This is a genomic window from Streptomyces sp. NPDC001890 (assembly GCF_042891445.1).
Lineage (GTDB): Bacteria > Actinomycetota > Actinomycetes > Streptomycetales > Streptomycetaceae > Streptomyces.
The window spans coordinates 1-115,343 of sequence record NZ_JBIATE010000016.1; the positions used below are offsets into that span (position 1 = coordinate 1).

A 115,343-nucleotide genomic window follows, 5' to 3' on the forward strand; every position below is an offset into this window, starting at 1 on the left:
GGCAAGACCCGCAACCCGCCCACCAGCCGACGGGCGATGGCGGTAGACCAGACCGGGCGGGGCGGGGTTCTGCCGCGCTTCGAAGTAGCCGACGCACAGCGCGGGGTGCGGCATGTGCCGCACCCCGCGGAGCGGCCCCGTCCCTTTCGGGTGCAGGGGCCGGGCCGGGAGCCTGGTGTGGCAGGGGATGTGCGTGGTGGTTCGCGCCGTGGGGGCGGCGCGTTGGGGCATCAAGCGCGACGGTTCCGGTGCTTGCGTTCGTACTCGGCGCGCCAGGCGAGCGTTCCGGGGTCGTCGGATTCGACGAACACGAAGAACGCTTTCGCGAAGCAGTCCGTCATGAGGTTGGAGCCGTGATCGGCGTTGTACGCCTCCCCGACCGACTTCAACTCTGCCTCCAGGTCTTTCAGGGCCTGCGAGCGTCGCCACTGGGTGACTTTCCTGCCCTGATAGTCGGTGACCTCTTCGGCGGCTACCCATCCCCACTCCTGGGGGATGTTGTCGACACCGATACGGATGGAGCCGTAGCCGTCGCCGATCCGGACTCGGAACTTGATCTGCGCGGGCGCTTCCCCGATGGGGTCGAACCGGTAGGTCTCCAGCGCCTGGGATACCAACCCCGGACCCTCCTGTACGAGGGGGGTCTGTCCAGCCCTGCGCGCCATCTTGATGTCCGCGCGGATACCTGCGGCCCGCTCCTTCATCGACTGCCCGGAGCGGTACTTGGCGCCTGTGCGGTAGGTGTTTCCGTAGGAGTCGTAGCCGCGTTCGTAGATGTCGGCCCATATCTGCGCGCGTTCGTCGCGCCCGTCTTCGGCTGCCTGCTTCAGCTTGTCCAGCAGGCGGTCGAGCATGTGACGGGCGGCTTCCTTCTCGCCTTCGTGTCGGCAGGTACCTGACTCCTGGCAGATCGGCGCAGTGCATTCCTTGTTGATCACTGCTCGCAGAGCGTCGATGCGGGTGCGGATCTTCGACACCTTGGACTTGGTCATGCGGCGCGCTCCATCTTCTCGGTCTCGGGTTTCGAGTGGTGCTGTTGGGAGGGGCGGGACGCACTGTGGAGCAGGAGTCGGCAAGTGGCGCAAGGCTTGCCCGCCGCCGATGGGGCTGCTCTGCGGGCGGTTGCGGGGCCAGGACGGCCGGTCGAGTACGCGGCAGCGCCCAGGGAACCTTGCCGGCGGGAGTCTGCCAGCTGCCCAGCACAGTAGGAGCGGCGGCAGGCACCGGTATGGCGGTCCCCTGGGCTCTCGGGGCCGGAGTGCTGGATGTCGGTGGCGGATACGGGTCGGCGGTGCTGGCCGAGGCGGACTGCGCCCGGCGCCTAGGCGCGGAGGGCCGCGGCTTGGGTGCGGGCGACCGCGCGGCAGCGTTGAGGGCGTAGGCGTGCCATTTGTGCTCGCCCGTGCGGCGGGCACTGCGGGTACGTCGACGACCCTGCACAGGAATGCGGTGTGCGGTCGCTGTTCAGATGATCTGGGCGTCATCATCTGCCGGACTGACGCACCAGCCGGTGTCTTGACCGTTGTCTTCCAACTCGTAGAGGTTGTCTCCGCCGGTCCATTCCAGGCTGGCGTCGTCCTGGTCTTCCGAGTCGAGCCCGTCCAGGTATTGCTTTTCGGCGTACTTCTTGGCAGTTGCCTCGTCCGGGTGGGTGTAGTCCAGTCCGGGCCCGTCCAGCTGCCAGGCAACCCAGGCAGTAAGTGCGCGGGCACCAGTCATCACCCCGGGGCCGTTGCAGTGTGCGCACTGGCCGTTCTCGTCGGGGTGCGAGTTGCGGAGGCTGGCGATCTGCTTCTCGACGAGGTCGGGCAACCATCCGGCCTGGCCTGGCTGGAGGCTGACGACGTGGCGTTCGCCGCCGGACTCAAGTGCGAGTGTCAGGCGCTCGGCGTCGTCGGGGTCGGTGGGGTAGGCGTCGAACCAGGCTTGCAGGGCGGTGGCCAGGGCGGGGAGGTCGGGCAGGCTCATCGGTTCGTCTCCTTGACAGTGGTGGGCGGTGGCCTGGGTGTGCGGGCGGGGCGTGGTCACGGTCGCTCTCCTGATCCGGTGGTCGGCAGATGGGGCCGGGCCGCGCGGGGCGGGCAGGGGGTCCGCATCGATCGCGCGGCCCGGCCTGGCCGGTCACTCACACCGCACGGAAAGGGGGATTTCTGTGCGGGGCGTGACCGGCTGCGCCGACTCTCACCCACGGGCGGGTAACCCCCACAACCCCCCACCCCGGCAAGCAGAACCGGCAGGCAAAGCAGAGAGGGGGCGGCGGCGGGCACTGGGCTGGGGGCGACCAGGCCGGGAACCCTTGTGCTGAGGGGCGGGGTGACCGGTGACCGGGGGCCTTGTGGTGATGGGCGGGTATGCGGGCGGCCCCGTGCCGGGTCGGGGTGTCCGGGCACGGGGCCGTGAGTGGGCGTCGGTCAGCTGTCGTTGTCGGCGGGGGTCATGCAGTCGGTCGCGATGCCTGGTTCCAGGACGGAGTGCATCAGGTTGAGGAGAGCGGACCGGACGGCTGTCAGGGTGGCTTCGCGCAGGGTGCGCTTGCGGAGGATGGGCACGTTGAGGCTGATGCCCACTGGGACGTCGGGTATGTCCGGGTCGGGTACGAGCTGGTAGTGGCCGGCGTCGATCATCCATGCTTCGTATCGGTCAGCGGGGCGGCCGCTGCGGGCGGCATGGTCGTTGTCGGGCGTGCGGGAGGGGCACAGGCAGGACGGATCGGTGCAGGGCCGTCCGGCCGGGTGGCTGGCCAGGACCGGACGCTGCCGGTAGTGCGTGGCCTGGCCGTTGAGCATGGGACAGGTTGCGGCGGTGTAGGGCAGGCACTCGGGGTGCAGTGCCGGTTCTGGTGAGTGGCCCCGGGCGATATCGGCGGGGCGGACGATCAGGAAGCATCGTTCGTCGAGCGGGTGGCCGCAGATCTGGCAGAGGTGGTGAAGGAAGGCGGTGCGGGCCCGGTCGGCGTCGAGGGTGCCGAACGCCGCGTGGCCGTCATGGATGAGGGATACGTACGGTACGACCAGTCCGCCCGCGAGGGGTCGGTCCGCGCAGCGTTGAGGGATCGGGTGCATGGGCTGCTTCTTCCGGGTTCCGGGGGTGTGAGTGCAGAGGGGTACCGCTCCGCCGGGAGCAGTACGGCGATGGGGCGGGGTGCGGTGGGGCGGGGTGGGGTGGGGTCAGGCGAGGCGGGTGACGGTGATGTCGTCCGCGCGCCGGGAGTCGTCGAAGAGGGCGGTGGCGAGGGCCTTGGGGATGTCCGCTTCGGTGTTGTAGCCGGGGACGATGCGGGCGGTGCGGCGGAGGACCTGTCCGACGTGCTGCTGGGCGAGGCCGGGGCCGGTGGCACGGAAGTACACGGTGCGGCTGTACGGCTTGTTGTCGGCGGGGGTGGGGAAGAGCGCGTATCGGGCGCGGCCTGCCCGGTCGGACAGGCGCAGTGCCGCGTGGGAGGCGAGCGCGAAGTCGGCCCATGCGGAGTGTGCGGTGGGGACGGTGGCGATGACGAGGTTGTTGCTTCGGCAGGTGGCGGTGGCGTCGGTGAACTCGGCGGTGGTGAGCCTCTTGAGGGCGGACGTGCGCAGGTCGTCGAGCGTGGTCACAAAAGACTCCGGGGGGCGGGTGTGGTGGCTTGTAGGCGGATTGGCAGGTGTGGTCGCGTCGCGACGAGCCGGTGGTGACGGGGAGCACGGTGCGGCGTATGCGGGCTAGTCCGGCAACAAGCCGGAGGCTGCGGCGGGACGGGCGCGGTGTACGTACGAGGCCCACTCCGATTTCGGGGTGGGCCTCGTACGTGCGGCGCGGTGAGGGTGGTGAAGGTCAGCGGGTGCGCCGGGGTTCGATGTAGGTGTGCCGGTAGTGCGGGATCGGGTCCGTGGCCGCGATGAGGAACCGCTGGTGCGGGTCGAGTTCGGAGCCGTCGTGGTAGTAGCGGGGCTCGGCTTGTTCGTGTTCGGCCTGCCACAGGTCGAGTTCGTCGTCCGTCAGGTGGACGGGCGGGGTCTGGCCGGCGTGCCGGTCGGTTTCGATACCTGCGGCGGCCAGTTCGGCGGGGGTCATCTCGTTGATGATGTGCTCGGTCGCGGCCTGCACGTGGAAGGCGTGCGGCTGCTCGATGTGGTTGAAGGCGTCGCGGAGTTCTTCGAGGCAGCCGACCATGCGTGTCTGCCAGTCGAGCGGCATCGACTGCATCAGAGTGCGGTGCAGGACCTGGTAGTTGCTGTAGGTGAGTTCGAAGAATCTGTGGACGGGGCCGTCGGTCGGGTGGGGCGGCCGGGCTGGCTGGGTGGGCATTGTCGAGCTCCCATCGGGGGACGGCGGGTTGGTGGAGAGCACGGTGCGGCGCCGCAGGACTAGCCGGGCAAGGCTCGACGCGGGGCACGCAAGAGGCCCACCCCGTCGGGGGTGGGCCTCTTGCGTACGGGGGGCGTCAACGTCCGGCGATGATGTTCTGGACGGCCTTGACGACGTGGGCCGTGTCCTGGGCAAGGTCGGGGTTGGTGCACTGGTAGAACTCGGTGAAGTTGCCGCCGTCGTTCTCGGTGTGGGGGTAGTGAACGGCTGCCCAGCCCTGGTGCTCGCTCGGGCGGGAGTGGATCTCGTTCTCCTTGGCCCGGCCGATGAAGGCCGCCGATCATGATGATGCCGTGGGCGCCGACGGAGATGGCGATGTAGTCGCTGTTGCTGTCGCTGTCCGCGCGGGCGGTGGTTCCCGCGCGGCTGAGGGCGTTCTGCAGGAACTGTCCGGCCCGGGACGGCGGGCATGGGGGCGGCCCCGGCCGCTGCGAGTGCGGGCCGGGCCGGGGGTGAGGCGGGGTGCTCGCCCCGCTACTTCGTGGGCTTCTCGGCCTTGTGTGCCCGGGCCCAGCGGACCAGGACCCGGGGCGGCTGGCGCCAGGTGATCAGGAGCAGGGCGGTGAGGGCGGCGAACAGCGTTCCGACAACGGCGTGGCTGCTCATCAGGTGGGCGACGGCGGAGAGCAGCGTCGCGGCGGTCAGGACGCGAAACGCCATCTGCCGGGTCCGCTCCGAGACGCCGGGCTTGAAGACCGTGACCAGGGCCACCAGGGCGGACTCCGCCTGGAGGACGGTGATGAGCGTGAACAGGACATCGGACAAGGGGGGAACTCCTCGCAGAGACAGCAGGGTTCAGCCGGGCTGGTTGTGCACCGGGCGGTCGCCTCGGTGCTTGGGGCGGATCGTGGGGCGGGGCCGGGCAAGCCCCGCAACATGGCCCCGCCCCGGCCGTGATGCGTCGGCCGGGGCGGGCAGCGGGCGGGACTGGTTGTGCGGGTCAGGGCGTGGTGGGGTCCGTCGGTGTGTCGTCGCCGCTCGGCTCGGTGGGGTTGGTGGGGATGCGGGTCCACTTGGGGAAGTCGTGCTTGCTCAGGGCGGCGGAGACCCAGTCGGCGCCGGGGGCGTTGTTGCGCAGGAAGCCGAAGGCGCGCGGGCCGGCGCCGGGGCGGGGGTGGGTGGCGATGTGCTCGCACTGGAACGTGTGCGTCTGCTCGGGGGCCTTGAAGCCGTCGCCGTCGCCATAGTGGGTGCCGGGCACGAAGAAGTCGACGGGCGCGGTATCGGCGCCGGGCTTGTCCTCGATGCGGACGGTGACGGTCGCGGGGCGCGGGCGGGGCGTGGTCACGATCGGAGCTCCTGATCTGGGTGTCGACAGGTGGGGGCCAGGCCGCGCGGGGGCGGGAGGGGGTCCGCATCCATCGCGCGGCCCGGCCTGGACGATCACTCACAGCGCACGAAAGGGGGGGTTCTGTGCGGGGCGTGACCGGCTGTGCCGACTCTCACCCGCGGGCGGGTAAGCGCCACAACCCCCCGCCCCGGCAAGCAGACCCGGCAGGCAAGGCGGGGGGTGGGCGTCCGGAGCGCAGCCATCGACCGGGCTCCGGGGCACAGGCCGATGTGTCTGGGCGCAAGGTCGCGGCCGCACGCGGAAGTTGTCCGGGTGCGGCCGCGTAGTGGGCGGGTCAGCGGGTGGCGTAGGCGCGGATTGCTGCGTACGCAGTGGCTACGGGGGCGTTACGGAGCCAGATGGCCGCCCACGAGCGGGTGCCCGTGTCTGTGGCTTCGAGTGCGTGCCGGATGGTGAGGGTGCCGGACGGGTCGGTCAGGTCGGTGCAGCGGGGGCCGTTGTTGGTGGCGCGCTGGGCGGTGAGTCCCGGAAGGTCAGCGGCGATCTGGCGGGCTTCGTCGGGCAGGTCGTTGCCTGCCGGGACGGGTGCGTAGACGGCCGGTAGGGTGGCGGCCGCGATCCGGGTGGCGTCCTTGACAGGCAGGAACGGGATACGCAGCTCCACGCGCGTGCTGTCGTCCTGGGGCGCGGTGATGATGATCTGGAACGGGCCGGGGGTGCCGTCGTCTGCGGGGCGGTTCTGCTCGAACGGGCCGCGTTCGATGGTGGTCCGCTGCGTCGAGCCCTGGGCGGTGGCGTTGATGCCAGCTTCTCGGAGCGGCTGGGACATGACGCGAAGTCCGGCCACGGCGTCCGCGCGGCCGAAGTGGTGGATCATGCGGATGCGGATCGCATCGGCGATGCGGTGCCAGGTGGTCTCGTCATCTGCGCGAGGGACGCGCACGGTGACCTTCGCCAGCGAGCCGTCGGGGTGGGGGCTGGTCAAGATGTGGGCGGTCAAGAGGATGTGCTCGGGGAAGCCGTCGGCCATGACCCGGAAGCCGAGCGGGTGGACGATCAGGGCGCTTCCCAGGAGTCCCTCCACCTTCCAGCTGGGTCCGAGGTCTCGGGCGGCGCCGGTGGAGAGGAGCAGGAGGTTGCGAGAGATCATCGACAGGTCGGTGTGCATGTGGGGTGTTCCTCTCAGAGCGTGAGGCCCGGCCGACGGGCGGTGGCTCGGGGTGGCAGCACGTTGACCCGGCATGGGGCAAGCACGGCAACCAGCCGGTCCGACCCGGCAGGAAGCCGGGCGTGGAGCGGTGCGCAAAGGGGCGACCCGCTGGGGCTGCCCTGGGGCGCGGCCGGATGAAGTGGCCCGGCAGTGGGGCGTACGCGGACGGCCCCGCACGAGGGTGCGGGGCCGTTGGGCGCGCGGGCGTGACGGCCGTGGGTGTCTCGCCTATGCCTTCGTTGATGCCGCGGCCGTGTTCGCCTGCGCCTTCTCGGCTTCGTACTCGCGGCGCAGCTCGGCGAGCGTCAAGGGCCGGATTACGTTGTCGCGTTGGCGCTTGAGGATGGCGACGTCCTTGTGGTTGTCGGCTCGGAACGCCTGTTCTTCGCGTTCGGCTCTGGCGAAGCGCTCCGGGAAGACGTCGAGGAGGTGCCTCCATTGGCGTTGCCCTGCCCGGATGCAGGATCCGCCACAGTTGTTGTGGGGGAAGCCCAGTTCGTAGAGGCGTGGTGGTGTGAGGCCGTGGGCGCGGAGTTCCGCCAGGAGGTCCTCTTTGGGGCGATCCGGGCCGTCGAGCAGAGGGAACTCGACCCGCCATGGTGACCAGTTCCGGGTGATCGACGGAGCTCGGGGGCGGTCCTTCTTGGTCGGCTCGATCCCGACGTAGACCATGGAGGTTTCGGGGGGTGCGTGTTCCGTCATCCAGTTCCTGCAGGGGATTTGCTTGAGGTACTTGGTGCAGGGTGCGAAGAGGTTGTTGCCCAGGAATCCGACGTCCCTGAAGAGTTGCCAGGGGTCACGTCCGTCCTCGACGATCACCAGCGGCACGTTGATCAGGGCAGACACATCGCTCGCGAACCTCCACAGGTCCGGGTCCTCAACCTGTGTATTGGCAATGAGGAGGGTCATGCGCGTGGGGCCGACTCGTTCGGCGATGGCGATAGCTGAGAGCGCCGAACCGGCTCCGCCGCTGAACTGGATGACGTGCTGGTCGGGGTCCTGGTACTGGACGGGTGGGGGTGCCGGGAAAAGGGCCAATTCCTCATCGTCGGGGGTCTGATCGCAGGGCGATGCGGTGGGATTCATGCGGTGCCTCTCCGTGGCCAGGGGTGATGGCTGGACCGTGATGGAGGGGCCGGTTAGCCGGGCTACTGCGGCCGGTGGGAGTGGCACAGCCCCGCCCAACGGGCCGGCCGGGGCAGGGCTGTGCGGGAGGGGGTCCCCGTCCCGCGCGGCCCGGCCGAAGCCGGTCGTTCACAGCGCACGAGAGGGGGTTCGTGGCGGGCGTTCCCGGCTGCGCCGACTCTGGTCGGCGGGCGGGTTACCCCCACAACCCCTCACCCCGGCAGGCAAGGCGGAGGGGGGCCGGAGCACGCAGACGCGGACGGCCCGCCCCGCGTATGCGGGGCGGGCCGGGCCATGCGCAGCAGTTGTGGGCGCGCAGGGGGTCAGGGCTTCTTCAGGGTGGTGATGACGTGGACCTGATCCATGCCGCGATCACGACCCTGACGCCGGTCCTGGCTGGCCGCCCGCTCCGGGCCGGGGGTGCGGTCCGTGGTGCGGGCGTGGTCCTGGTCGCGGCGGCGGGCCTTGCTGCGGCGGTGGTCGCGGCACAGCAGCAGCACGAAGAAGACCGTCAGGCAGGCGTACCAGACGGTGCCCTCGGCGTCGCCGCGCAGGAAGGTCCAGACCGTCGTCGCGGTGCATGCCGTGGTCTGGACCGTGAGGGCCGCGGCGAAGGGGATCAGGCGGAAGACTGCGAGCAGCGGGGGCAGGACGAAACCTGCGACCAGCAGGGCGTTCAGCAGATCGGCCCAGTTCATGAGGTGAACTCCTTCGTCAGTGCGCCGTGTTCGGCGGGGTCGGGCCGGTGCGGCCCGTGGTGGGTGAGCGCACTCTGCGTCGGCGGCCGGCAAGCAACGCAACCGGCCCGTCGGGCAGCGGTGACGAGGCGGGCGGGGCGGGCGGGGATATGCCGACGGCCCGCCCCCACGAGGTACGGGGGCGGGCCAGGGGCAGGGGCGGGGGACGGCTACCAGGCGCGTCCCTCGCGAATGTGCTTGAACTGCTCGTATGCCAGATCAGAGTTCTCGCGGCTGGGACCGATCCATTTCACTCCGTGGTCCCAGCGGTAGACCCAGTAGCACCTCCATCGGCCGTGCGGGTCCTGGCGGTTGTCGTGGCGGGTGCTGCGGCCGTACAGGAGCCGGTAGACCCGGCCGTCGGGGACGGTGAACGTGTCGAGGGCGCGGGTGCGCTCGTAGAAGTAGCGGTCACCGAGCATGCCGGGCTTGTGGTCGTGTGCGCCGAACCTCTGGTTGGTGATCCACTGGCCCTCGTGGGGCGGGAGGTCCTCGGGGCGGATCTGCGGGTGTGCCCACAGGCGGGAGTTCGACGGCGCAGGGTGCAGTTCTCCGTCGCTCGTGCGGAAGCTGTATCCGATGCCACCGTAGGTCTCGTAGGTGCCTCCCACGCTGACGTCCCAGACCGTTGCGAACTCGGTGCCGATGGTGCCGTCGGGCCGGGTGATCTCACGGGCAAGGCGCTGGCCCGTCTCGATCTGGGCCGGGTGCAGCAGTTCGACCCCGGCACTCTCATCGGGCCACGTCCACTCGTCCATGTTCCAACTCCTTGGTCAGTACGCCGTGTCCGGCGGGCTCAGGGCCGGTGCGGCCCGTGGTGCGCACCCTGCGGCCGCGGCCGGCAAGCAACGCAACCAGAGCGCCGGAGCCCACCAGGGCCCGGCCAGCAGGGGCGGCGGAGACGCGGCGGGCGCGGCGGGCGCGGGCGCATGTCGACGGCCCGCCCCCACGAGGTACGGGGGCGGGCCAGGGGCAGGGGGCGGGCCAGGGGCAGGGGGCGGGCAGTGTCCGCCGGTGCGGTGGGTCAGGGGCGGCAAGCGGTCGAGGACTCCGCGTTGCAGCCCTGGCTGCAAGCGGACGGGGTCACTTCCATGAGCAGGGCTCGCACGGCGTTGGTGCCCGTGGCGCGGCGGGGCACCTTGGCGTCGTTGCCGTGGATGACCTCGGCGCGCAGGACCTTGCCGCTGGTACGGCCGATGACGATGGAGCCGAACGCGCCGTGCGGGCCGACCGCGTTGAGGATGATGCGGCGGGTACGGCCGTGGGGCTGGCCCCAGGCGGGACGCAGGCCCTTCGCCTCGGCAAGGCGGACGATGCCTGCCGTGTACGCGGTGACGGGGGTGAGGTCGATCGTGGTCTCGGCTGCGCCGGGGACCTGGTCGGGGGCAGGGGTGAGGGTGGTGTTCATGGTGGTCGGCTCCGGGAGTGTGAGGGGGCGGGGCGGCGGGGTGCATGGTGGCCCGGGGCCGGGCAAGCGCGGCAACTGGTGCGGGCCGGGTGCGCGGGACCTAGGCGGTCTGCTCCGCAGCGGGGTGGGGCATGGGTGAGCCCCCGGGGGCCGCGGTGGTCGCGGAGCCCGGGGGCTGGGGCGTTCACGGGGCGGTGCTATCGGGCATCGATGGCGGCGCGCCATCCGTTCAGGACCGCGTCCTTCTGGTCGAGCGCAGTGAGCACGGTGGTAATGCTCGTCTTGGCGCCGGACAGGTCACCGCCGAAGCCGCCGGGATGGACCCATGAGGGGCTGCGGTCGATGTCCAGCATGGCCACGATGGTGTTGGCCGCGACGGGGCGGCGGGAGCCGTCGATGAACTGGCAGGAATCGGCGGCGTCGGCGATGTGGAACGTGCCGAACTGCAAGTTCAGGAGCAGCAGGTCGGCGTGGTCGTCTCCGTAGAGGGCGCGGCGGGCCCGGTCGGGGACGAGCTCGGCACGCAACTGCTCGATGCCGGAGACGGCGCAGCTGATGAACAGTTCGTCGTCTTCGAAGAGGCCGGAAAGAACGTTGCCCATGAACCCGCCGGTGAAGCGGAGGGCGCCCAGGGCGGCGCCGGTGTGCTCCCACCACAGCGGGGCGAGTTCGCGAACATGGGTGAGCATGTCCTTCAGGTTGCACAGGGTTCCGGCCCGGCCCATGGCGTGGGTGCGCAGGTAGGTGTCCAACTCGGCGTGGCCGTAGGTGATGTATCCCATGAGAGCTCTCTCCGCTCGGTGAAGTGGGGTGCGGGCGCAAGTGCGGCCCGGGGCGGCCGGCGAGCCCGGCGCCCGCCCTGGTGGCGGGGCGGGCCCGGCACGCGGCGCCGACACAATGACCCGGCCCGGGCCAAGCACGGCAACCACCACGGACGGCGCGCAGCAGCAGACGCGGCAGCGGCAGCCGCGCGGGACGGCGGGCATGACGCAGCCCCGACCCGTCGCGGGCCGGGGCTTGAGGCTGGGCAGCCCCTCAGACGCTGGCGGGCTGCGGTGCGGGGGTGCCCGCGACCGGTACGCCGACCGGTTCGGCGGGGTCCGCCTGCCAGCCGGGCATGAGCATCCGGCCGCGTGTGATCACTTCGTCCGGGACGCGCGAGTGCGGGCCGTCGTAGGACGGTTTGACTTCGGGCTTCCCGCAGCCGGCACCGAGGCAGGCCCGGCAGTGTCCCGTACGGACACGGGCCTTGACCCGGACGAGCCAGCCGTTCTCGTAGACGTTGACCGGGGCGTACGAGCAATCCGGCCACAGGGTGGTCATGGCCAGGCTGCTGTAAGTGCTGACACACCATCGGGTCACGCTCAATTGGGGTAGCCTCCTGCTCCTTGACGGGGTCGGACGATGCACAAAACGTCGTGCACACACAATGTGGAACGGCGGTCAGCAAGCCCCGCAAGCCGCGGCGGGCGGCCGGGGTATGCCGACGGCCCGCCCCCGGGGATCGGCAGCGGGCCGAGGGTGCCGGAGCCGCGGACGGGCTCTACTTCGTGCGGGAGTTGCGGACGCCGGGGACGTTGCGCACGGCCTGCCGGGCCATGTCCCGGACCATGTGGATGCCGAGGACGTCGGCGGCCAGGCGGAGGGTGGCGTCGTTGAACAGGGTCAGTTCCGGCCAGTCGGTCTTGGCAGTGGCGAGCTGGGCGTCGGTGAGGCGCTCGATGCTCCACGCCGAGGGGGCGGCGTTGTCGATCACGCGGCGCTTGGACATCTCCGTATCGATCGCGGTGAAGTCCTCCACGATCTTCGCGGCGAGGTCGTCGCGGTCCTCCATGAGCTGGACGTCGAAGGCGATGCCCTTGCCCTTGCTTTCCTCGGACAGGTGCCGCTGAAGGCCGGCCTGCCACGCGGTGATGTTCGTGCGCAGGGCGGCGAGCGGGGTGTCCAGGTCGGGCTTCTCGTACACGATATGGTTCCTGTCGCTTCGGGGTCGGGCCGGTGGCCCGTGACGGGTGTGCCACGGTGAAGAGGCGGTCGGCTAGCTGTGCAAGGGGCGGCCGGGGCGGGATGGCTGGCCCGCGCGGGTGCCGGGGCGCGTGCCGAAGCCTGCCGGGCACGCCGACGGCCCGCCCCGCAGGGTTGCGGAGGCGGGCCGGACGGCGGTGGTCGGGGCGGACGCGGTTTTAGGCGGCTGGCTGCTGGGAGCGGGCGCCGGTGACAGGGGCGGACGTGGGCGGACGGTGGGTAAGGGGGGCCGCGGTGGTGGCTCAGCCCGGCCGGGGAGCGGTCCCGGCCCCGTGCGGGGCCAGGACCGAGGCCCGGGGGGCGGCCTGCTGCTGAAAGCGGGGAGCGCTGGTCAGGGCTGGCAGGCAGGGCAGTACTCATGGCTGTCGTAGTCGTGCTCGCCCTGATCGTGATCGTCGGCGAGGTCCACACAGGCGACGCAGTAGGTATCAGGAGTGTCTTCAGGGCGCGGCATGATCCGGCCGCCGCAGTGCGGGTTGCGGCACACGGAGGCGAGGGGTGCGGGCATGATGTGGCTCCGTTCGGTCGTAGCCGGGTCGGTGGCCCGGTGGAAAGACCGTGCAGAGCGGGACAGTTAGCTCCGCCACCCCAGTTGATCGCCGCACGTCGTACGTGGCGGGGCGCGAGAAAGAGCCCGACGACGCGCAGGGGGTGGGGTGCCGGGCGCCGTCCGTGTGCGGCTCGACAGACCCACCCGTCGGGCGGGCCGGTCAGGCGCCTGTCTTGTCTTCGCTGTCGGGGGATTCGGCGCGGTCGGCGGGTGGGGGCAAGTTGCTCAGGCGTGTGTCAGGCCCATGTCCGCGATGTAACGGACACGGGCCTGACGGACTGCTATGCGGGGGGGTGTTACTTCGTGAGCGGGTCGGACGGTGCGTTCGTGGTGGGCTCGTGCGTCTCGCCGGACTGCGGTGTCCGGGGGGAGTAGTGCACACCTGCTGCGCTGGCGGCAATGGTCAGCCCCACGAAGAGGAACAGCCCGCCGAGCAGGTATCGGTGGGCGAGGCCGAACGCGATGGTGCTGGGGCAGGTAAAGGGCGGCGACAACGAGTCCCTGCCGCGGGGAGATCCGGTCGGGCTTGGGGCGGTTGCTCGGAGGGGCGGGCCGAGAGAGCGGGTGGGACGTCACAGCTCCCCCGGCCCGGTGAGTGCACTGTGTCGGGGTGACGAGCAAGGGGCGCAACATACTGGCCGGGGCCAGCACGGTGGGCGGCGGATCTGGGGTGCGCAGGGAGTGCCGGACGGTGCCCGGGGCAAGGTCAGCGGCGTTTGCGCAGGTGCTGCCGGAGTGTTCGCCGCTGAGGGTCCGCTGCCGGCTGGACACGGTGAACTGCCTGGTGGACAGGTCGAAAACCGCCCAGGGGGCGTCAGCGTGGGCGGCGGTGCTGGCCTGCGGCTGGTGCCGCCAGTCGTTCCGTGTCCCGTACAGGTTGTGGAAGTCGGGGAACAGTCTGGTAGCGATGCGGGCGTTCAGGGCGTCGGCCAGGTCCTGCCACAAGGATCAGCGCTGGTGCCGGTGGTGGTGGGCGAGGTGGTCCACGATTATGCTCCGCTTCTCGAAAAGAGGTGGGGCCCGGCGGCGCGGGGGCGTGGTCCCCGCCCCCGGCCGGCCGGGGGCGGGGCGAGCGGTCTGGTGCGGCGGTGGAGAGCGTTTGGGCGCGGGTGTGCGGGCACGGCGCGGCCCCGGGACTGTGAGCGCGGTCCCGGGGCCGGTGAAGCGGATGCGTGGGGGTCAGTTGCGTGTCTGGGGGGTGCAGTGGCATGACGGGCAGTCGTGCGGGCGGGTGGCGCCGGTCCAGGTTGACCTCTCTTGAAGGTGCGGGTGGTCGGCGAGTGTGCGCTGAATGTGCTGCTCGACGTCGGACCACGTACAGGCGGGATCGCCGCCACTGCGGGCGTTCACGGCGTGCCGGATGAAAGCGGCCTTGTCGTGGGGGGTGGTGAACCAGGTGTCGGCGAAACCGTGCCGGTTGAAGTGCGCGATGTGGGCGAACAGGTGCTGTGAGCAGGTGCGGTACAGGTCGTCGGTGAAGGCCTCCTGGTGCAGTCCGTTCTCGATGAAGGCCAGGACTCGGTTCCCGGCGTCGGCCTTCGCCTTCGCCGTCGACCACTGGGTGGCCGTGCAGTCGGCGGGCGTCAGGCGGGTCAGGGTGCGCGGGGGGAGGGCGTGCGGTCGGAGAGCAGCGGAAGTCACGGAACGTCCCGTCGTCGAGGTTCGGTTGGGGGCGTGCGAACGCCCTTGGGTGCGGCCTCCAGATGAGCAGGGGGATGGTCACTGCTCCCTCGGGGCCGCCAGGGGTGAGGATGGCTGGGCGGACGCCAACCCCCGCAACCCGGCTGGCCCTGGCCGCCGAGCCAGGCGCTGCCCTGTACCTCGGGGCGGTCGTAGCGGGAGCAGGGGGGATGGTGGCGGACCGGCCGGACGGGGGGCGGCCCGAACCCGGGGCAGACGCCGGAGGGTTCGGGGCCGCCGGGTTCAGGGTGTGGCACCCGATTGTTCAGGCGGGACGGCGGCCCAGGCGTCCGGGAACGCGGGACCGCCCGCCTCGCCTGGAGTGACGGGGCGGGCGGTGTTGTCACTTGTCGATCTCGGTGGTCTTCCTGGCAGGGTGGCTACGCCCAGGATGGTGAGCTCGACTGCGATGCGGTTGACGGGTACGCCCGCAGGTGAGGCCACTGCCCGGTTTCAGGGTAGTGGCCCTCCGTTCGGGGACGCGGCGGGTCAGGCGATGGGCAGAAGCAACGAGGTCGTGGGGATGACCAGGACAGGCTCGTCGGCGTCCCACACATCGCACAGGCCGCCCCATGCGTCGCGGGTGAGCACGACTCGGCCGGCGGCCGTGGCAGGGCCGAGGAGGCGGTGGACGGTCCCGCACTCCTCGCACGTGCAGGCCGGGTCCCATGGCGCCGGGGCAGCAGCGGGGTACGGGTCAGGGATCCAAGCGGTTGCCCGGGTGAGCTGGTAGGGCGTGGGATGTTCGGTGAAAGCGGCGACGATCAGGTCACCGGCCTGCACGTTCCGGGCGAGTACTGGCCGGGCGTCCGACTCAAACGCGCCGAACGGCATCTGACTGAAGTGCTGGTTGTCCGGGCGCCGGAGCACCATCAGTGGCATGCGCGTGGGGTCGAGGTCGAAGGGTACGGGGGACAAAGGAGTGTCTCCGTTCAGGAAAGGGTCGCGGGGTTCAGCCGGAGTCGGGGCGCATTCCCTGCTCCCCGGGCCGGTGGGCCACTGTGGAGGGGTACTCGGCAAGACACGCAAGTGTGAAGCGGGGCGGGACCGCTGGCCCCGGGAGAAACTCGGGACCGCCCGCCTCGTCGAGAGTGGCGGGGCGAGCGGTGCCGTCACGTTTCGGCGTCGGTGGTCTTCCTGAGGTGTTCAGCTTCGTCCATTGATGCCTGGTAGAGGCAACCGGCGAGATCCGCCGCCTCACCCATGGCGCGGTGGGCGGCTGGCACGCTGCCCCCACCTGGCACGTTGGCGTAGACACTTGCGAGGCCGAGCCTGCGCTGCCACGGTCCTTGACGGGTGCTGACGGACTGCACGCGCTGAACAGGGCAGACCGTTGTCACATTGCGGAGGAAGAACCCGTTCCACGCTGTGAAGTACCCGTTGCTGAGGCGGTACCCGAGGGCTTTGTGCAACGGAGTGGCCTTACGGGCAACAGGCGGGGCGGGCAGGGGGTTGTTCAAGTGGCGTACGGCACCAGGGCCGAGGAGGTGGAGAACCATCTTCTCTGCGACGACGCGAGGGCAGACGGGTATCAGAATGCCGGGCTTGGCAGCCCCGGCGACGGCGGCTCTCACCTCGACCCAGTCGAAGCGGCGCCACAGAAGGGGTTGGTGGAGCTCGATGAAGGTGATCCGCGAGTCCTGGTAGGTGTATTGCCGGGTGTCGAACATGCCGTAGTCAGTCCGGTAGGCGCCGTCGGCCGTGCGGGTGACTGACCAACCGTTGTAGACGAAGAGCCGCTTGCCTGTCAGTTTCCACACTTTGGGTGCGAACGCGATCAGGGTCGAGAGCGTGAACAGCTCGCCGGAGAGGACGTAGGGAAAGACGGCGCCGGTGACGATGACGAGCGACCAGAGGTTCGTGCTGAGGTCAAGAAGCAGGGCCAGGATGAGGTCCTTGGTCTTGACCTGGTAGAGCCTGTCTTCGACGGTGTCCTCGGCAAGGATGCGGGCCTTGAGCGCTCGTGCCTGGTTGAGCGTGAGGTAGGAGAGGGTCATCGCCGTGCCGGGCATGACAATGCGGAGGGTGCAGATGCCGATGAGCCTGCCGAGGAACGGTCGCATGATGTCGACGCTCTGGACGTGGTCGAGTTCGCAGTGGCGACGAACTTTGAACAGCAGGCCGCTGCGGTACTCAAGAACGTTCCCGTCAAGGATGTAGTGACTGTGCCGCCAGGCAGCGGTGAACAGTCCGACGATGCCGGTGACGATCAGCGCGGCGGCGGTACACGCTGCCCACAGGGGCAGGGCGATCGTGTCGGTGCTGATTTCGGTGCTGGGTCGGAAACTGACGAGGTCGCGCAGCTGGTACGCAAGGGCCGCGAGTGCGGCAAGGACGGCCCAGCTTCGCCGCAGCGGGGTGATCGGGTGGAGTCGGCCTTCGATGGCGGGCTGGCTCATACCGGCAGCCTCCGCTTCCGGGCGAGTTCGGTGAGATGGTCGCGCAGGTTGTGAGCTGTCTGCGGGTCGATGTCGGTGATGGCCTCGCGTCCGGCGGCTGTGCTGATCGTCACCGTGGCGAGTTCGTAGTGGCGCTGGATGGGGCCGGTGACGACGTTCACCTCCTGGATCCGCGCGTAGGCCAGGACGGTGAGCCTTCGGGTGAGCAGCCCAGTGCGGAGGTAGATCTCTTCGGCCCCCAGGTGGTATCCGCGGAAGTGCCAAGCGATTTTGATGCGGTTCCAGCGCCAGGCGTAGATGGCTATCGGGAGAAGAGCGAGGGCCGCCATGGCCGGGTGCCACCAGTTCAGCAGGTCGTGCCAGTCGCGCGTGTGGGTGAGGCCGAGATAGACGAGGGTGGTAATCAGCGCGGTCAGTGTTCCGAGCAGGGTGGTTGCGCCCAGGATGGTGAGCGCGGCTGCGATGCGGTTGACGCGGACGGCGCGCTCGGGGTGGCGGGTCATCTCCTCTCCGTCCAGAGTGAATGGCGGTTCCGGTCTGATGTAGTGGGTCATTCTGGTGCCCTTAGTTCCGTCGAGAATGCGGTAGTTCCGGGCGGTATTGCCCGGTAGTTGGACCATGACGGAGGGGCTGGTTAGCAACGCAAGCTTGGCTGGCACGGGTGTTCGGCGAGGGTCTCGTCCCCGGTGAGGGCGGTATCGGGGGCCGCCCGGCGGTGGTCGGTGTGTGCGCGACAGAGGCCAGGGGCCATACGCAGGGGTGCGGGGGCGAGGGGCACGGCGGCCGTTAGCGGGTCGGTGGTCTTGATGGTTAGCGTGTGGCAGAGGGTCGGCGGCCGGCCCGACGGTGGCCTGGTGTCGGGGGAACGCGGGACCGCCCGCCTCGCCGGGGTGGCGGGGCGGGCGGTGTCAAGACGCGGGCGGGAGTGTCAGGCGCAGAGCGCGGCGGGTGCCGGAGCGAGGGATGTCGCGAGGGCGGGGCGCGCGGTCGGGGCGGGGTGGAAGAAGACGTCGCCCTCCGTCCGGGAGTGCAGGGTGACGATGCCGCTGGGGAGTTCCAGGTGGACGCTCACCGTGCGGGTGCGGGCGGCCTGCCAGGCGATCGAGCGCAGGTAGGGGCCGGAGACCGGCTCGTCGTAGGAGAACACGCCATGGGTCTCGCTCCAGCCGTGGAAGGAGCTGGCGTAGTGGTCGCCGGTGATCAGGAGGGGTGTCTCGGCGGGAGTCAGCCGGTGGACCAGCGCGAACCGGCTGTCGGGCATCATCCGGGTCTGCCACCAGTCGGCGACCACCCGGTCCGAGAGGATCAGGCCGTGGGGCTGCCCGGGGGTGATCCACCGGCCGGACTTGCGCATCCATTCGATGCCGCGCGGGCAGGACACACAGTCGCCGTCGCGGAAGGGCGGCGGCCCGGTTACCGCGCGGCCCTGCCGCGCCTGGGTGAAGAAGTCGGCGGCGGCTATGCGGGGTCCGTCATAAGGGACGAGGTGGGTAAGTGTGGTCGGGTCGGGGCCCAGGGCGGCAACAACCGAACGAGTGTGCATGGGCATGACAACTCCTGTGACGGGTGGCGGAAGGTTTCAAGAACGGGCCCGGCCGGGCCTTCGACGGTCCGGGGCTCAACCACGCCGGGTGGCCGGGGAGCCGCTCTTGCCGCACTCACACTCACCCCGGGGGGACCAAGCCGGGCAACCCCTTGGTGCGGGTGTGGGTTCGGGGTGGCAATGCTGGACGGCCCGCCCCCGGGGTGCGGGGCGGGCCATCAGGGACGCTTCCGGAGGACTCCTCGGGTCAGGCTGCCTTTGCCCCGGTGCGGGCGGCCAGTTCCCGGGCCATCGCCCGCCGGATGACTGCTTCCGCCAGTGCTGATGGCATTGCGTTGCCGATCTGCTCGTACTGCTTGGTCCGGGTGCCCTGGAAGGGATGGCCGGGCGGGAAGGTCTGAAGCGCGGCGGCGTCGGCGACGGACACCCGGATCATGTCCTTGCGGCCGCCGCGGTAGGCGGGCAGCGAGTCGGCATCAACCAGTCGGGTGTCTGCGATCCAGCGGCCCGCGTCGCGTTCCCCGTACAGGGTGGCCCGGCTTCCGGAGCCGCCCACGCAGGAGGGGTCCGGGCCCCCTGCTGCCGTGCCCACTGCGACGGTGAGCGCTGGGCGGTGTGTCATCCCCCAGCCGATCGCCTCCGCCATCGACACCCAGGGCTGAAGCGTGGGGTCCCCGGCGCACTGCTCGGTGGTGCGGCTGTAGCGGCGGTGGGTGGGCGCGGGTAGTGCCGCCCTGTCTCGTCGGCGGGCCACCAGCACAGCGCGCGCACGGGTCTGCGGGACGCCGTACTCCTCTGCGTGCAGACGGCCCGTCACCACCGTGTAGCCCTCGGCCCGGAGGATCTTCGCCATTGCCTCCCACACGGGCAGCACGGTGGGCACTTGCTCCAGCATCACCGTTCGGTACGGACGTCCGATGTCCAGGGCCGCGAGGATCCAGCGCAGCGGCTCCAGCACCAGGCCGGTACGTTCGTCGTCCAGGGTGGCGAGGCCGGAGCGGATGTCCTGCCTCGCGGCGAGCAGTGCGGCGAAGTGCAGCACGGTGTCCAGGGCCCGGCGCCCCGCGCCCTTGCCGCCGATGGAATACGGCTGGCACGGCGGTGAACCGATCAGGTCCGTGGCGGTGGGGAAGTCGGCGGGACCGTAGGCGCGCACGTCGCCCTCCACGGTGCCCAGTCCGGCGGCTCGGCGGGTCTCGCAAGCGGAATGGTCGTTCTCGATGCCCGTCACGGGAAGACCGAGGCGCTGCGCGGCCACGTCCCAACCTCCCGGGCCTCCGAACAGGTCGACTATGTCGACCTCTGATTCATCAGGCATGTTCGGTTCCTCGTTTCCTGGTTCTCTGTCACCGGAAGCGGAACCCCCCGAGTGAATTGACGGAGACAGGAAGACACGAACAGGGACAAGCACCGCAAACCGGCAAGTACGTGGAGGGGAAGGTGAGGTGATCCGCAGTCCGCGCTGTCACCCTCAACCGCCGCGCGAAACCAAAGGGCCGGTCGGCGGACGTGTCCGGAAACGATGGGGCGCTGGAGAAGCAGGTGGCCCCCGCCCCCATGGGTGCACAAGGGAGTCAGGGGCCAAGGGGCGGGGCGGGGCGAAGAGCAGTTAGCGGTTGATCTCTCCGCGCTCGTGCATGACGTCGACCAGTGCGTCCATCCGCAGCGCGTCGGACTCGCTGTGCATGGCGTAGTGCAGCTCCTCCTCGCGCTGGCCAGGCGTGAGGGTTTCGGCGCGGGCGCGGGCTTCGCCGTACACGATGTCGTCGGCCGTACGGCCGATGGCGCTGGGGTTGGTGTAAGTGAGGCGGGCGTGGACGTGAGTGAGGTGGCGCTGGGCGATGCGAAGCGCGGCGGCCGGCCCGGTGGAGTAGACGATGACCTGGCTGGGGTTCTGCGCGTCATCGACGGTCAAGTCCTGGTAGTCGCCGACAGCGACGGGCTCGGAGATGAGATTCGCGGCCTGGGCGGTGAACTCGTGGACAGCCACTGTGTACTTGAACATGGTGAGGCGGGCCCTTTCCGGGGCTTGGGAGCAGTGGGGGTGCGGCGATCAGCCGCGATGCGGACACCTTGGCCGCGTGAGGGGTTAGCCGGGCAACCGCAGAAGCGGTGCGGCGCACGAGCGTGGGCGTGGGCGGGGCGCGACTGCGCTCGCCGCGCAGCCCCGGCTGGTGCTGGACGCCTTCGGCACGGAGGGGATCGTGCGGGGCGTTTCGGCTGACCACACGGTGCGGTCGGGCAGGGTTAGGTCCGCAAGCCTGGTTGCGATGCCGCCGCCCCCGGGCCGGTGGGCGCGGGGGCGGCAGGGACTTGGTAGCTCACTGGGGGGCGGGTCAGATCAGTGGGGCAGGACGGCCTTGACGCGCCGGGCGAGCCAGGATGCGACGTTGACGGGGACCGCGTTTCCGACCTGGAGTCGCTGGTCCTCTTCCTTCCCGGCAAAGATGTGGTGGTCGGGGAATCCCTGGGCCCGGGCCTTCTCGCGGATGGTCAGCGGCCGGTACTCGCACTCGTCGATGCTCAACTCGGCGGTCGGACGTACCAGGTAGTGGTGGCCGCCGCCTTTCGCCGTCAGGGTGCCGATCGGCTCATCCAGTGAGCTGGCCGAGCAGTGGTTGCGCAGAGTGGCGATGAACGGTTTGCCGCGGTACCGCTGCAGGCCGATCGCGACACGGTCGCGGGTTTTCTGCTCATAAGGGGTGATGGTGCGGTAGAAGTGATTGAAGTAGCCGTCGCCGAACCGTGCGCCGCGCACGCTCGGGTCGATGACGTCGCCGATGCCGCGGGTGACCGGCTCAACGGCGGCTCCGCAGCGCGTGTTCGGGCATACGTAGTAGTACTGACGGTTCTTGCGGCCGTACTCGCCGACCTGAAGGTCAGGGTTCTTCTTCCAGTACTGGACGCCTTCAACGGGGCCGCAGGTGGGGCACATCGCATCGCTGATTGGCCGGAGATCGGGCAGGCCGTGCGCCTCGGCGATGTCGTTGCGAAGGAAGCACCACACGACTCGGTCCCGGGACTGAGGCAGCGGAGGAATCCCGTCGGCCTTCAGGTGCGCGGCGTTCACCGAAGCGACGACCGGTGTGTAGCCGAGGGCGTCCCATACGTGCAGCCATGCCTTGAACAGCGGGGAGGTGCCGAATTGTGCGACGTTCTCGCCGACGTAGGCCATGGGGCGGTGGACTTCGGCGTAGCGGACGGGCTCCCACATGGTGATGCGGGTCTGCGGCCAGTCCGGGCCCGGCGTCGGGCGGCCGTTCCCGTCGAGCTGCACTGCCTTCCGTGGGGCGGCCTTGCCGCCTGCAGGAGACGCCTCGGTACAGATTGGCGCTGCCACCAGGACGTCGGCGGTGGGCACGCAGCGCATGTCGATGGTCTGCACGTCGGCCGAGTTCACGAACAGGCCGGGCCAGTTGGTGCGGGCGGTCAACACCGAGGCCGGGTGATGGTTCGCGGCGTACAGGGACAGGTATCCGGCGTCGGTGAAGCCACGCATGTCACCGAGGCCGCCGGTGAAGAAGTGCACCGAGGTTGGGCCGTCGAACAGGGCTGTCATCGCAGCATTCCCTTTCCAGAAGCAGGGAGTCGAGGTGCGCGGCCAGGGGGTTGGCCGGGCGGTGACGGCACACTCGGGGCTGGGACAGCAAGCCTCACAACCCCCGATCCAGTCGCGCGGCTGCCGGCACGGCGCTGTCGATCAGGTGTGGGTAGACGTGGCAGAGCCCTGGCGCCCTGCGGAAGAGCGGGGCGCCAGGGGCGGGGGTGGGTTGTAGTCGGCTGTCGTACTAGTGAGGCAGTCCCCGTGGTGGTGCAAGGACCGGCCGCAGGTGTCGCCGTTGCTGTCGTAGCTGTCGCACCAGGTGCCGGGGATGCCGTGCGGGGGCTGTGTCGTGGCCCGGTGCACCTGTCCGAGTTCGATGACTGGCTGGGTCAGCACGATGTGCTGCTCGGTAGGCATCAGCGCCCGGCCATGTCGGTGGCACAATACTCCGGTGCCTTGCTGGTGCCGGCCGTGGGGTTCGATCACCGTCAGGTGCAGCGTCAAGGTGTCTGTGTCGCCCAGAGGTTTGGTGAGGCGCACCCACTCGCCGGGTAGGAGCGTGTGAGGGTCGGTGACACGCTCGTAGCCGATCCCGGCGCCGGTGATCGTGGGGCCCGCCGTGCGGCGCTCCTTGGGCGTGCGGTGCTGCGGCGGGGGGATGACCGGGTCGCTTGGGCTCACAGGTTTGTCGCCTGCTGTGCGGGCGTGGTCAGACGGGCTGAGCTGGCGCAGGAACTGGTCGACGAGCAGCAGGTGCTCGAAGAGATGCCCGTTGCGTTGCGAGGGGTCTTGTTGTTCGTAGTCTTCGCGCTCGGTGTCCCAAAGGTCTGCGTCGCCGACGATGGCACGGATGGAGGCGATCACCTCTACGGAGACCAACGCCGGCGGGCGCGGGCGGTCGGTGGGCATGCTGCGCGGCTCGGTGGTCATGCTCGGGTCCTTCCGGGTTGAGTGGTTGTGACGGGCTGGATCATGAGGAGGCCGGGGCCTAGCACCACAAGGAGGTGCAACTCTGGTGCAGCAGGACGGGCGGTGCGTGCCCCGTACATGCGAGTTGCGTCAATGAGGCGTGCGCCGTGCGTGGCTGCTGTTGGCGGGATGGGCCGCAGAGGTCGCGGACCGGCGCGGCCCCGCCTCGTGGCTGCGCTGCGCACGGGGCGGGGCCGATGTGGTGAAAGGGAGGTTGGAGTTCAGGTCAGGTCGCTCACCTGGGCAAGGTCGACAGTCTCGCGGTGCCCTCACTGTGCTGAAGCTCCACGACGGCCATGCCCTTGTCGTTTCGGAGGGTGCTGGTGAGGCGACCGCTTCCGCTCTGGGTGGTGAACCGTGTCGGGGAGTTGGGGCAGAACTTCCACGGGGTGGTGGGGGTCTCGTCGAGCCAGTCGGCTGCCGCCAGGGTCACGTGCTCGTAGTGGGCGGCGAGACCTTCGACCCGCGGGCAGGAGCAGCGGACGTGGACAACGCATGTGCCGGTGGCCGTGTGGCCGAGGCGGACGGGCGGGACCGGGTCCAGGCCGAGTACGTGGGTGCGGTTGTGCTCGACTCGCCGGGCGTGGTCGCGCCGGCGCCCGGCAAGAGTGCTGAGGGCATTGCGGATGGCGGTGTCCTGGTCGGGGCCCGGAGTTCCGAGGATGTGGCGGTGGCCGTTGACGTCGCGAACGATGAATTCGTCCGCGCCGGTGGCGGGGTTGGGGGGCGGAAGGCCCACCCCGGCCGAGGTCGGCGGGGCGGGCCTGGGAGTGGATCGAAGCGGGGGCGGTCAGTGGACCTTGGGAGCGGCCGGGACCTTGGGTGCAGCCGGGGCTTTCGGAGGGGCCGGAGCCTTGGGCGCGGCCGGAGCGTTCGGCGCAGCCGGAACTCTGGGGGCCGGACCTGCGGGCTGTCGCGCGCCCGGGACGACTTGGTGGCTGGGCGTGCCCGGCGTGGTGCGCGGGGTGCAGGGGCGGGTGCTCGCCGTACTCGCGCTCTGCTTCACGGTGGAGCCGCGCTTCGTGGGGCAGTGGGCCGGGGTGGAGTGGCCGGTGCTGTGGCCAGCGCCGGGGAGCATGGCGAGCAGCAACACCAGGCTCGCCATGAACAGCGCGGCCACGGCAAGGGCAAGAGCGGTCAGGGACAGGGCAGTGCGGGTGCGGGACATGGAACGCGGGATTCCTTTCACAGGTGATCGATGGAGTGCCTCGCCGCGCTGCAGGATGTAGTTCTGCCTGGTGGCGCCCGGCGGTGAGGACAATCACCCGGAGGGGAATTAGCCATGCAACTTCACCTCCACGCCACGATCCCCCGGGCTCGCGGCCGCGCATCGCTCGTGGTTCCTGATGCCGGAAGGCCCCAGCAAGGGGGATCTTCGGCCAGGAGCTGGGACGGACAGCGGTGGCTGGCGTTCGTGCGAGGGACGAGCCTCCTGCCGACCGCGCACGCCGTGGCACGGGGACGAACGGGGTGAGGGTGGGGTGCTGACGCAAGCGGGCCCGCCGGGCCGGTGATGGCGGGGCGGGCCCAGCGGGGTGGCGCTCGATCAGAGGGCTGCCTGTGCGGGAAGGGAGTCGAGTGCGGTCAGCGCAAGCAGGTCCAGTGCGGCGGCGTCAGCGGTGGACACCGTGAGGCGGGCGCAGGCATCGGCTAGCGCCTGGCTGACCTGGGCGCGGGTGTAAGTCGGCTCTGCCGAGAGCGCCGGGGTGGTGTGGCCGCACTGGTCGGGTACGCCGGCGGTGTGCACCAGGCGGTCCCACTCCTCGCCGTCGGGCCAGTGCCCGACGGTAATCGTGCCGTCGGCGTGCAGGTCGGCGCCCACGTACAGCAGGTCGGGCCGGTCGGCGCGTTCGATGCCGATGGTTGCGGCCGATCCATCGGGGATGTCAGGTACGTCGATGACGGTCAGGATTCGGCGGGAGTCACCAGTGATCAGGAACTGCATGAAGGTCTCCAGAGGTCGGGCGAGGTACTGTGCCGCGCCGGTCTGGCCGACGCTGATAGTGGCTGGGGTTAGCCCGGCAACCGGCTCGGCACTCGGTGTCGGCTGTGGGGGAACGCAGGGCCCGCCCCGGCCGTGGTGACGGCGCAGGGCGGGCCGGGGGCGTGTGGCAGCAGCTCAGCGGGAGTCGCGGGCCTTCGACTGCTGGCGCGCGCGTCGGGCGGCGTCCTCGGCGTTCCGTTGCCTCTGAAGCTCCCCGAATGACGCGGTTAGGTCCTTGCGGGGACGGTTGACAGTCATGCCGACGCGGGGCGGGCCATGTACGGCCAGGAGGTCGGAGGCAGCCTGGGACGAGTATCCGGCTGCTTCTAGATCGTCCAGCGTGGGGAACACGTCCGCGTCCCGGTCCCGCGTCGGGTCGATCAGGATGTCCTCCTTGCCGCCCCGCGAGAAGACGTACTTGAAGTTCGCGGGCAGGTTCGGCTCAACCAGTCGACGAAATCGGGAGACCTCCTTGGTGTACGCGTAGAAGGTCAGACCCTTCGGTGCGCCACGGATTATCTGGAGCCACATGAGGGTGTAGGAATCGTCAAAAAAGTCACCGGCGTCATGAATCCTGATGTGGCCCCCCTTGCCTTTCTCGGCGTCGGGTTGATAGCGGGGGTGACGGAGTTCGGTGGCCATGCGCTCCTGCCACAGGAGCGGGGTGTCCAGCACCATCCGCAGGTTGCGCAGATGGCGGGCGCGAGCAGCCGGGAAGCGGATGTATCCGGAGTCCGAGCCCAATGCGTAGCAGTGTTTCAAGCAGACCGAGGCGGAGGGACAGACGTTGACCGGGCGCACGGTGGTGGTTCCGTCCCGGGCTTCGTCCGTGAGGCGTACGGCTCCAGCGGGCAGGGTCCAGTTGAAGATGCCCTGCTTCCTCATTCGTTCGTTCTGCGAGAGCAGCCAGTCGGTGGCCATGATGGGGCACTCCACGAGTCCAGGAATGTCGGATGGGGTGGTGTGCGGTGTAGGAGGCAGTCGGTGAGACAGCCCGGCCGCGGGCCACGGTGCTGTCTCGGTGCCATGCCAGCGCCCGACCCGTCGCGGACGCCAGACTGCGGGGTATGGCCCTGCGTCGGCGGTGAGAAGGCGGTGGGGTGGGCTGCGCAACGATCTGGACCGGTCCCTGCTGAGTTGGGAGGGGGTGCCACGCGGCGCAGTGGCCGGTCCAGCGCGCTCACACTGACCCGGCCGTCGGCTAGCTCCGCAAGCCCGTACGGATGCGTATGAGGTGGAGGCACACGAGCCAGAGGCTGCCTGTGGCTGCGATGCTGTGCGCCGATCGGGCTGGAGCACTGGAGGCGATGAGGTTCCGGTCCGACGCCCAGGTCCGGCCTGGACCGCGCGACGTGCCTTGGGAGCCACTCCCCCGGGCGCCGCTCACAAGGTTCGGTGGCTCGGCGGCGCGTGCCGGGGTGGGAGCTGCGGGCATGCGGGTGGCCCGGTGCTCTGCCTGGGGGGGCAGTGCACCGGGCCACGGCCTGTCAGGCGGCATGGAGCCGACTTCCTCCCCTACGCGGAGGGGTGCCGGGAGGTCCACATGTCGTCGCGAAGCGGATGGTGCAGGCGCCAGGTGATGGCCATGGGCTTGCTGCCCGTGTGCTGTTCGTAGGTTGCGGGGCCGAGCAGGATCCACGGCTGCGCCTTGCCTGTGTGGGTGTCCTTGTTGTTCCTCACGAAGAGAAGAACATGGCTGCCCTGCTCCGCGTGCTTCTGGTATCGCTGCCCGGTGGGCGAGGTGCTCGCTGTGGAGTTCTGCGACTCCCAGTGGAAGCGCGTCGGACTCAGGGCGTAGTCCTTGTACCGGGTGGTCGGTGAGAAGTCACCGTCGCTCTTGTTCAGCGTGACCAGCAGTGCGTCAGTCCGGTTCGCCGCGTCCCACAGGACACCCTGGGCGAAGAAGCCGGGCATCTGGCCGCCGAGGCGGGCCACTCCCATGGCGGCAAGGATCTCGGAGCGGTTGTACGCGTGGTGGATGCTCAGAGGAATGTGGGCGTGTGGGCCTGCCAGCGGTGTGCCCGTTCGTCCCGCGCTGGCCTGCATCACGTAGGTCAGGAGCTGGTGGAGTTCGCTGCGGACGGCGTGCTGGCCACGCAGTGAGTCGAGGCCCTGGTCGTAGGTGGGGAAGCCTCCGGCCTTGTCCCACAAGGTGAAGAAGAGCATCCGAGCGAAGGTCTGGTTCCGCTCGCCGAGATTCCCGTAGGGGCGGGCGTCATCCTGCACCAGTCGCTTGTATGCCTCGGCGCGTTCGGTGTCGTCGGCGTGCAGGAAGCAGTGCACGCGCTTGAGCAGGTCCGATTCCCCCGGAGTGGGCTTCGTAGGGGTGGGGATGAGCTCCGCGCGCCGCAGGATGGCAGTCCAGGAGCTGCTCCCCCGGTAGAGGTCGCTGATGTCGCGGCCGGTCCGTTCAAGGAAGTCGGCGAGCTGGGTGGTGCCGAGGGCCTTGGCTTCCTGGGCGAGGTGGTTGACGGTCACCCTCGCCGGGGTGGTGCCGACGAGCTTGTGTGCATCGGAGCTGGGCATGGTTCGGTTCCCTTGCGTGAAGGAGTGAATGAATGGGCACCACGTGGAGTTGCGTGCCGGTCGGCACGCCCCCGGCGCGTGAGATGCACACTGACCGGCCTGCGCCCAAGCCTCGCAAGTCCGTTCTTCCGAACTTCCTGGCTCCCGTGTGCTCGCCCTCGCTGTCCCGGCCTGGCAGTCTCGCGCCGCTGCCTGGGGCGGACCGCGCCAGAGACCTGGCCCGGGATGGCAACGCAGGAGACCCCGGTGCCCTCAGTCAGATGACCGGGGCGCTGGGGCCTCTCTGTCTCGTGGTCACGGACAGATTTGTGGCTCGTCTGGGCGGACGAGCTGTGGTCGTAGTGGTTGCCAAGGGTTTCGGCTCATATGGCGGGGCCGAAGCGCTCGGGGTGCAGGAGTCGGATAGCGGTGATCAGTGCCTTGTTCTCGTCCGGGCGCAGCGGTCCGTGTACAAGGAGGTAGTCCAGGCCTTCCGGTTCGGATCGGGCGTGCACCTGGTGGGCAGTGCCGGACTTCCATTCGTCGGATTCGGAGACGAGGTAGCTGAAGAGGGCGTCGGCTGTCGCGTCTTCAAGTAGAGGGCCGTCCTCTTCGTCGTAGTCGTCGTTCTCGGCGGCGACCTCGTCGGGGTCTGAGGGGTCGATCAGCAGCAGGCCGAGTGCCTCACGCAGTTCGTCGTCGAGGTGGAGTGAGTAGGCGCCTTCTGTGGAGTCGATGAGGTGCACGGCTGTCGGGCCGGGTTGCGTTCCTGGGGCCGTGACCTGCCCGGTCCAGGACAAGGCCAAGGGTGCGGGTGCCGTCTCGTCGGTCACGGTGGCCTCCAGTTGGTCGCGCAGGATGGCGAGGACGGCGTCGTTCCTGCCGCACTGGTCAGACATGGCGGTGGTGCAGCGGTCGAGGAAGTCGGTGAGGACTGCTCGGTCGTGGGCGGCCAGCTCCGCACTGCTGGCGAGGGGAGCGTTCGATGCCATGGGGTCCCTCCAGGGACTCGTGGTGAGTGGTCCGGGACGGGATGGTGGCCCGGGAGGCGCACCATGCCGTGGCAATCGGCTAGGGGGGCAACTCCCCTACGCCGCTTCTGGGGAACGCTGTTCCGGCACGGTCGCGACGCTGACGTGACGGCGGTCGGCGGTCGCTAGGATGCGTGCGGTCTCGTCAGGGTCGGCGTGGTCAGCGGGATCGAACCAGTAGTAGTGCGCGATTCCTGCGGCCAGGGGGTAGACCTGCTCCCAGGGCGGGATGCCGCCTGTGGCCTCGGGAACGGTGTCCGGAAGGTCGAGGAGGATGTTGACCACCACCTGGAACGCTGCGGCTCGGAAGTCGCGGGCGTGCGTGCGGCGTTGGCGGGGAGCCATGCCGGCCAGGTGGGGGCGGGCTGTGGAGTGGCGCTCCCAGCGTCCGTACAGGCGAGCGGCTTCGGAGGCCCGGACCTCGGTGCTTTCCAGAACCCGTGGCAGCGCGGACAGGAAGCGTGCGACGTCCCGGGGCGTGCCGTGTACGTCCAGGGTCCGGGTGTCGCCGGGCCGCCCAAGGACCTGGACGCGGTAGAGGGCAGCGAAGCGGCGGGTGGCGCGGGCGCGCGCGTCACTCTTGGCGGCATCGCCAGGGAAGGTGAGGCTTCCGTGTGCCCGGGCCGGGTGCAGGATGACGAGCTGTGAATGGGTGGCGTAGCGCGTCCGGCGCCAGGCGGCTCTCTGCTCTTCCGCTTCCTTGCGTGCGTCCGCTCGGCGCTCGATCTCCTCGATGAGGCTTCCGCTCCCACTTCCGCCGCTTCCGCCGCTTGTGCACGCGGTCGGGTGGGCTGGGGGTTGCAGCGGCTGGAGGTGGCGGTCGGGGTCGTAGATGTCGGCGAGCTTGGCGAGCTGCTCGCCGATGCCTCGCGCGCCCGCGAGTGGGTCGGTTAGCTGCGGCCACACGGTGCGGCTGACCTCGATATATGCGCGGGGGCCGAGGACGGTGACGTCTGCGTCGAGGATCCCTCGGTCGGCGGCCTGCTGGCGAAGCTGCTGGCTGGTCACCGAGCCTCTGTCGCCCATGCGCAGGTCGTAGGGGGTGATGAGGTCGTGCAGCGCGAGCAATCCGTGAAGAGCCGAAAGGATGAGTACGCGGCCGGTGCGGCCGCCTTGTGTGAGTACGTCTGCCGCTCGGCGCAGCGCCTGATGGTAGCTGCCGGTGTACCTCTGGCCTGCGGGGAGCGGCTGTTCGGCTGTGCTCTTGCGTCCCCCGCACGACACGATGATCACGCGCGGTCGGGCAGCGGAAGCGCTCATGACGGTTCAGCTCCATGGGGTCGGGTGCTTGTTGACGAGCCAGCGGTCCGGCTCTGTGCGGAGCACCGTGGGGTCGCTCGCTGTTACGCGTGCAACTGCTGCGTCTCCCCGCGGGCTGTGGTGGGCTCGGATACGCCGAAGGCCCGCCCCCGGGGAGAAGGGGGGCGGGCCGGCAGGGTCGGGGGATGGGGCAGGTCGTCGTGTTCAGCCGAGGGCGGGCCGCGCGGGGACACGCAGGGTGTGGGCGCTCTTGGTCAGCGGTTCTTCGGGGCGCGGAGCGGACGGAGCGGTTTCACTCGCTGGCTGATGGCGGCCGCGGTGATGACGGTGATCGCCAGGGCCGCCGTGACGCTGAGGGCCACGGCACAGCGGCGGGTGGGAGTGGTCTGGGGAGAGGCGGGAACCCGGCTCCTGTCCGCCCGGCTGGCGATGGACGCCTGGTTGCGGGCTGGCCGGATCATGCCGTGCGGGTCGTATGCGCCGGGGCCGTCGTGGAAAGCGACGGCTTCGAAGGCGGTGCCTGCGACTACTGCGGTGAGGCGCTCGGTGTAGTGGAGGCGCGCGTCGTGCGAGCTGGGGAAGCTGCCGCTGCTGCGGGCGCAGTTGCCAAGGATCTCCTCCCAGTGGGCGAGGTGTTCGAGGGCGTGCGTGCCGTGCAGGTGGATGGTCACTGTGCCGGCGCTGATCTGCACCGTATCGAGGTGCAGGTGGGGGTGGTCGGCGGTGAACTCGGCGAAGGCGATCGCGGCGGGCTGGACGTGCTGGGTGGTGCGGGTGGACCTGGCGCGGAAGGGCATGTCGTGTCGGCTCCTTGCAGGGGGTTGGGTGGGTTGGGTGTGCCTGAGGAGGGCAATGGTGCGGCCCGAAAGGGCAAGCGGCGCAAATGATGCATCCGTGCCGGGGTGGAGAAGGGCCCAGGCACGGATGCGGGTCAGTTCTGCGGTCCGTGGACGATCCACAGCTCCGTGTTCAGAGGACGGCCGGAGGGGGGGACATGATGTCCGGGCCCCTTGGCCGGTGAAGCACCGGGCGGGCGGGACCGTTGGTTGGATGGACCATGCGGATGCAGCGGGCAAGCGGCGCAACCCGTTCTCGTTCGCTGGGAGTTGTCGCGAACACGTCGGCCCCGCCTGCCTCTGGGAGGGCAGGTCGGGGCCGATGGGGCCAAAGCCGGTGCAGCGGCGCCGGACGGATCAGCCGCTGAGGGAGGGTGCTCCGTCGGGGAACTTCGCCCGGTATGCCAGGCGCGCCTTGTGCTCTTCGGCGATCTCGATGTCGCTCGGACCTACGCCGACTACTGCAGCTGCCTCGCGAGCGACGCGAATCGGCCTTGCAGGACGGCCAGGGGGGTATGGGGTTCCCAGGTTGCCGAGGGCCACGTGTGCGCCCAGTCCTCGCCATGGTCGGAAAGGGCTGTGACGTAGGCGTGGAATTCCCGGAACAGCAGTTCCCCCAGGGTGTCGCGTTCAGTTTGGTTGGACATGGTCACTCCCCCACGCGGGTGTCGACCCTCGTAGGCGCCATGGGGCGCCGGGAGGCGGGCAGGGACGGGGCGGTGTTGGACATGAAGGACCTCCAGGACTGTTCGGTATTCAGGGAGTTGCCGGGTCCGCTCCTCGGCGGTCGACCGGTATCGCTTCAGGGCGGTGCGTGGGCGCGAACCCAGGTGGCTGGCACGGTGGCTGTGAGAGTGCCAAGCGGCGCAAGCGCTCGGCGGCGCAATGCGCTCGGCCCGCGCGTGGGGCGCGGGCCGAGCGGGCGGGCACTGCGAAAGCGAGCAGGCGTCGCGGGGGTCGTGGTGCCGGGCAGCACGCCGCCCCGGCCGCCGGGAGGAGGTCCGGCGCCCGGGGCGGAGGTGAGAGTGTCAGAGGCTCCACATGCTGGCAATGACGTCGCCGGTGAGATCACCGATCCAGGAGCGATCGCGGCCGTTGCGGCGGCGTCTGCGTGAGCGACGGGTTACTTGGTGCACCTCGGGTCGTCCTTGACGACGTCCAGGGAGCCGTAGGGGTTGTCGCCGTGGTACAGGACGTAGACCATGTTCGGCCCGTCGCACTTGTTTCCCACATTGGAGAATCCGTCCGACATCCTGATCAGGTCCATCGGTGCGCCGTTCTCCTTGTGTGAGCGCGGCGCGTCCTTGAAGGGCTCCGTGAACTTGTCGCCGCACCCGACCAGGACGAGAGCGAGCGTTGCGGCGATGGCGGTGCCGAAGGCGATGCGGCGGCGGTTCCTTCGTGGACGCGAGGTGGGGTTGGACTTGGTCGCGGTGGTTGCGGTCGTTCGGGCAGCGGGCATCGTCGTGCTCCTCTGTCGATGGAGTGGTGGGGTGCTTCTCGGCCGCCGATCGGCGGCTCGACGCCCTGAGTTGGGCGAGTGAGCTAACCGTGACGGGTCGAGGGGTTAGCGCCGCAACCCGCACCTGAACTGGGTCTTGATGGAGTGGCGTACGTCGGCCGCTCGGGCTTGCCCGAGCGGTGCCGGGCCGAGCGAAGCGTTCCGGTGGCACGTCATCTGGTCTCTAGAGCGGTGGTTGTCGGGGTGTGGGCGAGGGCAAGGCGAGCTTGCTGTGCCGCAGGGCGGGTTTGCGCCTGGGTCGGCGCCGGGTCCCGCATGGTGGCTTCCCGATCGGGGCAGGCGTCCCGCGTCCGGGGATTCGTCGCCGGGCGCGCCTCGCTGCATGGATGCTGGGCGCTGACCGGGCTATCGGACGGAGCGACTGAAGCGACTGAAGCGACTGTTCTATGGAGGTGGCTTCGAGGTCCGGCAGCGGTGGCCCTCGCACGCAAGCGCCCCCTGGTGGTGCACCCGTGTCGGATGCACCACCAGGGGGCGTGGGGCCGGTGAGGCCGGCTGGTCTCGGTCTAGGCGAAGAGGGCTTCGCGTCGGACTTCCTCCAGGTGGAGGTGGTAGCGGCCCACTTGGCTGGGCTTGGTGTCCGGCTTGAGTTCGAGGAGACCGCCGCAGGTGCAGGCGAGGGCGCTTTCCGGGCCCTCGGGCGGCTCGAGGATCGGGCTGTGGCCGGGGTGGGAGTCGGTCTCCTGCAGGTCAGTCGGGGCTGCGGTCAAGGAGCTGGTCATCAGCGGGCTCGTTTCTTGGGGTGGGTGGTGAGTATCGGGGTGGATTGGAGGTTGCTAGGTGAGGCTTGCGGGATACTGGTCGGCTGCGGCCGGCCCGAAGTGTCTGCGCAGGGCGTCGCCGCGGCGCCAGGTGACGGGCCCGTCGAGTGCGTCCAGCATGCGTGCGGCGGTGGTGTGTGCGGTTGGGCGGTGGAGGGCCGAGCCGGATCGGCCCGGCCACGCGGCGCTCCTGGGAGGCTATCGGCGGGGCATGGGCAGGTGGACGCCGGGCAGGTCGAAGATCACGACGGTGTCGTCCGGGTCACGGCCGGCGCGGGTGGTCGCGAAATGAGCGCGAACGGCGGCCGCGGCGTCGCCCGGGCTGTTGGCGGTGACCTGGTAGGAGGACAGGGCCACCTCGTAGAGCGTGTTGTAGAGGGCGTCCGCGACGTGCGGGGCCTGCTGGGGCGAGGGGGTGGGGAGGACGCCGATCACCTTCACTCGCCACCCGTGGTCGGCGGCGAGGACGGTCCAGGAGTCGGCTTCGCGTTCGTACTGCCAGCGGAGGGTCCGTACGAGCTCGTCGACCAGGCCGGTGTCGCGGTCGGTGTACTCGGTCCAGGGCCAGCAGAAGGCTCCGGGCCGGTAGCGGCCGTCCTGGTCCGGGAGGACCTCGGCGCGGCCGTTTGGCGTCACGATCACCACGGTGTCGCCCTCGAAGTGGGCCGGCGCGCTCCAGTGGCCAGCGCGGTGCGCGCTCTGAGTGTCGGCGCAGATCTTCCGCATCACGGCGCGGGTGAAGCGCGGGGCGCAGTATCCGTCCCAGTGCTGCGGCCGGGTCTGGCAGCGGTAGGGGCCCGCGATGCCCTCAAGGCTCACTTCGTTGTGGATCCACTCGGTGGCGGGGCCGTCGAACCAGTCTCGGATGGCTCGCGCGCAGCTGGCGCTGTCGTGCGCCATGTCGGCGAGTGTGGGGTTGGTCAGAGAGGACTCGCGGTTGTACAGCTCGTTGTCGGCGTAGCCGTCGAATTCCGGGCCGCACCACATGGCGAGCCAGCCGCTGTGGTATGCGACGGGGTGGTCCACCGAGGCATCGTCCGTGATGGCGATGTGCAGTTGGTGTTCGGGCAGGTGGCTGTCGGGCCCGATGGTGACGTACCGGGCGGTGCAGCCGCCGCCGGTGTTCCAGAACTCGGAGGTGATTGCGTAGGCGTCGAGGGCGGTCTTGAGTGCGATGTCGGCGCTGATGTCCTGTGTGGTGCCGCTCTGCGAGGCGAGTGCCTGCGCGACGGCTTCGCGGGCTTCGAGGAAGCGGGGGTCCACCACCACAAGTGATGTCGAGGGCATGTCAATTCCTTGAAGGGGGGATGCGTGGGTTGCTGATGAGGGCGGCGTGTCCGCCGTCGGCGGGGCGCCCTCGCTGCAGCGGCGGGGCGACGACGGTGAAGGTAGAAGGCGCGGGGGTTAGCCCGGCAAACGCGACGGAGTACCGCAGAGCCCAGGTGGTTTCAAGCCTGGGACAGTGCACGCGTGGGACGCATCACAGCAGGTCACCGAGTCCGTTCATGAGCCGGAGCGGGTCACGCCGGCCGCTGCGGCGCCCGCCCTGGGGGACGCCCAGGTCCTCGTCTTCGGGCGGCGCTGCGGGCTGCCGGGTTCTCCCTAGTGCCGTGACCGCATAGGTTCGCCGGATTGCTTGGGCAGGTGGAGAGGGACGGTCCTGCTCATGCCACGATGTTCGGATGCAGGTTCCGGATGATCTCGTGGGTCTTCAGCTATCGGTCTATCGGGAACGGATTGAGCTCGCTGAGTTCGTCAGATCCAACGGTCCTGGTAAGGACTGGAGCACTGGGGTTCGCGAGGAAGCCGCCAGGCGTCAGAGATCCCTCGAAGAGTCTGAGGGCGCGTTGGAACGTGTCGTGCGAGGCGCTGCGCGGACGGAAGACCAGGTGCGAGAGCTACGGCGCGCACTGAGACGACGGGCAGGGACCAGTCTCGCGAAGCGAGAATCGGACCAGCCGCAGGGCCGGGCGGAGAGCGAAGGTCCAGGCAGGCCAGGCCGATCTCGTTGAACCGATGGATCACGTCGCGGACGGTGTCCTCGTCGGCGTGCACCAGTTGCGCGATCGCCGGGACCCGGTTCCCACCGGCCGAGGCCAGCAGCATCATCGCACGTCGAAACCGCACCGCATTGGTGCTTCCTCGGCGCACGATCTGCTGCAACTTCTGCCCCTCCTGGTCCGTCAACCTGCGCACACGGACAGGCCCTGCCACCACACCCCCAACGGTCGGATCAGCGGACGTCACCGCCCATCCAACCGCCAGAACGACCAAACCGGCGAACCTATGTGGTCAGAGCACTAGATGAGGCGGTGGGGCCCGCACCGGTCTTCTTCAGCGAGCTGCGTGCTGGGCGCACCGTTGAGCTGGGCCCCGCCAAGTTGGAGGCAGTCACGAGCCACCTGGGAGTCATTCCGGCTTCGTACGTGCTCGCCGACGAACCCCATGCCGAGATGCTGCGCCGGATAGAAGCGGAGGGCATCCGGTTGGATCTTCGGCGGGAGGGGTTCGAGATTCGGGCGTGTCAGGGCAGCCTGCCGGATGACCCTGAAGCCATGCGCAAGCTGTCCGCCTACATCCGTCAGCAGATGGAGATCGTGGTTGCCTCCGCCCAGGCCGAAAGGACGCCTCCGCCGCAGGGGCCGGCCTGCCCCTGACCTTCTACGGGCGGACGCCGGAGCCCTGGGCTCGTGTACGGCTCCCTTGAGGTGCGGGTGCGATACCTCATGGATACGCGGGGGTGGGGGTCCGCACCGAATGCTTCGAGCAGTCGCCAGCTAGCGCACTGTAACGGCGATCACGGGCGTCGTGCCGCAGTTCGCCCTTCCGGTCAGGGCTCGCGCTGCCTGTTCACGCACCGGTGGGAGCAGAGCAGGTGGTCATCAGCCACCTGGATGGTTGCCCAGACCTCCTTGCCATTCAGGCGCCGGCCGATGAGCAGTGCGATGGGGGCGTAGGTGCTGGAACGGTCATCGACCAGCTGGCTCCGCTGAGTGTCCGCCTTCTTCATCCGAGTCGTTCGGTTCAGCCAGTCCTTCCGGGGCGGCTCGTACTTCCGTGGGTTCGGGGTGATCACGCCGTGTGTACGTGCATGGGCTGACAGGGGGCTGTCCACTCCGATGTTGAGGTCTGACTCCACCCCTGGTCGGTTCGGACATCGTCGCGGGCCGCGGCTTCGACGACGTAGCCATGCGACTCAAGGACCTGTACGGCCCGTTCCCGCGGCAGGATCGGAACCCGGCCGCTGACAGAGATCAGGTAGCGCCCTGGGTCGCCGGGCCGTGCGTCGGTGAGTTCCTCAGCGGGACCGAGGTCGACGTTCGGGCCGACGGTCACGTCCAGATCCGGGCCGATGACCGACATCGTCCATCGCCCGCGGAGCACACCGGCCTCCGCCCGGTACAGGGCGGGCAGGTTCGCATGGGCGGGGTGAGCTTCAGGCACCGGGATCTCCTCGTAGTTGGCGGGTGAGCGGCGGCCAAGGGCGGGCGCCGGACTTCACACAGGACACCTACACTGCCACAGGGCACCGAAATGCCGTATTTGTAAGGGAGTTGGTGTGGGCTGTCATGGCAGGAAGCAGGCGTGCCCGGCCACGTGCGGTGCTCATTGGTGGGTCAGGGTCCCGGTGGCGTGCAAGGGCTCGTCCATGACTCGGGAAGCCAGGCCGTGGCGCCTTCCGCCAGACCGGACGCAGAGCGGTAGCGCAGGCGCAGTTGGACCCAGCTGTCTGCCTCGCGCAGATTGATCCCGCGGTCGAGATAGAAAAGTTGCCCGATCGGCGCGAAGGCGGGGCCGAGTCCGGAGCGAGCGGAGACCGCGTCGCAGTTCACCTACCGCGTAAGGTAGCTGCCTTCAGTCGCGGGCGTCTCCGTTGGCGCGGATCGGGCGTGCGATGGACGCGGGGGAAGAGGTTCACGACGGACCTTCCTGGAGGACAGAACGGCTCTTGCGCCGACCTCGTTCGAGTGCAGAACAGCGTCGCGGTGGGGCGGTGACCGGGCAATCGTCCGGTCCTGCAGGAGGGAGCCGGAGGCCTGCGTTCCCGGGCGGTGGCTCCACTGTCGCTGCGTAGGTGTCCCTCCCGCTGGGACCAGAGGACGCCTGAGCTGGGCCTTACAAGGCGACTATGAGGCGGAGTTGCTCAAGGCGGGCCTTGGTGTGGTCGAAGCTGCTGGGCAGGGTGTTGGTCCCCTCGGCAAGAAGTGCCCGCAGGTACAAGGAGGCCGAAAAGACCCGCACGTCCACGGGCAACGTGGTGTCGTGCGAGGTGGTCGTGAGGTCTGAGAACCAGTGTCCCTGGCGGGTCACGGGGCGCCAGTAGGCCAGGATCCTGGTTGGGTTGGTGGCCTTCGTCTCGGACAGGCCGGCGGGCCGGGGCTGGGGCGGCGTAAGGGGCAGGGCAACCTTGTTCGTGTCGGTCCAGACGGCTTTTGTGAAGTGCTCGTTCATCAACCGCTGCCATTCGCGTCGGCCGTCGGCGGCTGCGTCGGTGCCGGTGCTCCTCCCGTCCATCGATGAGGCGGTCCGCATCTTGCACTCCACGGCGACGAGTTCATTGCTGTCCAGAAGCAGCCAGGCGTCCAGGTCTCGAGGGATGTTCTTCAGGGCGTTCTTGCGTTCCTCGGATGAGGCGTGGGCTGGGGCGAACGCGGTGTTGTCGCGATGGGGGGTGCCCGGGAGTTGCTGGACTGTTCGGCTTTCCCGTTGGAGGGCGTGGGCCAGGGCGTCCAGCAGGATGCCTTCTCCGAGGAAGGCAGACAGCGCGCCTGTCAGGGAACTGCACTGGCAGGCGCGCGGTGCGCAGGCGACGTCGAACTGCTGAAGGAGCGCGGATATGCGGTAGGTGACGGGACTGCTGGTGGCGGGGCGGGATGCTCGACGGCATGCGGGGTCGGACACGGCGGGGCTCGCTTTCGTACGCAGGCTGGGTGCCTTGGATCCTGGCGAGCCGGAAGGTAGCACCGAGCGGTGGGACGAGATGTTGCCGCCGACGCCGCTCTCATCCGTCGCGACGCCGAGGTTGCCACCGAGCGCCATGCGGCCATCAGGCGCCGTCGTCAACGTCGACGGTGAAGCCGTCGCAGCCGTCGTCCTCGTAATGGTCGGCATCGTCCACCTCGTCCTCCTCGTCGGCGTTGGTCTGGCCGGTGAGGTGTTTCAGGAGCGCGGCGGGCGTGCGGACTTTGATGCGCGTGCCGTTGTCGTCCAGGACGAAGGACGCGTCGCGCCAGTTGCCGTCGTCCGCGGTCCGGGGCTCGAAGTAGAGGGTGCAGCCGGTCACCAACGGCAGGCTGGCGGTGCCGTCGGGGTGGCCCTGCCAGCGGTCGCGGGAGGTCAGCAGGCCCCCTTTGTAGTCGTAGCGCAGGGGTTGACACCATGATGCGGTGGCGGCCCGGTGGGCCGCGTCGATGGCGATGTCGCGCTCCAGGCGGGTGAGGACCTTCGCGTCGGAGCGGGCGGCGTTCGTCCGGTCAGTGCCCGAGCGTGCTGTGTCCTCGGTGCGGGCATCGCCTACCCGGTCGATTCCGCTCAGCCGACGGCGTGCGGGGCCTGTGGCTTGGTCCAGAAGGGCGACAGTGGCCCCTCCCCCGGCAACTCCAGCCGCCAGGGCGGTGGCGAGGCGGACGCGCATGCTGAGGCGGGGTGAGGTCCGTCGGTAGACGGCGGTTCCGCTCGCGGCGGCCGCGGCGAGCGTGGAAGCAAGAGCGGCGAATCCGATCAGCAGGAGGCCCGCCTCGCGGGCCCGGCGGTTGGCGGGGGTGCCTTGGATGTCGAACAGGATGGGCAAGGTGGCCTCCAGCAGGTCGGTGTGGTTTCCCGTACGGCCACGGACCGTCCGTGGTCGCCGGAACATTCCGGCGGCGTCCTGGGAGCGCGGGCGGGAAGGAGCTCCCGGGCGCGGCGATCGATGAGCGTGGTGTCATGCGGCCGCACGTGGGGTGTCCGGGCGGTGGAGTCCGGCGGTGAGGGCGCGCGAAGTCGGCCGCGGCCTCCTCTTGCTGCCGGGTCCCTGGCGCTGCGTCGATGGCTCGGATGAGCGCGAACCCCACGATGGTGATGTCGGCGATGCCGCTGGCCTCCTGAGCTTGGGCCGGTTTGGAGATGCCGATGCCTACGCCGACGGGCAAGCCGGTCGCGGCCCGCAGGCGCTGCACGAAGGCGGGAGGCGCGTCATGGAGGGGGCCTGTCGAGCCGGTGACTCCGGCGACGGCGGGGGCGTAGAGCATGCCGCCTGCGGCGGCGCAGATACGGGAGAGGCGGGCGTCGGTTGTCGAGGGTGCGAGGACGAATACCGTGTGCAGACCGACGCGTTGGGCAGGTGAGCCACGCGTCGGATTTTTCGATCGGCAGGTCGGGCAGGATCGCTCCGGCGGCGCCTGCCTGGGCCAGGTCACGCGCGGCTCGGTCGAGGCCGTACTTGAACAGCGATGAAAAGTGCGACATCACGAGCACGCTCGCTGGCGAGGTGGTCAGGGACTGGAGGCTATCCAGGAGGTGCCGGACGCGGAATCCGGCGGCGAACGACTGAGCGCCGGCACGCTGGATGGCTGGGCCGTCGAGCGTAGGTTCGTGGTGCGGCCAGCCGAGTTCGATCACGTCGGTGACTTCGGCGAGGCGGTGCAGGATCCGCAGGCTCTGGGTCTGATTGGGGTAGCCCGCGGGCAGGTATGTGGCCAGGGCCGCCCGGTTGTCGGCACGGGCGTGCGCGAATGCCTGGTTGAATCGCGCGGGCGCGCCGGGCGCGGGTCCTGCCTGTGGACGGCTTGTGCCGCGCCAAGTCGCGTTCATGGGGCGAGGCAACCAGACCGCACGGCCTCGGGACGAGGCTCGGGCTTTCGCGTCTCGCCTCTCGGCTCCGCGTTCGGGGGTGCTGTTCCGTGCGGCGGGACAGCACCCCCCCCCCGGTGGGCGACGGTCAGTCGGGCATGCAGGGCTGCAGTGCGTGGACGGACCGGGTGATCAGTTCGAGTTGCTCGGGCAGCGGGGCACAGATCTCCCAGTCGCCCAGGTCCGCGAGGGCCTCACCGATCAGAGGGGCGAGAGAGAGGGTATCTATGTCCGGTGACGGCTGCTGGACGGCACTGACGTGGAGCGCGAGCGTGAGCGGGTCAGCCACGTCGTGGAGTTGGGGGCTGAGGGTACGCAGTTGCGTGATCGCCTGCTGCCGGAGAGGTTGGTCCTGCCAGGTCATCGGTTTGGCCAGCGGGCTGTCCGCGGCGTGCAGGAGGAGCTGGCGGCCGGTGTTCCAGCCGTGGTGCACGGCGCCGGGTTGTTGCAGGTCGGGGTGGCTGTCGGGCGTGAAGTTGGTTTGGGACGGGGGGATGTCGTCGATGCGCGTGATGGCCGGCATGTCTTCCTCGGTGTCGGTACCGCCGGTCGGTCCGGCGGGGCGGGCGAGGAGACCGTAGGGAGCGCCTGCGTTAGCCAGGCAAGGGGTCACACACGAGTGGGCGCGAGGTCCAGGTCCGCAGGGTCGGGCGTTGTGGGGGTGCCTGCTGGTAGGAGTAGAGATACAGGAGCGTGAGCCCGCACAGGGCAAGAAACCGTCCGTCATGGAGCAGGTCCCGGTATCCCGTGGCTGCGGAGGCGGCGCGCCGGTGGTGTGTCTTCACCGGAGGCCCTGCGCCGATCTTGCAGATGAGCACAGTGGTCGCGACGGTGAGGTCGGATGTTGCGGCGACGTGGAAGAGCGCGGTGATGTGGTTGTCGGCGCGAGCGGTTCCGACGGCCCCAGCCACTTCCCACGCCAATATTGGACACCCGGTAGAGGCGTGCGTACGCCGCCCGCGGGCCTGCTCGGGCACCAGGTCGGCGAAGAGGGCGAGGACGGCCGGGCGGGGAGCGCCGAAGAGGAGTCCCACGGCGAGCGCGGCAGCGGTCGGGGTCGCAGGCGTGCGCTGCGCGGCCGGCTGCGGCAGTGCCGGGCGGGCTCGGTCTGAGGACGCGGGGAACATGAGGGAGTTGGTGCGGGCTGGTGCCGGTGGCGCCGCCCTGCGGGAGACGATCTGCATGTGGGTTCCGTGGCGTGGACCAAGGGGCGGTGTCCGGGTGCGGTCGGACCGCAGGCGGGGTGCCCGGTGATGATGGGTGGCCGGGCGGCCCTGTCCCGTGAGGCGGAACAAGGCAGCAGATCGCGGCGCCAGGGCGTGGGACGTTCGCTGCCGGTGAGCCCGTGCAGCACGCGGCGGGGTGACGGTGATGCCGCTACTCGGCCGACCCGCGCGATAGATCGGACCCCACCTGATGGACCTGCTGGAGAAGTGCCGCGCCTATCTGCGTGCTGATGAGGCACGCGATGCTGGGCTCTACCCGTACTACCCGGCCTTTCAGGGCCCTGCCGAAGGTGGGCAGGCGGTACTGGACGGAGCCGAGGTCTGCATGCTCGGCGGCAACGACTACCGGTCACTGAGCGATAATCTGCAGGTGATCGGTGCCGTACAGGACGCGATCGCCCTGTATGGGACGTCCACGACCGGCTCCCGGCTGCTGAGCGGGAACCTCGATCTGCACGAGGAGCTCGAGGCGGACCTCGCGGACTTCTTCGGCTACGAGTCGGCCCTAGTGTTCGCCACTGGCTACATGACCAACCTCGGTGTCGTTTCGGCGCTGGCCGGGCGCGGTGACATGGTGTACCTGGACGAGAAGGCGCACGCCTCGCTGATCGACGGGGCGCTGCTGGCTGCGGCCTCCGGTGCGGTGGTGCGCTGGTTCGGCCACAACGACCCCGATGATCTGGCCCGGCAGCTGGCGGCCGCACCGACGCAGTCGGTCCTGGTCGCCACCGACGGGGTGTTCGCCATGGAGGGTGAACTGGCGCCGGTGCCCGAGCTGGTCGCGGTGTGCGAGGAGTACGGCGCCACGCTGCTGGTCGACGACGCCGACGGGGTGGGGGTGTTCGGGCGCGGACGCGGTGTGATCAAGCAGGCCGGGATGCAGGGCCGGGTGCCGGTGATGACCCTGTCATTCAGCAGGTCTCTGGCCTCGCAGGGCGGCGCGGTCCTGGCTGATGCCAAGACGATCGACTTCCTGCGGCACACCTCTCGGACACAGATTCACTCGGCCGGGCTGAGTCCGGCCGACACTGCGGCTGCGCACGCGGCGCTGCGCGAGATCCGCCGGCGGGCCGGTGCCGAGCCTGACGCACTGGCGGCGGCGGAGCACCTGCGGCGGGCACTGGATGCGATCGGGTACGACGTGGCCGGGAGCTCCAGTCCGGTCATGCGGGTGCGGTTCCCCGACCAGATCGCGATGCTCTCAGCGCAGCGTCTCCTGGTCGACCACGGGGTCTACACGAACGCCGTGCTGCCGCCAGCCTGCGAGGGCTTCCAGTTGAGGATCGCGTGCACGGACGCGCACACCCCCGACGTGCTGGAGGGGGTGATCGGCGTCTTCTCTTCGCTGCGCGAGCACTTGCTCCCCCGCTACCGCCAGGCGGCCTGATGTAGAGTCCGCGACGCGATGCGCAAATCCGCCTCTGAGCACGCAATGGATCACGCAACCTGTGGTGACACCGAAGCTGTTCCTGCTCTGCACCGCGCTGGGACGCGTGGAGTGCGTACTGCCGACCGATCGGACGAGTGCGCATCGAGCTCGGATTCCGGCGTTTCCGCAGGAACCAGTGCGCACGAAGTCGCAGACCCTATACCTGAACCGTTTCGACAGCCGTGGTCACCGGTGCCAGCCGCAGGAACGGGCAGTACTCCGCCCGCGCCCTGGCAAAGCACGGGTAGGACCTGGTGCTGCACCGAAACGCCACACTCCGCGGTCCCGTCCGGGGCCGCTCAGGCAGGCGGCTTGCCCCACCCACCGAGGTCCGCGACAGCACGAGACCTCACGATGTAAGGAACGCCATGGCCATTCCCACCCTCAGCTCCGACGACCGCGACGCTGCGCGCGAGAAGGCCATTCTCGCCCGTCAGGCACGAAGCGCGGTCCGGGCGAGCCTCAAGGCCGGAACCCTCACTCTCGCCCAGATTCTGGACAGGTCCGACACCATCGTCGGCCGCATGCCGGTACGACAGCTGCTGACCGCGCTGCCCGGGATCGGACAGGTACGCGCCACCCGTTCGATGAACGCCTTGGGCATCCCGGAGGGGCGCCGCGTGCAGGGTCTGGGGCCCGCTCAGCGCGCCAAGCTCCTGGAGGAGTTCCCGGCCGCCGCGTAGACAACTTGTCTGGAGGCCGCCGCTGTGACTTGCAGCGGTAGTTGTCACCGGTGCCGGTGGTCGACCTGCGGCTCGGCACTGGAATCTCAGCGGTACCTGTCACCAGATGCACGAGCTTGTTGTCACCAACAGCACGTTCGCAGCCGTAGTTGTCACCACGCCGACGAACCCGAGAGTCGGTGACCCGCGGCGTCGTACAGGTCCCTGGCCGTCGACCGGCGCGAGCATCCGGGCGGTGACAGTTCGCGCTGCGAGGTGACAGCTATCGCGAGCAGTCACAGCCGCGGCGCTGGGCTTGGTCAGCTGCCTGCGGGGATCTTGCCGACGGCGGCTTCCATGTGGCGGTCCACCAGGGCGGGTGCGCCTACCAGCATGACCACGACGTTGCCCTGGCGTACCGCCATTGTCTTGAGCACCTGCTTTCCGGAGGGCAGTTCCATCGTCGAGGTGTAGGCGAACTGCTCGTCTCCGAGCTCCGGGGTGGACGACTTGGTGACCTTCACCTCGATGGGGGTGGTGCCCGCCGTCATCGTGTAGGTGGGACACGACGTGTAGGTACCGAACAACTTGCGCAGCTTGCTGGAGAGCACCGAGGGACGGTCGCTGTGCAGTTCTTCACCGAGCGTGGCGTCCGTGTCGTAGGTGAAGCTGGCCTCCGCCTTCGCAGCGAACATGGTCTCGTCGCCGCTCTGCCCCAGTTTCTCCAGTGAGGGGCAGCCCTGGACCGAGACGTCGTCGAACTCCCCGCTGTCGGGCTTCTCCTCGACCTGGACGTATCCGGTGCCGAGGTCCGCCTGCGAGAGCAGCAGAGCGCCCAGGGCGCCTTCGGCGAGGGGCTTCGGTTCCGCCGCCGGCTTGGCCTGGGGCTTCGCGTCGCTGCCTCCTCCCCCGCTGCCGCTGCTGCACCCTGTGATCAGTACGCCGCACAGAGCGGTGGCCAGCAGCCACCGTCGTGTCCCGGACGTTGAGATGCGCATAAAGACTCAACTCCCTCCCCGATTAACGGGACATGACACTACTGCCTCGTGTCGATCAGTGCCTCCCGCCCCACGCGTGTCGCCGTCCCGGTGCGCCGGGCGGGCCATGTCTCGATCCGCAGTAGGCGGCCGCCGAACCCGCGCGCCGCGCGCATGATGAGCAGCAGCTGGGCGGCGACTCGCCGTATGCCGTCCGGGCCGCATGGCGGAGCGGGATGCTGGTCGCGGGCGCGCTCGACCAGGTCCATCAAGAGTGATGCCAACAGGGCTGGTTGCCCGCTTGGGACCCGGTGGGTGGCCCCCTCGGCCACGTGGACGCGCGCGTGGGCGATGCGGCGAGCCGGCAGGTGTAGACGGGTGGGATGACCCGGTCCTGAGCCCCGGTGACCGGGTGGACAGGAATGCCCTCCAGAGCGGCGAGGCGCCCCGCGACGTCGAAGTCCAGGATCGCCGGGCCGCGCTGGGGTTAGAGGCCGCGCGGATAGGTGCGGTTAGGGCCCCGGTAGCAGAACGGGCACAAGTCCTGGTGATCACGGAGTTGCGATGCTCTGTGCTCAATGGGGAGACTTGTGCCCGCGCTTCCCTCATGGCTGACAGAACCGCTCTGGGGCCAACTCACGCCTGGCAGAACGCCTTCTACCGGCTCGGCCGCTGCTACGAGCCGCACCACCGTCATCGACGCCCTGGGGCCTGGAGGAGGTCGTTCAGGGTCCGGCGCGAGTAGCCCAGGGCGCTCGCGGCCGTCGTGGCGTTGCCGTCGTGTGCCAGGTACACCGTCCTGGCGGCGTTCTGTCGGCTGGTGCGGATCTCCTGCTGGACCGTCTCGCGCACGAGGGGGCCGATGACGCGGGTGGCGTGCTCGTACTCAGTCGCGACGTCGCGTGCCTCCCAGTAGGCCGCCGCCTGGCGCTCAGGGTCCGGCCCCGGGTCAGGCACCTCGAAGCTGAGCAGGTCCGTGAGCTCACGGGCAGCACGGGCAGCGCGGGCCAGCAGCGGCAGTTCGGCCTCGTCCGCCAGCAGCGACCAGTGAGCCCGGTGGATGAGGAGAGCGGCGTGCTGGGAGGTGCACTCCACCCACTGGTCCGGCTCGCTGTCGGACTGGGAGGTGGTGGACAGCAGCCACTGGCCGCGCTGAGTCACCCACAGGCTGAACGCGCGCCCCTCATCGCGTAGCACCTCGTCGTCCTGGTCCAGGACCCTCTGGGCGGTGCTGAGATCAAACCACCGAGCTTCCTGCCAGGGGAGGTCTGCCGCGGTGGCGGTGACGTCATCCACGGCACCGGTGATCACGGCCCACTCGACGTCGTCGCTGGGCAGTGTCCGTTGCCCCTCCTCATCCTTGATCGCGTAGTCTGCCGCGGCGAGCAGAGCACGCGTCGCCTCGTCGTCCAACTCGTCGCCGCCGGTGAAGCCGGCCGCATCCTCCCAAGTGAGCCCGGTCAGCTCCTCCGACAGCCTCCGCCCGTGGTGCACGAGGCAGTCCCAGCCGTCCTCTCCTAGGACGATCGCGGTCTCGCCGTGCCTGCTTCCACGCTCGAACAGCTCCGTCAGCAGTTCGGCAGTGATGGTCAGAGCCATGGTGTGCCCCCAGGGAAGTTGAAGTGCCGAGGTACCCCGACACTTCAACCGTAGGGGTACCCCGCCAGCTGGGCAAGAGGCGGCACTCCTCTGAGCGTTGAGTAAGAGGTCGCGCGCGGATAGACGTGCGGTCACGGTCGGCGGTTCGGGCGTTCGTCCCAGCGGTGAGTCGTCCTTGCCTACCTGATCAGGCTACGCACGGTAATGACCGTGTCGTAGAGGTCGAAGAGTGCGTCGATGACGGTGGTGCGCCGCTCGTAGCAGCGGGCGAGCCGGTAGAAGGCGTTCTGCCAGGCGTGAGTGCGTTCGACATGCCAACGCTGACTGGCCTGGACGGGCGCCTTCTCACCCTTGTGCGCGATGCGTCAGTGCAGGCCGCGTTCGTTGAGCAGAGCGCGGGTCTTGTCCGAGTCGTAGCCGGCGTCCAGGTGCACGGTGATGTCGTCGGGCAACGGTCCCAGGTCGTCCAGACGGTCCAGGGTCGGGGCGAGCAACGGGAAGTCGTGACGGTTGGCGCCGGCCAGGACACGGCCCAGTGGAATCCCGTATCCGTCCGTCATGCCCGAGCGCTTGAGGCCCTGTTTGCCGCGGTCGACCAGTGAGCGGCCGGCGGCCTCGCCGCCTCCGGGGGCCTTGGTGATGGAGCCGTCGACGGCAATCTGGTCGAGGACAAGGCCGATGATCCGGTCGTAGGAGTCCAGCGCCATCTGCTTGAGCCGGGCGAACACGCCCAGGCGTATCCACTCGTCGCGACGGCTGCGGATCGTGGTGGCCGAGCAGGTTGTGTCGGCAATCGCCTCGCAAGAGCAGCCGAAACGAAGCAGTTGCAGGAGCTTGTCGAAGATGACCCGGTCACTGTACGCCGCAGGAACGGCTGGGCGACGATGTGTCGCACCTCGGGGGCGAAGTCGGCACACAGCAGCCGCCCCAGCTCCAACCGTGATTCGTAGATCACGTGATCGCCGACGGTGGCCGACCAGTACGTACCCGAGTATTGCTGCTGCCCCTTGAACCAGCGGAACGTTCGCCACGGCCGGGCTTCCCCCAGCAGCCCGAGCGGCACCGAAGGCCAGTCCAAGTCCTCCACCACGGCCTCATCACCACGCCGGACACTCAGCCGTACCGGCGCAGCCACCGCTGTACCCATCGGACCACCAACCCTGCGTTTCCCGGGGCGACCCGTCGGCCGCCGAACGCTAGGGTCCTACCCTGATCGGCGTGAACAGGACGACTGGGGACGTCCAGTACTCGAAGGGGGAAACTACTCGCTCACTCGGCATGACCAGCCCCGTGTCCTATTGGCCACGCGGTGGCCATCGTCGGTGGAGAATGGCCACGGGATCTGGAAACCTACAAGGCTCCTTGAGGGTTACGCAGACAGGCGTGCAGAGCGGATCTCGGCCGCGGCGCTGCGCAAACGCGCGACGCACTGGGGGTAATCGGTGCCGGAGACGAGTAGGTGACCGCTGCGCCGCAGGGGTCCTACACGGCGCTCAGCCGGATAGGGATGAAGGGTGGCGTACGGGGTGACGTGGGAATGCGCTGCCGCGTTCGGAGGCAGCGGCAGCGTGGCGCCGGAGCCCTGGAGGAAGTGCACGGCAGTCGCGCCGAGACGGTTTTCGTCGGTGAGGAAGGTCAGGCCGAGGGCATGCCGGCCAGCCTGGGAGATGAGGTCAGCTCCGGTCACCTGCTCGATCAGCATGCCCAGCAGGGGGTCTGTGAGGTGGGTCGTGACGCTGATGATCCGTGGCCCGGTTGATGTGAGCCGCATGCGGATCTGCGCCGGGCCTGAGCGGTGTCCCAGGGCGGACAGCGCCCGGCTCGCCGAGTCCTCGACGGCGGGTGCGCAGACATCGTCCGCGTCGACCACCACTTCCACCGGAAGCAGCGCGGGTTCGGCCTGCGGGTCGAAGGTGGTGTGGGAGATCGCAACGACCTTGGGGCCGGATGGGGAGTCGGCGGTGTAGGCCGTGGCTTCGATCCCGTCCAGCAGTGGTTCGATCACCGTGCCGGTGCCGGGCCAGGTGGCGGCAGTGGCGGCCGACAGGGCTTCCGCAAGGCTGGGTATGCCGGTCACCCGGCGCGCGGCGTACCGCGTGCGGGGGGAGGCGGGCTTGCACACCAGCGGGAAGCCGACCTGATGCGCTGCTTCCAGGGCCTGGTCGTAGGAGTTCGCGTGGACGGCCCCGCTGTTGTCCACGCCGGCACTGGTGAGAAGTTGGGCCGTGCGGTGGCGCAGGGTGGTTGCTTCGATCGTCGCGGTGGATGGTCCGGGTAGCGCGAATTCCTGACGCAGTAGAGCGGCTGCGCGGTCATGGGCGGGATGAAAGGCCAGCACGCCTGCGATGGGCCAGGTGGAAGCCAACTTTCGGACCTCGTCGAGGACTCGGGGAGGGTCGAGGAGATTGGCGGTCCGGGCGCCGGCAAGATGCGGGCGTTGCCAGGTCGGCGTCTGCGCATCGATGAGGAGGAGTGGCCCGACTACTGCGAGACGTTGCATGGCGTGCTCCCACTCCGCCTGCGGTCCGCTGCCCAGGACGACAAGGTGCCCGGTGGGGCCGTCTCCCCGGCGGGACGCGTGGGTGTTCACGGGCGGTGCTCCAGAGTTGAGGACGTGGTGCGCTGGCTGGCGGTGTCAGAGGGTTCGGTCACTCTCTCTGGGTTGTCGGGGCGGGGCAATGGCTCCTCGTTCAGGTTCCCCGGCTGCGGTCGACATGAGGCTCGTTGTGTCACAGCGCGGGACGTGAACTGAACTTCTGATTGCGGCTGGCGGGACGCGGTCCACGCGATGGGAGAAGACGGCATTGCTGCAGGTCACGTGAGGTCTGCGTGGAAGGCGGTTCCACGGGGTGAGTCCCCCCGGCCATGTCTTCGCGCCCCGGCGCCCCACGGTTTCCGCGGGACCTCGCAACTTGGCGAAACATGCTCTCACCTGCGGATACTCTGCTTGGTGGGAGTCAACTCCCGGTGCGCGCAGCATGTTTGGGGGTGTACTGGAAGACCCTGTTCCTGGAAGGAGTGGTTCCTCCACAAGATTCCGTCCGCACGGTAGAGATGTCCTTGGCGGGCCCCGTGAGGCGGGATCCACCGCAAGCATCTACCAGGAGGGACTGCCAGTGATCGACACCGAGCTTGTCGAGGCCGCCAGCACGGTGGACGACGGAATGACCGCCCACGCCCGGGTCTACCTCGTGCTTCAGACCTTGAACGGCATGGGGCCCGGTCTGCACCCACTGCGGCGCATCATCGACGAGTCCGGCGTCGCCAAGTCGACTGTGCACCGCATCCTGAGCGCCGGTGTGGAGGCCAAGCACCTGATCTATCGCAAACCAGGCCGGTACGGCATCGCCACCGATGTGGCCAACCACCGCCCGGATGCGAGCGTCCACCTGAACCTGCCGCACGACAGTGCCCTTGACCGTGAGACAACGGTACTGCAGCGGCAGACCGCGCAGGTGGCCATGGCCTTCAGCGCCGTACTGATCGATGACACACCCGGCCGGCTCATGCTCGATCACACCTGTGGCCGCCGCAGCGATTTCCAGGCGGCGTTCAACCATGCCGACCCAGACACCAAAGTGGCCCTGCGGTACGCGCCGCTCACTGCGGATGCTGCCGGACTCGCGATACTCTCGCACCTCGACGGCGCTCCTCAGAGCCACCTCATGCGGGAGATACGCTCCGAGGGCTACGTGCTCACTCAGTCACCACTGCCGGACTGGAAGATGCTCGGCGTCCCCTTGTGGCGTGGCTCGACCGTATACGGCTCGCTGGTGGTCATGGGACTCCGCCCGCAGATGGAACGCAACCGTCGGGAGTACGCCGCGGCCGCGCTGGCCTGCGCCGCGCGGCTGAGCGCCCGCTGCGAGCTGGGAAGCGGCGCGATGCGCCTGGCCAGCTGAGGCGCTCGCTCTGAGGGTTTAGTTGGCACATGAGCACGTCAGTTGGCGGACTTGATCCTGTAACGCTGTGTTGCGATCAGTTACGAAGAACGATCCTCAGCGTCCATCAGGTACTGCTGCTGTGTGGGTGCTTGAGCGAGGTAACGGACACGAAGATTCCATCGAATTGCAGTCAGCTTGACCATTTTGTCACGCTGTACGCCAGGGCTGCGGGGTCGGTTGCGGTTCGGGACCAACTGGCTGTGTCGGTGGAGCTCGACGTGGCAGGTGGATGCTGGCGAGGTCTGTTGGTCGGTCCGGGATATGGATCACGTTCCGGTGCTGCCGTCCCGGCCGATGCGGGGATTCACCTGGCGGGCGATGCAGCGGCACCGCCCCGGTCTTGACGTGATGGCCTCAATTGGCAGGAAGCACGACTTCGAGTCACTGGAGGAAATGTGCCTGCTGGTCGCGCTGGACTTCTTGAGGGCCTCAACTGGATCGTGGTGATCAAGAGTGTCCACGCTCAAGGGGAAACGCTCCACGATCTAGGTGGAGGGCTCCTGCGTCGAGAACCCTCAAACCCGGACCACGAAGTCTCTCTGAAAGAGTGTCCGCATGGGTGAACTCGTAGAGCGCGTTGACGATCAGGACCGTGTGATCCGACCGGTGGAGCGTGGTGAGGCGGTTCGGAACCGATGGCTATACAGGATGGCTATGGTTCTCGTCCGTGACCAGTCCGGCCACTATCTGGTGCATCAGCGCCCAAAAGACAGCTCCCGCTTCCCGGGCGAGTACAGCTGGCTTGTCGCCGGCGCCGTGGCGGTCGGTGAGTCCTACGAGGCCGCGGCTTCGCGGGAACTGTTGGAGGAATTTGGAGTGGAGTCGCCGGTTCGGCCTCTCTTCAAGTTCCTTTGTCATGGGGAGTTGAGCCCCTACTGGTTCGCCGTACACGAAGTCATAGTCGAGGACCGGCGCGTCGCGGCCAATCTGTCAGAAATTGCCTGGCATGGCTGGCTGACGGAAGGGGAACTCGTGCAGGCCATGGACGCGTGGCACTTCGTGTCCGACAGCCGCGACGCCTTCGCTCGCTACCGGGCCCTTGCCTCGCAGGGATAGTGACCGGCTGGTGCATCGCTCGCCTGGCAAGCTCCGGTTGCCCCGGTTTGCCCCACCCGGCCTGTCTGAACGGCAGATGTTCCACCGGCCGGGTGGTCGTCACTCAGCGTTGCGCCAGAACGCGTGCTGTCCGCGCCAGGATTCTCGTCCTGGTCAGCGCCCTGGGATGCTCACGCATGTGGATCACGTCCATGAAGGCCTTGTTGACCACTGGATCGATGACAGATGCGGCGGTAACCCTGTCGCCGGCCCAACGAATCAGCCGGTAGCCCCGAGGGTAGGGCCCTGTCACATGAGGCTGGGCGAGATCGGCGGTTGTCGACAGCTGCCAGGCTGCGTCGACCACGGCTCGAACTCTCTCGAAGTACCCCCGGGCCGGCTGATGAGGGGAAGCGCCTGACTGAAGGTGCGCGGAGAGCGAGGTTGCTGCCAGGGCCGCCAGCGTGAGCCCTTGGCCGTAAATCGGGTTCACCGAAGCCACGGCGTCACCGACGACTACCAGTCCTCCCGGGAATTTCCGGAGACGGGTGAAGTTGCGGCGCTGGCTCTCACGGAATGTGAAGGTCTGCACGCTGCCGTCGAGCTCGCATTGCTCAGCCACCTCGCGAAGAGGCGCGACGCAGCGCCGCATCCGGCGCCGGAATTCCCGGGGGTCGTGTCCGGGCCTGTAATCGTTGTATCCAACAAGGACCACGGACCAGCGGTCTCCCTCAACGGCTGCGAGCGCTCCTGGCTCGCTCAGGCGTTGCTGGTAGTCACTGGCCGGTCCGGGTGACGCATGCGCGATGACGGTTTCCGGCAGCTCCGCGCCCCGGCGGAACATGGCGGTGGCGTAGCCGAGGTCCACCTTCATCCGGTCCATGGGAGGCTGCTGCCATCCATGATTGACGAGCCATGTTCCCAGTCGGCTCGATCGGCCCATCGCATCGACAACCAGGTCGGCTTCCAGTTCGTCGTGAGCCAAGGATTCCAGGCCGGGCTGCATGGATGACAAGCGCACCCCGCTGACGCGAGATCCACTGAAAACGAGGTCGCGTGCTTGTGCTGCCTGCACGTTCACGTTCTCCAGTGCCAGGACCCGCCGTCTCACGTGTTCCTCAATGAAGGGGCGGGTGGCTCCGAGCATGGTGCTCTCGGGCGCGCAGGGTTTGAGAACTCCGTCGATGTAATACTGCACTGCTGGGCCCGTTCCCAGGCGAGCTCCCCCTTCGATCAGCTCCTTGCTGATGCCTGGGAACAAGCGCTCCAACTGTGTGTGTCCCATGGACAGAAGGGCATGGAGTTGCTCCTTGTGAGGGGCTCCGCGGCCTGTACCACCTGAAACGGCAGCGTCCGGCTCAAGAATGACCACCTCGGTGGCGTGATCACTCAGTACCCGTGCGGCGAGCATGCCTGCGAAGCTCCCGCCCATAACTACAGCACGTCGCACTCTGATATCTCCCTGTTCCCACTGGTTGGCCCATGGATGGCTTGTGGCTGTTTCGCCTTGAGGTGCCTGACCTGGTATCCGCTCAGACGACCCACTGCACCCAGCAGTACGGGCCTCAAGTAGGTGCGGCTACGGATGGTTTCCCCGCGGCGTGGTGGCGATGCCTGCTGTGCTGGTGTCTGGGCAGCGCCGTGGCTGAAGTCAGCCTGCACGGTCTGTCAAATGGTCCAGTGTGCTGTCCCGTCTGCCCATTGTGGAATCGACAGCGGGCTGCGGAGCAATCGACGAGGCCGTCCGAGATAGCGGGGTGGACGTTGGCTCGTCACGGCGCTCTTCCTCGAACTCACGCAAGGCTGCTGCGACGAGAGGGTGGGCAAGGGCTTGGGCCGCCAGAAGCAGACGGTCGCGCTCATCGGCCGCGGGGGTGTTCTCCCCGGGCAACGGTGTCAGGGGCCCGTCCGGAGGCTGAAGTGGACCCTGGTGATCGCCGAGTCCGCGCTCGTGTTTGAAGCGTTGCAGACGATTTGCCGCCTGACGCAGCGCGGCGGCCGTGGCGGCCGCCTGCAGTTCCTGCTCAGCCATGGGTACGGCGGCTCCCGGTTGCGCAGCGAGCCGTTCCTGGTGCAGGCGGTAGACGGCCTCAGCGGAACCCGGGGACACCCAGGGGCGCAGTGCCCGAATGCCGTCGAGAATCTCGATCACTCTGCGGTGCAGGTTGAATGTGACATTCGCTGCCAAACGGTGGTTTCGCGAGGAGTCCACACTAAAGGCAAGGTTCTGGTCGACGCCGGCGACGACCAGTTCCCACAGGGGCTGCAGTGCCTTGAAGTCACGTCGTTCGCGAAGCCATGCGCCTATTGCTCCGCCTGACAACCCATAGCACATGATGATGGTGCCGACGACCCCGCAGGTCGAGCCGAAGACGCCGACGGTGTCAAGGGTGTGATTCCCGAAGGCCGAGAGGACGATGGCCGGAGCGCCGCAGACCACGTACCCGAAGACTCCCAGCATCGCGATACCGAACGCACGCAGTGAATGCTGCAACTGGGGATCGTCCAAGCGTAGTTGACGGCACTGGCGGAACGTGTTCAGCGTGCCACTGGAAAGCGTGGCCAGGAAGACGGTCAGGAACAGCAGGACCATGGGGTCTTCTGAGAAGGCGGTGTTGAACCGCAGCGGATCCGCAGGTCCGGCGAGATCTGCAAGCGTGAAGAAGAGGACCATCAGTGCTGCGGCGGCGATGTAGACCGCGCTCCACGCGCTAACCGTACGCCGCAAGGAGGAAGCTCTCTGCCGAAGCCGGGGATCCCAGAGCAATGTGATGATGTGTACCAGGGAGAAGCAGATCAGGATACCCAGGTAGACCGGGAGGGTCGCAAAGCTGGGTTGGCCTGTCACCTCTCCGACGTTCCTGTATCCCTCGGGAGATGCCATGGCATAGACCATCGAAGCGCACAGAAACATCGATGTGGTCAGTGCCAGCGTGGGTGTCGGGTCACGCCAAAGCGCCAAGGCCTTCCAGCACGCAATCGTGAGGGTGGCGGCGGCGATGAACAGGTACACGACATTCGACAGATGCTCAGACACCTGACCTCCGGTGAGAGAGGACTGAGGTCAGGAAGCCTGTCTGGTGCTGGTCACTTCGCAGCTGAAGGTGCCTTTCGAGCATCACGGTGGCGAATGCCTCTGCGCGTCGCTCGTGGGCCTCTTCATAGTGCGACCGAGTCAGCACCTGGAGCACGGGGCCGGGCTTGAGACCGGGCAGCAGCTGACGCACAACATCCTCGGACATCGGCTGGCGGGTGCTGTCCTCGGCCGGGTGCTCTTCCCAGAGATGGAAGAGTTCGTGAAGGCTCGCGTGGAGCTGGGTGAGTTCGCTGGCATGAGAGTCCACCACGATGAAGTCCCGGTCCTGGCCTCGGGCGCAGAATCCCGAGACCTCGGGCGGCAGCGGCGCCCGAGTGAGGGTGATGGGCTTGCCCCGCTTCCTCGCCACGGTGTCGACGAGCCCCTGAAGTGTTCGCACGCCCGAGAGCCCGAGGTCACGCCGGATGAGCCGGGTGGCTGATTGCGTAGCGACAAGAATCTTCAACTGCTCGCGGAGCGAAGACCGCAGGGAGCCGGGCGGCCGGTCCTCGCTGCCGCGTCCCTGGTGGTCGCCTGGCCTGGGTCGAGGTCCGCCCGCTGACTGCTTGTTGCTCCGGTTCTCATTCATGACTCAGTTGAAGGCCTAACTCCGCACTACGCCGTGCCGACGGATTCGCTAACCGTGAATTCATCTCAGTGGCCCATGCCCCCGCCGCCATCGACGGGGATCACTGCGCCGGTGATGTATGAGGCTTCTGCGGAGGCCAGAAAGGCAACGGCCGCAGCGATCTCCTGCGGTGCCGCCATGCGTCGCAGCGGGATCTGCTCGATGAGTGCGGCACGCTGGTCCTCCGGCAGCTGCCGTGCCATGTCAGTGTCGGTGAGCCCGGGAGCGACGACGTTCACGGTGATGCCTCGGCTGCCGTACTCCCGAGCAAGTGAACGGGCCAGCCCGATCAGTCCGGCCTTGGAAGCGGCGTAGTTGCTCTGGCCGACTTCACCCCGCATCGCGACGGTGGATGAGATGAGCACGATGCGCCCGCCCTTGCGGAGCATGCCCTTCAGAGCCCGGCGGGCCATCCGCGCGGGGCCGATCAGGTTGGTGTCGATGACTGAGGTGAGGGCCTCGTCATCCATGCGTAGCAGCAGCCCGTCGCGGGTTATGCCCGCGTTCGCCACAAGCACATCGACGGGACCGTGGGCCTCCTCGACCTCCTTGAATGCCTGGTCCACCTGGGCCGTGTCAGTGACGTCGCAAGACACGGCCATCAAGCCCGCCGGCGCGGCGCCCGTGCGGTGCGTGATGGCTACTCGGTCGCCCTGCTCGGCGAATCTACGGGCGGTGGCCAGCCCAATTCCCCGGTTGCCACCGGTGATCAGCACAGAACGGTTCAAGTCGTCCCACTTCCCCTCCCCGTGAAGCTGCACCAGGCAGAAGCCCCGGGTTCAGCTGCTCAGCAGATCTCGATCAAACCAGCGCGCTTGTTCTGTTTTTGATTGCCGCTTCCAGCGGATACTGCCGCGTTACGGTGCTGGCAGTACACCAGTTGGGCACGCCCGCACGCGGAACTTCTGGGGCGGCCCAGTGCCGCTGCTTCCTGCGGGGCGCTCTTTGCATCGGCTCGACCGGAAGGGGAGAAGGTGCAGTTCGGGGCTCTGGCCAAGAGGTCGATGGCCGTGTTGGAGCCGTGCCATGACCCCGCGCTTGCGCCCAGGCCGCAACGTACCCAACTCCACTCCAAAACCGCCAGTCTGGTTTGCTATGCAGATCTTTGCGGACGGGACGCTGTAGATCTACGGCAAATTTTTTGCACCAAATCCCCTTCTGCGCATCACGAACCTCATGACCACGAGACACAGGAAGGGAATATGGTCAAAAAGACCAAGAAGCCCAGGCATCCCATCGGTGAACTACTGGAGCCCAAGAGGGCCCTGATCCGCCCGGAGTCCGTCGGTCTGCCCCAGCCGCCCGCGGACCGCCCCGGCCCCAAGGCGGAGGGACTCACACAGAACGACATGGATATTCTTCTCAAAAGGTCAGGAAGGACCTATAACCGTCTCGAATGCGGTCAGTTGCGATTCCCACCCGACGACTACCTCGTTTCTGTGGGCCGCCTGCTGAACCTGACAGCGGACGAGTACACCATGCTGTGGCTGCTCGCCCGGGGCCACCGCCCCACCCATCCGCTCCACCCGCCAACAGGGCTGGCCGGCCCTGAACTGTGGCAGGAGGCGTGCGACGGCCAACGCCACATGATGTACGTGACCGACCTGGCCTGGACGCTGCTCGCCCACAACAGTGCCTTCGCGGACATGTTTGCCCACGGCGTTGCACCAGCGAACACGGCGAGATGGATGCTGCTGACGGAGGAGGGCCGCACCACCCTCATGGACTGGGAGACCACCTGGGCTCCGTCTCTGTCTGCCCAGCTTCAAGCCGCTCTCGCGGAAAACCCCAGCAGCGAAGTCCTGCAGAAGATCGACGCCGACGTGCGCGCTGACGCGGTCGCCGGCCCGATCTACAACTCCGTCACCACGCCGTCGATCGCTCCGGACGGGGTCGTGAGGCGACTGCGTCATCCGCTGTACGGACCGGGGGCAGCGAAGATGGTAGCCGCCAATCCGTATGCCTCCCCTGGCGCGCGGATGATCATCGTAATCTTCGAGCCAGAGGAGACTGCAGAGGACGGGCGCCAGGACATCTCAACATCCTCACACTAACGCAGGTGTTGTGTGGCCTTCTTCACAACTCCTGACCGGCGAGAAGTGATCAGAATGCGAGCATGCATATTCCAAACGAACTCGCCGAGATCGCTCCCGGTGTCCACGCCTGGCTCCCTGACTTCCCGGGTACGTGGGGGATGGCGAACTGCACTCTGGTCGCCTCGGACTCCGGCGCGCTCCTTGTGGACACTCCGTACACGGCCGCGCTGACAGAGGCTCTGACAGCGGCGGCCCACCGCGTGCTGCCGCCATCGGCCTCAATTTCCACGGTGGTCAACTCGCACGCCAACGGCGATCATTCATATGGCAACGGGTTGTTTCCTCACGCCGAGATCATCAGCACAGACGCGAACCTGGCGCATCTATGCGCCGAACCGGAACCTGCTCAACTTCAAGCACTGCTCGACCAATGCCGGACCGACGAACCGTTCGACCGCTACATGCTGGCCCACTTCGGCCGCTACGACTACCGCCGGCTGCGCCTGGCCCCGCCCACCCGCACCTTCAGCGGGCAACTCGATCTCCAGGTCGGCTCGACGTCTGTAGAACTGATCGAGGTCGGGCCCGCCCACACCGCAGGTGACCTCATCGTCCATCTGCCGGACCACGGCGTCGTGGTTGCTGGCGATGTCCTGTTCATCGGGGATGTACCCGTGCACTGGGCCGGTCCCCTCAGCGGCGTTGTCGCCGCCTGCCAGCAAATACTCGACCTCGATCCGCACGTGGTGGTCCCCGGCCACGGCCCGCTCGTCGGCACCGCCGAGGTCCGCCGCTACATGCACTACATCACCGAACTCCGCGAGCGGATCCACACCCTCCACACCCAGGGAATGGACGTCGAGAGCGCGGCGTCCTTGCTCCTGCACGAGTACCGTCGCCCCGACCTGGGCCTGTCCGAACGGCTTGCAGTGCTGACCGCGACGGAGTACCGCCACCTCACGCCGACCACCGACCCGCTCCACCTGGTCCAGATTCTCGGTGCTGCCGTGCGCCTGGCTCCCGACTGTGTCCCGGCAACGGTGCCATCACGCGACACCCTCATGGCCGAGCTCGAATCGCTCATCTGACACGCTCGACCCACCGCCCTCTTACCCGGAGCTGCCCATGCCCGCTGCCTACGTCACGCGTCCCTGCATCGCTCTGCCCTCCCACAAGATCACCACAGACGAAATCTGTGAGGACATCAAGCGAGCCCATCCCACGCTGCCCCGCCTCGGCGTCATGCTGCGCTACGCCCGCCGAACCCAGGTCCTCACACGCCGATTCACCCAGCCTCTCAGCCACCCCACAGTTGGCGGCAACGCGCCTGTTGCCGACCGGAACCAGGTGGCCTTCGCAGACGCGGCAGAGCTGGCCGTGCGTGCCGCGAAGCAGTCCCTCGAATCCTCCGGCCTCACCGCGGCTGACGTGGACTGCGTCGTAACCTCGCACACCACCTCGTGGACCGTGCCCGGCCTGGATATTCACCTCATCGAAGAACTCGGGCTGCGCCCCGACGTGCGCCGCATTCCCATGAGCACCCTGGGCTGCGTGGGCGGGGCGCACGCCCTGACCAGAGCCGCCGAGCACGTTGCCGCGCGGCCCGGCACCACCGTGCTCGTCGTCGTTGCAGAGACGCTCAGCACTGTCTACAACCATCACGACACCAGCGTCGAGTCCATGATCTACAAAACGCTGTTCGGTGATTCAGGCGGCGCGTGTCTGGTCACGAGCGCGCCGCTGGGTGCGGGTCTGCGCATCGACAGCACCTGGGAGTACGTCCTGCCCGACAGCCGCAAGCGCTACGCGGGCAGACTCGACGCCAGCGGCCTGCACTTCGACTCCCAGAAATCGGCCACCAAGGCTGTCAGCGACATCATGCCCGCTCTCCTGGGTCACCTGAACCAACAGCGCCTGGACGCGATCGAGTTCACCGTGCTACACCCCGGCGGGCCGCGGATCATCGAGGACGCCGAGCACGGCCTCGGTCTCGAACATGCCCCCGGCCAGGGAGACGCAACCAGGACAACACGACATACATGGGCCACGTTGCGTGAAGACGGCAACCTCGGCGGAGTCGGCGTCCTCGCCGTACTGGACCGCACCCACGACGACCCGCCCGCCGGGGGCGCACGTGGCCTGCTGCTGGGTGTCGGGCCCGGATTTGCCGCGGCCGGGGCCACAGCCACCTGGCTTCCCTGAGCCCGGAGAACGCCGCTGAGCAGGGGGTCCTCAGGCCGACGGCATCGCTTCACAGGTGCGCCGCACCGGGCTGATGCGGGACGGGCCGGGCGCCGGCCCGGTCAACGGCCGCTCGAGGGGCCACACTGCCCCGCCCGAACCCGGCAGATCAGATCATGCACGCGTCTAAGTCTCGTGTTGACCCGCCAGCCTCTGCGACGCAGGAACCTCAGGGCCTTGCAGAGGGGTCGCTGACCGGTGGCTCGCCTTCGGACCGCATGAACTTCAAGAGGTCCCACACCAGGGATATGACCTTGCGCCTTTTCCTGGACGGCAGCGAGAGCATCCTGTCGGTGAGTTCCCTGACTTCTGGATCCTCGTAGTCACGCCTTGGCTGATTCAGGGCGGCAGTAAGCGCCTCTCGCAGCTCGTGCCCGATCCTTCCCGAGTCTCCGCCGGCCGCGCTGCTCCGCATGGCCACCTGCGTGATCCCCTTGCCCTTGAGCAGAGCCAGATGGGTCAGTTGGTCATGAACCGGCTGCAGGGCCCTGAGGAGCGCTTGGCCCTCGCTGGCAGTGAAGAAGCCCGGCGCGACCCCGAAGAACCTCTCCAGGCTGGCGACCACCGGCACCTTGGGAGTCCGCAGCCCATTGAGCATGTTGCTGACCGTCGAGTGGGAGATGCCGGTACCGGCTGCGATTTCGTCGAGCGTGTACTTCTTCCGGTCCTGCTTCAAGCGGGTCTCATGAAGGAAGACGAGCCGGTTCTTGAAGATCGTCTGAGGGTCTTCCGCAGTCTGTGGTTCAACGCCGTCGAGCAGTTTCGTTACCCGACCAACTGGGATGCCTGTCCTGTGGGAGATATCGCCAATGTCGATGAGATCGCGATCACGACCGAGCAGTGCGAGAAGTTCGTCTATTGAGGCGACGGCGGCTGCCAGGTCGTTCGCCTGCGACGCGTCAGGGGCGGCATCCATAGCCGGGGCGGTCTCCTGCTTCGTAGGCGGGTGCAGCCGCGGTCTAACGGCTTCTCAGACAGTAGCGCCCGCACGTATCTCACGTCACCTAGTGCAGTCACAATCGTGACAGGCGATGGTTGCCCGCGATCCACGCAGAAGGCCGAACGTCTCGGGATTTCCACGTTTGTTGACAAGATTGGCGGCCTGCATCAGGATCGCTTCCGTACTTCCGATGCTGACCGACGGAAGGCATACCTGGCTCCGTACTGCGTGTGCATCGCTTGAAAGCCGTCTTCGCTCCGTCGTTCATCGTCCTGCCGGCGGGAGTCACCTGAAGCGAGCTGTCACATCACAGAACTGAGGATCTGACCAGCCCGCGGTCCCGAATCGGGCCGCAGCATCGTCGAGGGGGAAACACATTGAGTACGGGCGTGCGCACGGAGGTCATGGGCTCAATCGACACCGCTCAATTTGCGGTGGACCTACATGCCAGGCGTCTGTCAGAGCTCATCAAGGGCAGACGAGAGAATCTTGGACTGAACCAGGAGGACGTCGCCGCGAGGCTGGAGATCACCTCTCGTGCGTACGGCAACTGGGAGCGGGGGATCGTCAAGGAGTGGACCGACCACAAACTCTACGCACTTGCAGACGCCCTCGAGATGACCGACTTCCAGACCGCCCGTGTCTTCTGGCTTGCGGTCGGGCGGGCCCCACAGCCGGAGCTGCGTCCCCTGGCCCGGGAAGCAACCAGGCAGAAGTCCGCCACCGCCGCGTTTCTCAGCGATTACAGCATCATGATGGATGCCTTCTCACTTCCCACATGCCTCATCGACCACGGGTGGAACGTGAAGAGAGCAAACAGGGCATACCTCGACCTCTTCCGCTCCGTGCGACCTCACCCCACAGCCTTCCCGTCCCGCAACTTTCTGCGCTTCGGGCTGTTTCACCCTGACGCCGCCATGGTCTTCGCAGGTCATCGTGACTGGCAGCTATCCATGCTCGCCCAGCTGGCATTCAGCCTGGAGATGCATGACCACCCATCGCTCCAAGCTATCCGCCGGGAGGTCTGTCGCGACCCTCAGCTCGAACACGCATACCACCACGACATGCCGGACTGGCTATTGGGGCCAGGCGCCGACCTGGTGCACGACGAGGGAACAGTCCGGGAAGTACGACACCCCGATCCCCACGTCGGCCTCCAAGGATGCCGCCTCGTGGAGGAGACGCCGCGTTCCCTGCAGACTGTCGGACTTACGCGCATCACATTGGTACTGACAGCCCCCGGCAGAGACCGCCCCACCCCGGAGCACCCCCAAGTGCACAACCAAGCCTGGGCGGGCGCAGCGTTGACCTGTTCTCCAGAACCGTCAGCCCGCACTGCGAGGTACAGCGGCAGGAACGCCTGGCCGAGGGAAGTACCCAAGATCGCCAGTTAGCTGCCGGTGGCTCGGAAACCTACGCCGCCCCCAGTACGTGCCCTGCAGCGGACAGACGTGGCTGAACAGCTGATCTGGCATCAACGGGAGGAAATATGGCTACGAACTCTCAAGCGCCTCGTGAGCGCAAGAATCTCGACCGAACCTGCGCAGCAGCCCTCGCCCTGCTCCAACTGTCCTCCCGCAGACACAAGTTCTGGTTCATCGTCGAACGTAGCGGCTTGTCGAGCGCGGAGGTCCAACGCCGGCTCCTTCAGCTCATCGACGCCAAACTCTGCCAGCTGCTGCGCAACGCCGTCCGGGCCGCTGTGGAACGGACAGTGTTCGTCGCCCGCCCCGACTTTGCCGCCGGCCAGGCATCGTGAGCTCTCCTGGTCGAGTGCGGCTCGCCCAGCTGATCCGCCAGCCTTCGACGCCGGATCAGTGGTACACGCTGAAGGGCGCTAGTACACAACTGGGCCAACCGCCGACCACGCCAAACCAGGAAGGGCAACGTGCCAGCCGAATCAGTAGAAACACTCCCCGGGGAGCACCGATGACCTAGTACTCCCCATCAAGGCCTCGTCGCGCCTGCCAGCGCAACGTGGCCTGGCCCTGAGCCCGATGCGGTGTTCCACCACCCCATCGACCTTGAGCCCGTCGTCATCGCTCGACATGCCCTTCGAGCGAAGCCCTGCCCTCCTCGGGAGAAGCAGGGCGAAATCACTCCATCCCAGAGCTCGCGCCCCTGCCTGAGGGTGCGACGTTCCACGATGTCGGGAACGGATTCGTATTCATGATGCAGCAAACAGCTGCCATTTGTCACTCGCCCCTGCCCGAATCTCGCTCTCTGAACATGGTCCGAGGTTCGCTCTCCAGCCCTGTGACGGCGCATGGCTCGTCGTCGCCTGGCAATGAGCCCCTTCGCTGCGTGGACTCCCAGCCGGCCGCTCCGACGTGTACTCACCGAACGGCACAGCTGTGAGCGTCCGCACACTTCCACGGCACGTTCCCCGCGAGCGGCTCCGTCCCCATCAAGCCGTCCACGCACCCGCACGGACCACCGACGCGGAAACTCGCCAGCGTACTGGCCTCCTTGCAGCACTGCCACCGCTGTCGGCACGCATGCACAAGCTCCTGGTGCACGGTGACCGCCACAACACCTACATGGCTGGCAACCTGCAACGCGGCGGGAAGAACACCGCCTCCTCCGACCACGCCTGGGCCATCACCCGCGCTCTCGCCGCAGACGCAATCCGAGCCGGCTGGGACCGCGCTGCCTTCCTCCAGGTTCTCCTCGACGGCCCGTACAAGGCCGGTCACCACGCTCGCGCGCTCCAGCACCGCCGCGGGTACGACTGCGCAGCTGCATGGCTCACACGCGCCTGGGACGGCGCACGACTGCATGTACAGACCACCGACCCCATCACCTCCCGCCAGGACTTCTACGCCGCCTTGGCCGAGTTCCGCACCAGGATCGAGCGCACTGCCTGGAAGGGCACTGCCGGCAAGACCGACATGCGGAACCTGGTCGCACGCATGGAGATCTGCTCGCGGGCCGGCAGCTGGGACCACGCTGTGTCAGAACGCGACCTGGCGGAACGTATGGGCTGCAGCCGGACAACCGCGCACACCTCAACCCAGCGCCTCCTGAAAGCCAAGCTGCTCCGTCAGCTCGACAGTGGCTCGCCCACCGAAGGCGGGAGGTGGATGCTTCGCCCCCACCCACCCCGCACAACGTCTCAACACTGGGCCACCCACAAAGGGCCGGAGGCTGGGGGGGCCCTTAGTGGCCCAATCGCGAGACAGCGAGGGGAAGAAGCCAACATCGATACGCTGGCCGCAGCCCAGGTGATGCACCAGGACGCGTTCGCTCACCGCGGTCTCGGAGGAAGCGGCCTTGCGCTCCTGGCCGCTCTGGCCGAGCTCGATGGCCAGACCATTGAGGAACTTCAGGCAACCGCGACAGTGAGCCGCCCAACTGCATACCGGCAGATCAACACGCTCAGGGCCCTTGGACTCGTCGCAAAGGTCGGAGAGCTCTACCACCTCTCCCCCACGGCTCTTGAGGGCATGGGCGCACAGACGCATGAGTGCACGGATCCCGTGACTAGCTGGGACGATGCCGCCCGGCGCCTCGGCACGCGTGGCGTGGGCGCCCGCCGACGACAGCGTCACCAGGCGCAGCGGGCACACTGGCTGCGGGTACAGGCCCGGCTCGCGGAGCATCGGCGCACGGCGCGTCCAGCGGAACCGGTGCCTCACCCGTCCGTGGCACAGGTCCATCTCGTGCGCCCTGACGGCTGTGTCGTGGACCCGACTACGGGCGAAGTCATCGACGGTCTGTACGTGGCAGCCGACGGTCAGTGGATCTGGCACCAGGACGAACCCTTCGACACCCCTGTGAAGACCGCTGCTTCTGTCCGGGATGATCCAGGGGTGGGCCAGGTCGCTGCGTGAGATGCCTCTTGCAGGGTCTGCGTCCGCTCCATGCTGTCTCAGGAGGGAGCCGCGGCCTCATCCTGGCGGGGCCCTGTGCGGCGCTGGCGGATTATCCTCCCGCTCGGGAACCTCGCCCTGCCGCCCGAGCCCGTCGCCCGCCCCAGGGGCCCGTCCTCGGCCGGCGGGCTGCCCACCCCGATCGACCGCAGTCCACGCCACGCAGACGTGGGGTTCGGCGCGTGAGGGACGGGCGTGCTCCTCGGTGTCGAAGTTTCTCCGAGGAGTCTGCGGCTGCCGGGGTCCCGGCGGCGGTGTATCGGATACTCCCGTGTGGCGAGATGCGAGACGAGCTTCTCTCGCCGGAGGCAAACTTGACCGCTCCGGGGTCCTCGCGCCGACCCCACGCTGTGACAGGCTCGCTCCGGCCTGCGAGCCCGGGCCGTCAGTGAGGCTGCGGCGGAAATGAGCCGGGCTGCGAGTACCCGGGCAGCATGACGTAGCCGTGCTGCCCAGCCGGCGGGCGTGTGAAGGGGCATGCCGCTGGGTCGGCGGGGGTGGGCGCAGCGGCAGGCGGAGCGTCCCTGCTTGAGGTGAATCCCTCGGCGACCAGCGAGCACAGGCCCAGAAAGGCATCGCGGGTCCTGGGCCGCATGATGTCCAGGTCCACTTCGGCGCCGACCGCCAGGTGCTCGTCGAAGGGAACCGAGACGACGCCGCGGCACCGCGCGGAGAAGTGGGCAACGATGTCCTCCACCTTGATCATCTGGCCCTTCTCACGTACGCCGGAGATGACCGTCAGGCCCCTGCTCACCAGGTCCGTGTAGCCGTGTGCGTTGAGCCAGTCCAGGGTGGTGCTGGCGCTGGAGGCGCCGTCCACCGACGGGGTCGCGACGACGATCAACTGATCGGCCAGGTCGAGGACTCCGCGCATAGCGCTGTAGAGCAGGCCGGTGCCGGAGTCGGTGAGGATGATCGGATACTGGCGGCCCAGGACGTCGATGGCGCGGCGGTAGTCGTCGTCGTTGAAGGTGGTGGAGATGGCGGGGTCGACGTCGTTGGCGAGGATCTCAAGGCCGGAGGGGGCCTGGGAGGTGAAGGACCTGATGTCCATGTAGGTGTTGAGGGTGGGGATCGCCTGCACCAGGTCGCGGATGGTCGCTCCGGTCTCGCGCCGCACCCGCCGTCCGAGGGTGCCGGCGTCCGGGTTGGCGTCGATGGCCAGGACCTTGTCCTGGCGCTCGCTGGCGAGCGTGGCACCAAGCGCCGTGGTGACGGTGGTCTTGCCGACGCCGCCTTTGAGGCTGATCACGGCGATCCGGTAGCAGGAGTGGACAGGTGTGCGGATGAGCTCCAGCTTGCGCTGTGTCTCGGTGTCCTCCCGTGCGCCACCGATCCGGAAGCGTGAGGGACGGGTTCCGGGGCGGGCGCTGCGCGGCTTGGGCGGGGCGCCGCGCAGGAGCCTTTCGGAGGACAGCTGCTGCGCGGCGCTGTGCCCAAGTGGCGCCTGCGCCGGTACGTACAGGGCAGCGGGCGCCGTTTGCGCAGGGGCCGCCGGCGCGACGGTGGGCATGGCGGCGGGCGTGGCATACCGCGGCGGCCAACTGGTCCCCGCTGGCACGGGGCCACCGGCCGGGAACCCGGGAACGGCGGAGGTGGGATGGGCCACGGCTGGCGGATATCCGTACCCGGCCTGCGCAGACGGAGGATCCTGCTGCGGGTATGCGGCCGCCGGAGGCGGATCTGCGTGGTTCGCGGGCGGGGGCTGCAGGGTCTGCACCGGCTCCGGGGGCGCAGCTTGCTGAACGGGCTGACTGGTCCACGGCGCGGGCGCCGCGGGGACGGGGGCCTGCTGCGGCTGGAGTGTGCTCGGATCCGGCACCAGAGACAGCGGTGCAGGGGCGGTATCCGGCTGGGGTGCAGCCTGGCCGTACCAGCCCGGCCCCGTGTAGGTGACAACGAAGGGCCCGTGGTCGGGATCGGCGTCGCCGCCACTGGTCGGCTGGCTCTGTGCGCTCGGGGCCCAGCCCGCGTCTCCCCCAACTGGCTGGCTGTGCATGGTTCCTCCTGATCTGAGCAACCACCGGATGGGCGGTGCTGTTCGCGGCGTCGGGCCGGGGTCTGATGCGGGACCAGGAGGTGACCGGCGCTGCGGTTCCTGCGCTCTGGACGGCCCCCCTTGACCGCGGCTGCTCGCTCACGCCCGCCTGCAGTTGGAACGTCTCCCCTTCTGTGCGATCGGTTCGGTGCGGTCAGAGCCAGCGTGCCCGAGGAACCACGGGTGATCGGCGTACCGGCGCACGTCTTCCCGCCGGGAGGAACACCAGTTGAGATCGGATCCCGCCCGCTGCCACTGGAAAGGCCAGACAGACTTCGCGGCTGCCGGGCGAGTGAGTGTGGGCTGTGCAAGTGCCGAGCATGTCGGCAGTTGACGGCGTCGGAGACGGGAGACATGGGATGGAGTGGGTACGACGGCGCCGCAGGCTGAACGTCGCCGCGGGCATTGCGCGGATCGAGCTGGTGTGTGCGCCGTCTGTGTGGTCGGCGATGCTTACCCGATGTACCCGCCGGTACGGCACCGTGCACTTCGCCGAGGGCATGCAGCAACCGGTCGGCGCGGGGCTCGTGCGCGTGGAGCTGTCCGGGCTCGAGCTGTCGGAGCTGATGGATGTGGCCGCTCGGAGAGGCCGTTGGTGGAGCCGAGAGGATCCTCCCGGCCGGGCGCTGTGCCGCACCGCCTACCGGGCGGCGGCGGCAGTCGTCGATCAGGTGGGACCCGGCCGGCTCGATGCTGTGACGATCCCGCCGATCACCCTCAGCGCGGTCGCACGCCCCTGACACCGCACACATATCCGGGTGTTTCCTCTAGTTCTCCTCAAAGAGGCTTGAAACGCCCGCAATTGCCTGGCCCTCCGCGGCGGTAGAACCTACGCAACGGAAGGACTGCACCGGCAGAGACCTGCACCAGTGACGTTCCATTTGGGGAATGGCGAATCTGTCGAGTGCGCATCTCCCCCTTTGACCGGGGATGTGACCGAGGGCGGTAGTTGGCAATACGCGTGTATATCTGCGCAGGTCACGGGGGTGTAGAGAACGATGGTTGGCAGATCCTGAGGGCCGTAGTTGGCGGATCATGCATCCTCCGGCCCAGAGCTCGACCCCGTCTCCACAGGCGGGCGCGTTGGCCGTCGGCGACGCCGCAAGATTCGCCAACTACCACGCTCCATGTGCCACCTATAGATCTCGGTCACAGGGGAGATGCGCGCGGCGAGCGACGACCATCTGTCGACATTTCATTCCGCCGGGAACGTGAAGGTTTCCACACATCTGACTCACAGCAACAGCAGCGAATACGCCGATACCTTCTCTTTACATCGCAACCCCACAACAGCTGCTCACCTTCCGTCACAGGAAGGGGGTCTTCCGGAAGGGGGTGTTCCTGGTCAGCCCCACGTGCACCCAGATAGAGATCTTGTCCACAGACCAACAGCACCTACTGCCCTGGCTGACGTGCTGATTTGGCGGCGACGAGGAGGAATTGTGGACATCGGCTTGCTTAGTTCGCATCAGCGCAGAGAGCGTGACCGCACAAACGCAGTGCTCCATGCTCTTCTCCAGCTCGGCCCGGGTCCGCACAAGACCCGCGATATCACCGCGCGCACGACCATGGACGAAGACGAAGTCCGGCGCCGGCTGCTCCATCTCTTCAAGGCCAAGGTCTGTTACCGGCCGCGCTTCGGGTATTGGGAGCTCCGCCCCTCCCCGGCCACTCCGACCGATACACCGGGGCTGGTACAGCCCAGCGCGACCCCCCTGCTGGACGCCGCCCTCCTCCTCGACGGCATTCACAGCCGCACCGAGCAGGCCGTACTGCTGCACACCTACTCCCCCGTCACCGGCGAGCGCCTGTGCATTGCCGCCACCGGAGCCCGCGACGTGCGCCTTCGCCGTGAACTGGCTTTCACTCCCGCAGCCGTGGACCGACTCCGACGGGCCCCCCTCGACTCCGACGCGCCGGGCCTGGTCATGCTCGCCAACCTCGCCGGCCATGACGCTCCACTGCGCGAAGACCTGCGTCAGATCCGCTGCGCGCAGGTCGCGCTCACCGAGTCGCCGCTGCCCGGCTGGATCCTGGTCTCCGTCCCGGTCCGCCGCCTGCCCGGCGCCCCTACCGTCCCCGGTGCCGAGCCGCGCGTGGTCGCCGCCGTCAGCATCCTGGCCCCCAATCACACGCAGGGCGACCCTTTGATCGCCTACGGACGGCTGATGCACAACGCCGTGCAGGCGGCCATCGAGTCCAGCGTCGCCATCGGCCACCACCGCTTCGCAGCCGCCGAGGCCGCGTGACCCAGAACCGGGCCGCCCGCCCTCCACACGGCACACCGGGGCCCCTCCGAAGCCCGCGCAGCAATCCACGCTGCCGGGCGCATACACACGTTGGCCTCGGCACAGGCCATGCCCAGCCAAGGAGGACGACGTGTCAGACACGGATGGCAGACGACCGCGCAGGGAGCATCCGATGACCTAGCTCCCCGGGGCCCCGGTGCTGTCTGCCAATACGCACCGGCCCGGCCCCGTGCTCGATGCGGTATGCCACCACCTCATCAGCCGCCGGCTCCTCGTCATCGCTCGACCTGCCAGTCGAGCGAGTCCCGGCTTCTCCTTGCCGAAGGAGCCGGGCGAAATCACTCCCACTCCGGAGCTCGCGCCCCTGCCAGGGTCCTCGACGTTCCACAACACCGGGAACGGATCGCGTTCATGATGCAGCAGACTGCTGCCACTTGTCACCCACCCATGCCCCAATCATCCCGTTCTGCCCTCTGCGCGGGCCTCCTTCTCCTCCCCACCCGGTGCCGCACCCGGGCCGGAGCCGCGGCGCCGCACCCGCACGGGTTCTCGACCTCTCGCTCGCGGAGCTCGGCGGGGGTGCTGTGATCACGACCAGCGCGATAGCGACTCTCCCCGCAGCCGGTACACGGCCTCTCCCCCCGCCCCGCCACTTCCCCGCCATGCAATCGCCGCAGCCCGTGCACCCGACGCTCCGGCGGGCCAGGGTGAACTCCCCTGACCACGATCCCCGCCTCGGGGGACGGGCGTTGCACAGGACCGGGCTCATCGCTCCGCTCCCGCCCCTGTCCGCCCGCATGCACAAGCTCCTCGTCCTCGGCGACCAGGACGACGCGTACGCGACGGGCAACCTCCAGCGCGGCGGGAAAAACACCGCCGCGTCCGACCACGCCTGGGCGATGACCCGAGCCGTAGCCGCCGACGCTGCCCGTGTGGGGTGGAGCCGCGCCGCCTTCCTCCAAGTCATGCTCGACGGCCCGTACAAGGCCGGCCAGCACGCTCGCACCCTCCAGCACCGCCGCGGCTACGACAAAGCCGCAGCCTGGCTCCAGCGGGCGTGGGACGGCGCCCAGCAGTACGTCCAGTCCACCGACCCGCTTACCACCCGCCAGGACTTCCACGCCGCCCTGGCGGCCTTCCGCTCCCGCATCGAGTGCACCCCCTGGAAGGGCGTCGCCAGCAAGACAGACCTGCGCAACCTCATCGCCCGCATGCAGATCTGCGCCCGGGCCGGAAGCTGGGACCACACCGTCTCCGAACGCGACCTCGCTGAACGGATGGGTTGCAGCCGCACCACCGCCCACAACTCCAACCAGCGCCTCCTCCATGCCAAGCTCCTGCGCCAGCTCGACAACGGCTCCCCCACCGACGGCGCCCGCTGGATGCTTATCTCTCGACTTCCGTCCACCACGTCTCACCACTGGTCCACCCCCAAAGGGCCGGAGGCTGGGGGGGCCATGAGTGGTCCAGACGTGAGACACCCCGACACAGGCGCTGACATCGACTCCCGGACAGTCGGCCAGCTGATGCACCTCGACGCCTTCGCCCACCACGGCCTCGGCAGCAGTGGACTCGCCGTCCTCGCCGCCCTCTCCGAGCGAGACGGCCAAAGCCTGACCGAACTCCAGGCCAGCGCATCCATCTCCCGCCCGACCGCCTACCGACAGCTCGGAAAGCTCAAGACCTTCGGCCTCATCCACCACGACGGAGAGCTCTACCACCTTTCCCCCACCGCCCTAGAAGGGACGGGAGCAACGACCGACGACTGCGCAGCCCCCGTCGCCGACTGGGCCGAGTCCGCCGAACGCCTGGGCACCGCCGGAACAGCAGAACGGCGACGCCGACACCACGAGGCCCAGCGGATTCACTGGCGCCACGAGCATGTACGCCTCGCCGATCGCCGCCGCGCCACGAAGCATGCGCCCCTCCCCCACCCGGCGGTGGCACAACCGCAGTACGTCCGCGCCGACGGATGCGCCATCAACCCCACCACCGGCGAGGTGATCATGGGATTCTCTGTGTCCTCCGACGGCAGATGGATCTGGGACGACGGTCACGATAGGTACATGACGAACCCGAGCCGGTCGCCTTTCACCATGTGATCCGTACGCCACCAACACATCCACCAAGGCTGCGTCTCCAAACTGGGTAGCGCCGCCGCTGAGCTGCGCGCGAGCCAGGATGAGGCATACGTCGTGCTAGCCGAAGCCCTCGGCCTCGCCGCTACGACCCCAGTAATCGCGCGGCCCGGATCTGGGCCCGTGCCCGTTCGTCCAGCGACCTTCCGACAGCACGTCGGCACAAGAGGGCTCGGACAACGGCAACGTGGTTCGGACGAGATCAGTACCCTGCGGACCGCACCGAACTGCTCACATGTACGCTTCAGTTGGCCCCCTCGGCCATGTAGAGCGCTCAGCTCGCGAGGCTCTGCCCAGGGAAGCGTCCAGCGGCGCATCCGTATACCGCGGCTTGGGAGGGCGTACATGGGCTGACCTGCGTCGGCTTCGGGGCCAGGTGGGCCGGGCGCCCTGACGTTGGCCGCCCGCCGGCGTCGGCCTGGCGGTCGTCCAGACCGGCGGACGGGGCGTCGTCACGCAGGGACGCCGAGCGGCGGTTGCTCGAGCACGCGGGTCTTGTACTCGACCAGCTGGATGCGGCCGTCGAAGGTGCGGTGCTCGATCATCTCGAGAGCAACGTCCGGATAGCCGTCGTAGATGCGTTCTTCACCTGTGGCCCCGGTGATCACCGGGAACATCACGACCCGGAAGCGGTCGACGAGTCCGGCTCGTAGCAGGGACCGGCACAGGCTGAGGCTGCCGATCGTGCTGAGGAGCCCCGAGCCACTCGACTTCATGACACGGACCGCCTCGACAGCGTCGTCGCGGACGAGCGTGGAGTTGGCCCATGTCAGTGGCTCCTTGAGAGAGGAGGAGAACACCACCTTGGAAGCTTGCGTGAGCTCGTCGACGGACGCCTCCTCTTCGGGCCTGAACTCGTCTTGACCATTCGGGACCTCGCCTGCGGCGAAGCCCGACATCAGGCGGTAGGTATTCGCTCCCATCACGTAGGTGGCCTCGGGCTGCTCGCCGAGCCATGCGAGGTACTCCGGACCCTCAAGGCCCCAGAACCCGGGCCATCCCTCTCCCGATGCGTGGCCGTCGAGGGAGGTGATGAAGTCGACGAGAAGCTCCGACATGGCGGTGTCCTTTCCTGGGGTGTCACGAGCTTGGACCTGCTGGGAGCCGCAAACTCATCGGCCGCGCTGTGGAGTAACGAGAAAACGGCCCGGGCCAACCGTCACGCTCAGGGGCCAACCGAAACGCTCAGTCACAACTCGGCAGCGTCCGCCAGAACGAGTGCCGCCGATCGGCCCCAGTGACACCACAAAGGCCCTGTGCGCCCCCGTGACGGCCGAACGGGACTTCCGGCATCCCTTCACTCCAGCCGAGCCTCAATAGGCCCTCTCGCGCGAGTTTCCATAAAACCGCAGGTCAGGGCACTGATGGACACCGCGTGTTGGTCCTATTTATCCGAATATTGACCGCAATGCCCTTCCGTAGGTCTGGGCATGACACAGATCCCCGACTCCCCTGGCGTGCACCGAAACCGCATTACGACAAGGCCGCCATTACGCCACTTGCGTGACCCTGATCAGCCACCGCATGGACTGGGCTTCTCACCGAAAGAGGGCCCTTCTTGCGGCCATGCCGATCTAGGTGGAGCGGCTGATCTAGCGACTGACTGCGCCATTCTGGGCTAGAGCAAGCGGGCTACATAGTTGAGCAGATCCCCTTCGGCGCCGCCCGCCATGGCGGGCGATGCGACCACTTTCCGCCTGAGCTCCTGTCCTACGTCTGCCTCTCGAGCATGCCAGCTCCGGACGGACCCACCCTTGCTCACGCCGCCCCTCCAACAGCAGTTGCGCAGGGCTCAGGCCCCGACAACATGTTGAGAGCGCAGATTCCGCAGCTATGCAGCGTGAACGCAACGCGGAGGACCGATGAGCCCTCAGGGACGGACCCGCTGCAAGGATGTGCCGAATCCCTCTGGCATGCGGTTCCAGGCGCTGAGCATCGAGGGTCCCGCATTGTGGCGGCAGCTTCGAGCAACGGCTGGTCCACAAGGCGCTCTCGTACCTGGCCCCGTCTCTGCAGTGTGTGCGTAGGTGGTGACGGCGCCAAGCCGTGCTCAGGTTTCACCTACCACCTAGTCGTCGCTGGCCGAGCCTGGAGCCAGGCCATCTAGCGAGCGATCCGAGCCCCTGACGCCTACTCTTAATACCGCTCGGCGCTACCTCTCCGCAGGCTTAGCCGGCAGTGCTCAAGGCAGGCCTGTCAGGCCCATGCTGTTCGGGGAGTCGTGCTTCCGAGCACTGCAGCTGAACTTCGGTCCGGGGGTCTTGGTCGCAAAGTCGTAGTTGAATGGGGTCTCGTCGCTCACGAAATAGCGCCAGCCGAGACTGCCAGCCTTGGTGACGCGGCTGCACTCGACGGCCAAATCGGGGCCGCATTTCGGGATTCTGGCCCGCGCATCCGGGCCCCAGTCCGTCGCTAGGAGCGTACTCGAGTGCTGGTCGGTGGTGATGCGGAGCGGGTTGCGCAAAGCCAGCGCGTAGTTCTTGGCGCGGGTCCTTTCTGTGCCGAGTGCGAAGAGAGTGCACTCGGGGTGGAGTGCGTACCGTCGTCCTTCAGCGTGCTCCATAGGATCTTGCCGCGGAGATCGGTGGTGATAGCTGAAGTGCCCTGGGCGTCCTAGGCGCGTGCCGGCCCTCCTGCTCTTCGATCAGCGTCGAGGCCGTTCGAGGTGAAGGGGACAGTAGCTATCACCGGTGGCGACGTGCAGGTTCCCGATTCTGTCGAAGGTCTGCGGACCCGCCAACATTCCGTGGCGAGGGGCGGATCGAATTCGCATGGCCCAACGTACCGGCGAGCTGAAGATCATTGCCCAGGAGGAACCTTGAGGGTCGCTATGGCACTGGATCTCTCGCATTCTCCGGACATAGCAGCCAGGCGGGCGGCCTGTTCGGGCTCATTCACAACTCGAAGTTCGAGGAGAACCATCGGCTCGATCTGCTGCATTCCGAGAAGGCGGAGACGCAGCTGAATCTGTCGAGGCTCACTGAGGCTGGTGGAAAGGTGGACGTGGCGAGCGAGAAGCTGCTGCTCACTACTCCCCCGATGAAGAAGACGCGCCAGCCCGGCGTCACCACGCCACGAGCCTACTGGGCAGTTGCTTTGTTGCCGTTGCAGTGCAGTGTGCTGCGGCACGAGAGAAGCGGAGCAGGTGGGGGCGGGAAGCCGCCCGGTAGGGCGTGGCCTATCCCAGAAGCGCCCTGCATCCGCGTCGAGATAGACAGAAACAACCGGCGCGAAGCAGCAGCAAGGCGAGGTTAGCTGGCCCCCTTCCTCCCCCAGCAGCTTGAGTGAAGGCGCCCTGACCTGCGACAATGCTTGCACAGGAGGACCTGGCGAGCAGTCAACAAACACCAAAACAAACACGGCAACACACAGAGGACAGTGTGTGTTGGCAACCATGTTGGCAAACATCGGAGCAGGGAGGTGACAAGGTAGATGGATACGCAAGTCACCTCACTTTCACACCTGCTGCTGTCTCGTCAGGCTGACATCCGGGTTGATCATCATGGCTATAAGAGTTTCACAAAGAAGAGTGCATTGCCTATTGCCAAGTGGGTCGAGGGGGAAGTAGGCACGCTATGGCACATTGAGCTTCTCTCACAGAGCGACATACCTGTGTATCAGCCCGTTGACCCGCTTGGGTATATGCAAGCCCTCATCAGGGTTCACCTTCGTGGACACAAGCTCAATGAAATGCGTGCAAGGACTCGTGGATGCTGGCTGGCTATACTTCATGTGTTTGCCCCTGCTCAGAAGCATGGGTCGCGAACGGTTGAACTAGATGCTTCTCGGCTTGCATGTCATGCCGCTCCACTGCCTGCTCGTCAACCTGCTTCCCTGGGGCGACGAGTGTTTGCGCCAGGGAGTGTGAGCCCACGCGTGGGGAACCAGGGGAGAAGGCGTCGTCGCACTCTGGCATCTTGGCGTGTTTGCCTTGGCGTTGATGAGTTGGCACGTCAACGGGCTCGCCTGACGGCATCCACGAATGCGGGCCCTTTGACTCGGTGGCGGGTTGAAAAACGCGAGGCCACACCGGCATGGATACTTGCATGTCCGCGAGTTCACCGTGGTGCGGATAAGCGCGCACGTCATCCCCCTTGCACACGGGCTCGCCTGACGGCATCCACGAATGCGGGCTCATTGACTCGGTGGCGGGTTGAAAAACGCGAGGCCACACCGGCATGGATACTTGCATGTCCGCGAGTTCACCGTGGTGCGGATAAGCGCGCACGTCATCCCCCTTGCACACGGGCTCGCCTGACGGCACCCACGAATGCGGGCACATTGACTCGAACGTAGAAGTACATGAGTGCACGAACTTCTGCAGACGTACGCGTATGTCAGTTCGCTGATCACTGGTTTGGCCCGCTTGAATCCCTACGGACACGGCCCCAGGCACGAGCACAGGTTGAAAGTTCGGCTGTGCAATCTGTTGTAAAAGGTGCTCAGTTCGCGGTTTGCATGCGGAGTGCTCTGCATGCAAGTACCTCGGTTGCAGAACGGTTGTGTATCCATGCTCGACCAGGTGGGTGCGCGCTTTTTAGCTTGACTTCTACCGTGCTTGCTACTCAGTAGACCAACCTGCTGACTGTTCCACAGACATGCACTCATGCTGGACGTCTGCACAGCAGTTGTGTACGCTCGCCTGCTGATCGTCCATGTCACCTGCGTGTCTGTCAGCAGGGCAGCATGGTGATCTGCCATGCTGCTTGTGCCCATCAGGGCCTCGCCGACTCCTCGAAAGTGAGCCCCGCCTGATGAACTTTGGTCTCCAAGTCGCCGACTATGGGGTCGACTACTCGCTGTTCGCCAACGTCTTCATGTTCGGCAACGGGAAGGGCGGCGTGGGCAAGACCACGCTGGCGGCCAACTCTGCAGCCAAGACGGCTCGGATGGGACTCCCGACTCTGGCCATCGATGTCAACGGCCAGGGCAACATGCACCGCGATCTGGGCTACGGCGAGCAGGACCAGGGCAAGGGCTTCGCCGAGTCGATGGCCTCCGGGGCGCCGTTGGTCCCGCTCGCAGGAGTGCGGGAGAACCTCGACGTGATCGTGGGTGGTCCCGAGGTTCGTAAGATCAATGCCATCGTCACCGAGGTCGCCCGCAATGAGGGGTTCTTGGCTGCGTACCTGCGCTTGGCCGTCTGTCTCGCTCCGCTGCTGCCTCGGTACAAGGCCATCTTCATCGACACGCCGCCGGAGAATCCGGACCTCCTTCGGCTCTGCCTGATGGCGGCTCGCTATGCGGTTGTGCCGGTGAAGTACGACGCCGCCTCGCTCGACGACGGCCTCAAGGACTTCGGGCAAGCCTTCAAGATGGCTGTGCAGGTGAACCGTCAACTCAGGATCCTGGGCGTGGCGCACTGCTTCTCCCCACGCAACGCCACTCAGATCCACAAGGAAATCGAGAAGCGCTCCAGGAACATCTTGGGCAAGCACGCCTACGTGTTTCCGCAGGCTGTCGGGCACTCGTCGACGATGGCCGGCCTCATTCGCGACCGAGGGCTCACGGCCTTCGAGCTGGAACAGGAGCGCAAGGCGGGGGCCAGGACGATCCCGGACGCCGCACAGCATCTGGCCAATGATTACGAGGTCCTCGTGACGCAAATCTTTCAGCGCGCGGCAGAAATGAGGAAGGCCGCCTGATGTCGGAAGTTGAAGACGTGGTAATTCAGGACGCTAAGGATCAAGGCTCAGGGGAGCTGGAAGACCTCTTCGACGCCCCAGATGACGGCGCAGGCGCGTCCCCTGATCCCTTCGCGGCCTGGGGAAGCGATGCAAGCGGGCCGCTGCCCGCCGCACCTGCTGCTCCGGCCGCAGTCGTCAGTCCCGCGTCGGCCGGGCCTCGTCCTCAGCCGCAGCCCATGACCTCCTCCTATCGCCAGGATGACGAGGCGGACGATCAGGGGCTTCGAGCGGGCCAGAGCGGGTTCCGTGTGGGCCAAGACGTTGCCGATCGACTGAAGGAGTACAGGCAGGCGCGTGATCTGACGGTCACCGAGGTGGTGATTGAGGCACTTGATCACATCGCGGATGAAATTCCCCACGCCATGGATCGGGCCAAAATGCCTGCTCGCGTGACCCCTACCCGCAGCCGCTTCGCTGCAAGAGGCACCAAGGGCCCTCTCAAGGGCACGGGGCCGGTGCAACGCTGGTGGCAGCCCACCAAGGATGACAGGTCTGTCGTGAAGGAGATGGCAGCGGAGGCTGGCCTCCGGGACACACCAGGCATCCTGATTGCGGTCGCGCTCAATGAATTCCTCCCTGGCGGAGCGATGCACATCGCCGGCCAGGTGCGCCGCCAGATGACCTCCGACAAGACGTTCGAGGTGCCCAGCGATCTGGCTCTCGCGCGAACGTATGGGGTGTCCCGCGAGATCGCAAAGATGGCGCTGATGCAGCTGCAGGCTGAGGGGCTCATTCCTCAAGATCCGGCCTAGGAGGAGCCCGGTTCGTCTCACGCCGCATGCGCGGCGCCCTCAGCAATCGCAAGGGCCACCGCTGTCGTGCTGGGGCACGGATTTGCGGGGCCTCGGTCCCGCGCAACTGCAGTACAAGCCGACCCGGGCTCAGCGCGGGATCATTGACAACCTTGTGGCCGAGTCAGGGCTGCCGGATCACACCAAGTTTCTGGCCGTGGTCCTTGACCAGCTCCTGCCGGGGCGACGGGACGCTTAAGGCCGGGCAGGGCCGCCGCAGGCAGTAGGGGAGTGGGGAGTGGCAGGCGAGACCGCCCCCACTCTCACCTGCGCCGCGGAGCTGCCCTCGCGCCGGCTCTTGCATACCGCGTGCATAGGGCGGGGCCCGATCAGTGCTCCCCGCGGCACGGAGCCAAGTCGGCCGCCTCGAACGGGGTATGGTATGCCCCCAGTCACCGTGGGATCCGCACGCCGTCCGGCCATTGCAATCTGACGACGTTTCGCCCAGGGCGCTGACACGGTTGCGCCCGACGATCCGGGAGCCCACCAGGAGGCGCTCCACGGCCCTTGTGACCCAGGTCGCTGGTACCGGGAGAGCGATGCACATCGCCGGCCAGTGCCGGTCACAGGCTGGCTGGCAGGGTCGGGCTGTACTGAGGCGGACGAGCGTCGTATGCTGGATCCGGTTTGCTATTCAGGCACGAATGGCCCCGCCGATCATCGGCGGGGCCATTCTCTGTACTGCTCAGACACCCCTACTAAGCCACCCGAAGTACCGGGGCACCTTCTGTCGGCGGGACCGTCTGGTAAACCGGAAGGTTGAGCGGAGCCAGCCGCCCTTCCCTCATGTCTACCAGCGCCTTTGCGAAGGCGTCATCCATCGCCTGGGCGCTTGGGTAACGCGCGGCAAGCGGATGGAGGCTGTAGCTGTTCGCCCTCTTGCTGCGTTCATTTGGTGTCCGCAGGACGATGTTCAGCTTGAACAGGGGCTCCAGCAGGCGGCTGATGTTCGCCGGGGTGACCTTGTACTCAACTGCCATAGTCTTCTGCGGGGGCAGGACACCGCTCCCCGGCTCACTCTTGAAGACGAGGTAGGAAAGAAATTTCACCGCTGCGGCACCGATGGGGAGTGCCCAGATCCGTTCCGTAACAAGTGGGGACATCACCGGCTTAGCCATCAGCTCTGCTCTCCTTGGTCGTGTCGTGACTGGTCTCGGTCAGTTATCACCCTGCCTCCCGAGCCTGTGCAAGGTCCTCGAAGTCGAGTACCTGTTGGCCTGGGATAGTGCGGGGGCCGATCTTGTGTGGGAATGCCTCAGGGTCGTTGCCGTGGTCGGAGGCAATCTCCTGAAGAACTTCCTTCTGCTCTCCGCTGTTCCCGTTGAACCACAGGGTGACGTTGAGCCGGATACGGCCGTAGCCAGCGCCCTCCAGCCATCCCCAGTCGCACAGCGCCTTGACGGCCTTGTTGACGGTGGGACGGGTGATCTTCTTCCCATCGGGCGACTTGACAGCCTCCTCGTTGAGCCCGTCGGTGATCTGTTGCTGTGTGTACGACGTGATTCCGGTGCCCTTTTTCTGGCCTCCCGCGACGTACAGGAACACCGCAGCCTGGGAGCCAGAGATGCGTCGAGCAATGATGAGCTGTGCCATCCGCTGCGCAAACCAGTTGCTGGTCAGGCTGTACCCAGTGTTGCCGGCCATGGTGTGCGTCGTGGTCGGCTTGTCACCGTCGTACTCGATGCTGATGTTGACCTTGCGCGGACCTCTCTTGGTTGCTGAAGGAGCAACCTCGGGAGTCTCCTGGCCGACGTGGTCGGCGAGCAAGCTGAGGATGTCATCGAGGACGTCGTCGCCCGCAGGTGCCGCAGCGGGTTGAGAGATCTCGCTAGGCCGACGCTGGGGTCGCATCGGCGGTTTAGGTGTCACACGTGCCTCCTTTGCTACTCAGGCTCTGCGACCCTATCCCAGAACTTCAGCTGAGCTTAAGTTTTGACGGTGAGTCGCAGAGAACGCTCCGATCGGCACCGAAACTTAAGCTGGCGTCAAGTTCTGTTGCTCGCACCGCACCCCCTCCCTGGCGCCAGTTGGCGGCAAGTGTCGAACTTGAACTCAGCTTGAGTTCTGGAGCCGCATGGCCCCAGAACTTGCAGCCAGCTTGATATACGTAGCTTTGGCGGACACACATGGACCTGGGCTGGCACACCTGCGAGCCCTCATCAGGGCACCCTTCGATGTCCTGACCTGCACTTTCCTCGGCGGACAACGGGTTCTCTAAAGTTGACTTGGGGTTAAGTTTTGGGTCCATGTGTCATGCCTGCATTAACACTTTCAAGGCCGAAGTGTGTCGGCCAGGCACGCGAGATCCCAGAAAACCGCAGGTCAGAGGCCTGTCGGCTTGCGCGTCTCTTTATAAAGACGCACGATCACTTCAATCCCCATGGACTCCATCGGATCCTGCTCCTGACAGCAAACTCGGGGGGTAGTTCACGCCAGCGTCTGGACCTGTACCACTGAACGTCAACCCGGTTGACGGGTTCGCGATACGAGTACCGACGGTGGCCACCCGAGCCACCCCCTGCATCAGCCACTGCACTCGTTTGAAAGTGAGTACAGTCCTGCAGCCGCCAACGGCGATAGGTTCCCCATCGGAGCACCGGAAGCCCGCCAGGGCTGAGGAGCTGCCGACCCAAGGCGCCTCGCACAGCCAGAGCCCGAGGTTCCGCTGTCCTTTAATCAAAACGCAACACTCTTGGGCTCCTTGGGTCAGGTCCACACCCTTCGGCAGTTGTTCCGACTTACCTTGCCTGCCTTCATCCCGTGTCACGGACCGTCATCAGAGGTCTTTCTTCTGTTGATCCCGCTCGGCGGAACTAAGCAGCTCAGCACCGTTATCTCGCCTCGTGTCCGCCAAACATCGGTTCTCGGCGGCGCAGGAAGAGCCCTTCCAAGTCCTTGATCGTTCTGTGCTGCCCACCGGATGTGGGGAGTATGGACGTGAATCAGTACGGGCGGCTCGCGCAGCAACACTGGCAGGAACACCGTCCGAGGAGCATCGCTGAGATCGAGAAGCCCGAGGCCTTCTTTGCCGAGTTGGGCACCGATGTTCAGGACGAGGTACGGGTTCGTTGGACAGCTGAGCGCCTTGCCTCAACCACGGTGGTGGGGGAGTCCTACCTCGAGCGGGCCAGCCGTCTGCAGCAACTGCGTCACGAGGCAGAAGCCGAGGTCTTGCGTGAGCTGGTGCTGCTGCCGGCTGACGGCGACATCGACCTGGGGGACGACCCGTCCCTCACCGAAGACGAGCTCGCCGAGGAGGAGTGGCGCGAAGAGCATCTCTACGACCTGCTGGCGGGACGTAGAGGCGCGGGTGACTTCAGCGCCACGGAGCGTGCCCGGCTCCGGGCTGGGGCACCAGCCCGCCTGCTGGAGCTGACGGGGCTCTCTGATGAGGCCCTCGGCCGCCAGGGGCTGTTGTAAATGGCGGCCCACGAGGGGGCCTTCCGACCCCACGACCAGAACGACCTTGCTCCGGCCGCACCGATGGCCCGGCTAGAGGCGAACCTTGCCGCACTGCGGGTCCTCCGGCTGATCCAGGGCGAGAACCGGGAGGCGACCGGCCCGGAGCGCCGAGTGCTGGCTCGGTGGTCGTCGTGGGGTGCGCTGCCGAATCTGTTCGCCCCATCGCGGGAGCGGACCAAGAGCCACCGACAAAAGTACGAGGCCGCGCAGGCGGAGCTGCTGGACCTGCTGAGCGAGACGGAGTACGCGGCCGCCCGACGCACCACGCTGAACGCCCATTACACGGACGCGGCGTTCGTACAGGTCATCTGGCGGGCGCTGCAGGCGCTCGGGTTCAAGGGCGGCCGGGTGTTGGAGCCGGGCAGCGGCGTTGGAACCTTCATCGGGATGGCCCCAGAAGGGGCCGAGATGACCGGTGTCGAGCTCGACCCGGTAACCGCTGCGATCAGCCAGGCCCTGTACCCGCAGGCCCGGATCGTCAATGAGGGATTCGAGAAGTCGCGGGTCAAGCCCGGAGAGTACGACGCCGCGATCGGCAACGTCCCCTTCCACTCCGCCCGCCTGAGCGACCCCCGGCACAACCCGGGGAACTTCCCCATGCACGACCACTTCATCATCAAGGCCCTGGAAAGTGTGCGGGTCGGGGGAGTGGCCGCGTTCATCACCTCCACCGGGACCCTGGACAAGTCCTCCAAGGCTGCTCGCGCCGAGATGGGCGAGCTCGCTGACCTGGTGTGCGCGATAAGGCTGCCCAACGGCGCGCACGCCGCGGCCGCCGGTACCGACGTCGCGACCGACCTGCTGGTGTTCCGTCGCAAGGCGCCCTCGCACAAGAAGCAGGGCGCCGTCTTCGCGAAGACCGAAGAAGTGAAGACCGCAGACGACAAGCGGATGGACGTCAACGAGTACTACCAGAAGCATCCGCGCAACGTGCTCGGCACCCTGGTGGCGGGCCGGCCCCGGGGCGGCAAGCACCGCCCAGAAGTCCTCTCCCGCGGAGGGGACACCGCCGCCGCCCTGAGCAAGGTGTTGGAGCGGGAGGTCACGGCCGCTGTCGAAGCCGGCCTGGCCATGACCGAGAACCCGGCCCGGCGTGAGGAAGAAGCCCAGGGGCCCAGTGCGCAGGAGCTGTTCGGGGACAACGCCGAGCGGTTCGACGGGCGGATCACCGAGCTGCCCGACGGCAGCTTCTGGTCCGCGCGCCTGGAGGACAGCGAGCCGCACCCCTGCCCCAAGACTCAGCGCGACGAGCTCAAGGCGCTGCTGCTGATACGTAACGCCGTCTCGGAGCTGCTGGACGCTGAAACCTCCCCGGACGCCGACGACGCCTGGCTCACCTTCCTGCGTTCGGCCCTGAACGCGCACTACAACGCCTATGTCGAGGAGTTCGGTCCGGTCAGCCGGTTCACCCGGCAGGAGCGGACCCGCAAGCTCGCCTGGGACGACCTGCCCGAGGAACTGTCCGAGCAGCTGATGGATGCGGCCCTGGATGTCTCGGGGCGGCTCGGTTCCAAGCAGCAGGCTGCCATCGAGAACCTCGGCGACGGTGTCCTGACCGAAGCTGACCTGCAGGTGCTGCTCGGCTGGAACGCGGAGAAGGCCCCGGCCGCACTGCGCGAGAGCCTGGCTGAACTCCAGTCGGTGCGCGATGAGCTGCGTGATGCCGGGAAGCTCAAGGTCTGGGCACGGGTCCCCCCGCCGCAGGGCGGCTTCGCCGACGACCCGCATGCCCCTCTCGTCTATGCCCTTGAGGACTACGACGAGGAGACGGGCACCGCCCGCAAGTCCGAGATCTTCACCCAGCGCGTCTCCGCTCCCCGCACCCTGCCCGAGCGGGCGGAGACCGCTGAGGAAGCCGCCGCGATCAGCCTCGACCTGCACGGCAAGATCCGCCTCGACGTCATCGCCCGACTGCTCGAGCTGGACGGTGAGCCGGCGGCGCGCGAGGCGCTGGTCGGTGTGGTGTACGAGGAGCCCCACACCGGGCGGCTGGTGCCGGCCGCCGAGTACCTGTCGGGCAACGTCCGCCTCAAGCTCGCCCAGGCCCAGGACGCCGCCGCGGTCGATGCGCAGTTCGCCGCGAACGCCGAAGCCCTGGCAGCGGTGCAGCCCAAGGACGTGCCGCCGGGCGAGATCCGCGTAAAGCTCGGCGCCCCGTGGGTGGACGCCTCCTACGTGCAGGAGTTCCTGCGCGAGTTGCTGCGCGATGAGTCGATCAAGGTGGAGCGGGCCGCCGGATCGACATGGACGCTCGACTGCCGCGTCGAGAAGAACGTGATGACGACCGCGGTGTGGGGCACCGAGGAGATGAACGCGGTCCAGCTCGCCCGCGCCCTGCTCAACCAGCGGCCCATCCGCATCTCCCCGTCCTTCCCGGAAGAGGCCACGGCCGCGGAGAAGGCGGCGCTCCGCGCTGAGGCGATGACGGCCACGACGATCGCCAACAAGTACGCGGAGCGCATCAACGAGGAGTTCCGCAACTGGCTGTGGAAGGACGAGGAGCGGGCCGAGACCCTCGCCACCGTCTACAACACCCGCTTCAACAGCTTCGTCCTGCGCAACTACGACGACGCCCCCGAGCTGTCCTTCCCGGGCCTGTCCACCGCGTTCGACCCACGCCCGCACCAGCAGGCCGCAGTCTCCAGGATCCTCAACGAGCCAAGTGCGCTCCTCGCCCACGAGGTCGGCGCCGGCAAGACCCTTGAGATGTCCATGGGCGCCATGGAACTGCGCCGCCTCGGGCTTGCCCGCAAGCCCGCGATCGTCGTCCCCAACCACATGGCTGAGCAGTGGACGCGTGAGTTCCTGCAGGCCTACCCCGGTGCGAAGGTCCTGACCGCTTCGACCAAGGACCTCTCCAGCCGGCGCAAGCGCAAGCGGTTCGCCGCCAAGGCCGCCACCGGCGACTGGGACGCGATCATCATGACGTACGGCGTCATGAAGGCGATCCCGCTCTCCGCGGCCGAGCACGAGAACTACATCGCCAACCAGCTCGCCGACTTTGAACGCGACCTGGAGCGCCGCCGCGCCGCGATCATCGCCAAGGGCGAAGACCCGGAGAAAGACGACACCGTCAAGGAGGTCGAAGGCAAGAAACTGGTCCGCGAGCAGGCCCTGCGCGCCCGGATGCGCTCGATCCGCGAAGGCGGCCTGTCGTGGGAGCAGCTGGGCATCGACTACCTGTTCGTCGACGAGATCCACAACTTCAAGAACCTGTACAACCCGTCCAACAATGCCGGGCTGTCGATCGCCGGGTCGATCCGTGCGACCGACCTGCACATGAAGCTCGAGTACATGCGGGAGAAGTACGGCGCCCGCGTGATCACCGGAGCGTCCGCCACGCCGGTGGTCAATTCCATCGCCGAGGCGTACGTGTGGATGAAGCTGCTGCGCCCCGACATCCTCGCCGCCGAAGGCCTGGAGAACTTCGACGACTGGGTCGCCAACCACGCCGAGATCGACACCAAGATCGAGATCGCCCCCGAGGGCGGCCTGCAGACCAAGTCCCGCTTCGCACGCTTCACCAACATGCCCGAACTGCTGACGGCCTGGTGGGTGCCCACCGACGTCAAGACTGCCGAAGACCTCGGACTGCCGGTCCCCGAGGTGTTCGGGGGCGGCCCGCAGATGGTCAAGTGCCCGGCCACCAGCGTCCACGCGGAGATAGCCGAGATAGCCAAGGTCCGCGCCCGCGACATCCGCTCGCGCGCCGTGGACCCCAGCGAAGACAACATGCTCAAACTGGCCTCCTGGATGCGGCAGGCGGCCCTCGACCCGCGCCTGGTCGGCTATGCCATCGAGCCCGACGAGCAGACGAAGATCTCGATCGCCGCCGACAAGATCGCAGCCCTGTACTTCAAGCACAAGGACGACGTCTACCAGGGCCCCAAGGACCAGGCCCCCGACGAGCTGCCCGGCAGCCTCCAGTTGGTCTTCGCCGACCTGGGCACGCCCTCGGCAGACGCCCTCAAGCAGGGCAAGTGGACCGTCTACGACGGGCTGTTCATGGAGCTCGCCGCCCGCGGCGTGCCCACCGAAGGCATCCGCTTCATGCAGGAGGCCAAGAGCGACCGCGACAAGGCCGCCCTGTTCCGCGACGCCCGCAACGGCAAGATCAGCGTGCTCATCGGCAGCACGGAAACCATGGGAACCGGCACCAACGTGCAGCGCCGAGCCATCGCGGTGCATCACCTCGACTGCCCATGGCGCCCGGTCGACCTGCACCAGCGCACCGGCCGCGTCGTACGGCAGAAGAACCTCAACTACGACCTCGGCCGCGAAGTCCACGTCTACAACTACGTTACCGAGAACAGCTTCGACGCCTACGTGTGGCAGCTCGTCCTGGGCAAGGCGCAGTTCATTCAGCAGCTGATGAGCGGCAAGCTCACCGACCGCACCATCGACGACATCGCGATGGACCTCAACGAGTACATGATCGAAGCGGTCGCCATCGGCGCCGGCGACCCGCGCCTGCAGGAAGTGGGGCGGCTCCAGAACGAAATCCTCGGCATGGAGGCCGAGAAGCACGCCCACAACGCCGCCCAGTACGGCCTGCGGCACACCATCGACACCGAGACCCTGCGCGCCGAGCAGCTTGAGACCAGCATCGCCTGGCTCACCACCATCGTCGGCGACGCCGCCACGCAGGGCACCCGCCGCTCCACTCGCGACACCGACTTCTCCATGACAGTCGTCGGAAGCAACGGCACCAAGCGCACCTACACCAAGCGCAAGGACGCCGCAGCCGCCCTGCGCTTCCGCCTCGGCGAGGTGCTCGATGAGCTGCGCGGACAGCCCAACCACCCGCCCATCGAGGTCGCCGAACTCGGTGGCGTGCCCGTCTTCGCCCGCCGGGACTTCCTCGACCTCCTCCTCGACTTCGGCGCCGGCGCGCACGTTCTCGTCGACTCCAAGAAGATGGTCGCCGACCCCGCTTCCGTCTCCGGCACCATCCAGTCCCTGGAATACCGCCTCGCCCACCTCGAAGACGACCTCGCCATCGCCCAGGAGCAGCACACCCACGCCCTCGGCGAGGTCGCGAACGCGCAGTCCTACCTCGGCACCATTTACCACGATGACGACAATCTTGTAGAGGCCAAGGCGCAGGTCGCGGCTCTGATGGCCGAGCTGGAGACCGAGGCCCCCGCCCAGAGCAACGGTCCTGGCGGAGCTGTGCCCAGCTACGCCAGCGCGGGCGCCGAAGGCAGCCCGGCCATGGCCCGCTCCGGCGGGGGAGGCGGCGGTGGCGGACGCTCGCGCAGCCGGACCGGCGGCTCGGGGGGTGAGGCTTCCGCCACCGGCGGAGCGGACCCGGAGGAGCAGCGGGAGGAGTTCCTCTACTACACCGACCGGCTCGGCACGCTGATCGCCGAACGGCTCCTGGCCGAAGCCCTGCGCGCAGTGGTCGAAACCCACCCCGCCACCGCCAAGACACCCGACGGCCGCAAACTCGCCAGGGCCCTGGAGCAGCTGCACGAGGAGAGTGGCCTCCTGCGCCAGAGGCGGCTCGACGGCGAGGCGCTCTCGGCCGCCGCGTCGATCGTGGCACCTGAGCTGTGGCGCACCGCCATCGAGGACGCCATCAAGGCCCTCGGCAAATCCAACCCCATGGCCACCGACCTCAGGCGCCTGAGCCGCCTGGCCACGCTGCACGAACAGCGCTGGACCGCCACCCTGAGCACCCCCGCAGCCCTGACGCAATGGAGCGACTCCAACGAACCGCGCGTCGACGAGTCCGGCACCGAGGACGGCCGCGAGTACGTCCGCCTCGACGACCTGGGCCTGTCGGCCAAGTACACCGAGGGCGCCGACCCCGTCGCCGCCCACGCCCTCCTGCGCCGCCTCATGGAAGACGCCCCTGCCCTGCACGCCGTCGTCACCGCCGGCCGCCACCTCACCGCCCGCTACCGTGACGGCTCACGCCTCGAAGCCGTCTCCAACGACGCCCGCCTCACCGGCCTGGCCCGCCGTGCCACACCCGCCGCCACCCAGGACCCCGCCACCCAGAGCCCGGCCGAAGATCCCGTCGAGCCCACCGCCCCACCCGCGGTGGACGCACCGGCGGCCCTCCCGGTCACCGCTGACCCGACCCCGGCCGCACCGCAGCCGACCGCCGCGGCGCAGCCGGCTCCGCCCCCAGAGGCCGTCTTCACCACACAGCGGGAGTGGGACCACGCCTTTGCCCAGGTGGAAGGCGCCGAGATCGCGCTCGGCAGCGCCGCCGACCAGACCTGGGACCGCGAGAACATCCCCTACGCCTTCACCCAGCTACGTCACGAGTTGTTCTCCGCGGTCGCCGCCCACGAGGACCACGACGGCCACGACACCGAAGCCGCCCTCACGAACTCGCTGTCTCAGGCCGAACGGCTCCTGAGCTCCCTCAAGGGCCGCGACCGCACCACCATGCAGAAGCCCCTGAACGCCTTTGCCACCCTCGCCCGCACCTTCCTGCAACGCCACCGCGCCACCCTCGCCCAGCACGAAGGCGAAAACGACCTGGCCCGCACCATCGAGGACCGCGCCCGGGCCCAGTTCGAGCAGTTCATGGCCACCCGGAGCAAGGACAACCAGCCCCTCATCCAGGCCATCGGCGAAAACGACGAAGAGGCCGCGCGCACCCTCGCCGCAGCCGACCCCACCGTCAACGGCACTCCGCCCCCGGCACCCCGGCCCACCCGTGCCGAGCGTGAGCCCGCCCCCGCCTCAGACGCCGTCCCCGTCCCCGAAACCGAGCCCGCCGAAGCCACCACCAGCGGCTACCCGGTGAGCGAGGACCTCTGGATTCTCGGCGAAGACCGGCCCGCCCCGTACTCCACGACCAACGAACACGACTCCGCCGCGGCCGCGCGCAAGGACCTGCACGCGGCGTACGGCCAGTGGCAGGAGGACTTCGGACACCACCTGCCCGACGAGCCGAGCGAAGAACTCGGCCAGATCATCGCGGAGTTCACGAACGCCTGGGAACAGGGCCAGCAGACGCCCGACGAGCACTGGGCACTCCAGATCCAGGCGTACACCCGTATCCGCATGGCCGCCGACGCCCTGGCCGCGCAGCCCTCGTACGTGCGCGCCGAGTGGCGCAGCGCCGGCCGGCTGCGCCACCTGGCCCGCACTGCAGCCCTGCACGTCGATCGCCTCGCCCACACCCCGCCGCCCGAACCGGAAGAGGCCTGGCTTCGCGAGCGGGCGGAGCTGTGGAACGAGACCTACCCGAGCCCCGGGGAGATCCAGTGGGCGCTCGACCGCCTGGCCGTGAGCCTCGAGCAGGACCCTGCCCCCGATGACCCGCAGAGCACCGAAGAACAGGCCGCCCTCCTCAAGGCCCGTGTCGCCGCCGCGCTCATCCCGCGCGGCGCGGCCGCCCACCTGCAGGCGATGGACGGTCTCTACACGCTCCTTGCCCAGGCTCCGCGTCTCGTGCGGGGCGACGTTCGTCAGCATGTCGGACGCCTCGCACAGACCCTCCTGACCTACCCGGAGGCCGAGACCGCGCTGGCCGGACATCCTCGCCCACTTGAGGTCGCCTTCCGCGAGCTCGACCCGGCACCCCCGTACGCGGACCCCGACGGACGACCCGATCACGAGGGCCTGGCGAGCGCGCACGCCAGGATCGTCACCGCCGCGAGCCGGGCACACGCGCAGAGCCGCCCGACGAAGACGGTCACCGAGCGGCGCCTGTCCCGCCTTCTGGAGGAGATCGACAGCCGCCCGCTCATGCTGCCCGACGGCCGGGTCGACCCCGCGTGGCCGCACCTGCTGGATGCGGCAGCGCAGCTGGCCCGCCAGGTCGGCCGTGAACACGAGGAGGAGGGCTACCGCGCGCACTGGGAGAGCTACTTCAAGGACTTCGCGGTCGCGGCCATCCGGCACGCGGGCAGGGTGCACGCCACGCTCATCGAGACCGACGGGGCCCTGGAGGCCGAGCTGGAAGACCTCACCCAGCAGGCACTGGCCGACCCCGACCTGCTCGCCGCGATGGGCACCCCCGCCCACCCGCTCACCAGCAACGCACCCGTGCCCTACGCGCCGGCCCTGCTGGACTGGCTGAGCACACGGGCGGCCGAGATGAGCCCGCTGCTGCGCCACACCCTGCACGCCGACTTCACCCCGCGCGGCTTCACCGGCGCCTTCGCCCGCCTGGCGGCCACCGCCGCCCGGCACGCCACCAGCAACGAGCCCGCCCGCAGCGGCGGCCGCCTCCCGGTGCCGCCGCAGTGGAAGGAGCACGCCGAGCTCATCGACCAGCTGATGGACAAGGCCGCAACCGACCCCAGGACCGTCGGACTCACGGTCAGCAACGATCCCATCGAACCCTTCCTCGTCGACCTGGTCCGGGACTGGATCCAGGAACAGGTCATGGAGCAGGTCAGCTCGCCGCCCGACGACGCGCTGGATACCGCACGGATCGAGGCGTTCTTCGGTGACGACACGGCGATCGATCTCCTCGCCGCCCACGTCACCGCGCACACCGCGCAGAGCGCTCGCCTCGCCCAACTCCCGGACCCCGCTGCCCTGTACACGGTGCGCCGCAGCGGCGAGGTGCTCGTGTGCCGCGGCGAGGAGCTGTACGACCGGCTCGGTCAGGACCCCGGGCTGCGGATCTGGTGGCAGGACGAGAAGCCGTGGGCTCTGTGGTCCCGCGACAACGGACGGGACGGCAGTCTGGCGCTGCTGAGTGCCACGGGCGACGCCGACCGGTTCACCGAGGCCGCCCGCGGCCTGACCCCCTCTGCGGCACAGACCCTCCTCGCCGAGCGGGCCACCGACTGGCCGGGCCTGCTCGACCTGGACGAGGCGACCCGCAGGGCGCTCGTCGCCTACGCCGCGACGGCTGCGGAGCCCGAGGCTCACGCGCCGGGCTCCGGGACGCACGTGCGTGCCGCGGCCGAGGGGGAGTGGGCGCTGGAAGTCCTCCATGCCGCCCCCTTCACCCCCGGTGCGTCCGCTGTCCAGACTGCCGGCCTCCTGCTCACCGACATGGGCCAGTGGCTGTCCGAGCACCGCTCCGTGCTGGAGGACTTCACGCCGTGGCACGTCCAGGCCACAGAGGAAGCCCTGGCGGATGCCGCCGCGAGCATGCCCGCCGAGGGCGGCAACGGCGGCCCCCAGGAGCACTGGCTGGCCATGTCCGAGGTCCACCAGCACCTGCAACTCCTGCAGGACCAGGCGTCCACCCGCGGTGAGGCCCGCCCGCTGCACCACGCCCTGACCCAGCTGGGCATCCTGCTGCGGCGCAGCGACAACTACCTGGCCCGAGCCGCCTCCCGAGGCATGCCCACCACCACCAGCCGAGCGAGCCTGCGCACGGCGGCCGGGAAGAGCACCTACGCGCAGCCCGAGGACGCGGTCACAGCCCTGGCCGACCTGCAGTCCGCCTGGCAGACGTGGGCTCAGGAGATCGGCCCGATCGAGGTGCTGCCCGCAGCGGAGCGGCACTCCGTCATCGCCCTGTCCGCGCTGCTGGACGAGCCGCGCCCCGGCGCCACGCCAAAGGGCTGGGACGCCCTGCTGTCCCAGGTACTGGACATCACACGGCAAAGGGCCGGGGAGGTCTCCGACCGGATGCTGGGCTGGCAGGCCCTGGGCGATGTCGCGGAAGACATGCGGCAGCGATGGGCGGCCACCATGCTCACCGAGCCCGGCCTCGCCACGGCCGCCGCCCGGCAGACCGGTGTGCTGCACCTGACGCGGCCCGAACTGGCGCCCGCGAATCCCCCGACCAACCACGACGACTTCGCCTCCCGGCACAACTACGTCATCCGACTCGCCCAGCGCGTCGTGGACGCGGGCGCCCTGCGCACCGACGAGCGGCACAGCGAGCGGGTCCTGCTCCGGCTGCTTGAGACCCTGCTCGACGGACACGGAGACCTCTCGCAGGGCGTGTCCCCGGTACTGCCCGCCCTGTGCCACCAGATCGGGGAACGTGCCCGGCAGGTCTGGCACGAGCAGGCCGAAGAAGGCCAACTCGGCCACGGCGATCTGCTGACCACTTTGAACAGCACGGCAGCCCGGCACGCCGCTACCACCCTGAGCCTGGTCGACGAAGCAGACCCTCAGCTCCAGCACGAGGTCGCCGCCCTCACCGAACAGGCCCGCGCCGACCAACAGCTGCTGTCCACGATCCGCTACAGCGCCTCGCCGTCCGCCGCCGTGCCCCAGGCACCGGCCCTGTGGGCGTGGCTGGAACAGCGCGAGCAGGACATGTCTCCCCGCCTGCGACGCGCCCTGCACAGCGACATCGGCCCGATGGGCGACCTCATCGGCCTCTTCGGCACCATGTGGCGCACCCTGCTCGACGCCACCCCCGCGGACACGGCAGGGGCCCTGACCCCGTTGCCCGCCGCCGGCACCGAACTGCCCGGCGTATGGCAGGCCTGGGCGGAGCAGGTCGCCTCGATTGCCGATGCGCTCAGCAGCGACATCGACCTGCGCCTGCGCCTTACCGGCAGCCTCGGCGACGACAGCGACGACCTGGTCCGCAGCTTCACCGAAGGACACCTCGCCGCCGCACAGGACGTCCTGCCCGCCGGTCTGCTCGAGCTGTACTTCGCCGAGGACCCCGCACCCACCACCGCCGCCGACACCCTGCACGCCTACCTGGTCCGGGAAGTCACCGCGCGCCTGGACGCAGCGAGCGCCCCTGCCGCCGCCCCCGCGGCGCCGGTGTCATCGGCGGCGCTGGCCGCCTGGCACCTCGCGGACCCCCAGGGCATGGGCCAGGACGAGGACCCCTACCCCGACCAGGCCGCCGCCCGCACGGGAACACTCCACCTCCTGTCCACGCTCGGCGAGTTCACCCGGACCTGGAGCGGTACCCAGTACATCAGCGAGAAGTCCCTCAAGGAGGTCACCGACGAGATCGCCGCCGCACTGTGGCACGACGCCACGGCCGAGCGGATCGGCATCCGGCCCGACGCGGCCCAGGGCTGCCGCACCCTCGTCGAGCTCGCTCGCATCTTCCAGCTCCGCCTCGAAGACGACGGCATCAACGAATCCAGCCTCAACAACCTGGCCTCGGCCGCCCACGAGCACACCGCCCGCATGCACGCCACCACCAAGACCCTGGCAGCCACCCATCAGGAGACCTGGCCGGCCGGCGTAGAGGACGGCGAGCAGCAGCGCGCCCGCGTCCTCGCCCAGACCATCGACACGCACCTGCCCGCCTCCCAGCTGATGCGCGCCGCCGGATCCGCGAGCTGGGACAACACCGTCACCTACACCGCACCCGAGCTGTACGCGCTGGCCCTGCGCACCGGCCCCGACACCCCGGCGTGGGACAACGGCGTCCTCACCCTCACCACCAGCGGCAGCGACAGTGAGCGGCACGTGTTCACTCCGGTGGGCGAGACGGCCAGCGACACCATGCGCCTGAGCCTGCGACGTCCACTGAGTACCCCGCTGGAAGAGCTGGACCAGGCCTTCGAGGCCACCGTCACCGACCCGGTGACCATCGCGACCGAACTCGACGCGGCCGGCACGGCGCTGACCGCTCTGCACAAGGACGCGGTGCGCCACCTGCGCACCGTCCTGACGGACAACCAGCAGATCACCGAGTTCGAGGCGGCCCTGCCCTACGTCGGCGGCGCGAGCCCTTGGCACCAGCAAGCCGCCCAGGCGCGAGACCTGGCGAAGGCCGCCTCCCAGGCGCTCAACGCCGTGACCGAAGTGATCGGACGGCACAGCCGGCACCACACGGCCCAGCCCGCCCACCACGCCCTGCGCCTTGTTGAGCGTGCGGCGGACCGGCTCGCCGACCACCTGGTCCCGCAGCAGCTCAGCACGAGCGGTGCCACCTATCCGGCCGAGGACATGACCCATGACCAGCAACTGATCACCGCACTCGCCTACCTCCTTGACCACCTGCCGTTCTCCGACAACATGCCGGAAGAGGCGGGCCGGGAACTGGAGGCAGCCCTGCGGCTGCGGGACGGACACCGCGAGGTCGGCGGACTCGCCGGGGAGATGCACCGCCACCAGCGAGTCGCGGACGCGGCCAAGACCGTCCGCGACCACAGCGGTCAGCAGCGCGCCTTCTTCGCGCTTTCCCTGCACAACCTGGCACGCCACCATGTCGACCGGCTCGCCCGCCATCTGCTCACCCTTCCCGCCGACGGCGCCGTGCGCGCCACCGTCATCGGCACCCAGGTCACGGCGGGCCCCGTCCCGCCCGGCGCACAGCCCTACGCCGATGCCGCGGCGGGCTTCGCCGTGCAGGAAGACCTCCTGGAACTGGCACGTGCCGCAGTGCTCGACGGCCGCCGGCCCCTGACAGCTGGTCACGCACCCATCGTGCTGGCCGCCCTGATGCAGGCCTGCGACCAGGGCACCGTCTACAGCGATCACGGCGCACTGACCGCGTTTGCTGAGCAGGCACGCGCCCAGGCGCACCTCCACCGCCTCGACAAGATCGACGGCGCCGACACGCTCGACGCCGCAGCCCAGGCCGCAGCCGCACACGCCGGGAACCTGGCTGCCAACGAACGGGACGCCGACCCGCGCCTGCACCTCGCGCTGCTCGAACTGCGCCGCCGGGCCGAAGCCGATGCCACGCTCGCCGCCCATGCAGAACCCGGGGCCGACCCGCAGGCCGCCCAGCAGGCCATGGCCGACTGGCTGTCGGGGACCGACTGGCAAGAAGGGCTGCCCGCCGAGCAGATCACCCTGATCAGGGACGTCATCACCCGCGGCGGGGGAGACGTCCTGAGCGACGGGCCGCTCGCCGCATGGTGGGAGACGCTCAAGGCCACCCGCCCGGCCGCCGTCACCGCAGCACTGGAAGCCGAGTTCCCCGACGGCACCGTGCGCCGGTCGATCACCGCCTTCCGTAACCGGCGCGCCCCGCTGCTGGACCAGATCGAGAACGTCCTGGCGCTTGACGCCGTACGCGAGAAGCTTGCCACCCCGCTCACCGACGACCTCGGCGCGGCGGCGCTGCGCCGCCCGGCGCGCGTCCTGGCCCGCGACGAGAAGCTGGACGGGCGCGCAGAGGCCTACCGAGCGACCCTCGACGTGGCACGGGCCGCCCGCTACATGGCCGAGCGCGCCGCGCTCATGCAACTCCCGGCCGCCGACCAGGCGGTGATCGCCGCCCTGGCCGATACTGCACGGGACCAGGCAGCCGACTGGATCGCCTCCGCCGGCGAGTCCCGCATCTTCCCCGACGGTGCACAGGTCCCGCTGTGCCCGATCTCCCCGGCCACCGCGCCCACGGGCAGCGTCACCAACGCCGAGCGTGCCCTGGCCCAGATCCTGGACGACAGCGGGCTGGTGCCCGCCGCGTGGGGAGGCGGCGGATACACCCTGCGCCCGAACGTGGACGGCAGCGTCGCGATCACCATGACGATGCTCCCGTTCGAGGCGCCCAACCAGCGCGATAAGCGCATCGGCCATCTGCGCACGCTGGGCTGGAATCCCGTCACCGTCACCGAGGACAACCCGGGCAGTGCCCACCGTGGCGAGGCGCGCCTTGTCACCGTCACCCCTCCGCGCGGCCTGGAAGCGCAGCGCCGTCGCCTCGCCGCCGAGGTCAGCGCCGTCCTGGACGCCCACCGCCGACGGACCGAGACCTTCCAGGTGCATTCGGCCACCGAACAGGACTTCCCCGGCGCAGATGCCACCGCGGCCGTCGTCGCGCGCGGGAGCTTCACCCTGGACTCTGACCTGAAGCGCGCCGGTTACATCACCGAACGGCTCGGCGACCGCACCGTGGTGGTCCGCCGGCCTCAGGGGGCGGTGCCCATCGGACCGAACACCCCCGCCCACACCACCCGGCCCGCCACGGTGCGCCTCGCCGCAGTCACCGCGGCCCTGCGCCCGGTCCACACCGAACTCACCACGTTGCTGTCGGCGATACAGGACTCGCACCCCGGCCTCGTCAACCTCGACGACCTCGACGGCATGGGCGCGGAACTGGCCGTGCTCGATGAGGAATTCTCCCTGGCCAGCAACCCGCCGGGCGTCCTCGACCAGTCGCCGCGCCGCCACGCACTGGGGCGCACCAGCATCCACGGCCTGCTCGACCTCCTCAAGAGGGACGGCGCGCGCCGCAACGAGGCCCTCGACCAGGCTCTGATCGAAGTGCACGGGCAGGGGGCCGACCGCTTCGTCCACGGGCTCGCGGGCACGCTGCAGCACCTGCTGCACGAGTACGCCAGCGGCCAGGACAGCCTCACCCAAACCCGCCTCGCCAACCCCTACGGCACGTGGGAGGAGGAAAAGAGCCGCCTCGCGGCCCAGCCCACCGACGCCCCCGCCTTCGCACCGGGGCCGGAGAGCTTCCCGGCCCCCCAGGCCCAGGCCCCGGCCGCGGCCGTCCCGGCGCCGTCCGGCAACGCGGGGCGCAGCGAACGCGACGCGGCCCCCGCACCGGCGCACGGCCAGCAGAACAGCGTCCCGCCCGCCGCGGGCGGTGGCGCCGGACGCGACAACCCGCCGCCGCCCGCCCCCGGCGGCAACGACGAACCGGACCAGCCCGCCGAGCAGCCCGACCCCCAACCCGCCCTGGCCGAAGCCGCATCGGCGCCGGCTCCTGCCTTTACCGCGTTCAAGGAGATCAGCGCTCCGCGCCGCGCCCTCAACCAGGCCGTACGGGCCCTGGCCGCCACGGCTCACTTCAAGGCACGAGCCGCGCAGACGGGCCCCGAGACGCAACTGCGCCAGGCCCTGGACACCTTCAGGAACGTCTCCCTCAACAACCCCGGAGACTTCCATGCGGCCGTCGAAGGCATCGATGCGGCGGTCAGCGCCGTCCACCACGCCTGGACGGACACCGCGGTGCCGGGCGACGCCGCCCGGGCACTGGCAGCGCTGGAACAGGCCGCGAACACCTTCGCCGGCTCCTGGCGGGCGACCGCCACGTCGGCGGCCTGGGACACGCTCTTCCGCGGGGCCCCGCGCCCCAGCCTTCCCCAGGCACAGCTCGCCCCGGTCGCAGCGGGCGGTCGCAACCCGGCCGGACAGGACCGGCCGGAGGTCACGGCGGCCGCCGCGCCCGGCATCACCCTGGCCGAGCAGCACGCGGCCATCCGCGCCGTGATCAACGGCTTCGGGACGCTGAACCCCGCTCCCAACCCGGCCGGAGCAGGACTGGCCGCATTCGTTCGCCGGATGCAAGACCCGGTCCAGATGAACGCGTGGCGCCAGGAACTGGTCGCGGCCGGGCACGGCGTCTGGATCGGCGGCCGCAGCCGCGGGCGGGAACTGCGCGGCATCTCGCGGCTGGTCGCGGCCCCCGAAGGCATTCTGATCTCCACGCAGGGGAGTGCCGAGCGGCCCGTGACCAGCGTGGTGATGCGGTGGGAGGAGCTCCCCGCCTGGCTGAACCTTGGGCTGAACGAGCAAGCGCGCCGCGCTCTGCTGGATGCCGGGGAGGCCCTGACCGCCGCGCCCAGCGACGGCCCGGCACGGGCGCGGCTGAGAGACATCCAACTGACGATCTGGGACGCCCTGCAGGCCGCCGGCGCGCCCACTGCCCAGGCCCTCGCAGCCTCCTGGAACCGCTACCGCCCCGCCGAGCCGGAACCGACGCCGGAAACGGACTCGCTGTTCGGCCTGGAGGCCACCTCCGCGGGCGCCCCCTACACCAGCCTTGAGGACTTCACCCGCGCCACTGCGGACCTCATCACCGACAGCTGGGCACTCACCGCGCACCCGCAGTGGCCCGCCGCCGACCCGCGCGCCCGGCAGCTGCGCGAGGCGAGCGCAGCCGTCCGGGCAGCCAGCTCCACCACCCCGACCGAAGCCGTCCGCGCGATCCTCCAGCTCGCCCGGGCCATCCAGGACACTCACCTTCTCCAGGCCTCTGTGCCACCGGACGTGAAGTACCTCTTCGAATCCTTCGCCGCCCGCGCCCGCCAACACGCTGACCGGTCGGCCGCGACCGCCTGGGGCTCAAAGTGGCGCCAGGTGTTCCCCGCCGCGGCCGAACCCTGGACCGAGGACCCGTTTCTCCTGCCCCGCCTCGGATACCCGGACCCGCGCCCCGCCGGCCGCCAGACCCAGGAGCCGCTGAACGCCTACGAGGCAGGCAGCAAGCAGACCTACGAACAGATCACTCACCCCGGCCACCCCGACCGCCTGGCGTACGCAGTCGCCGGTGTCGAAGGGTTCACCGTGCTGGCGGCGCCGGACATCTTCCACGGCCCCGCCTACACCTTGCGCGCCCCCGACGACACGGTCGTGGCCACGCTCGTCAAGGAGGGGGAGAGCTGGCACACCGTGCTGGGGGAGCAGCTGCCCCACCCGGGCGACACGGAGATCACTGTCCTGCCTCCACGACCCCCGCAGCCCTACGGGCAGGACAACTTCCACCATGCGGTCCTCAACGCCCTGCGTGTGTGGGCCGAAGACCAGGCCCGGCCGCTGCCCGGCCACGACTCCTACTCCGATGCCATCCGCCTGACGTGGGCCTTCGCCGAACTCGAACCGTTCACCGATGCGTTGCTCACCGCCGCCCTGCGCGCCTGGCCCCTGAGCCACACGCAGCAGCCCGCCCTCGATGGCGTCCTTGACGCACTGCACGCAGTGCAGGCCCAGGCGCGGGCCGAGCTGGACGACGAACAGATCCGGGCCAAGGCCGACGCCATCGAGCAACTCGCCCCTGCTGCACAGGCGCTGCGCGTCCAGCTCGAAAGCGAGCAACTGCACGGCAGCGACCTGTATGGGCTGATCCGTGTGCTGTCCGGCCGTGCTCTGGAGATGCCGGGGCGCCTGCGCGCCTTCGCCGACGAACGCACCATCCCCGCCCCCGCGCCCGCGGCTGTCCCGATGCCCGGAACGGCCGCCCCGGCACTGGAGGACGCCACGATCGCCACTCCCGCACCGGACGACGGACCGCCGATCGCAGAAGGTGGTGAGTGGGACCCCCAGTACCCCGTCCCCGAGACGATCGGCCAGCTGTGGCGAGCCGCCCAGGCCCAGGGCTGGACCATGACCCGGAGCACCGACTCCCGATTTGCCAGTCAACGCCTCAACGTTGAACTCGAAGCCCACACCGTGGTCGGCCACTGGCGGTTCAGCTTGGAGTGGCACCCGCGCAAGGGGCGGTTCGCCGCCGACAAGCAGCGGTCCTTCGCCCAGAGGCCCGACAACCAAACCGGACCGCGCGGTGGTGAGAACCACCCGACGAGCGCGGACGCCCTCAACGCCATGCAGCGCTACGCGGCGGTCCCCGCACCTGTCGAGCAGGAGGCCGGGGCGCCTGCGGAGCAGGCGGTTGCGGCCGGGCCTATGGCCACTCCCGCATCCGTGGCCAACCAGCCGTGGGCGGCGGTGCTCGCCGAGGAGCCCAGCGTCACGCAGCCGGAGCCGAGCACCGCCATGCCGTTCGATGCGCAGGAAGTCGAGGGCATGCCCGGTTATTGGTGGCGGCTGGAGCCGCCGCGCGAGGGCTCCCGCGACGACGTCGAGCGCATCGCCGTGGGCCACGGGACCGAGCAGATCGGCCACGGGCACGGCCCCAGCGCCGGGGATGGCGCGGTCAAGTGGCGGATCTCGGTGGGCACCGACTACATGCCCGGCGAGCGCACCCCGTCCGCCAGCGCGAAGAAGATCGCCGAACGTCACCAGGCTTTGCAGGAGGCCGCTCTCGTCACCGGGCCCAGGCCTGCGGAGACGGTGTGGGTCCATCACGAGCGGGACCACGGCGAGGAGACACGCACCTACGTATTCGGTGTCGCCGAGGGCGACAAGGACGCCCTGGCTGCTCTGGAAGCCGCAGACTTCATTCGTATGCCCAGCGTCGGCGCATGGGTCCAGAGCATGGGCACCAGGCCCGAGACGCGGGCCTACAAGACGGGCCTGTTCGTACGGCGCATGCTCAAGCACGGCCGGTCCATCGCCGTCCACTACAACCGCGACGGGGCATCCGCCGACACCGCCCTGCCCGAGCTCGACAACGCGCGGCGCGGCGAGCTCGACGCCCTCCCCCGGAGGGAGTGCAGGGACTGGAGCCCGATCGAGTTCGAGGCCGGGGACCAGGTACTGCTGAAGGGCTCGCACAGTTGGTGGCACACGGTCACCGATGTCAGGCCCGGGCGGCTGACCGTGGAGCTGGAGACCGTCGTCTACGGCGATGTCCTGGCCCGTCGCCGCGGCGAGGACCTGCTCACCGCCGCCGACCCCGTCGGTGAGATCACCGCGGCCCGCCCCGGCACCAGCGTCTTGCACGGCGAAGCCCCCGAGATCCTCGAAGCCGAACAGGCCCGCCTGGAGCTGCCCTTGGCCGATCCCGCGCACGCTCCCTTCGTCGAAGCCCGCCGCGCGCAGATCGCCACCGAGCGGGAGCGGGTGTCGGGCGGCCTCGCCCGCAGGGAGAAGCGTCGTGCCCAGATGCAGGCGATCCTCCGCAACCCGAAGGAGCTCCAGAGCCTGAGCGGCCGGCTCGTGCACAACGAGGTCGGCGAGCTCCTCGGGGCCGTCGTCAGCCGGGACAAGATGCCCGACCCGCCCCAGACCCGCAAGCAGAGCCGCAAGTGGATCTTCGTCGACAGGGACGGCAACGCCGTCGGTGGGTTGGACCGCAAGGGCGACGCGGAACGGTACGCGATCGATCGCGAAGATGGTCTCCACGCCGTCGCCCCCGTGGGCTGGCGGGGCGATGCCTGGACGCAACTCGCACCCGGAGTATCTGTGCGCCTGCCCGCACCGCAGGGCGGTCGGCTCACGCCGGAGAGCTGGACCCCCGTATTCACCGTGACCAGCATCAGCAGGGACGCCGACGGCTCGGTGACGGTGGACGGAACACGCCAGGGCACCCCCGTCAGCTACCACCTGAGCGCGGAGGAGGCGGAGACCCGGCCCCTGAGGGAGGCCGTGGGCGACTTGGCCCTGCTCCCCGAGACCGTCGTCACCCGTGCGGCAAGGCCCGCACTGCTCACCGCACTGGCCCACCCCACCGGCAACGGTGTCTCCTACCCGATCTACGGCCACAACGAGCTGATGCGCAGCATCCAGGCCGTCAACGCCGCGGCCACGGCGATCAAGCGCCGGCCGACATCGGTGGCGAAGCTCCGCGAGCAGATCCTCACAGGGCGCGACGCCCTCGCCCACCTGGCCGAGGTGGCGAGCGCGGACGGCGTGGACGTGATGCCCGAGCGGGCCCGCGCCGGGGTCGAGGTGATGGAGTACTGGGCTGCACAGCTTGAGGATCTCGCGCCCGCCGCCGCGCGCCTGACGGCGTCTGCAGGGCCGACGGCCGACCTGCAGAGCCCCGTGGACACATCCACCGACGAGCCGGGCCCCACCCCAGCACCGGTTCCCGCACAGGCGACTACCCAGAGCGATGCGCCGACCGGCAGGCCCCGGACCCAGCCGGGTCACGAGGACTTCCAGGGCAGCCGGACGCCCGACATCCTCGAGACGGCCGAGCCGCCACAGGGGCAGATGGCCCTCGATGCCACCTCGCCGGCAGCAGACGCCGAACCGGAAGAGGAAGGTCCGCCGGCGCTGAGCGACGACAGCGTGGAGCAGGGAGCCCCCGCCGAGGAGAACTCGCAGGACGCCCCGCTCAGCAGCCCGATACCGCCGTGGGACGCAAGGCGGATCGGCGGTCAGGAAGTGGCACGGTCGCTGGCCGCCCGGGCCACCGTCGGCGACTTCACGGCCGACGGACTCCTCATGCGTGCGCCCGTATTGCTGGACAGCGAGGTCATCGGCTCCGTCGTCACGCGCCCCGGGGGCAAATACGCCGCCACCACCATCGACAACTGGACGACCAAGGACCTGTACGAGTCGGTGGACGGCGCGGTCGCCAAGGTCGTGCAGTACTACGACGAGTGGGAGGCCACCCGCGAGGAGCGCGAAGCCCGCGCCCGCGAACTCGGTTCCGACCAGACGCCGGCCACCCCTGAGGCCGAACTGCCCGACGGCGCCATCCCGGTGCCCGACCACCCCGGCTACCACCAGGCCAGTGCCTACCCCGGCACCGTGGTGTACGGGCCGGACAAGAAGCAGATCGGCTCCGTCGCGAACCGTACCTACAACCAGGGCAAGCACAAGACCCTGTACGGCGACAGCCCCATCAAGGGCCACACGACCATCGAGGGTTCCGTCAGTCACTTGGTGGAGGTGCACGCCGAGCTCAACGACGTGCCCAACAGCAAGCGGTGGACGAACGTATGGATCGAGCACCACCGCGATCACACCTATGTGTGGGGTGCTGCCCCGCATTACCGCGAGCTCGTCTTCGCGCTCGAAGTCACGGGCGGACCCCGGGGCTTCAACCCCCGCAACGTGAGCGGGGCGCACCGCCAGCACGGCATGTATCAGCACACATTGCCGAAGAACCTGACGTACGAGACCCGCACCGAGAAGGTCGAGTCGCTGCGGGCGCTGATGTCCGCACGCGGTCGGAACATACCCGTCTTCGAGAGCATTGAGGCCAAGCAGGCTGCCGAATCCCTCGCCAGAGCGGAGACCGCGTTCCCCGCATCCACCACACCGGCACGCGAGACCGGCGCCGGGCCTGCGGACAACGCCGCATCGGCAGGGCAGGAAGAGCGAACCGCACCAGCGCGCCGGTCCTCCGGCCAGCTGCCTCAGGGCCGGACCGCACACGGCCTGGCGATCCATGCGATGGAGATCGACGACCTCGACGAGACCCTTGAGGCCCTGACGGACGCCACCGATCCGCTGTCGCTGGCCTACCGGCTGCGCGCCGAGCGGCGCCGCTGGGCCCTGCTGCGCCAGGAAGCCGAAGACTGGGTTCCGCAACCGGAGTACGACGCCCAGGGCAACATGGTCGAGCCGTCCCGCGGGCGGATCCTGCGTGAGCGGGCCGACGGCTACCGGCTCAACCCCAACGAGGCCCAGGGCGCCATCACCAGCGTCGACGACCTGCCGCCCGCCAAACCGGGCGGATACACCGATGCCCGGTGGGCCGAGATCGTGGCGGCGGCCGCCGCCACGGAGGACTACCCGCCCACCGCGGAGCAGCAAGTCATCATCGAGGCCGCAGCCCGGCGCGGCCTGGACCTGCGAGTGATGGCCCTGGCCGGCACCGGCAAGTCCACCACCTTGAAGATGCTGTCGCGGCGCATGCCCGGCCAGCGGATCCTGTACCTCGCCTTCAACCGGTCAGTCGCCGACGAGGCGATCGAGGCGCAGCAGCGCGGCGAGTACAGCGACAACCTCACCCCCACCACCGCAAACGCCTACGCCAACAGCATGGCCGACGAGGCCCTGCTGACCCGGCTGAACTGGCCCAAGCTCAACGAGCAGCAGCTCGCCGACCGGATGCGCTGGCGCTCCCGGATCGCGGCCGGAGGCGAGTCGCTGACCCCGCAGCGTGCCGCGTACCTGGCCAACCGGCTGCTGTCGGAATGGGTGAAGTCCGCAGACGACGACTTCGCCGTCCACCACCTGCCGGACGGCATCTCGCACAACCGGAATGCGATCTTCGCCGCGATCCGGCCCCTCGCCCAGGAGATGTGGGACAACCTCACCGACCCGAAGGCCGTCAACAAGGACCGCGATCTCCCGCTGTCCTTCGACCACACCGTCAAGATGTGGGCGCTCTCCGGCCGAGTCCCCGACTGCGACGTGCTGTTCTGGGACGAAGCGCAGGACGTCAACCCGGTCATGGAGTCGATCGTGGCCAACGTCCGCGAAGCTGGCATCCAGGTCGTGGCGGTCGGCGATAGCAACCAGGCCATTTACGGCTTCCGCGGAGCGACCGACGCCCTGGGGCGGCTGCCAGCAGACGCGACCGCCACGCTCACCCAGACCTTCCGGTTCGGCGATGCCGTCGCCGACATCGGCAACCGCTTCCTGCGCCTGGGCGGCACCCGCATGCGGCTGGCGGGTTGGGAGCGCAAGACCTCCCGCATCGAAGAGATCGCCCCGGGTGACGAGACGATGCTCATCGCCCGCACCAACGCGGGCGTGGTCCTCGGTGCCGTCGAAGGCCTGCGCGCGGGCCGCAAGGTCGCGGTGTCCGGGGGGCTGGCTGACCTGCGCAAGTTCCTGGAAGCCGCGGAAGCGCTGCGCGAGGGGGAGCGCACCAGCCATCAGGAACTGGCCCGCTTCAACGGCATGGCCTGGGACGAGATCCTGGAGACCGCCGAGAGCGAACCCGAGCTCAAGCAGCTCGACTCCATGTTCAAGCTGATGGAGCGGCACAGCGAGGAGCTCGACGCACTGCTGGAGTCCGTGCGGATGCCGCGCCCGTTTGTCGAGGACGACGGCGAGCGCCTCCATGTCAAATTTGCCTTCGGAGACGGCAACTTCCGGGCCACGAAGAAGTGGCTCAAGAGCAAAGGCGTCGGCTTCGGATGGGACGAAGACGGCAAACGGTGGAACTTCCCGCCGCCGAGGAAGCCGGCCACCTCCGCGACCGAGGCCCAGCGCCACCGGCTGCGCGAGCGGGTCGAGCAGTACATCGCCGACCACTACATCGCCCCCGCCAGCGACAACGGCGGGCAGGTCGTCGACCAGGCCGCGCCGCATGACCTCCTGGTGTCCACCGCGCACAAGGCCAAGGGCATGGAGTCGCAGCGCGTCCGGATCGCTGGCGACTTCAAGGGCCCCAAGGAGAGCGCCAGCGGTGGCATCGACTGGGACACGATCCCCAAGGACGAGCAACTGCGCCTGGCCTACGTCGCGGTCACCCGCGCCACCGAAATCCTGGACGCCGGGTCGCTCGGCTGGATCTTCGACGTCACGCGTGACGACGACCCGATGCAGGAACCGGACGGTATCTACCTGCGCGCATGGCAAGTAGGCGACTTCGCGCCCGGCAACCAGGTCTCCTTCTGGAGCGAGGACGGACAGAGCGTCCTCGACGGGGAGATCGCGGAGCTCGACGGCACCACGCTGCTCGTCCGCACCGACGAGGGCCGCACAGAGGCGGTCATCCCCGGTCAGGTCGTCCGGCGCGACGGGCAGAACCAACCGCGCCTGCCCGTCGCCAGCGACGAGGAACTGGATGAAGCCCTGAACAGCGGCCGGTTCGTGCCGTCCGGGACGGCCATCCCCAGCGGCGCAGCCGCGTCGGACGCGCAGACCACACCCATCCCCGCTGCCGCGCGCAGCACCGGTGGCGAGGTATCGGAGGCACAGAACACGCCGTCCGCCGCTGACGGCACACGGGAGGAAGCCGCCGTGGACACACCCGCAGCGACCGAGCCGCAGGCTCAGGCGGCTCCCACTACCGCCCCAGCCAGCAGGCCGCAGAGGGCCCCTGGCCGGGAAACGTTCACGGCGCTCAAGCCGCCCGAGACCAGTGCCCTGACCGCCCCGGACGGCACTCTGTGGTGGGGTGGCAAAGCATCCGAACGCAAGAAGGCGATGGAACAACCAGTCCTCGTCCGGCTCAAGTTCGGCCCGCGTGGCGTCGTCGACATCGAGAACGCCGCCACTGGCAAGAACATCGACCGCATCCGCACCGGAACACCGTTCTTCGCCGCAGCCCCGGTCATTGCTGAGCAGCAGGAGCCGTCCACCGGTACGGCAGCCGGCCACGACGCCGCGCCCGCCGAGGACAAGGCTGCCCCTGCCGCAGCCGCTGACGCCCCCGAACCCGCAGCTGCCACCGGGCAGGCGCCAGCCGCCCAGGTCACGGCGTTCAAACTCATCGCCCAAGCCACAGACGCCGGCCGGCGCTGGGCCGTAGTGGACCGCGCCAGCGGGGACGTCGTCTGGATCCGCCACCAGGGCCAGGACCCCTTCGAAGCTGTCTTCGCGGACAAGGTCGACGCCGAGCGCATCCGCAGCAGTCTCACCCGCACGCCCGGCCTGCGCGTCCCCGCCCCCGGCCTGCACGCCCCCGCCCCGGGCACTGCCGAGGCACAGCGACGCGAACCGGGCCCCGCGCTCGCTCCGGTTCTGGGCAACGTCATCGCCAAGGACACTCGCGGCACCGACCAACTGGTGAAGGTCCAGGTCGTTGACGAGGCCGGCACGCGGGTCTACGTCGCCTGGAACCCCATCGGCGCCGACCAGGTCCAACTCCACCAGTCGGTGTACCTCTCCGGCGCCCTGGGCGACGAGACCACCTTCCGCGGACGGCTCGAAACGCCGGTCGAGGGCGGCACGGTGGAAGGCGAAGCAGCCGCCCACGATCGCCGCAACCTCGCCGAACCCACCCCCGAGGGGTGGATACCCGCCGACCCCAGCATTCGTTCCGCCCTCGAAGTGGGCCAGCAGGTCCGCATCCTCGACCCGCACCACCCCTCGCACGCGGCCACCGGCCAGCCGGGCACACGGCAGCTGTACAGCACGATCACCGTGGAGCTGGCCGACGCCAGCTCGTACGCCGGCACGACCGCGGACGGCCGCGTCCTGGTCTTCACCCAAGACCAGGTCGTCGCGGTGCCGGTCACAGGAGCCCCGCAGCCGCACCAGACCGCCCCGGCCCCGGCGCCTGCCGCAGAGCAGGATGCCGCCGCACGTGACGTCTCGTCGACTCTCCTCAGCCAACTGAGGAAGCCCGGCTACACCGAACGGGCCGGCCGGTGGACGGTTGCCGACCTCGAACCGCGCCCGGACGGCTCCCCGGTCGAAGTCCTGCTACGCAAGAGCGGCGAGTGGGCTAAGGCCGTGGAGGTCAAACCACACATTCTGCGCGACGAGCTCGGCCACTTTCACGGGCTCGAAGAGGTGCTGGCCTGGCGGGACGCCACCCAGCTCGTGACCCTCCTGGACCGTCGCGAGCGCGCACCGCGCCCCGGCGCGGCAGCCCCCGTTCTCGTGCAGGACCGCACACCCAAGCCTCCACTCTTCTCCAGCTCGCCCCAGAGCATGACGGTCGCCGAGCTCGAAACCCGCGCCACGGACCTGGAACAGTGGCTCAACGCGTACGCGGCACAGGGCGACACCGGACCGAGTGTCCGCGCAGTCGAACTGCGCGATGCTCTGCGCGCCGAGCTGGAACAGCGCCGCCAGCAGCAGAAGGACGCCGAGCAACTCGGCGGCCCGGACGGCTTCCGGCGCGACCTGGACGCCCTCATCCTCGAGGCACCCGACCCCAGTGGTGTCCGGGGCGTCATGCGCAACAGCACCCGCCTGGGCACCATCGTGGCCAGCGCCGAGGGCTTCCACTTCGTCGCGGACGGCCAGCTGGCCCTGGCCGAGGGCACTGCGTACGCCAGCCCTGAGGGCGCCGCAGTCGCCCTCAGCCGATACCTAGCCGGCGTCCCCGAGGACCAGCCGCTCCACAAACCCACCACCAAGCCCGCCCCCGCCCCGGCCCCGCGCTTCGTCCTCACCGACGAGGACAAGTTCGTCCATACCGCTGATGGCGTGATGGCCCGCGCAGCGGACGGGAAGAGGATCCCAACCGGGGCCGACGCCAACATGCTGCTCAAGGCCCACCTGAGCAGCGTCGTCCGCTATAAGGCCGACCCGGACCAGCTCAGCCAGCGGACAATCGCCGAGCTGTGCAACAAGCACGGAAAGCCCGAGGCCGGAACGCACCTGAGCTCGGACGGCCGCCTCGCGATCATCACCATCAAGGAGGAGTGCTACGCGGTCCGCGCGCCGGACCGGCTCACTCAGGTCTTCGGCCCCTGGGGCGAGAAGATCAAGACCCGGGAGCGGGCCAACCGGATCGCGGACGCCGTGGAAAGCATCCGCGACGCTGAAGGCCACCCCTTCCCCTGGGACATGGAGAACCCCACCTTCCGCGCCCTGCAGATCAAGGCCGTCCACTGGAGGGACCAGTACGGCCACGACATCAAACAGGCGATCCTGCACGCGCTGGTCACCCAGGGCCTTGACGAGCGTGACCGCCGTTACGCCAAGGAGTACTACGACAGCACCGGGGAACGCCTGAACGCGCCCACCCCCCAGAAGGCGCCCCGGCCCGCCCCCGAGCAGACCGACCCCTCTATGCCGAGCCCGGCCGCCTTCGAGATCACCACCGTCAAGAAGGTCCTGGGAGAGGTGGCCGCCGCGGACGGCACCTTCTGGTGGAAGGGAGAAACCAACAACCCCCGGACGGACCAACTGCGTTCGCACCTGGTGCCTCTTGAGGTGCCGGTCCTCGTCCGGATCCGGGAATCCGCCGACGAGAAGGGCGCGGACCGAGGCTGGGTCCGGGTCCTGGACGCGGCCACCGGTGAGCCGCTGCTGACGGCCACCGGCAAACCCTTGATCGTCCGATCCACCAGCCACGTTCTGGTGGCCTCGCCCCTGGCTTCCGGGGAGACGGCCTCAGGACAGCGGCGCTTCGTCTCCCTCGGGCAAGTCCGCACCCACCTGGTCAACGACAAGATTCCGGGACTTTCCCCGGGACGCCGCACCGAGGTGCGCAGGATCGCCCAGGACCGCGAACTGGTGGAACTCACCGATGACGGGCAGTTCGCCCTCCGCCGGACGGAAGACACCTACGAAGTGATTCCTGCCGGCAGCGGCCTGCCCCTCGACGGCCTGCTGACCAACCTCTACCTCAGCCCCCAGGCTGCTCGCGACCTTGCTGTCTCCCCCCAGCCGCTGGAGGGCTTTCCGTCCCTGGAGGAAGCACGCGCCTTCGCGGGTCGGCTCACCGAGCTGCAGACCGCGAGCGGTGCGCCGATCGACTGGAGCAACCCGAGGTTGGGCGTCCGGTTGAGCGCCCCGGACATCGTCCACCTCAACCACGAGATCCTGGAGGAGCGAGCCCACCACGACCGCGCGAACGGCAACGCCGCATCACCCAGCGACACCATGTGGCAGCTGTTCGAGGACCAGGCCCAGCGCTCCGAGCTGAGCGCTGACAGCCTCCGCTGGGCAGACACGCTCACCCCTGGCGACTGGGTCTGGCTGAGGATCAATGACGAGGACAGGGCCTGGGAGGTCATCCAGTGCGACGCCACCGAGTTCGGCACGGTGGCCATCACGCTGGACGACGACAGCACCTGGCACCTGCCCCGCAACCTGCCCGTACAGCACGCGGGCGATGACACCGTCCTCGACGCAGACGGCGAGACCATCGGCCTGCGACTGGACGCCGAATACGTCCTCGATGACGACGTCATCGAATTCGACCTCGCTCCCGACGGCACCCCGCTCGCGCCGACCGGCGCTGCCGGAACGGCCGCGGCCGGCACCCTCCGCATCCGCGGCCGCGCCATAGTGACCCACAACCACCCCCACGGCGACGGCGAGCGTACCTACCTGATGGACGCCACGATCGTGAACGGCGCCGACATCCAACCGGCGTCCGTCGAGTTGGTCACCACAGCTTTTGCACTGCCCGAGCACGTCTACCGGCTCTCCCTGCGCGCACCCCTCGTACAGCAGGAGGCACAACCGCGACCCACCGCCCTGGCTCGGCAGTTCGACCTGCCGAAGCAGGAGGAGGACACCGAGTTCGTAGAAGACCTGGGCTTCCGCTTCCCGATCCGCTTCGCCGAAGAGCTCAACCTTTCCGCCGAGCTCCTAGCGGAGCTGAAAGCGGACCCCGACCTGAAACTGGACATCGACGCAGAGCTCGAAGCGGATCTGGAACTGGCAGCCGAAACCGAAGCCGCCGCTGAGCTGGAGCTGACGTCCGAACCGGAGCAGGAGACAGGTTCGGAGGCCGACGAGCAGGAACCCGAACCCGAGCCCGACCGCCAGGAAGCGGCGGAGCCGGGGAACGTGACGGCGTTGCCGGCCCAGCTTTCCGAAGGCGAGCAACTGCGGCGGAGTCTGTTGCGTCTGCTGCGCGACGCTGCGGCGCCGTCCATGCCCACCGAACACACCACCCTCAACAACTCCCCGCTGTACGTACGCGTCGCCCACAGCGCCCGGCACGGCCGGGTCCTGCAGTTCGGCTTCGACCCCAACGCCCCCCGCGCAGCGGCACAGTTCACCGGAGCCGATCTCGAAGGAGCCAGCGGAGAACAGGTACTGAACGCCGTCCTGGCCCACCAGCCCCAGGTACAGGCCGAGGCGGCGCCCATCGACCCAGAGCAGTTGCGTGAGAACCTCCTGCAACTCATGGACGACCCGGCTGCACCCAACCGGCCGGCCCTGCACGGCAAAATGAGCGCCCTGGACCTGTATGTGGCCGTCACACCCCACGCCGAGCACGGACGCGTGCTGAGCTTCGGGTTTGACCCCGAGGCGCCACGCGCGGCCGCGCAGTTCACCCGCGCCGATCTCCAGGGCGCCACCAACGACAAGGTAGTCAAGGCCGTCGAGCGCTACGGCTCGAAGTTCGTCCAGGACCTCGTCGACACGGATCGGGCCCGCCGTGCCCGCGACCTGCTCAAGGCCGGTGCAGAAGCCCGCCAGTCGAGCGCACTGTCTCCGACCGTCCGCATGAAGCAGGAGCGTCAGCCACGACCGGACGAGCACGGGCGGCAGACCGCACCCGTCTCCGCCCCGAGTCGCTAGCGGCCACAGACCGCCTGGGGGAATCAAGCACAAGATTTCCGAGCCCCGGATCCCCCCAGGCGGGAGGGCAATCTGCGCACCGCGCTCCTACTTTCCGTGATCCGTAGCGTCGAAAGGCACTTGACCTGCCCAGGGGAAGCAGGCGGCCTCGCCGCCACCCGTGATCGTCAACGAGGTGACGAATGGCCACCGCTCCCGAAGAGTTCCCGCTCCCGTCGCACCACCAGCCCGCCTGGAGCGGCGACGCACCCTCAGCCCTCGATGGCGCGGCCGAGGGCGCCACGCGTGACGCCGATGTGCCACGAGCACCGGACACCACCGCACAACCGCCCTCCACACCACGGGGCCCGGGCTGGAGCGGCGAGCAGGAGCCGCCCTCCGCCTTCGCACCAGTGTCCTCGTGGTCCAGCGACCCCGACATTCCCGCCGCGCTCGCCCCCTCCACCGGAGCACGCACGCCGACCGGCGCCGAGAGCGATCTCCGCCCGGCTGAGGGCGGCGCCGGAGAGTGGGAGACGGACGATGTGCCCTCCGCGCTGGATGCGTCCGGCACTGTCGCCCCCGGCTGGCATGCAGAGGCCCCGTCCGCCTTCGCGGACCTGCCGACGCCGCCCGCCACCGGGTCGGGGTGGACGGCGGATGAGCCGCCTTCCGCCTTCGCTGACCCACAGCCCCACCCCTGGGCTCGTGCGGATGCCCCCTCCGCCCTGAGCTCTCATTCCGCTGTTGATCAGGCCTCCTCATCCACACCGTCCTCCAGCGCCTCACCGGAGCCGGTCACCGAAGTCAACCCAGCAGCCCGACCGACAGGCGCGTGGGAGCAGGACGACGTGCCGTCCGCTCTGGCCTCCGGGCCGGACTGGGGGAGTGACGACCTCCCCTCGGCGCTCCAGGCTGCAGACGAGGCCGTACCCGCATCCGCCGGGTGGGCAGCAGATGTGGACGAGATCCCCTTCGCGCTTTCCACGAGCGAGACGCCCCCAACTCCTGGGTGGACGGATCCCACTGACGTGCCCCGCGCCCTCGCGCCCCCCGCCGCTGCGCAGACGGCAGTCCCCCCGGCCGGCGCGCCCGCCCCTCCGGAACCAGCGGTCCTCGAAGGAACCGGCTGGGGCACCGAGGAAGCACCGCCGGCTTTCGCCACGCCCGACCCCACAACAGGATGGGCGGCACCCGAAGAGGTCCCCTCGGCCTTGGACCCGATCACAGACGACAGCCCGATGCCCGACGCTGGAGCTCCCAAGCCACAGCCTGCCGCCGACGGCGTCAGCGATCCCGGAACCTCGACCCTCCCGACCGCACCGCGCACCGGATGGGCCCAGGAGGATGCACCGTTCGCCTTCGCCGCCCTCGAACCCCTGCCCGGCTGGTCTGGCGCGGAGGACGTTCCACGCGCCTTCGCGGCCGAACCAGAGCAACCAGCCCGCCCCGCCTTCGCCAGCTCGCCGGGCCGACTCCCGCTCACCCGTGCTGAAGGCGTCGGCCAGAGCGACGGCCGCGTGACCGCAGGCAACGGACGCACCGCGGCACGCAGCCCCCGTACCAGCGGGAGGCAAGCAGCCGATGCCGACGCCCGCGGTGACCCAGACGCACCTACCCGCACTACCGCACCCGGGCTCGCCGGCGACACCGTCCCCGAACGCCCAGTCCCCGAAAGGCGCCCCGCGCCGCACGGCCTGGCCACAGCAGGCACTCCGCCAACGGAAGGGGTGAAGGAAGATGCCTCATCCGCGGTCGGGAGGCCGCCTGGGCCTTCCAGGACGGTCGCAAGTGACGAGACTCCCTCCACTTCCGAGCCGGAGGGGCTGGGCGCTCGGCAGCAGAACACTGGCGTCCAGCAGACGCAGGAGCCCACCCCGGTCGCCACAGGCCACGGGGCGGAGAACGACGTGTCCGCAGCTCTGGGCCAGGGGCCGGAGGAGCTCGACCAGGAAGGCCACATCGCAGCACTGATGGACGTGGCCGACCGGGCCTTTCAGGACGCGACGCAGGCAGACGCGGGGGCGTTGCGAGCGGCGTCGCGTTCCTCGACTCGCGCCGAGGAACGGCTGGAGGCGGTCATGCACGCCACCCACGATCAATGGCGCGAAGCTGAACGCCACTACGGCCTGGCACATGAGGCGCACGCCGAGGGACAGAGATCGCGCCTGGAGTACCACGCGTCTGAGGTAGTCAGAGCAGCGGTGGAGACCCAGCGGGCGGCTGGTGTCGCCACCACTGCAGAGGCTCTGAAGAACATCGTCGAAGGGCTCAAGCCGGCTACAGAGCAGGCCCGGCTGGCGGATACGCGCGAACAGCTGAGTGCGAAGCTCGCCCAGCTCGAAGCTCAGGACGACAGGCAGCTGACCGCAGTGACACGCATGGACACTGCCAACCGCGACCGGCTGCGAAGTGACCAGTGGCACGCCAAGGGGACGGTTCCCGAGCTGGGCTGGTGGCCAGCACTCGCCGCAGACATGACTCACGCGCTCGAGGGCCGCCTGTGGCTGGACGAGACGGGTGCCGCGCGGCTGCTGAGGGAGCCGGCAGGGGATCGGGTCGTGCCCGGACGGAAGGTGAATGCCGAGCGGGTTGCGATGCTGCGCGCGGCCGGGTTCCTGGTGACGGACACAAGGACCGACACCTCGACGCTCCTGCGTTCCTCGACCATGGGGCGCGAAGCGTTGTACCTCGCGACGCTGTACCCGGAGGGGCTGCACGAGGATGAACGCCGCGCCTATGAGGCGCGGTACGAGCAGTCGCGTCGGCCGTGGATGAACAACGAGGAGCGCAAGTCGGCGGCGCGGCGTCTGCCGCCGCTGGACCGATACGTGATGCGCGCTGTCCGTGAGAAGCCGGTGCTGCTGGACGGTGACCAGGTCCCCCAGATCAGCCCGGAGGATGCTGCCCGGCATGCCGACGAGGCGCAGTTGGCGCAGAATTTCGCGCGATGGGTGGCGATGAGCCGCGGCGAGCGGCCAGATGCCGTCCACGGCCTCCGTATGGCACAGGCCCAGAGCCTGGAAGCGGTGGCCCGCACCGTGGGACAGGACGCAGCCACCGGCGAAGTGCAGTCCGCTGAGCAGCCGTTGAGTGAGATGTTGCCGCCGACTTCGGGCGACAACGGCCTCCCAGCGGGCCCAAGCGAGGGCACCACGACTCCCGATGAGGAGCACGAAGACGCCATGGGCTCGCGCGCCGCAGATGAGACGTCCACGCGACCGCTGCCTGCAGAGAACGGCGATGAGTACCCCCAGACAGAAGGTTGGTCTGGCGACGCACCGTCGGCCTTGGCCGCGACGCCCTCCGCTGCGGCTTGGGCCGACGATCGGGTGCCGGCAGCGCTTGCCGAGTCACCCAGGTCCCAGGAGGATTCGACCCGTGACTCGACCGCGCAGCCGTCGCCTGCTGACGAGTCAGGCGATTCGGCGCCCGCAGCCGAGAGTGCGGGGAGCAGCACGGCCGACGCGAGCAGAAGCGAGCCCGACTTCGAAACACGACGGCGTGAACGACTGGCCAGTAACGTGGCATACGGGGCAGTCCTGGGGATCGACCCGAGTGCGGGGGAGAGCTACGAGGGGTACGCCGGCCGGTTCGACGGCGACTACGACATCACCCTGCCCAGCGGCCGCTACTGCTATCGCGCCCCCGGATTCGATCGCAAGAACTACAGCGTCCGGTACATCCCCAATCCCGCCTCGACCACGAACTCCCAGCGAATCGGGGCGGTCAGCCACCCAAGCGAGATCATGCCCATGATCCGCAGGCACGCCGCCCGGCATGCCGACAAGCGTGATCCGCTCGTGGTTGAACTCGATGAGCACGAGCGGAACGCTCTGGATGACGTAGCGCGCGGTGTCATTTCCCGTTCCCGCGGCGAGTGGTACCGCCACAACGGGCAGGGCATCGCCACCCAACAAACCTATGAGTGGACGACCCGTGCGCTGTGGACCCTGAGCGCACTCGGTCTCATCCAGGTACCCACGACCGACCCCTACCGGCCAGGCACCCGCTTCGCGAGGCTCTCCGAACTCGGTGAGCGGCGGCACAGCGCGCTGCGAGGAGAACCGGAAGCGGAGCGGCAGCAGCCGGGCGTCCAGGAACGGACGGTGGTCGCCGAACCGGCCTTCGGCCAGACACCACAGCTCGGTGATCAAGATGCCGGGGCGGTTACGACCGCACCCACCGTCCCTACTTCGGAGGCACCACTCGCCCAATCGGCGAGCGGCCAGAAGACCGTGGGCGCGCGGACGAGCACGGCCCCGCTTCCAGCGACAGCGGCTGGTGCCCGTCCTTCAATCATGCCCCCCCACGAGTCGACCGCCACGGAAGCCCCCGTCGGGCGAGACGCCGACAACACCCTGGCCGATGGCCAGGCCGAGAGTGTCCCGGACTCCACCGAGGGCCCGGCCGTCGACCTGACGCCGAGCACAGCTGACACCACCGCACCCAATTCCGGAGCGACAAGTCGGACCGTGGCCAACCACGTCCCCCGCCCCCAGCCGGCTGACCGCGAGGAGCCTTCCCACGACCAGGGGGAGCTGTTCGCCGTCCCTGAACCGATCGCTGCGACTACAGGCGCCGAGCCCGAGGCACAATCCGCTGCCACGGTCCCGGCGGATCCTGCAGAGGGCGAGCCACCATTCCCCAAGCTCACCCAGGCGGCAAGCCGCGCCCTCTTTGATATCGCCCGAGGCGACATCACCGAGGTCGATGGCATCTTCATGAAACGGACCTCCACCCGCGGCACCATCGCGAAGGCCCCTTCTCAGAAAGCAGTCAATACCCTCCTGGACCAGGGACTGGCTGAACGTGCGGGCCAGCACATCTCTTTGTCCGAGCGGGGCACCCGCTGGTTTTCCCACCACAACATCAAGCTGCCGTCCACCGGACTCAGGGACACCTCGGCGCTCGATGCCTCGGTGCTTCCGCCGATCGACTACACCCCCCTGCACCACCTTCCCGTAGCCGACGAGCAGCCAGACCGCATGCGGCCGCCCGCACCGAACCCCCCGCCAGCCGACTGGCCCACCCGATCCCGCGCGCAGTCCGCAGCAGAGACCCAAGCGATCAAGGAAAAGGCGACTGCGGCTCGGGCCAGGGCCGCCCAGTCCACCACCCGCGCCCTGGTAGACCTGGCAGCGGGCACGGAGAAGAACAGCCAGTGGGTGTGGCGCAACCAATACCCGCTGGCCCAGTACGACGAGAATGCCGCCGCCGCACTGGAACGCCTCACCGATCCCGCCGCGCACGCCTACGCCACCCGGTCAGTGCACCAGCTGCGCACCGCCATCGAGGCTGTGGGCCGCGTGGCGACCGCGGACTACGTGCAGCGCATCCTCGGCGCCGGAACCGATCCAGTGGCCATGGACAAGGTCTGGCGGACCACGGCCGGAATCCAGGCCGATGACACCTATCGCCACCGCATCCGGGGCACCGTCATCACTTATCTCAACGCCATCGGCAAGCACGCCGAGGAGGTCGGTCTCGACTGGCAGGCCATCGTCGACACCCTGGAGGACGCAGCAGGCTGGAAGGGCGGAATGCAGCCGCTCACCCTCCGCCATCAATACGAGCACGCCTACTTCCCCGACGCCGAGCAGACCGCTGACGCGGCCGCCTTCGTCGCAAAGGCACTGCACGACTACGCGCTGGGCGAGAGCGACGCGGTCGATGCCTGGGCCCACCTGCGGGACACCTGGCGGACCATCGAGCCCCGACCCGCTCCGGTCGCAGTCGCCACCACCACAGGCGACGCCACGGTGGCCGCCGACGCGCCGCCGATCCAGAACGTGCCTGCGACTCCCGACGGACCGGCATCCAGCCTGACCACCACCATCGGGCTTACAACTGCCGCACCCGAGGCCACGCCGGATGCCATCACGCAGGGTGGCTTCGCTGGTGTCCCCACTCACCTCAGCGAGACCACACCAGCTCCCGCGGACCAGGACGAGGAACCCGGCACGCCCGATACGGAGCAGGGGGTGCCCGTTCCGGACGTGACAGCCACCGCCGAGCCCGGCGATCGACCAGTACCTGCGACCCCCGGACCGAACGGCCCGCCGCGCCCACCGGCCGCCCAACGTGAGGAGAGCACCGTGGCCACCAACGCACCGCCGAGCGCGGCCTCACCCAAGGAACCTTCCAGCCCTGGCCAACCCGCCTCTGGGGCGGTGCCGTTTGCCTGGCAGACCGCGGCGCCCTACTCGAACGCGGTCGCATACACCGCCGCCCACAAGGCCCTGATGACAGAGCTGGACCAGCACGAGCAATGGCTTGCGCACACTCCAGCCGCCGCGGCGGCCGCCGCATCCCTGGACAGCACACGCACCCTCGGGATCCCCGGCCTGACGGCGCTGCTTGCTCTGCAGAGCGCTCTTCCGCCGGCCGCGGGGAGCGGCAGCCGGCTCACCGGCCTCGCGAACCTGCTCGGCCACCACGTCCGGTGCGCTCAACTCAGCCTCGCAAAGGCTTACTTCGGCCAGGCGGGACGCGCCAGCAACAAGAAGGCGCTGCGCCGTCTATATGAGGGGGCACGGGAGGGACGGTTCCTCGATCTCACTCACCAGACCCAGGCCGGTGAGATGGAGCTCGGCCACTACCTCGATCACCGCTCCCAGCAGGTTCCCGAACAGCCTGCGGTCGCCGAGTACCCAGCCGAAGTGACGCGCGAAGCGGCAGAGGAGGCCACGGTGACGGCTGTAGACCACGACGACGACAGCGAGATGCCCGTATTCCAACGGCCCGGTGAGGTCTACCTGAGCGCCGGGGAGGCGGCGCCGCACCTGCACGCCCACGCCCAGACCATCCTGGCCAACGGCACCAGGGGTATCGAGCTGCTCGCTCACATCCACGGTCGCCCGGTGTACGTGATGGTCGCCGAGGGACCCGAATCGGACCCCTCGCTCTACCTGGGGCTCGCCCTTCGCGGGGAAGCGAACGAACGAACCGTGCACATCGGGGCGGACCAGCTTGCACAGGTCACCCCCGATGAGCTGCTTGCGGCAGTGACCGAGTGGATGAGCACCAGCGATGACGGCGACCGTCCGCTGCTGGACCACGGGTCCTCCGCAGCACCCCGGACAGCACCGGGCCCGGCCGCGGTGCAGGGACAGGTGGGCCCGGTCGAAGCGCAGCAACCCGCACCGGCCGCCGCGCCCGACGAGCAGGCAGCGATGAACACCGATTCCACGACAGCACCCCAAGACGCTGGGGCCGAAGCCAACGAGCCGCAGGTCGCTCAGGACCCCGCCGAACCCCCTGCCTCCGCACCCGCCTCGGCGGCCAAGGCCGCAGCCCCCGCAACGGAGAGCAACGTCCCGGACTTGGCAGCCACACCTCCGGCACAGGAGGCCCAGGCCCCTACCGTGTCCGGCGAGGCCACCAGCGAGGAGCAGGCCGCGCCGTCGGCGGCCACCGCTGCAGCCGCGCCCCAGGCGGACTCCGCGACCGCAGTGGAGGAACCGCGGGCGCAGGCCGATACCCA

Annotated in this window: 75 protein-coding genes and 3 pseudogenes (1 of these 78 running past the window's edge); 19 read left to right on the forward strand and 59 right to left on the reverse strand. The window is 68.7% G+C overall.

Annotated elements, in window-relative coordinates:
- Positions 1-230 precede the first annotated feature (230 nt).
- The 38 genes and pseudogenes from ACFYY1_RS29745 to ACFYY1_RS29930 all read right to left on the reverse strand — a co-directional run.
- Entirely contained in the window at positions 231-992 is a 762-nt protein-coding gene (locus ACFYY1_RS29745) for a hypothetical protein (RefSeq protein WP_388591080.1), read from the reverse strand.
- A gap of 472 nt (positions 993-1,464) precedes the next feature.
- Entirely contained in the window at positions 1,465-1,968 is a 504-nt protein-coding gene (locus ACFYY1_RS29750) for a hypothetical protein (RefSeq protein ID WP_388591081.1), read from the reverse strand.
- A 443-nt stretch (positions 1,969-2,411) separates the two neighbouring features.
- On the reverse strand, positions 2,412-3,062 hold the full coding sequence (locus tag ACFYY1_RS29755; protein ID WP_388591083.1) for a cell envelope biogenesis protein OmpA: 651 nt from the start codon (positions 3,060-3,062) through the stop codon (positions 2,412-2,414).
- Positions 3,063-3,167: 105 nt separating this feature from the next.
- Positions 3,168-3,590, reverse strand: coding sequence for a hypothetical protein (locus tag ACFYY1_RS29760; protein ID WP_388591084.1), 423 nt, complete (start codon positions 3,588-3,590; stop codon positions 3,168-3,170).
- 217 nt (positions 3,591-3,807) lie between these two features.
- A complete protein-coding gene (locus tag ACFYY1_RS29765; protein ID WP_388591086.1) occupies positions 3,808-4,281 on the reverse strand; it encodes a hypothetical protein in 474 nt (157 codons plus the stop codon).
- A 534-nt stretch (positions 4,282-4,815) separates the two neighbouring features.
- Positions 4,816-5,106, reverse strand: coding sequence for a hypothetical protein (locus ACFYY1_RS29770; protein ID WP_388591087.1), 291 nt, complete (start codon positions 5,104-5,106; stop codon positions 4,816-4,818).
- A gap of 175 nt (positions 5,107-5,281) precedes the next feature.
- Positions 5,282-5,629 (reverse strand): hypothetical protein, encoded by a 348-nt coding sequence (locus ACFYY1_RS29775; RefSeq protein WP_388591088.1) that lies wholly within the window; start codon positions 5,627-5,629, stop codon positions 5,282-5,284.
- A 337-nt stretch (positions 5,630-5,966) separates the two neighbouring features.
- The gene (locus tag ACFYY1_RS29780) at positions 5,967-6,800 is read right to left on the reverse strand and encodes a hypothetical protein (protein WP_388591090.1); all 834 of its coding nucleotides are present in this window, start codon (positions 6,798-6,800) and stop codon (positions 5,967-5,969) included.
- Between the two features lie 270 nt (positions 6,801-7,070).
- Complete coding sequence (locus ACFYY1_RS29785) at positions 7,071-7,928, reverse strand: hypothetical protein (RefSeq protein ID WP_388591092.1); 858 nt, start codon at positions 7,926-7,928, stop codon at positions 7,071-7,073.
- A gap of 362 nt (positions 7,929-8,290) precedes the next feature.
- A complete protein-coding gene (locus ACFYY1_RS29790; protein WP_388591093.1) occupies positions 8,291-8,665 on the reverse strand; it encodes a hypothetical protein in 375 nt (124 codons plus the stop codon).
- A 209-nt stretch (positions 8,666-8,874) separates the two neighbouring features.
- Positions 8,875-9,462, reverse strand: a complete 588-nt coding sequence (locus tag ACFYY1_RS29795; RefSeq protein WP_388591094.1) for a hypothetical protein — start codon at positions 9,460-9,462, stop codon at positions 8,875-8,877.
- 266 nt (positions 9,463-9,728) lie between these two features.
- Complete coding sequence (locus ACFYY1_RS29800) at positions 9,729-10,112, reverse strand: hypothetical protein (protein ID WP_388591096.1); 384 nt, start codon at positions 10,110-10,112, stop codon at positions 9,729-9,731.
- Positions 10,113-10,309: 197 nt separating this feature from the next.
- Entirely contained in the window at positions 10,310-10,894 is a 585-nt protein-coding gene (locus ACFYY1_RS29805) for a hypothetical protein (protein ID WP_388591097.1), read from the reverse strand.
- Positions 10,895-11,147: 253 nt separating this feature from the next.
- Positions 11,148-11,474 carry a hypothetical protein gene (locus ACFYY1_RS29810; protein WP_388591305.1) on the reverse strand — a complete coding sequence of 109 codons (327 nt, stop codon included), beginning with the start codon at positions 11,472-11,474 and terminating at the stop codon, positions 11,148-11,150.
- Between the two features lie 181 nt (positions 11,475-11,655).
- On the reverse strand, positions 11,656-12,078 hold the full coding sequence (locus tag ACFYY1_RS29815) for a hypothetical protein (protein WP_388591099.1): 423 nt from the start codon (positions 12,076-12,078) through the stop codon (positions 11,656-11,658).
- A gap of 390 nt (positions 12,079-12,468) precedes the next feature.
- Positions 12,469-12,645 carry a hypothetical protein gene (locus tag ACFYY1_RS29820; RefSeq protein WP_388591101.1) on the reverse strand — a complete coding sequence of 59 codons (177 nt, stop codon included), beginning with the start codon at positions 12,643-12,645 and terminating at the stop codon, positions 12,469-12,471.
- A 338-nt stretch (positions 12,646-12,983) separates the two neighbouring features.
- Positions 12,984-13,181 carry a hypothetical protein gene (locus ACFYY1_RS29825; RefSeq protein ID WP_388591102.1) on the reverse strand — a complete coding sequence of 66 codons (198 nt, stop codon included), beginning with the start codon at positions 13,179-13,181 and terminating at the stop codon, positions 12,984-12,986.
- A 685-nt stretch (positions 13,182-13,866) separates the two neighbouring features.
- A complete protein-coding gene (locus ACFYY1_RS29830; RefSeq protein WP_388591104.1) occupies positions 13,867-14,328 on the reverse strand; it encodes a hypothetical protein in 462 nt (153 codons plus the stop codon).
- A gap of 528 nt (positions 14,329-14,856) precedes the next feature.
- Entirely contained in the window at positions 14,857-15,285 is a 429-nt protein-coding gene (locus ACFYY1_RS29835) for a hypothetical protein (RefSeq protein ID WP_388591106.1), read from the reverse strand.
- Between the two features lie 194 nt (positions 15,286-15,479).
- On the reverse strand, positions 15,480-16,766 hold the full coding sequence (locus ACFYY1_RS29840; protein ID WP_388591107.1) for a PH domain-containing protein: 1,287 nt from the start codon (positions 16,764-16,766) through the stop codon (positions 15,480-15,482).
- Complete coding sequence (locus ACFYY1_RS29845) at positions 16,763-17,269, reverse strand: PH domain-containing protein (protein ID WP_388591109.1); 507 nt, start codon at positions 17,267-17,269, stop codon at positions 16,763-16,765. The genes ACFYY1_RS29840 and ACFYY1_RS29845 overlap by 4 nt, the downstream gene beginning before the upstream one ends.
- Positions 17,270-17,694: 425 nt before the next feature.
- The gene (locus ACFYY1_RS29850; protein WP_388591111.1) at positions 17,695-18,315 is read right to left on the reverse strand and encodes a hypothetical protein; all 621 of its coding nucleotides are present in this window, start codon (positions 18,313-18,315) and stop codon (positions 17,695-17,697) included.
- A 241-nt stretch (positions 18,316-18,556) separates the two neighbouring features.
- Positions 18,557-19,627 (reverse strand): DNA cytosine methyltransferase, encoded by a 1,071-nt coding sequence (locus ACFYY1_RS29855; protein ID WP_388591113.1) that lies wholly within the window; start codon positions 19,625-19,627, stop codon positions 18,557-18,559.
- Between the two features lie 291 nt (positions 19,628-19,918).
- Positions 19,919-20,314 (reverse strand): hypothetical protein, encoded by a 396-nt coding sequence (locus ACFYY1_RS29860; protein ID WP_388591114.1) that lies wholly within the window; start codon positions 20,312-20,314, stop codon positions 19,919-19,921.
- Between the two features lie 336 nt (positions 20,315-20,650).
- Positions 20,651-21,868 (reverse strand): DNA cytosine methyltransferase, encoded by a 1,218-nt coding sequence (locus ACFYY1_RS29865; RefSeq protein ID WP_388591116.1) that lies wholly within the window; start codon positions 21,866-21,868, stop codon positions 20,651-20,653.
- Positions 21,869-22,009: 141 nt separating this feature from the next.
- Positions 22,010-22,783: a hypothetical protein gene (locus ACFYY1_RS29870; protein ID WP_388591118.1), complete on the reverse strand. Its 774-nt coding sequence runs from the start codon at positions 22,781-22,783 to the stop codon at positions 22,010-22,012.
- 274 nt (positions 22,784-23,057) lie between these two features.
- Positions 23,058-23,561 carry a hypothetical protein gene (locus ACFYY1_RS29875; protein ID WP_388591120.1) on the reverse strand — a complete coding sequence of 168 codons (504 nt, stop codon included), beginning with the start codon at positions 23,559-23,561 and terminating at the stop codon, positions 23,058-23,060.
- Positions 23,562-23,612: 51 nt separating this feature from the next.
- The gene (locus ACFYY1_RS29880) at positions 23,613-23,990 is read right to left on the reverse strand and encodes a hypothetical protein (RefSeq protein ID WP_388591122.1); all 378 of its coding nucleotides are present in this window, start codon (positions 23,988-23,990) and stop codon (positions 23,613-23,615) included.
- 378 nt (positions 23,991-24,368) lie between these two features.
- Complete coding sequence (locus tag ACFYY1_RS29885) at positions 24,369-24,767, reverse strand: hypothetical protein (protein ID WP_388591123.1); 399 nt, start codon at positions 24,765-24,767, stop codon at positions 24,369-24,371.
- A 174-nt stretch (positions 24,768-24,941) separates the two neighbouring features.
- Positions 24,942-25,727, reverse strand: a complete 786-nt coding sequence (locus ACFYY1_RS29890; RefSeq protein WP_388591125.1) for a hypothetical protein — start codon at positions 25,725-25,727, stop codon at positions 24,942-24,944.
- Positions 25,728-26,321: 594 nt separating this feature from the next.
- The gene (locus ACFYY1_RS29895; RefSeq protein ID WP_388591127.1) at positions 26,322-27,332 is read right to left on the reverse strand and encodes a DUF3427 domain-containing protein; all 1,011 of its coding nucleotides are present in this window, start codon (positions 27,330-27,332) and stop codon (positions 26,322-26,324) included.
- A gap of 362 nt (positions 27,333-27,694) precedes the next feature.
- Positions 27,695-28,303 carry a hypothetical protein gene (locus tag ACFYY1_RS29900; protein WP_388591129.1) on the reverse strand — a complete coding sequence of 203 codons (609 nt, stop codon included), beginning with the start codon at positions 28,301-28,303 and terminating at the stop codon, positions 27,695-27,697.
- A gap of 96 nt (positions 28,304-28,399) precedes the next feature.
- Positions 28,400-29,602: a DUF6884 domain-containing protein gene (locus ACFYY1_RS29905; RefSeq protein ID WP_388591130.1), complete on the reverse strand. Its 1,203-nt coding sequence runs from the start codon at positions 29,600-29,602 to the stop codon at positions 28,400-28,402.
- A gap of 254 nt (positions 29,603-29,856) precedes the next feature.
- Positions 29,857-30,399 (reverse strand): hypothetical protein, encoded by a 543-nt coding sequence (locus ACFYY1_RS29910; protein ID WP_388591131.1) that lies wholly within the window; start codon positions 30,397-30,399, stop codon positions 29,857-29,859.
- 1,162 nt (positions 30,400-31,561) lie between these two features.
- A complete protein-coding gene (locus tag ACFYY1_RS29915; protein ID WP_388591133.1) occupies positions 31,562-31,900 on the reverse strand; it encodes a hypothetical protein in 339 nt (112 codons plus the stop codon).
- 566 nt (positions 31,901-32,466) lie between these two features.
- Positions 32,467-32,682, reverse strand: coding sequence for a hypothetical protein (locus ACFYY1_RS29920; RefSeq protein ID WP_388591135.1), 216 nt, complete (start codon positions 32,680-32,682; stop codon positions 32,467-32,469).
- Between the two features lie 237 nt (positions 32,683-32,919).
- A complete protein-coding gene (locus ACFYY1_RS29925) occupies positions 32,920-34,008 on the reverse strand; it encodes a hypothetical protein (protein ID WP_388591136.1) in 1,089 nt (362 codons plus the stop codon).
- A gap of 690 nt (positions 34,009-34,698) precedes the next feature.
- Positions 34,699-34,935, reverse strand: a pseudogene (locus ACFYY1_RS29930) (helix-turn-helix domain-containing protein); the annotation flags it as partial.
- Between the two features lie 98 nt (positions 34,936-35,033).
- Between ACFYY1_RS29930 and ACFYY1_RS29935 the strand changes: the two are divergent.
- Positions 35,034-35,378 carry a hypothetical protein gene (locus ACFYY1_RS29935; protein WP_388591138.1) on the forward strand — a complete coding sequence of 115 codons (345 nt, stop codon included), beginning with the start codon at positions 35,034-35,036 and terminating at the stop codon, positions 35,376-35,378.
- A gap of 415 nt (positions 35,379-35,793) precedes the next feature.
- On the opposite strand, the gene ACFYY1_RS29940 is transcribed toward ACFYY1_RS29935, so the two are convergent.
- From ACFYY1_RS29940 to ACFYY1_RS29970, 7 genes and pseudogenes are all read right to left on the reverse strand, one after another.
- A complete protein-coding gene (locus ACFYY1_RS29940) occupies positions 35,794-36,165 on the reverse strand; it encodes a hypothetical protein (RefSeq protein WP_388591140.1) in 372 nt (123 codons plus the stop codon).
- A gap of 672 nt (positions 36,166-36,837) precedes the next feature.
- Positions 36,838-37,761, reverse strand: coding sequence for a hypothetical protein (locus ACFYY1_RS29945; protein ID WP_388591142.1), 924 nt, complete (start codon positions 37,759-37,761; stop codon positions 36,838-36,840).
- Positions 37,762-37,768: 7 nt separating this feature from the next.
- Positions 37,769-38,578, reverse strand: a complete 810-nt coding sequence (locus tag ACFYY1_RS29950) for a hypothetical protein (protein ID WP_388591144.1) — start codon at positions 38,576-38,578, stop codon at positions 37,769-37,771.
- A gap of 193 nt (positions 38,579-38,771) precedes the next feature.
- Positions 38,772-38,984, reverse strand: a pseudogene (locus ACFYY1_RS29955) (tryptophan synthase subunit alpha); the annotation flags it as partial.
- Complete coding sequence (locus ACFYY1_RS29960; RefSeq protein WP_388591145.1) at positions 38,896-39,513, reverse strand: tryptophan synthase subunit alpha; 618 nt, start codon at positions 39,511-39,513, stop codon at positions 38,896-38,898. The gene ACFYY1_RS29960 and the pseudogene ACFYY1_RS29955, both read right to left, overlap by 89 nt.
- A 127-nt stretch (positions 39,514-39,640) precedes the next feature.
- Positions 39,641-40,075, reverse strand: coding sequence for a hypothetical protein (locus ACFYY1_RS29965; protein ID WP_388591147.1), 435 nt, complete (start codon positions 40,073-40,075; stop codon positions 39,641-39,643).
- Positions 40,076-40,145: 70 nt separating this feature from the next.
- The gene (locus ACFYY1_RS29970) at positions 40,146-40,736 is read right to left on the reverse strand and encodes a hypothetical protein (RefSeq protein ID WP_388591149.1); all 591 of its coding nucleotides are present in this window, start codon (positions 40,734-40,736) and stop codon (positions 40,146-40,148) included.
- A gap of 232 nt (positions 40,737-40,968) precedes the next feature.
- Here ACFYY1_RS29970 and ACFYY1_RS29975 point away from each other — a divergent pair, with 232 nt between their 5' ends.
- Entirely contained in the window at positions 40,969-42,165 is a 1,197-nt protein-coding gene (locus ACFYY1_RS29975) for an aminotransferase class I/II-fold pyridoxal phosphate-dependent enzyme (RefSeq protein ID WP_388591150.1), read from the forward strand.
- 410 nt (positions 42,166-42,575) lie between these two features.
- Positions 42,576-42,890 (forward strand): integration host factor, actinobacterial type, encoded by a 315-nt coding sequence (gene mihF / locus ACFYY1_RS29980; protein ID WP_388591152.1) that lies wholly within the window; start codon positions 42,576-42,578, stop codon positions 42,888-42,890.
- Positions 42,891-43,189: 299 nt separating this feature from the next.
- Here the strand turns inward: mihF and ACFYY1_RS29985 are convergent, their stop codons facing one another.
- The 5 genes and pseudogenes from ACFYY1_RS29985 to ACFYY1_RS30005 all read right to left on the reverse strand — a co-directional run bounded on the left by ACFYY1_RS29985 (position 43,190) and on the right by ACFYY1_RS30005 (position 48,035).
- Entirely contained in the window at positions 43,190-43,867 is a 678-nt protein-coding gene (locus ACFYY1_RS29985) for a hypothetical protein (RefSeq protein WP_388591154.1), read from the reverse strand.
- Between the two features lie 38 nt (positions 43,868-43,905).
- A complete protein-coding gene (locus ACFYY1_RS29990; RefSeq protein ID WP_388591156.1) occupies positions 43,906-44,130 on the reverse strand; it encodes a hypothetical protein in 225 nt (74 codons plus the stop codon).
- Positions 44,131-44,539: 409 nt separating this feature from the next.
- Entirely contained in the window at positions 44,540-45,445 is a 906-nt protein-coding gene (locus tag ACFYY1_RS29995) for a hypothetical protein (protein ID WP_388591158.1), read from the reverse strand.
- 179 nt (positions 45,446-45,624) lie between these two features.
- Positions 45,625-46,362 (reverse strand): annotated as a pseudogene (locus ACFYY1_RS30000) (IS5 family transposase).
- Positions 46,363-46,814: 452 nt separating this feature from the next.
- A complete protein-coding gene (locus ACFYY1_RS30005; protein WP_388591160.1) occupies positions 46,815-48,035 on the reverse strand; it encodes an acetyl-CoA carboxylase biotin carboxylase subunit family protein in 1,221 nt (406 codons plus the stop codon).
- Positions 48,036-48,561: 526 nt separating this feature from the next.
- Here ACFYY1_RS30005 and ACFYY1_RS30010 point away from each other — a divergent pair.
- Positions 48,562-49,347, forward strand: a complete 786-nt coding sequence (locus tag ACFYY1_RS30010) for a helix-turn-helix domain-containing protein (RefSeq protein WP_351259657.1) — start codon at positions 48,562-48,564, stop codon at positions 49,345-49,347.
- 597 nt (positions 49,348-49,944) lie between these two features.
- Positions 49,945-50,445: an NUDIX hydrolase gene (locus ACFYY1_RS30015; RefSeq protein ID WP_388591162.1), complete on the forward strand. Its 501-nt coding sequence runs from the start codon at positions 49,945-49,947 to the stop codon at positions 50,443-50,445.
- 103 nt (positions 50,446-50,548) lie between these two features.
- Here the strand turns inward: ACFYY1_RS30015 and ACFYY1_RS30020 are convergent, their stop codons facing one another.
- From ACFYY1_RS30020 to fabG, 4 genes are all read right to left on the reverse strand, one after another.
- Positions 50,549-51,835, reverse strand: a complete 1,287-nt coding sequence (locus ACFYY1_RS30020) for an NAD(P)/FAD-dependent oxidoreductase (RefSeq protein ID WP_388591163.1) — start codon at positions 51,833-51,835, stop codon at positions 50,549-50,551.
- Positions 51,836-52,075: 240 nt separating this feature from the next.
- Positions 52,076-53,461, reverse strand: coding sequence for an MAB_1171c family putative transporter (locus tag ACFYY1_RS30025; RefSeq protein ID WP_388591164.1), 1,386 nt, complete (start codon positions 53,459-53,461; stop codon positions 52,076-52,078).
- Positions 53,454-53,900, reverse strand: coding sequence for a hypothetical protein (locus ACFYY1_RS30030; protein WP_388591166.1), 447 nt, complete (start codon positions 53,898-53,900; stop codon positions 53,454-53,456). Before ACFYY1_RS30030 ends, ACFYY1_RS30025 begins: the two co-directional genes overlap by 8 nt.
- Before the next feature lie 254 nt (positions 53,901-54,154).
- On the reverse strand, positions 54,155-54,856 hold the full coding sequence (fabG, locus tag ACFYY1_RS30035; protein WP_388591168.1) for a 3-oxoacyl-ACP reductase FabG: 702 nt from the start codon (positions 54,854-54,856) through the stop codon (positions 54,155-54,157).
- A 474-nt stretch (positions 54,857-55,330) separates the two neighbouring features.
- Here fabG and ACFYY1_RS30040 point away from each other — a divergent pair, with 474 nt between their 5' ends.
- The 3 genes from ACFYY1_RS30040 to ACFYY1_RS30050 all read left to right on the forward strand — a co-directional run bounded on the left by ACFYY1_RS30040 (position 55,331) and on the right by ACFYY1_RS30050 (position 58,366).
- Positions 55,331-56,182 (forward strand): XRE family transcriptional regulator, encoded by an 852-nt coding sequence (locus ACFYY1_RS30040; protein ID WP_388591170.1) that lies wholly within the window; start codon positions 55,331-55,333, stop codon positions 56,180-56,182.
- Between the two features lie 62 nt (positions 56,183-56,244).
- Positions 56,245-57,252, forward strand: a complete 1,008-nt coding sequence (locus tag ACFYY1_RS30045) for an MBL fold metallo-hydrolase (RefSeq protein ID WP_388591172.1) — start codon at positions 56,245-56,247, stop codon at positions 57,250-57,252.
- 37 nt (positions 57,253-57,289) lie between these two features.
- Positions 57,290-58,366 carry a PhlD gene (locus ACFYY1_RS30050; RefSeq protein WP_388591174.1) on the forward strand — a complete coding sequence of 359 codons (1,077 nt, stop codon included), beginning with the start codon at positions 57,290-57,292 and terminating at the stop codon, positions 58,364-58,366.
- A gap of 208 nt (positions 58,367-58,574) precedes the next feature.
- Here the strand turns inward: ACFYY1_RS30050 and ACFYY1_RS30055 are convergent, their stop codons facing one another.
- Entirely contained in the window at positions 58,575-59,321 is a 747-nt protein-coding gene (locus ACFYY1_RS30055; RefSeq protein WP_388591175.1) for a helix-turn-helix domain-containing protein, read from the reverse strand.
- 413 nt (positions 59,322-59,734) lie between these two features.
- Between ACFYY1_RS30055 and ACFYY1_RS30060 the strand changes: the two genes are divergently transcribed.
- The 3 genes from ACFYY1_RS30060 to ACFYY1_RS30070 all read left to right on the forward strand — a co-directional run bounded on the left by ACFYY1_RS30060 (position 59,735) and on the right by ACFYY1_RS30070 (position 63,178).
- Positions 59,735-60,739, forward strand: coding sequence for a helix-turn-helix domain-containing protein (locus ACFYY1_RS30060; RefSeq protein ID WP_388591177.1), 1,005 nt, complete (start codon positions 59,735-59,737; stop codon positions 60,737-60,739).
- Between the two features lie 95 nt (positions 60,740-60,834).
- A complete protein-coding gene (locus tag ACFYY1_RS30065; RefSeq protein WP_388591179.1) occupies positions 60,835-61,104 on the forward strand; it encodes a hypothetical protein in 270 nt (89 codons plus the stop codon).
- 739 nt (positions 61,105-61,843) lie between these two features.
- On the forward strand, positions 61,844-63,178 hold the full coding sequence (locus ACFYY1_RS30070) for a helix-turn-helix domain-containing protein (protein WP_388591180.1): 1,335 nt from the start codon (positions 61,844-61,846) through the stop codon (positions 63,176-63,178).
- Between the two features lie 424 nt (positions 63,179-63,602).
- On the opposite strand, the gene ACFYY1_RS30075 is transcribed toward ACFYY1_RS30070, so the two are convergent.
- Complete coding sequence (locus tag ACFYY1_RS30075) at positions 63,603-64,730, reverse strand: MinD/ParA family protein (protein WP_388591182.1); 1,128 nt, start codon at positions 64,728-64,730, stop codon at positions 63,603-63,605.
- An 884-nt stretch (positions 64,731-65,614) separates the two neighbouring features.
- Here ACFYY1_RS30075 and ACFYY1_RS30080 point away from each other — a divergent pair.
- The 3 genes from ACFYY1_RS30080 (at position 65,615) to ACFYY1_RS30090 (ending at position 69,606) form a co-directional block, all read left to right on the forward strand.
- Positions 65,615-65,995, forward strand: coding sequence for a hypothetical protein (locus ACFYY1_RS30080; protein ID WP_351259608.1), 381 nt, complete (start codon positions 65,615-65,617; stop codon positions 65,993-65,995).
- Positions 65,996-66,823: 828 nt separating this feature from the next.
- Complete coding sequence (locus ACFYY1_RS30085) at positions 66,824-67,504, forward strand: hypothetical protein (protein WP_388591184.1); 681 nt, start codon at positions 66,824-66,826, stop codon at positions 67,502-67,504.
- A gap of 749 nt (positions 67,505-68,253) precedes the next feature.
- Positions 68,254-69,606, forward strand: a complete 1,353-nt coding sequence (locus ACFYY1_RS30090) for a helix-turn-helix domain-containing protein (RefSeq protein ID WP_388591186.1) — start codon at positions 68,254-68,256, stop codon at positions 69,604-69,606.
- A 488-nt stretch (positions 69,607-70,094) separates the two neighbouring features.
- On the opposite strand, the gene ACFYY1_RS30095 is transcribed toward ACFYY1_RS30090, so the two are convergent.
- Complete coding sequence (locus ACFYY1_RS30095; protein ID WP_351259602.1) at positions 70,095-70,700, reverse strand: dihydrofolate reductase family protein; 606 nt, start codon at positions 70,698-70,700, stop codon at positions 70,095-70,097.
- Positions 70,701-74,396: 3,696 nt separating this feature from the next.
- On the opposite strand from ACFYY1_RS30095, the gene ACFYY1_RS30100 reads away from it, so the two are divergent.
- Together ACFYY1_RS30100 and ACFYY1_RS30105 are read left to right on the forward strand one after the other, a co-directional pair.
- On the forward strand, positions 74,397-75,287 hold the full coding sequence (locus ACFYY1_RS30100) for a ParA family protein (RefSeq protein WP_351259600.1): 891 nt from the start codon (positions 74,397-74,399) through the stop codon (positions 75,285-75,287).
- A complete protein-coding gene (locus ACFYY1_RS30105; RefSeq protein WP_388591188.1) occupies positions 75,287-76,081 on the forward strand; it encodes a hypothetical protein in 795 nt (264 codons plus the stop codon). Before ACFYY1_RS30100 ends, ACFYY1_RS30105 begins: the two co-directional genes overlap by 1 nt.
- Positions 76,082-76,818: 737 nt before the next feature.
- Here ACFYY1_RS30105 and ACFYY1_RS30110 read toward each other — a convergent pair.
- Both ACFYY1_RS30110 and ACFYY1_RS30115 read right to left on the reverse strand, forming a co-directional pair.
- Positions 76,819-77,238: a hypothetical protein gene (locus tag ACFYY1_RS30110; RefSeq protein ID WP_388591190.1), complete on the reverse strand. Its 420-nt coding sequence runs from the start codon at positions 77,236-77,238 to the stop codon at positions 76,819-76,821.
- Positions 77,239-77,284: 46 nt separating this feature from the next.
- Complete coding sequence (locus ACFYY1_RS30115; RefSeq protein WP_388591191.1) at positions 77,285-77,989, reverse strand: hypothetical protein; 705 nt, start codon at positions 77,987-77,989, stop codon at positions 77,285-77,287.
- 1,062 nt (positions 77,990-79,051) lie between these two features.
- On the opposite strand from ACFYY1_RS30115, the gene ACFYY1_RS30120 reads away from it, so the two are divergent.
- The 3 genes from ACFYY1_RS30120 to ACFYY1_RS30130 all read left to right on the forward strand — a co-directional run.
- The gene (locus ACFYY1_RS30120; RefSeq protein WP_388591193.1) at positions 79,052-79,540 is read left to right on the forward strand and encodes a hypothetical protein; all 489 of its coding nucleotides are present in this window, start codon (positions 79,052-79,054) and stop codon (positions 79,538-79,540) included.
- Positions 79,541-107,878, forward strand: a complete 28,338-nt coding sequence (locus ACFYY1_RS30125; RefSeq protein WP_388591194.1) for a UvrD-helicase domain-containing protein — start codon at positions 79,541-79,543, stop codon at positions 107,876-107,878.
- A gap of 1,889 nt (positions 107,879-109,767) precedes the next feature.
- A protein-coding gene (locus ACFYY1_RS30130; protein WP_388591195.1) for a hypothetical protein crosses the window boundary here: on the forward strand, positions 109,768-115,343 show its 5' portion. It continues 3,751 nt past the right edge of the window; the window shows 5,576 of its 9,327 coding nt (coding positions 1-5,576); the start codon lies at positions 109,768-109,770; the stop codon falls past the right edge of the window.

Coding starts and splice junctions, on each gene's coding strand:
- ACFYY1_RS29745 (WP_388591080.1), bottom strand. CDS start 992: ATGACCAAGTCCAAGGTGTCGAAGATCCGCACCCGCATCGACGCTCTG.
- ACFYY1_RS29750 (WP_388591081.1), bottom strand. CDS start 1,968: ATGAGCCTGCCCGACCTCCCCGCCCTGGCCACCGCCCTGCAAGCCTGG.
- ACFYY1_RS29755 (WP_388591083.1), bottom strand. CDS start 3,062: ATGCACCCGATCCCTCAACGCTGCGCGGACCGACCCCTCGCGGGCGGA.
- ACFYY1_RS29765 (WP_388591086.1), bottom strand. CDS start 4,281: ATGCCCACCCAGCCAGCCCGGCCGCCCCACCCGACCGACGGCCCCGTC.
- ACFYY1_RS29780 (WP_388591090.1), bottom strand. CDS start 6,800: ATGCACACCGACCTGTCGATGATCTCTCGCAACCTCCTGCTCCTCTCC.
- ACFYY1_RS29785 (WP_388591092.1), bottom strand. CDS start 7,928: ATGAATCCCACCGCATCGCCCTGCGATCAGACCCCCGACGATGAGGAA.
- ACFYY1_RS29790 (WP_388591093.1), bottom strand. CDS start 8,665: ATGAACTGGGCCGATCTGCTGAACGCCCTGCTGGTCGCAGGTTTCGTC.
- ACFYY1_RS29795 (WP_388591094.1), bottom strand. CDS start 9,462: ATGGACGAGTGGACGTGGCCCGATGAGAGTGCCGGGGTCGAACTGCTG.
- ACFYY1_RS29800 (WP_388591096.1), bottom strand. CDS start 10,112: ATGAACACCACCCTCACCCCTGCCCCCGACCAGGTCCCCGGCGCAGCC.
- ACFYY1_RS29805 (WP_388591097.1), bottom strand. CDS start 10,894: ATGGGATACATCACCTACGGCCACGCCGAGTTGGACACCTACCTGCGC.
- ACFYY1_RS29820 (WP_388591101.1), bottom strand. CDS start 12,645: ATGCCCGCACCCCTCGCCTCCGTGTGCCGCAACCCGCACTGCGGCGGC.
- ACFYY1_RS29840 (WP_388591107.1), bottom strand. CDS start 16,766: ATGAGCCAGCCCGCCATCGAAGGCCGACTCCACCCGATCACCCCGCTG.
- ACFYY1_RS29845 (WP_388591109.1), bottom strand. CDS start 17,269: ATGACCCGCCACCCCGAGCGCGCCGTCCGCGTCAACCGCATCGCAGCC.
- ACFYY1_RS29850 (WP_388591111.1), bottom strand. CDS start 18,315: ATGCCCATGCACACTCGTTCGGTTGTTGCCGCCCTGGGCCCCGACCCG.
- ACFYY1_RS29855 (WP_388591113.1), bottom strand. CDS start 19,627: ATGCCTGATGAATCAGAGGTCGACATAGTCGACCTGTTCGGAGGCCCG.
- ACFYY1_RS29860 (WP_388591114.1), bottom strand. CDS start 20,314: ATGTTCAAGTACACAGTGGCTGTCCACGAGTTCACCGCCCAGGCCGCG.
- ACFYY1_RS29865 (WP_388591116.1), bottom strand. CDS start 21,868: ATGACAGCCCTGTTCGACGGCCCAACCTCGGTGCACTTCTTCACCGGC.
- ACFYY1_RS29870 (WP_388591118.1), bottom strand. CDS start 22,783: ATGACCACCGAGCCGCGCAGCATGCCCACCGACCGCCCGCGCCCGCCG.
- ACFYY1_RS29880 (WP_388591122.1), bottom strand. CDS start 23,990: ATGTCCCGCACCCGCACTGCCCTGTCCCTGACCGCTCTTGCCCTTGCC.
- ACFYY1_RS29885 (WP_388591123.1), bottom strand. CDS start 24,767: ATGCAGTTCCTGATCACTGGTGACTCCCGCCGAATCCTGACCGTCATC.
- ACFYY1_RS29890 (WP_388591125.1), bottom strand. CDS start 25,727: ATGGCCACCGACTGGCTGCTCTCGCAGAACGAACGAATGAGGAAGCAG.
- ACFYY1_RS29895 (WP_388591127.1), bottom strand. CDS start 27,332: ATGCCCAGCTCCGATGCACACAAGCTCGTCGGCACCACCCCGGCGAGG.
- ACFYY1_RS29900 (WP_388591129.1), bottom strand. CDS start 28,303: ATGGCATCGAACGCTCCCCTCGCCAGCAGTGCGGAGCTGGCCGCCCAC.
- ACFYY1_RS29905 (WP_388591130.1), bottom strand. CDS start 29,602: ATGAGCGCTTCCGCTGCCCGACCGCGCGTGATCATCGTGTCGTGCGGG.
- ACFYY1_RS29910 (WP_388591131.1), bottom strand. CDS start 30,399: ATGCCCTTCCGCGCCAGGTCCACCCGCACCACCCAGCACGTCCAGCCC.
- ACFYY1_RS29915 (WP_388591133.1), bottom strand. CDS start 31,900: ATGCCCGCTGCCCGAACGACCGCAACCACCGCGACCAAGTCCAACCCC.
- ACFYY1_RS29920 (WP_388591135.1), bottom strand. CDS start 32,682: ATGACCAGCTCCTTGACCGCAGCCCCGACTGACCTGCAGGAGACCGAC.
- ACFYY1_RS29925 (WP_388591136.1), bottom strand. CDS start 34,008: ATGCCCTCGACATCACTTGTGGTGGTGGACCCCCGCTTCCTCGAAGCC.
- ACFYY1_RS29945 (WP_388591142.1), bottom strand. CDS start 37,761: ATGGCGCTCGGTGGCAACCTCGGCGTCGCGACGGATGAGAGCGGCGTC.
- ACFYY1_RS29950 (WP_388591144.1), bottom strand. CDS start 38,578: ATGTTCCGGCGACCACGGACGGTCCGTGGCCGTACGGGAAACCACACC.
- ACFYY1_RS29960 (WP_388591145.1), bottom strand. CDS start 39,513: ATGAACGCGACTTGGCGCGGCACAAGCCGTCCACAGGCAGGACCCGCG.
- ACFYY1_RS29965 (WP_388591147.1), bottom strand. CDS start 40,075: ATGCCGGCCATCACGCGCATCGACGACATCCCCCCGTCCCAAACCAAC.
- ACFYY1_RS29970 (WP_388591149.1), bottom strand. CDS start 40,736: ATGCAGATCGTCTCCCGCAGGGCGGCGCCACCGGCACCAGCCCGCACC.
- ACFYY1_RS29975 (WP_388591150.1), top strand. CDS start 40,969: ATGGACCTGCTGGAGAAGTGCCGCGCCTATCTGCGTGCTGATGAGGCA.
- mihF (WP_388591152.1), top strand. CDS start 42,576: ATGGCCATTCCCACCCTCAGCTCCGACGACCGCGACGCTGCGCGCGAG.
- ACFYY1_RS29985 (WP_388591154.1), bottom strand. CDS start 43,867: ATGCGCATCTCAACGTCCGGGACACGACGGTGGCTGCTGGCCACCGCT.
- ACFYY1_RS29995 (WP_388591158.1), bottom strand. CDS start 45,445: ATGGCTCTGACCATCACTGCCGAACTGCTGACGGAGCTGTTCGAGCGT.
- ACFYY1_RS30015 (WP_388591162.1), top strand. CDS start 49,945: ATGGGTGAACTCGTAGAGCGCGTTGACGATCAGGACCGTGTGATCCGA.
- ACFYY1_RS30020 (WP_388591163.1), bottom strand. CDS start 51,835: ATGCTCGCCGCACGGGTACTGAGTGATCACGCCACCGAGGTGGTCATT.
- ACFYY1_RS30040 (WP_388591170.1), top strand. CDS start 55,331: ATGGTCAAAAAGACCAAGAAGCCCAGGCATCCCATCGGTGAACTACTG.
- ACFYY1_RS30045 (WP_388591172.1), top strand. CDS start 56,245: ATGCATATTCCAAACGAACTCGCCGAGATCGCTCCCGGTGTCCACGCC.
- ACFYY1_RS30050 (WP_388591174.1), top strand. CDS start 57,290: ATGCCCGCTGCCTACGTCACGCGTCCCTGCATCGCTCTGCCCTCCCAC.
- ACFYY1_RS30055 (WP_388591175.1), bottom strand. CDS start 59,321: ATGGATGCCGCCCCTGACGCGTCGCAGGCGAACGACCTGGCAGCCGCC.
- ACFYY1_RS30065 (WP_388591179.1), top strand. CDS start 60,835: ATGGCTACGAACTCTCAAGCGCCTCGTGAGCGCAAGAATCTCGACCGA.
- ACFYY1_RS30070 (WP_388591180.1), top strand. CDS start 61,844: ATGCACAAGCTCCTGGTGCACGGTGACCGCCACAACACCTACATGGCT.
- ACFYY1_RS30075 (WP_388591182.1), bottom strand. CDS start 64,730: ATGCCCACCGTCGCGCCGGCGGCCCCTGCGCAAACGGCGCCCGCTGCC.
- ACFYY1_RS30080 (WP_351259608.1), top strand. CDS start 65,615: ATGGAGTGGGTACGACGGCGCCGCAGGCTGAACGTCGCCGCGGGCATT.
- ACFYY1_RS30085 (WP_388591184.1), top strand. CDS start 66,824: ATGGACGAAGACGAAGTCCGGCGCCGGCTGCTCCATCTCTTCAAGGCC.
- ACFYY1_RS30095 (WP_351259602.1), bottom strand. CDS start 70,700: ATGTCGGAGCTTCTCGTCGACTTCATCACCTCCCTCGACGGCCACGCA.
- ACFYY1_RS30100 (WP_351259600.1), top strand. CDS start 74,397: ATGAACTTTGGTCTCCAAGTCGCCGACTATGGGGTCGACTACTCGCTG.
- ACFYY1_RS30105 (WP_388591188.1), top strand. CDS start 75,287: ATGTCGGAAGTTGAAGACGTGGTAATTCAGGACGCTAAGGATCAAGGC.
- ACFYY1_RS30110 (WP_388591190.1), bottom strand. CDS start 77,238: ATGGCTAAGCCGGTGATGTCCCCACTTGTTACGGAACGGATCTGGGCA.
- ACFYY1_RS30120 (WP_388591193.1), top strand. CDS start 79,052: ATGGACGTGAATCAGTACGGGCGGCTCGCGCAGCAACACTGGCAGGAA.
- ACFYY1_RS30125 (WP_388591194.1), top strand. CDS start 79,541: ATGGCGGCCCACGAGGGGGCCTTCCGACCCCACGACCAGAACGACCTT.